58 protein-coding genes, 1 tRNA gene and 1 pseudogene (1 of these 60 cut by a window edge) are annotated in these 115,343 nt (G+C 66.4%); 32 read left to right on the forward strand and 28 right to left on the reverse strand.

Annotation, left to right across the window (positions count from 1 at the left end; translation table 11 throughout):
- Positions 1–1,046: 1,046 nt before the first annotated feature.
- On the forward strand, positions 1,047–1,916 hold the full coding sequence (locus ACFU4Z_RS13870) for a class I SAM-dependent methyltransferase (protein ID WP_379062666.1): 870 nt from the start codon (positions 1,047–1,049) through the stop codon (positions 1,914–1,916).
- A 26-nt stretch (positions 1,917–1,942) separates the two neighbouring features.
- A complete protein-coding gene (locus tag ACFU4Z_RS13875) occupies positions 1,943–2,701 on the forward strand; it encodes a thioesterase II family protein (RefSeq protein ID WP_379062668.1) in 759 nt (252 codons plus the stop codon).
- Between the two features lie 44 nt (positions 2,702–2,745).
- On the opposite strand, the gene ACFU4Z_RS13880 is transcribed toward ACFU4Z_RS13875, so the two are convergent.
- The 5 genes from ACFU4Z_RS13880 to ACFU4Z_RS13900 are packed head-to-tail and all read right to left on the reverse strand — an operon-like array spanning position 2,746 to position 64,792.
- Positions 2,746–18,990, reverse strand: coding sequence for an SDR family NAD(P)-dependent oxidoreductase (locus ACFU4Z_RS13880; protein WP_379062670.1), 16,245 nt, complete (start codon positions 18,988–18,990; stop codon positions 2,746–2,748).
- Positions 18,991–19,001: 11 nt separating this feature from the next.
- A complete protein-coding gene (locus tag ACFU4Z_RS13885; RefSeq protein WP_379062672.1) occupies positions 19,002–45,023 on the reverse strand; it encodes an SDR family NAD(P)-dependent oxidoreductase in 26,022 nt (8,673 codons plus the stop codon).
- A gap of 52 nt (positions 45,024–45,075) precedes the next feature.
- Positions 45,076–50,628 (reverse strand): SDR family NAD(P)-dependent oxidoreductase, encoded by a 5,553-nt coding sequence (locus ACFU4Z_RS13890; RefSeq protein WP_379062674.1) that lies wholly within the window; start codon positions 50,626–50,628, stop codon positions 45,076–45,078.
- On the reverse strand, positions 50,625–64,511 hold the full coding sequence (locus ACFU4Z_RS13895) for a type I polyketide synthase (protein WP_379062676.1): 13,887 nt from the start codon (positions 64,509–64,511) through the stop codon (positions 50,625–50,627). The genes ACFU4Z_RS13890 and ACFU4Z_RS13895 overlap by 4 nt, the downstream gene beginning before the upstream one ends.
- Positions 64,508–64,792 carry a hypothetical protein gene (locus ACFU4Z_RS13900; RefSeq protein WP_379062678.1) on the reverse strand — a complete coding sequence of 95 codons (285 nt, stop codon included), beginning with the start codon at positions 64,790–64,792 and terminating at the stop codon, positions 64,508–64,510. Before ACFU4Z_RS13900 ends, ACFU4Z_RS13895 begins: the two co-directional genes overlap by 4 nt.
- 717 nt (positions 64,793–65,509) lie before the next feature.
- Between ACFU4Z_RS13900 and ACFU4Z_RS13905 the strand changes: the two genes are divergently transcribed.
- Complete coding sequence (locus ACFU4Z_RS13905; RefSeq protein ID WP_379062680.1) at positions 65,510–66,226, forward strand: PP2C family protein-serine/threonine phosphatase; 717 nt, start codon at positions 65,510–65,512, stop codon at positions 66,224–66,226.
- 329 nt (positions 66,227–66,555) lie between these two features.
- On the opposite strand, the gene ACFU4Z_RS13910 is transcribed toward ACFU4Z_RS13905, so the two are convergent.
- The gene (locus ACFU4Z_RS13910) at positions 66,556–68,109 is read right to left on the reverse strand and encodes an acyl-CoA carboxylase subunit beta (protein ID WP_379062682.1); all 1,554 of its coding nucleotides are present in this window, start codon (positions 68,107–68,109) and stop codon (positions 66,556–66,558) included.
- Positions 68,110–69,584: 1,475 nt separating this feature from the next.
- Between ACFU4Z_RS13910 and ACFU4Z_RS13915 the strand changes: the two genes are divergently transcribed.
- The 7 genes from ACFU4Z_RS13915 (at position 69,585) to ACFU4Z_RS13945 (ending at position 74,345) form a co-directional block, all read left to right on the forward strand.
- Complete coding sequence (locus ACFU4Z_RS13915; protein ID WP_379062684.1) at positions 69,585–71,681, forward strand: hypothetical protein; 2,097 nt, start codon at positions 69,585–69,587, stop codon at positions 71,679–71,681.
- 294 nt (positions 71,682–71,975) lie between these two features.
- Positions 71,976–72,272 carry a WXG100 family type VII secretion target gene (locus ACFU4Z_RS13920; RefSeq protein WP_379062686.1) on the forward strand — a complete coding sequence of 99 codons (297 nt, stop codon included), beginning with the start codon at positions 71,976–71,978 and terminating at the stop codon, positions 72,270–72,272.
- Positions 72,269–72,622: a WXG100 family type VII secretion target gene (locus tag ACFU4Z_RS13925; RefSeq protein ID WP_379062688.1), complete on the forward strand. Its 354-nt coding sequence runs from the start codon at positions 72,269–72,271 to the stop codon at positions 72,620–72,622. The genes ACFU4Z_RS13920 and ACFU4Z_RS13925 overlap by 4 nt, the downstream gene beginning before the upstream one ends.
- Positions 72,576–73,199: a hypothetical protein gene (locus tag ACFU4Z_RS13930; RefSeq protein ID WP_379062690.1), complete on the forward strand. Its 624-nt coding sequence runs from the start codon at positions 72,576–72,578 to the stop codon at positions 73,197–73,199. Before ACFU4Z_RS13925 ends, ACFU4Z_RS13930 begins: the two co-directional genes overlap by 47 nt.
- A 233-nt stretch (positions 73,200–73,432) precedes the next feature.
- Positions 73,433–73,858 (forward strand): hypothetical protein, encoded by a 426-nt coding sequence (locus ACFU4Z_RS13935; RefSeq protein ID WP_379062692.1) that lies wholly within the window; start codon positions 73,433–73,435, stop codon positions 73,856–73,858.
- Between the two features lie 21 nt (positions 73,859–73,879).
- Positions 73,880–74,101: a hypothetical protein gene (locus ACFU4Z_RS13940; protein ID WP_379062694.1), complete on the forward strand. Its 222-nt coding sequence runs from the start codon at positions 73,880–73,882 to the stop codon at positions 74,099–74,101.
- A 16-nt stretch (positions 74,102–74,117) separates the two neighbouring features.
- On the forward strand, positions 74,118–74,345 hold the full coding sequence (locus ACFU4Z_RS13945; protein WP_379062696.1) for an SPOR domain-containing protein: 228 nt from the start codon (positions 74,118–74,120) through the stop codon (positions 74,343–74,345).
- Positions 74,346–74,959: 614 nt separating this feature from the next.
- Here the strand turns inward: ACFU4Z_RS13945 and ACFU4Z_RS13950 are convergent.
- The 4 genes from ACFU4Z_RS13950 to ACFU4Z_RS13965 are packed head-to-tail and all read right to left on the reverse strand — an operon-like array spanning position 74,960 to position 77,075.
- Positions 74,960–75,544, reverse strand: a complete 585-nt coding sequence (locus tag ACFU4Z_RS13950) for a hypothetical protein (RefSeq protein WP_379062698.1) — start codon at positions 75,542–75,544, stop codon at positions 74,960–74,962.
- Positions 75,532–76,020, reverse strand: coding sequence for a hypothetical protein (locus ACFU4Z_RS13955; protein WP_379062700.1), 489 nt, complete (start codon positions 76,018–76,020; stop codon positions 75,532–75,534). The genes ACFU4Z_RS13950 and ACFU4Z_RS13955 overlap by 13 nt, the downstream gene beginning before the upstream one ends.
- On the reverse strand, positions 76,021–76,746 hold the full coding sequence (locus ACFU4Z_RS13960; protein ID WP_379062702.1) for a WXG100 family type VII secretion target: 726 nt from the start codon (positions 76,744–76,746) through the stop codon (positions 76,021–76,023).
- Positions 76,746–77,075, reverse strand: coding sequence for a type VII secretion target (locus tag ACFU4Z_RS13965; RefSeq protein ID WP_379062704.1), 330 nt, complete (start codon positions 77,073–77,075; stop codon positions 76,746–76,748). The genes ACFU4Z_RS13960 and ACFU4Z_RS13965 overlap by 1 nt, the downstream gene beginning before the upstream one ends.
- Positions 77,076–78,095: 1,020 nt before the next feature.
- Between ACFU4Z_RS13965 and ACFU4Z_RS13970 the strand changes: the two genes are divergently transcribed.
- The 3 genes from ACFU4Z_RS13970 to ACFU4Z_RS13980 all read left to right on the forward strand — a co-directional run bounded on the left by ACFU4Z_RS13970 (position 78,096) and on the right by ACFU4Z_RS13980 (position 80,472).
- Positions 78,096–78,317 carry a hypothetical protein gene (locus ACFU4Z_RS13970; RefSeq protein WP_379062706.1) on the forward strand — a complete coding sequence of 74 codons (222 nt, stop codon included), beginning with the start codon at positions 78,096–78,098 and terminating at the stop codon, positions 78,315–78,317.
- A gap of 361 nt (positions 78,318–78,678) precedes the next feature.
- The gene (locus ACFU4Z_RS13975; RefSeq protein WP_379062708.1) at positions 78,679–79,713 is read left to right on the forward strand and encodes an NAD-dependent epimerase/dehydratase family protein; all 1,035 of its coding nucleotides are present in this window, start codon (positions 78,679–78,681) and stop codon (positions 79,711–79,713) included.
- Between the two features lie 381 nt (positions 79,714–80,094).
- The gene (locus ACFU4Z_RS13980; protein ID WP_379063449.1) at positions 80,095–80,472 is read left to right on the forward strand and encodes a GFA family protein; all 378 of its coding nucleotides are present in this window, start codon (positions 80,095–80,097) and stop codon (positions 80,470–80,472) included.
- A gap of 259 nt (positions 80,473–80,731) precedes the next feature.
- Here ACFU4Z_RS13980 and ACFU4Z_RS13985 read toward each other — a convergent pair whose 3' ends face one another.
- The 3 genes and pseudogenes from ACFU4Z_RS13985 to ACFU4Z_RS13995 all read right to left on the reverse strand — a co-directional run bounded on the left by ACFU4Z_RS13985 (position 80,732) and on the right by ACFU4Z_RS13995 (position 82,737).
- Entirely contained in the window at positions 80,732–81,910 is a 1,179-nt protein-coding gene (locus ACFU4Z_RS13985) for a serine hydrolase domain-containing protein (RefSeq protein ID WP_379062710.1), read from the reverse strand.
- Positions 81,911–82,089: 179 nt separating this feature from the next.
- Positions 82,090–82,233 (reverse strand): annotated as a pseudogene (locus tag ACFU4Z_RS13990) (IS5/IS1182 family transposase); the annotation flags it as partial.
- Between the two features lie 225 nt (positions 82,234–82,458).
- A complete protein-coding gene (locus tag ACFU4Z_RS13995) occupies positions 82,459–82,737 on the reverse strand; it encodes a hypothetical protein (protein ID WP_379062712.1) in 279 nt (92 codons plus the stop codon).
- Positions 82,738–83,144: 407 nt separating this feature from the next.
- Between ACFU4Z_RS13995 and ACFU4Z_RS14000 the strand changes: the two genes are divergently transcribed.
- From ACFU4Z_RS14000 to ACFU4Z_RS14020, 5 genes are all read left to right on the forward strand, one after another.
- On the forward strand, positions 83,145–86,408 hold the full coding sequence (locus ACFU4Z_RS14000) for a BTAD domain-containing putative transcriptional regulator (RefSeq protein WP_379062714.1): 3,264 nt from the start codon (positions 83,145–83,147) through the stop codon (positions 86,406–86,408).
- 73 nt (positions 86,409–86,481) lie between these two features.
- The gene (locus ACFU4Z_RS14005) at positions 86,482–86,919 is read left to right on the forward strand and encodes a DUF4267 domain-containing protein (RefSeq protein ID WP_379062716.1); all 438 of its coding nucleotides are present in this window, start codon (positions 86,482–86,484) and stop codon (positions 86,917–86,919) included.
- 7 nt (positions 86,920–86,926) lie between these two features.
- Positions 86,927–87,379 (forward strand): DUF2871 domain-containing protein, encoded by a 453-nt coding sequence (locus tag ACFU4Z_RS14010; RefSeq protein WP_379062718.1) that lies wholly within the window; start codon positions 86,927–86,929, stop codon positions 87,377–87,379.
- Complete coding sequence (locus ACFU4Z_RS14015; RefSeq protein ID WP_379062720.1) at positions 87,376–88,839, forward strand: amidase; 1,464 nt, start codon at positions 87,376–87,378, stop codon at positions 88,837–88,839. The genes ACFU4Z_RS14010 and ACFU4Z_RS14015 overlap by 4 nt, the downstream gene beginning before the upstream one ends.
- A 25-nt stretch (positions 88,840–88,864) precedes the next feature.
- Complete coding sequence (locus ACFU4Z_RS14020; RefSeq protein ID WP_379062722.1) at positions 88,865–90,172, forward strand: FAD-binding oxidoreductase; 1,308 nt, start codon at positions 88,865–88,867, stop codon at positions 90,170–90,172.
- Positions 90,173–90,523: 351 nt separating this feature from the next.
- On the opposite strand, the gene ACFU4Z_RS14025 is transcribed toward ACFU4Z_RS14020, so the two are convergent.
- The 8 genes from ACFU4Z_RS14025 to ACFU4Z_RS14060 all read right to left on the reverse strand — a co-directional run bounded on the left by ACFU4Z_RS14025 (position 90,524) and on the right by ACFU4Z_RS14060 (position 96,266).
- Positions 90,524–91,426, reverse strand: coding sequence for an alpha/beta hydrolase family protein (locus tag ACFU4Z_RS14025; RefSeq protein WP_379062724.1), 903 nt, complete (start codon positions 91,424–91,426; stop codon positions 90,524–90,526).
- Positions 91,427–91,709: 283 nt separating this feature from the next.
- Positions 91,710–92,045 carry a hypothetical protein gene (locus tag ACFU4Z_RS14030; RefSeq protein ID WP_379062726.1) on the reverse strand — a complete coding sequence of 112 codons (336 nt, stop codon included), beginning with the start codon at positions 92,043–92,045 and terminating at the stop codon, positions 91,710–91,712.
- Positions 92,046–92,218: 173 nt separating this feature from the next.
- Positions 92,219–92,662, reverse strand: coding sequence for an NUDIX hydrolase (locus ACFU4Z_RS14035; RefSeq protein WP_379062728.1), 444 nt, complete (start codon positions 92,660–92,662; stop codon positions 92,219–92,221).
- Positions 92,663–92,668: 6 nt separating this feature from the next.
- Positions 92,669–93,922 carry a DegT/DnrJ/EryC1/StrS family aminotransferase gene (locus tag ACFU4Z_RS14040; protein ID WP_379062730.1) on the reverse strand — a complete coding sequence of 418 codons (1,254 nt, stop codon included), beginning with the start codon at positions 93,920–93,922 and terminating at the stop codon, positions 92,669–92,671.
- Positions 93,919–95,025 carry a Gfo/Idh/MocA family protein gene (locus ACFU4Z_RS14045; protein ID WP_379062732.1) on the reverse strand — a complete coding sequence of 369 codons (1,107 nt, stop codon included), beginning with the start codon at positions 95,023–95,025 and terminating at the stop codon, positions 93,919–93,921. Before ACFU4Z_RS14045 ends, ACFU4Z_RS14040 begins: the two co-directional genes overlap by 4 nt.
- Positions 95,022–95,402 (reverse strand): hypothetical protein, encoded by a 381-nt coding sequence (locus ACFU4Z_RS14050; RefSeq protein ID WP_379062734.1) that lies wholly within the window; start codon positions 95,400–95,402, stop codon positions 95,022–95,024. Before ACFU4Z_RS14050 ends, ACFU4Z_RS14045 begins: the two co-directional genes overlap by 4 nt.
- Before the next feature lie 163 nt (positions 95,403–95,565).
- Complete coding sequence (locus tag ACFU4Z_RS14055; RefSeq protein WP_379062736.1) at positions 95,566–95,745, reverse strand: hypothetical protein; 180 nt, start codon at positions 95,743–95,745, stop codon at positions 95,566–95,568.
- Between the two features lie 38 nt (positions 95,746–95,783).
- Positions 95,784–96,266: a DNA-directed RNA polymerase subunit beta gene (locus ACFU4Z_RS14060; protein WP_379062738.1), complete on the reverse strand. Its 483-nt coding sequence runs from the start codon at positions 96,264–96,266 to the stop codon at positions 95,784–95,786.
- 238 nt (positions 96,267–96,504) lie between these two features.
- Between ACFU4Z_RS14060 and ACFU4Z_RS14065 the strand changes: the two genes are divergently transcribed.
- The 7 genes from ACFU4Z_RS14065 (at position 96,505) to ACFU4Z_RS14095 (ending at position 102,233) form a co-directional block, all read left to right on the forward strand.
- Positions 96,505–97,911: a helix-turn-helix domain-containing protein gene (locus tag ACFU4Z_RS14065; protein ID WP_379062740.1), complete on the forward strand. Its 1,407-nt coding sequence runs from the start codon at positions 96,505–96,507 to the stop codon at positions 97,909–97,911.
- A gap of 5 nt (positions 97,912–97,916) precedes the next feature.
- Positions 97,917–98,870, forward strand: a complete 954-nt coding sequence (locus ACFU4Z_RS14070) for a phosphotransferase family protein (RefSeq protein ID WP_379062742.1) — start codon at positions 97,917–97,919, stop codon at positions 98,868–98,870.
- A gap of 37 nt (positions 98,871–98,907) precedes the next feature.
- A complete protein-coding gene (locus ACFU4Z_RS14075; RefSeq protein WP_379062744.1) occupies positions 98,908–99,591 on the forward strand; it encodes a WXG100 family type VII secretion target in 684 nt (227 codons plus the stop codon).
- Positions 99,588–99,884, forward strand: a complete 297-nt coding sequence (locus ACFU4Z_RS14080; protein ID WP_379062746.1) for a WXG100 family type VII secretion target — start codon at positions 99,588–99,590, stop codon at positions 99,882–99,884. Before ACFU4Z_RS14075 ends, ACFU4Z_RS14080 begins: the two co-directional genes overlap by 4 nt.
- 89 nt (positions 99,885–99,973) lie before the next feature.
- Positions 99,974–101,335, forward strand: a complete 1,362-nt coding sequence (locus ACFU4Z_RS14085; protein ID WP_379062748.1) for a deaminase domain-containing protein — start codon at positions 99,974–99,976, stop codon at positions 101,333–101,335.
- Positions 101,307–101,855, forward strand: coding sequence for an SMI1/KNR4 family protein (locus ACFU4Z_RS14090; protein WP_379062750.1), 549 nt, complete (start codon positions 101,307–101,309; stop codon positions 101,853–101,855). Before ACFU4Z_RS14085 ends, ACFU4Z_RS14090 begins: the two co-directional genes overlap by 29 nt.
- A 3-nt stretch (positions 101,856–101,858) precedes the next feature.
- Positions 101,859–102,233, forward strand: a complete 375-nt coding sequence (locus tag ACFU4Z_RS14095; RefSeq protein WP_379063451.1) for a YbaB/EbfC family nucleoid-associated protein — start codon at positions 101,859–101,861, stop codon at positions 102,231–102,233.
- A gap of 194 nt (positions 102,234–102,427) precedes the next feature.
- On the opposite strand, the gene ACFU4Z_RS14100 is transcribed toward ACFU4Z_RS14095, so the two are convergent.
- Positions 102,428–103,423 carry a phosphotransferase family protein gene (locus ACFU4Z_RS14100; protein WP_379062752.1) on the reverse strand — a complete coding sequence of 332 codons (996 nt, stop codon included), beginning with the start codon at positions 103,421–103,423 and terminating at the stop codon, positions 102,428–102,430.
- 328 nt (positions 103,424–103,751) lie between these two features.
- On the opposite strand from ACFU4Z_RS14100, the gene ACFU4Z_RS14105 reads away from it, so the two are divergent.
- Entirely contained in the window at positions 103,752–104,030 is a 279-nt protein-coding gene (locus ACFU4Z_RS14105) for a helix-turn-helix domain-containing protein (RefSeq protein ID WP_379062754.1), read from the forward strand.
- 234 nt (positions 104,031–104,264) lie between these two features.
- Complete coding sequence (locus ACFU4Z_RS14110) at positions 104,265–105,479, forward strand: tyrosine-type recombinase/integrase (protein WP_379062756.1); 1,215 nt, start codon at positions 104,265–104,267, stop codon at positions 105,477–105,479.
- Between the two features lie 79 nt (positions 105,480–105,558).
- Here ACFU4Z_RS14110 and ACFU4Z_RS14115 read toward each other — a convergent pair.
- A tRNA-Asn gene (locus ACFU4Z_RS14115) sits at positions 105,559–105,631 on the reverse strand.
- A gap of 210 nt (positions 105,632–105,841) precedes the next feature.
- Between ACFU4Z_RS14115 and ACFU4Z_RS14120 the strand changes: the two genes are divergently transcribed.
- Positions 105,842–106,087, forward strand: coding sequence for a hypothetical protein (locus ACFU4Z_RS14120; protein WP_366528207.1), 246 nt, complete (start codon positions 105,842–105,844; stop codon positions 106,085–106,087).
- A 62-nt stretch (positions 106,088–106,149) separates the two neighbouring features.
- Here the strand turns inward: ACFU4Z_RS14120 and dnaG are convergent, their stop codons facing one another.
- The 3 genes from dnaG to ACFU4Z_RS14135 all read right to left on the reverse strand — a co-directional run bounded on the left by dnaG (position 106,150) and on the right by ACFU4Z_RS14135 (position 110,178).
- Positions 106,150–108,072 (reverse strand): DNA primase, encoded by a 1,923-nt coding sequence (gene dnaG, locus ACFU4Z_RS14125; protein ID WP_379062758.1) that lies wholly within the window; start codon positions 108,070–108,072, stop codon positions 106,150–106,152.
- Between the two features lie 144 nt (positions 108,073–108,216).
- Entirely contained in the window at positions 108,217–109,494 is a 1,278-nt protein-coding gene (locus ACFU4Z_RS14130) for a deoxyguanosinetriphosphate triphosphohydrolase (protein WP_379062760.1), read from the reverse strand.
- 6 nt (positions 109,495–109,500) lie between these two features.
- The gene (locus ACFU4Z_RS14135) at positions 109,501–110,178 is read right to left on the reverse strand and encodes a YdcF family protein (protein WP_379063453.1); all 678 of its coding nucleotides are present in this window, start codon (positions 110,176–110,178) and stop codon (positions 109,501–109,503) included.
- A 256-nt stretch (positions 110,179–110,434) separates the two neighbouring features.
- Between ACFU4Z_RS14135 and ACFU4Z_RS14140 the strand changes: the two genes are divergently transcribed.
- The 4 genes from ACFU4Z_RS14140 to ACFU4Z_RS14155 all read left to right on the forward strand — a co-directional run bounded on the left by ACFU4Z_RS14140 (position 110,435) and on the right by ACFU4Z_RS14155 (position 114,664).
- A complete protein-coding gene (locus ACFU4Z_RS14140; RefSeq protein ID WP_379062762.1) occupies positions 110,435–111,331 on the forward strand; it encodes an NAD(P)-dependent oxidoreductase in 897 nt (298 codons plus the stop codon).
- 914 nt (positions 111,332–112,245) lie between these two features.
- Positions 112,246–113,376 (forward strand): hypothetical protein, encoded by a 1,131-nt coding sequence (locus ACFU4Z_RS14145; protein ID WP_379062764.1) that lies wholly within the window; start codon positions 112,246–112,248, stop codon positions 113,374–113,376.
- A 66-nt stretch (positions 113,377–113,442) separates the two neighbouring features.
- Positions 113,443–114,165, forward strand: a complete 723-nt coding sequence (locus ACFU4Z_RS14150) for a hypothetical protein (RefSeq protein ID WP_379062766.1) — start codon at positions 113,443–113,445, stop codon at positions 114,163–114,165.
- 43 nt (positions 114,166–114,208) lie between these two features.
- Entirely contained in the window at positions 114,209–114,664 is a 456-nt protein-coding gene (locus ACFU4Z_RS14155; RefSeq protein ID WP_379062768.1) for a hypothetical protein, read from the forward strand.
- Positions 114,665–114,839: 175 nt separating this feature from the next.
- On the opposite strand, the gene ACFU4Z_RS14160 is transcribed toward ACFU4Z_RS14155, so the two are convergent.
- Both ACFU4Z_RS14160 and ACFU4Z_RS14165 read right to left on the reverse strand, forming a co-directional pair.
- Positions 114,840–115,043, reverse strand: a complete 204-nt coding sequence (locus tag ACFU4Z_RS14160; protein WP_379062770.1) for a hypothetical protein — start codon at positions 115,041–115,043, stop codon at positions 114,840–114,842.
- Positions 115,040–115,343: the 3' portion of a hypothetical protein gene (locus tag ACFU4Z_RS14165; RefSeq protein WP_379062772.1), read on the reverse strand. It continues 638 nt past the right edge of the window; the window shows 304 of its 942 coding nt (coding positions 639–942); its start codon lies off the right edge, out of view — the gene reads right to left on this strand; its stop codon occupies positions 115,040–115,042. Before ACFU4Z_RS14165 ends, ACFU4Z_RS14160 begins: the two co-directional genes overlap by 4 nt.

Raw genomic sequence — 115,343 nt, forward strand, 5'->3', positions numbered from 1 at the left:
GTGTGGGGGGCGTGGGGGGGGGGGTGCGCTCGGCGCCCGCGCCCCGGGCGGGTCGGGGGGGGGGCGGTGTGGGGGGGGTGGGCGGGGGGCGGCGGCCCCGGGCCCCGCGCCCCGCCCGCGCGGGCGGGGGGGCGGGGGGCCACGCCCGGCGCGCACCGGCCTGCGCCGCGGCGCTGCCCCCTTCAGCGGAGTTCGATGGTGGAGCTGCGCAAGCGGGAAGGCCCACCCATCGCAACCGGATCAACCCTGGGGCTGGGCTATCGAGTCCGTGGCACCAGGCACACCTAACCCCCCTGTCGAACTGAGCAAAGGCCAAACCCGATGGACCACATACCGTTCGGGGATTCTCCGGTATCCCGTTGCCTCTTCTATCGGCGGGCATGCGATCTGCCCGCGACCATCGATCCGCCGAGCCTGGGGCGCATCGTCATGAAAGCCACACACGTCTGGGCACTGACGATGCCCGCACCACTGGGCCAGTCGGTCAGACACGACATGGGCCGACGCGGAGCCGCCATCGGTCCGATCCTGTCGCATCCCCGGTCGAACCGGTGGACCTTCTTGATCCGACCCGATGTACCCGACGATGTGCCGCTCTTCGCTGATCTGTTCCGCCACAACGTATCTGTCATCCGCGACGGAGGCACCGTGGCGTTGCCGTCGCCGACTATCCAATCCGGAGCCATCAGGCAATGGATCGAAACACCGCGCGACACGTTCCGACCCTCCGGCCTCCTCGTCATCGAGTCGATTCGCGCGTGCGTGGGACCGGGCCGGGCTCGGGCGGTGTCGCATGCCTGACGACACCGGGCTATTGCCGGCCGAGCGCCGCGCCGATTGCGGCAGGGGCCGGCCGAAGACCCGGTATCGGCGGGTCGCCCGAGCGGTGCAGCGCGCGCAACCCCGATCGCGGCAACCCGTGCTCGGCTGCCCACCCGGCCGCGTGCCGTGCGTTCATAAACCCCCTGTGCCATGCGAAAAATACACAGTACGTCGCGTTGTGCCCGCGGTGAGCCCGGTTTCGTTTGCTGTGCGAGACTGCACTGGTGGCCGAGACCGCTGAACTCATAACGAACGTTTCCGACACCGCGCGCTGGGTGGCCGCCTTCCGCGCCGTCGAATCCGCCCGCCCCGATGCCCTTTTCCACGATCCCCTCGCCGACCGAGCCGCCGGGGAGCGGGGCCGCGCCATAGCCGCCCAGACACCGCGCTTGATGCTCAATGGCTGGAACCTCGTCACCCGGACCAAACTCATCGACGACTTGATCCTGAAGACCATCGCGCAGGGCTGCGATCTGGTGGTCAATATGGCCGCGGGTATGGATACCCGCCCGTACCGACTGGAGCTGCCCTCCGAACTCCCTTGGATAGAGGCCGATCTTCCCGAATTGGTCGCCGAGAAGAACACGCTGCTGGACGGGGAGTCGCCGCGCTGCGCGCTCACCCGCACGGCGGTGGATCTCGCTGATCCCGAGGCGCGGCAGCAATTCCTGGACGAGGCCCTCGCGGGTGCGCAGCGGGCGCTTGTGCTCACCGAGGGTCTGGTCTACTACCTCAGCGACGGCGATGTCGCCGGCTTGGCCGCCGCGCTGGCCCGTCCTGAAATCGCTTGGTGGGCACTGGATGTCAATAACCAGGCGATTGTGAAGCGAATGGGTAAGGCCACTGCCGAGCTGCTGGCCAACGCCCCCTGGCAGTTCGGTCCGGTCGATCCGCTCGGCTTCTTCGCCGACCTCGGCTGGACGGCCGACCAGGTGGAAAATCTGGCCTCGGCGGCGCACCGGTTCAACCGGCTGCCCTGGTTCATGAAGCCGTTCACGCTCTTGCCACAGCCGGATCCTCGCAAGCCGCCCGAAAATTCGTGGAAGCCTTGGAGCGCGGTGGTGCGGCTCGAGCACACGCCATCGAGCCTCTAGCTCGCCGTAACGAAAGGCTCCACCCTATGGGTAATAGCTGGCTACGTCGCCTGTCCCCCGCGCCGAGGGATGGCTCTCATAAATTGGTCTGTTTTCCGCACGCGGGCGGCTCCGCCATATCCTTCGGGCCATTGGCCGAATGCGTGGGGACAGAATATGAGGTTCTCGCTGTTCAGTATCCGGGGCGACAGGATAGAAGACGTGAACCGCTCGTGGGGAATATCTCCGACCTCGTCGATGGCCTGCTGCCCGAGCTGATAGAAGCGGTCGGGAGTGCCCAGGATTTCTCCTTGTTCGGGCACAGTATGGGATCTGTCGTAGCTTTCGAGGCAGGCAGGCGGCTCGAGCACGAATCGGGAGCGACCGCAAGGGTCCTGTTCGCCTCCGGTCGCCGCGCGCCTTCTGCGCCACTCCCTGAGCTGCGAATGCACCTGCTGAGCGATCGAGAACTCGGTGAGCATCTCCTGCGGTTCGGCGGTACACCACGGGCGTTGCTCGAGGATCCCGAGTTTCGAGAGCTGATCCTGTCGATCGTCAGGAACGACTACCGGGCCATCGAGACCTACGAGTGCGGTACGGACGCGACGGTCAGTAGCCCTATCGTCGCGATTGTCGGCGATCGTGACCCCGATGCGAGTCTCGCGGAAATCGAGGTATGGGGCTCGCACACCGCTGGAAGCTTCTGTGCGAAATCATTTCCAGGCGGTCATTTCTTCATCGATTCGAATTGCGAACCGATAGGCCGGCTGATCCGCGATCATTGCGCTCGAGCGCTGTCGAGCTAGGCCGGAACGACCGGGTGAGCAAGTCGCCCACCCGGTCGTTGTTCCTAGCTCTCGAGCCAGCCCTCGATCGCTTCGGCGACATCCGCTGAGCCGTCCTCCAGGATCGTGAAGTGGTCAGCCTGTACCGAAACAACGGTATGCGTCGAATCCCACGGTTCGGCCTGCCAGTCCACGCGATCCGATGAGCTCCCCAAAAAGGTCTGGGCGCACTGGATGAACAACGTCGGCGTGGTGACGGAGCCGGGCACCATCTCCTGGAGGAGCTGCACATACCGGCCCATGCCGGTCAGCCGGGCCTGGTCGAAGCGACCGAACGTGGCCTCCTCCGACACCATGTGTCCAGCCATCGCCCGAAGCAACCATTCGCCGTCATCGTGCACCTTGTAGGTGTCCAGCATGACCACGCCGGCGGGCGCCTGGCCGCCCGCCCCTTCCAGGTACTCGGTGACGAGGTAGGCCAGCAGGCCGCCCGAGGAGTATCCGAGCAGCACGAACGGTTCTCCCTGCGCCGCCTCGAGGACGCTGCACGCTATGGCTTCCAAGGCCGCTGTCGGCGTCGCCGGCAACGGTTCACCTGTCCGGCAGCCGATGGGCGACACCGCCACGATGTCCCGGGAGGTGCCCAGGTGCGAGGCGATCCGGGCGTACTGATGCGCGCCGCCGGTCGCCAATGGCGGTGTGAGGCAGATGAACCGCGGCAGCGCGGGTCCCGCGGCGAGTCGCGTCGGCACCGGCAGCCGGTCCGGTTCCGGCGCGGCGGTGAACTGTTCGCGCAGCTCCGCCGTCACCCGCAACAGGTCGAAGGCCTGGACGAACCGGCCGCTCTCCACCGCGCGTCGGAACATCCCGTACAGCGAGTCGTCCTCGCCGGCCGGCGCATCGCCGCGTCGCGCGGTCGCGGTGAGCTCCGTCCGCAGGTATCGAGCCAGCGCCGCCGGCGTCTTGTGGTCGAAGATCGCAGCCGTCGGCAGCGTCAGACCGGTGGACGCGTTGAGCGTGGTCCGCAGCTCCATGGCCGCCAGTGAGTCGAACCCCGATTCGAGGAAATCCCGCTCCGGGTCGAGAGCATCGACGCTCTCATGACCCAGCAGCCTGGCCGCGGTCTCGAGAATGTGCTTGCGGAGCCACTCTTCCTGCTCGGACTCCGGGAGCTGGGCCAGCTGCCTGCGCAGTGCGCCCGCGTCCTTGGCCCCGGCGCTCTGCCGCCGCCCGGCACGCTTGGCCAGGTCACGCAGCAGTGTGGGCACCGCGTCCCGAGCCCGCAGCGCGGGCAGATCGATCTCGGTCAGGATGCTCGCCGGAGTCTCCGAAGCGACTGCGGCATCGAACAATTCGAGTGCCTTGTGCGCGGCCAGCGGCGGCAGACCCTGGCGGCGCATCCGCTGTCGGTCGGCCTCGCTGAGCCACTGCGACAGGCCCGTTTCGATATCCCACAGACCGTAGGCGAGCGCGGTGGCCGGCAAACCTTGGGCGTGCCGGTGGGTGGCGAGCGCGTCGAGGAACACGTTGGCCGCCGCGTATCCGCCCTGGCCGGCGGGCAGGATGGACCCCGCCACCGAGGAGATCAGCACGAAGGCTGACAGCCCGGCGGCCCGGGTGAGCTCGTGCAGATGCCACGCCGCGTCGGCCTTGGCCCCGAGGGAGTAGTCGATCTGCTCCGGCGTCAGGGTCTCGACCATCCCGTTGTGGGCGACGCCCGCCACGTGCACGACCGCACCCAGCGGATACTCGGCCGGAACCGAAGCGATCAATTCGCGCAACGCATTTCGGTCCGCGACGTCGCAGGCGGCCACGCGCACCCGGGCACCGAGGTCGGTCAATTCCGCGATGAGATCCGCGGCGGCATCCGGTCCGCGGCGGCCGGCCAGCAGCAGGTGCCGCACACCGTGCTCGCTCACCAGGTGCCTGGCAAGGTGACGACCGATGCCGCCGGTGCCGCCGGTGATCAGTACCGTCCGTTCCGGATCCCAGGGTGCCCGCGGGTCCGACTCGGGCAACGCGGCCCGCACGAGCCGCGGCACCCGTGTCCCGTCGGCCCGGACGGCCAGTTCCGGTTCACCCGACATCGCCGCGGCGGCAAGGTGATCCGGGGTGGTCTCGGCGGCGGCCTCGACGAGCACGATCCGCCCGGGATGCTCCGCCTGCGCCGCGCGCACCAGGCCCCACACCGCAGCCGTGGCCGGGCCGGCCGCAGCGTCGGTGACCACAGCCAAAGCGCTTGCCGCGTAGCGGTCCTCGCGCAGGAACTCCTGGACGACACTGAGCGTGCGGTGCAGCGCGGTGCGCAACCGGGCTGGCACGTCGTCGCCGTCGACCGGTGGGCGGAACAGGACGACCGAGGCCGACGCAGACGACCCCCACTCGGCCCACGAACCTCCCGAGCGCAGTTCAGGACCGGGCCGCCAGTTGAGCTCGTACCGCCCGTCCGGCGCGGATCGGGTTGCGGCCGAAAGCAGTTCGAGCGACATCGGGCGCAGCGCGAGCGACCCGACGGACAACAGTGGCGCCCCACCGGAATCGGCCATGGCCAGGGCGATCTCGCCCTGGTTCAGCCAGGACAATCGAACCCGCACCCGCCGGGCCCCGTCGGCGTGCACCCGCACCGACGACCAGACGAACGGCACCAGGGTCGGCCGCTCGGCCTGCTCGTCCACGCCCTGCGGGAGGCCGAAGGACAGCGCGTGCATGGCCGCGTCCAAGAGCGCCGGATGTATGCCGTAGCCCTGGGTAGCGGTCGGCTCGGGCAGCGCGACCTCGGCGAAGAGGTCCTCACCGCGTCGCCACAGGGCTTCCAGTCCACGGAAGGCGGACCCGTAGTTGTAGCCGTGGTCGGCGAGTACGTCGTAGGCGCCGGCCAGCTCGATATTCGTGGCACCGGCCGGTGGCCACTGCGCGAAGTCCGTCCAGCCGTCCGCCGCCGCGGTTTCCGGGCTCGGGCGCACGGCGCCCTCCGCGTGGTGCGTCCACGGCGCCGACGGATCGTCGTCGTCCCGCCGGGAGTAGATGTCGAGCCGCCGGCGACCGGCGTCGTCGCTGTCGCCGAGGATCACTTGGATGTCGACGCCGCCCTGCCCCTGGAACACCAGTGGCGCCAGCAGGGTGAGTTCCGCAAGCTCCGGGCATTCGACCTGGTCGCCGGCGTGGGCGGCCAGTTCGACGAATCCGGTGCCCGGCAGCAGCACCGTGCCGAGCACGTCGTGATCGGCCAGCCAGGGATGGGTGCTCGTGGACAGGCGGCCGGTGAATCGGACGCCGCCGCTCTCCGGCTGTGCCACCAGGGCGCCCAGCATCGGGTGGTCGGTGGACCGCAGGCCGAGTGCGTGCGCCTCGCCGGTGTGCAGCGGGCCGGTGGACCAGAAGCGGCGGTGCCGGAAGCCGTAGGTCGGCAGGTCGATCCGCGTGCCGCCGGTGCCGGTGTAGTAGCTCGTCCAATCCACCGTCGCACCCGAGACGTGCAGTCGGGCGAGGCCGGTCAGCACGGTCTCGGAGTCCGCCGCGTTTCGTTTGCACAGCGCGATAGTCGGCGCGGTGTCCAGGGTTTGGGCGATCATCGGGGTCAGCACCGCGTCGGGGCCGACCTCGGCGAACCTGGCCACACCCAGATCCGTCATTGCCGCAACGGCATCGGCGAACCGCACCGTGTCCCGGACCTGACCGACCCAGTACGCCGGATCCGACATCTCGTCGGCGACCCGGGCGCCGGTCACCGTCGACACCAGCGGGGTACTCGGGCGCGCGAACGTCAAACCTTCGATCGCCGTGCCGAATTCGGCCAGCATCGGCTCCATCGAGGCCGAATGGAAAGCATGCGAAACTCGCAATCGGTGTGTCCGCCAACCACTTTCGGCACAAGCGTCGGTGACAGCTCCGACAGCGGCTTCGACACCCGAGAGCACCACCGACGACGGACCGTTCACCGCCGCTATCGACACTCCATCGACCAGCAGCGGAGTCACGTCCGCCTCCGAGGCACCGACAGCGACCATCGCGCCGCCAGCAGGCAGCGCCTGCATCAACCGGCCACGCGCGGCCACCAACACACACGCATCCGACAGCGACAACACACCGGCCACCTGCGCGGCAGCGACCTCACCGATCGAATGACCGGCCACCACATCCGTTCGTACGCCCCAGGATTCGAGCAGGCGGAACAACGCCACCTCGAACGCGAACAGACCCGCCTGCGCGAACACGGTCCGGTCGACCAGATCATCGCTCGCCAACGCCGTGCCCAGCGAAACCGACTGTTCCAGCAGCGGATCCAACTCGGCGACGATCGCATCGAAGTGATTGCCGAAGACCGGGAAGGCCGCGCACAGCTCGGTGGCCATGCCGGCCCACTGGGCACCCTGACCCGAGAACACCACACCCGTCGAACCCGCCAGCACACGGCCGGTCAACACACCGGGTGCCGCCACACCGGCCGCCAAGGTCTGGACACCTGCCAGCAGCTCGTCACTGTCGCCGGCCACCACAACAGCACGATGTTCGAAGACACCGCGCGTCGATGCCAGCGAGAAGCCGATATCGATCGGATCGTGTTCGCCCACATGCGATGCCAGGCGGACGGCCTGAGCGGTGAGAGCCTCGGCACTGCGGGCCGAGACCGCCCATGGCAGCAACCCGCCCGCGGGCGCGGACTTGACCGCGGGCTCCGGCTCCACCGTCGGCACCGGGGCCTGTTCGATGATGACGTGCGCATTCGTGCCGCTGATACCGAACGACGACACACCCGCACGACGCGGCCGATCCACCTCCGGCCAGGCCACCGACTCGGTCAGCAAACGGATGTGCCCTTCGGACCAATCAACTTTGGTGCTGGGCGCATCGACATGCAGCGTCTTCGGCAACAGTCCGTGGCGCATCGCCATGACCATCTTGATGACACCACCGACACCAGCCGCTGCCTGAGCATGACCGATATTCGACTTCAGCGATCCGAGCCACAAAGGCCGATCCGCATCCCGCTCTTGCCCGTACGTAGCCAAAAGGGCTTGGGCCTCGATCGGATCGCCCAGAGTCGTACCCGTGCCGTGCGCCTCGACCACATCGACATCGACCGGCGAAACCCCCGCATTCGCCAGCGCTTGGCGAATCACCCGCCGCTGCGAGGGACCGTTCGGCGCGGTCAGACCATTCGACGCGCCATCTTGATTCACCGCCGAACCAGCAATCACCGCAAGCACGTTATGACCATTGCGGCGAGCATCCGACAGCCGCTCCAGCACCAATATCCCGGCACCCTCGGACCAGCCGACACCATCGGCCGCATCCGCGAAGGACTTACACCGACCATCGGGCGACAAACCCCGCTGCCTGCTGAACTCCACCAGAGTTTCCGGAGTCGCCATCACCGTCACGCCACCGGCCAAGGCCAGATCGCACTCCCCCGACCGCAGCGACTGCGCCGCCAAATGCATTGTCACCAACGACGACGAGCACGCCGTATCCACCGACACGGCCGGGCCCTCCAACCCGAGGGTGTAGGCGATGCGACCGGACACCAGGCTGCCTGCCGCGCTGTTACCGGTCCCCTGGGCGTAGTCGTGGTACATGACGCCGGTGAAGACACCGGTCGAACTGCCGCGCAGCACCGCCGGATCCACACCGGCGCGCTCCAACGCCTCCCACGTGGTTTCCAGTAGTTGCCGCTGCTGCGGATCTGTCATCACGGCTTCGTTGGGACTGATCCCGAAGAAGTCCGCGTCGAAATCGGCGGCCGTGTGCAGGAATCCGCCCTCTCGAGTGTAGGACCTACCCGCGCGGCCGGGTTCCGGATCGTAGATGCCGTTGAGGTCCCAACCGCGGTCGACCGGGAACGTCGATACCGCGTCCCGGCCGGTCCGCACGAGTTCCCAGAGTTCATCCGGGGACGTCACCCCTCCGGGGTAACGGCAGGCCATACCGACCACGGCGATCGGGTCGCCGTCGACAGCCCTGACGGCGGTGACCTCGACATCGCGGCTCGTCCCGGCGAACTCGTCGGCCAGATACCGCGCCAAAGCCTGGGGCGTGGGATAGTCGAATACCAAGGTCGCGGGCAGCGGGAGACCGGTGGCGGCCTTCAGCGCATTGCGGAATTCGACAGCGGAGATCGAATCGAAGCCCAGCTCGTTGAAGGCCCGGTCCGCTGCCACCGCGTTCGTGTTCTCGTGGCCGAGGACGGTGGCGATCTGACCGCGCACGATCTCCAGCAGCACGTCGAAACGCTCGCTGTCGGGAGTGCTCGACAGCCGAGCACGCAACGCCGCGGACGCACCGGAGACTGCTCTGCGGCGCTGCGGGATGAGTGTGGAAAACAGTGCGGGCGCGGCGAATCCCGCAGAGCGCATGGCATCCAGATCGACCCGGGCGAGGATGAGGGCCGCCGTGTCCATTCCCGTCGCGGCGTCGAACAGTGCCAGACCCTGGTCCGCCGACAGCGGCAGCAGGCCCGACCGGGACATCCGGCGCCGGTCGACATCGCCGAGCTCCGTGGCCATACCCCCGTCGGTGCTCCACAGACCCCAGGCCAGAGATATACCGGGCAGCCCGGATGCCCTGCGGTGCGCGGCCAGCGCGTCGAGGCAGGCGTTGGCCGCGGCGTAGTTGCCCTGGCCGGGGCTACCGAACGCACCGGCGACCGAGCTGAACAGCACGAACGCCTTCACAGGCAGGTCGGCGGTCAGCTCGTGCAGATGCAGCGCGGCGTCGATCTTCGGGGCCAGCACCGCGTCCATCCGCTCCGGACTCAGCGAGGCGATCGCGCCATCATCGAGCACACCGGCGAGGTGGAAGACGCCCGTAAGCGGTTGTGCGGCAGGAATAGTGGCCAGCACCGCGGCCAGCGCGCCGCGGTCGGCGACATCGCATCCGACGAACTCGACCTCGGCACCGATCTGCCGCAACTCTTCTCGCAGCGCTGTTGCGCCGGGGCCGGATTCACCGCGTCTGCTGAGCAACAGCAGACGGCGCACGCCATGGGCGTTCACCAGGTGCCGGGCCAACAGCCCACCGAGGTAGCCGCCTGCGCCGGTGATCAGGACAGTGTCGTCCGGATCGAAGGAACCGGTCGCCGCGGCGGCGGGCGAGACGACTCGCCCGAGTCGCGCTCTGTACACCTGCCCATCACGCACGGCCACCTGCGGTTCCTCTGACGCCAGAATCCCGCCCAGCAGACCGTCGAGCTCGGAATCGGTATCCACCAACACGATCCGTCCGACGCCCTCGGCCTGTGCCGAACGAACCAGACCGCCTACCGCGGCACCGGCCAGATTCGCAATGTCCTCTCCGGCCACCGACACCGCGCCGCCGGTACGAACCACCAGCACCGACTCGCCGAACCGAGGTTCGGCGAACCAGGACTGCAGCACCTGCAACACACCATGGGTAACGGCACGAACGGCGGTGGGATCATTGCCCGCCGGGCAGTCCAGCACCACCACCTGCGGGACCTGCTCACCCACGTCACCGAGATCCGCCCAGGCCACCACGGCGACGTCGCCCTCGGTCACCGAGATCGGCGCCCAGCTCACATCGAACACAGCGGTACGAGAAATCGGAGTGCCCGCGGTGAGCTGTGCGGGATCGATCGGCCGGGACGCCAAGTGCCGCACCGTCGCCACCGCGGCACCGGTCGAATCCGCCAGATCCAGCGCAACCCCACGCTCACCGATACGGGTCAGCCGGACCCGCAACGCATCGGCTCCTGCCGCATGCACCGTCACACCCGACCACTCGAACGGCAACGCCAGCCCGGTTTCCCGCGCCCCGGTGTCATCAGCAAAACGCAAGGCGTGCAACGCCGCATCCAGCAACGCCGGATGCACACCGAACCGCCCCGCGTCGCCTCGCGCCTGCTCGGGCAATGAGACCTCGGCATAGAGCCCGTCCGATCCGCGCCACACCGCTCGCAGCGCCTGGAAAACCGGACCGTAGTGATAGCCCTGCGCATCGAGAGAGTCGTAGAGGTCCTCGACCGGGACCGCGGCGGCGTCGGCGGGCGGCCACTGCGCCAGGTCCGCCGGTGCGCCGTCGGCTCCCGGCACGAGGACGCCTTCGGCATGCAAAGTCCACGACGCCACCGAATCCGCATCGTCGTCGGGGCGGGAGAATATCCGCACCCCACGACGCCCCTCGTCCGCACCGCCGATCACGACCTGCACCGCGACACCACCGGACTCCGGCAACACCAGCGGGGCACGCAGAATCAGCTCGTCCAGGCTCGAACAGCCCACCCGCTCACCGGCGTGCAGTGCGAGTTCGACGAGACCGGTGCCGGGGAACAACACGGTGTCCATGACCCGGTGGTCGGCCAACCAGGGCTGCGTCTGCACCGACAATCTGCCGCTGACGGCGACCACATCGGAATCCGGTTGCGACACCACCGCCGACACCAGCGGGTGACCGGTCGCGACGAGCCCCATCGACCGGGCGTCACCCTTGCCGGCGGAACCTTCGGGTATCCAATACCGCCGGTGCTGGAAGGCATAGGTGGGCAGATCGATTCGCCGTGCCCCCGTCCCGGCGTAGAAACCGGCCCAATTCACCTCGGCACCGGCCACGAACAATGCGGCGATCCCACCCGCCACCGTGGACGCATCGGCACGGTCACGACGCGCCAACGCCACCACTACAGCGGCCTCGTCGTCGAGAGTCTGCGCGATCATCGGGGTCAGCACCGCATCGGGGCCGACCTCGGCAAACCGGGACACACCCAGATCTGCCATCGCGACGACCGCGTCGGCGAACCGGACGGTGTCGCGGACCTGGCCGACCCAATACGCCGGATCCGACATCTCGTCGGTGATCCGGGCACCCGTCACTGTCGACACCAACGGGATGCCGGGTCGGCCGAAGGTCAAACCCGCTATCGCCGAACCGAACTCGGCCAGCATCGGCTCCATCAGTGCGGAGTGGAAAGCGTGTGAGACACGCAATCGGTGCGTCCGCCAACCACGCTCGGCACAAGCCTCAGCGGTAGCAACGACATCGGCCTCGACACCGGAGAGCACCACCGACGACGGACCGTTCACCGCCGCGACCGACACCCCATCGACCAGCAGCGGCGTCACGTCCCCCTCCGAGGCACCGACAGCGACCATCGCGCCGCCAGCAGGCAGCGCCTGCATCAACCGGCCACGCGCAGCCACCAACACACACGCATCCGACAGCGACAACACACCGGCCACATGCGCAGCAGCGACCTCACCGATCGAATGACCGGCCACCACATCGCCCCGGACTCCCCAGGATTCGAGCAACCGGAACAACGCCACCTCGAACGCGAACAACCCCGCCTGCGCGAACACCGTCCGATCCACCAGCTCACCGCTCGCCAACGCCGTACCCAGCGAAACCGACTGTCCCAATAGCGGATCCAACTCGGCGACGATCGCGTCGAAAACCTCGGCGAACACCGGATACGCCGCACGCAACTCGGCCGCCATACCGGCCCACTGCGCACCCTGACCCGAGAACACCACACCCGTCGAACCCGCCACCACGCGGCCGGTCACCACACCCGGAATCGTTTCGCCGCGTCCGAGCGCCTGGATACCGGCCCGCAGGGCGTCGTCCTCGGGCGAGAACGCCACGGCCCGATGCTCGAACACCACTCGCGAGGCGGCGAGCGAGAATCCGATGTCGATCGAATCGTGTTCACCGACATAGGAAGCCAGCCGCCGGGCCTGCTCGGCCAGTGCCTCGCCGCTCCGCGCCGAGACCACCCACGGCAACACCCCGCCCGCCGGAAGGGTTTTGACCACCGGAGCCGGGTCCGCCGCGGGCGCCTGTTCGATGATGAGATGAGCGTTCGTGCCGCTGAGGCCGAACGAGGAGACACCCGCACGACGCGGCCGGTCCACGTCGGGCCACGCCACCGGTTCGGTCAGCAGGCGGGCATGGCCCTCGGACCAATCAACTTTCGTGCTGGGCCGATCGACGTGCAGCGTCTTCGGCAGCAGTCCGTGGCGCATCGCCATGACCATCTTGATCACGCCACCGACGCCAGCAGCGGCTTGGGCATGACCGATATTCGACTTCAACGACCCCAACCACAGCGGCCGATCCGCCGCACGACCCTGCCCGTACGTAGCCAAAAGGGCTTGGGCTTCAATCGGATCACCCAAGGTCGTACCCGTGCCGTGCGCCTCGACCACGTCCACCTCGGTCGCAGACACACCGGCATTGGCCAACGCCTGACGGATCACCCGCCGCTGCGACGGACCATTCGGCGCGGAGAAACCATTCGACGCGCCATCCTGATTCACCGCCGAACCAGCAATCACCGCAAGCACATCATGACCGTTGCGACGGGCGTCCGACAACCGCTCCAACACCAACATTCCGGCACCCTCGGACCACCCGACACCATCGGCCGCATCGGAGAACGACCTACACCGACCGTCCGGCGACAAACCCCGCTGCCGGCTGAACTCGACAAGCATCTCCGGGGTGGACATCACCGCCACACCACCGGCCAACGCCAGATCGCACTCCCCCGACCGCAGCGACTGCGCCGCCAAATGCATGGCCACCAAAGACGACGAGCACGCCGTATCCACCGACACGGCCGGGCCCTCCAAGCCCAGCGTGTAGGCGATGCGACCGGAGACCAGGCTGCCGGCGACGCTGTTGCCGGTACCGGCGCCCAGCGCGTAGTCGTGGTACATCACGCCGGTGAAGACACCGGTCGAACTACCGCGCAGCACCGCCGGATCCACACCGGCGCGCTCCAGCGCCTCCCACGAGATCTCCAGCAGCATCCGCTGCTGCGGATCCATCACCAAAGCTTCGTTGGGACTGATCCCGAAGAAATCCGCGTCGAAATCGGCCGCGGAGTACAGGAACCCACCCTGACGGGTGTAGGCCTTGCCCGCCTTGCCGGGTTCCGGATCGTAGATGCCCTCGATATCCCAGCCACGGTCCGCGGGCAGATCACCCGTGGCCTCCATGCCTTCGGCAACCAGACTCCACAGGTCTTCGGGAGAAGCGACACCACCCGGGTAGCGACAGCTCATCGCCACCACCGCAATCGGATCGTCGCCGGCCGCCCTACTGGCAGTGACCGCGACATCCTGGCTCGTGCCGGAGAGTTGGGAAGCGATGAAGTCGGCGACAACCTGCGCGTTCGGGTAGTCGAAGACCAGCGTCGCCGGCAGTTGCAGACCCGTCGCGGCATTCAGCTTGTTACGGAATTCGACCGCGCTCAACGAATCGAAACCGAGCTGCTGGAAAGCCTGTTGCGGCTCAACAGCATCCGTGGACGCATGCCCGAGGGTCTCGGCGGCCACCGATCGGACGAGGTCGAGCAGAGCGCGCGCACGGTCCGGATCCGACAAGCCGGCCAGCTTCCGGGCGAAAGCCTGGCCTGCCGCGCTTCGGTTGGTGCGGCGCACGGGGGTCGGTGCGAGCGCACGGACCAGGGCCGGGATCAGCTCGCCCCGAGTCCGGAGCACCGCAGGATCGACCCGCAACGCCACCAGCTGGGCGGTATCAGTGGCAATGGCCGCATCGAAAAGCGCCAGACCCTCGGTCTCGGAAATCGGCGGAAAACCCTGTCGGCGCATCAGATCGAAGTCGGCCTCGGACAGCTCGACACCGAGCCCGGTCGATCGCGCCCACAACCCGTAGTCGATGGCGGTCGCCGGCAAACCCAGGCTGTGACGTTGCGCGGCGAGAGCATCGAGGAAGACGTTCGCGGCGGCGTAGTTCGCTTGACCGGCGGCCAGCACCAATCCGCCTGCCGAAGACACCAAGACGAACAACGACAGCGAGGCATCGCGAGTCAGCTCGTGCAGATGCCACGCCGCATCGACCTTGGGCCCGAACACATAATCGACCCGCTCGGCCGTCATCGACTCGATCAGACCGTTGTCCGCTGATCCGGCCGCGTGCACCACGCCCACCAGCGGATGCTCAACCGAAATACCCTCGAGCAACGCCGCCAGCGCAGACCGATCCGACACATCACACGCGACAATGGTCACCTGCGCACCCAACTCGGTCAGCTCCGCACGCAGATCCGCGGCACCCGGAGCATCCGGGCCACGCCGAGACGTCAGAAGCAGCTGGCGCACACCGTGTTCGGCCACCAAGTGCCGGGCGATCACCCCACCCAAACCACCCGTACCACCGGTCACCAGCACGGTGCCCCGCTCGGACAGCCGAACGTTCGAGCCGGGCGCGTGACGACGCAACCGCGGCACGAGCAGGGTCGCACCGCGCAGCGCAGCCTCGGGTTCCAGCGCAGCGGCCACGGCCACAGCGGCGATAGCGAGCGCGTCACGCTGCTGATCCTGCTCGTCCGGATCCAGGTCGAGCAGCTGGAATCGGCCCGGGTGTTCGGCCTGCGCGGCACGCAGCAGGCCCCACACCGGCGCTTGGCCCAGATCGACCTGCTCCGAGTCGGCAACGGCCACCGCACGTCTGGTCAGCACCACCAAACGTGAACCGGCGAAACGCGGTTCGGCCAGCCAGCCGCGCAGAGTGTCGAGCACACCGATCGCGCTCCGGCGTGCGGCCTCCGGCGGCGCACCGTCGTGCACAGGGATTTCCCACAACACGATCTCCGGAACAGCCGGATCCCGGGCCGCGTCCAACTCGGTGATCAGCGCCGCGAGATCACCATTCAGTACCGCCACCCGGCCCTGCTCGACGCTCTCCGCCGACGGCGCGGCAGCGACCCACTCCACGCCGAAGAGGGCGTCACCCACCTGATCCGACTGCAGGCGATCGGCCGACACCGGCCGAGAAACCAAGGCCCCCACCGACATCACCGGCCGGCCCTGCTCGTCGGCCAGCTGGAGCGCGAACCGGGTGCCCTCCACCACGATGCGAACCCGCACGGCGCTCGCACCGGCCGCATGCAGCACCACCCGGTTCCAGGTGAACGGCAGGGCCGGGAAACCCTCGACGCCGCCGCGAAGACCGTGCACGATCCCGGCGTGCAGCGCCGCGTCGAACAGCGCCGGATGGATGCCGAATCCCTTGCCGTCCTGTGGATCGGGCAGCGCGACCTCGGCGAACAACTCGTCACCACGCCGCCACGCCGCCTGCAAACCCTGGAAGAACGGGCCGTAGCCGTACCCGATATCGAGTAGCTCGTCATAGACGCCGTCGATGTCCAGGGGCTGGGCACCCGCCGGCGGCCACGCGGCGAGATCGAAATCGGCCACCACCTCATCCGGCGCCAGAACACCTTCGGCGTGCAGCAACCACGGCCCCTCGGCGGCCTGCCGCGAATGCACGCTCAACCGACGACAACCGGACTCGTCGGCCGCAGTCACCACGACCTGCACCGCGACGCTGCCCTCGGCCGGCACGGTCAACGGAGCCCGCAGGACCAACTCGTCGAGTACGGCACAACCGAGCACACCGCCGACATAGCTGGCCAGCTCGACGAATCCGGTGCCCGGCAGCAATACGGTACCGAGCACGCTGTGATCGGCCAGCCATTCGACGGAGTCGACGCTCCACCGGCCGGTGAAGCTGACGCCGCCCGAATCCGGGTGCGGCACAACCGCGCCCAGCAGCGGATGCGCCGCCACATCCAGCCCGACCGAGCTGACGCCGCCCAGTTCGGCTCCCAGCCACGACAGGGCCAGTGCCTCCATGGGATCCAGCCAGAAGCGCTGATGCTGGAAGGCATAGGTGGGCAGATCGATGCGCTGGCCTCCGGCATGGAGAGCGGCCCAATTCACCTCGGCGCCGGCCACGAACAGTCCGGCCACCCCACCCAACACCGCGGACGCGCCGGCACGATCACGACGCGCCAACGCCACCACCGCAGCAGCCTCGTCGCCGAGAGATTGGGCGACCATCGGGCTCAGCACCGCATCGGGCCCGACCTCGGCGAACCGGGACACACCCAGACTCGCCATCGTGGCAACGGCATCGGCGAACCGGACGGTGTCCTGGACCTGACCCACCCAATACGACGGAACAGTCATCTCATCGGTGATCCGGGCACCGGTCACCGTCGACACCAACGGGATACTTGGCCGACCGAACGCCAAACCCGCTATCGCCGAACCGAACTCGGCCAGCATCGGCTCCATCAGTGCGGAGTGGAAAGCGTGTGAGACACGCAATCGGTGCGTCCGCCAACCACGCTCGGTGCACACCCCGACAACGGCGGCGACCGCGTCCTCGACACCGGAGAGCACCACCGACGACGGACCGTTCACCGCCGCGATCGACACCCCATCGACCAGCAGCGGCGTCACGTCCGCCTCCGAGGCACCGACAGCGACCATCGCGCCGCCAGCAGGCAGCGCCTGCATCAACCGGCCACGCGCGGCCACCAGCACACACGCATCCTCGAGGGACATCACCCCGGCCACCTGCGCGGCGGCGATCTCACCGATCGAATGACCGGCCACCACATCCGTTCGTACGCCCCAGGATTCGAGCAGGCGGAACAACGCCACCTCGAACGCGAACAACCCCGCCTGCGCGAACACCGTCCGATCGACCAAGTCACCGTCCGCCAACGCCACACTCAGCGAAACCGGCTGCCCCAACCGCGGATCCAGCTGTGCGACGATCCCGTCGAAAGCCTCGGCGAACACCGGATTTGCCGCACGCAGCTCGGCGGCCATGCCGGACCATTGCGCACCCTGACCGGAAAACACCAGACCGGTTGTACCCGGCACCACCTGGCCGGTCATCACGCCCGGCGTGGTTTCGGCGTGGCTCAGCGCCCGCACGCCTGCCAGCAGACCCGCACGGTCCTCGTCCAGGACAACCGCACGATGGTCGAACACCGCACGCGTGGACGCCAGCGAGAAGCCGACATCCGCCGGATCCAGGTCCCGATCGGCGACATGAGACACCAAACGGACGGCCTGCGCGGCCAGCGCCTCGCTACTACGCGCCGAGACCGCCCAAGGCAGCAACCCACCCGCCGGCCCGGTCCGAGATACCGGCGCCTGGTCCACCGCCGGTTCGGCCGCCGGGGCCTGTTCGATGATGACGTGCGCGTTCGTGCCACTGATACCGAACGACGACACACCCGCACGACGCGGCCGATCCACCTCCGGCCACACCACGGGTTCGGTCAACAACCGGACATGCCCCTCGGACCAATCCACCTTGGTGCTGGGCCGATCAACGTGCAGCGTCCGCGGCAGCATGCCATGGCGCATCGCCATGACCATCTTGATCACACCACCGACACCCGCCGCCGCCTGAGCGTGACCGATGTTGGACTTCAACGATCCGAGCCACAGCGGACGATCTGCATCACGCTCTTGCCCGTAAGTGGCCAGCAGTGCCTGAGCCTCGATCGGATCACCCAGAGTCGTACCCGTGCCGTGCGCCTCCACCACATCGACATCGACCGACGAAACCCCTGCATTCGCCAGCGCCTGGCGAATCACCCGACGCTGCGACGGCCCGTTCGGCGCCGTCAAGCCATTCGACGCACCATCCTGATTCACCGCCGAACCGGTCAGCACCGCAAGCACATCATGACCGTTGCGACGGGCGTCGGACAACCGCTCCAACACCAACATTCCGGCGCCCTCGGACCAACCGACACCATCGGCCGCATCCGCGAAGGACTTACACCGGCCGTCCGCCGACAAACCCCGCTGCCGGCTGAACTCCACCAGCGTCTCCGGGGTCGCCATCACCGCCACACCACCGGCCAACGCCAGATCACACTCACCCGACCGCAACGCCGCCGCAGCCGAATGCATGGCCACCAGCGACGACGAGCACGCCGTATCCACCGTGACCGATGGGCCTTCCAGCCCGAATACGTACGAAACCCGGCCCGAAGCAATAGATCCCGTATTCGCGTTGGCCGGATAGTCGTGATACATCATGCCGACCCACACACCGGTCCGGCTGCCCTTCAACGAACCCGGATCGACACCCGCCCGCTCGAACGCCTCCCACGAAGTCTCCAACAGCAGAAACTGCTGCGGATCCATCAACGCGGCCTCATTCGGACTGATATTGAAGAACGCCGGATCGAACTCCCCTGCGGCATGCAGGAAACCGCCCTCACGCGTATACGCGGAGTTCGGCCTCTCACCGGTCGGGTCATACAAGCGTTCGGTGTCCCAGCCGCGATTCGCCGGGAACTCCGACGTCGCGTCGGTACCCGCCGAAACCAGGTTCCACAGCTCCTCCGGCGAACCCACCCCACCCGGATACCGGCACGCCATACCCACGATCGCAATCGGCTCACGAAGAGACGATTCGAGCTTGCGGTTGCGGGCACGCAACCGCTCGGTCTCCTTGAGCGAGACACGGAGGGCCTGAGCCAGCTTCTGAGTATTGTCATCGGGCTTGGTCATCAATCGGTCCTTCAGTCCTCGGAGGAGTTGTTGTAGGCCAGGTCGATCAAGCCGTCGATATCGAGCTCGTCGATCGACTCATCCGTGACGGTCTGATCGGTGTCGTCCTGGCCGTCCTGCCCGTTCGTGAGCTTCATGAGGGCCTCCAGCAGGCCCGCGTCGCGGAGACGGGCGAGCGGAATCGTCTGGAGGGCGTTGCGAATGCTGTTCTCCGACAGCTCCGTTGCCGGCTCCGAGCCCCGATGGCCGCCGAACTCACCGGCCAGATATTCGGCCAGCGCCTGCGGTGACGGATAGTCGAACACCGCGGTCGCCGGCAATCGCAGACCTGTCGCGGTCGCGAGGGCATTACGGAATTCGACAGCGGAGATCGAATCGAAGCCCAGCTCGCTGAAGGGCCGGTCGGGTGCAATCACATTCGCATTCCGATGACCCAGAATCGTCGCGACCTGACCGCGCACGATCTCCAGCAGCACGTCGAGGCGCTCTCTGTCGGTAGTGCTCGCCAACCGTGCCCGCAGCGCCGCCGACGCACCCGAGGCTGCCTTCCGGCGCTGCGGGACCAGCCCGGAAAGCAGGACGGGCACTGCGGATCCCGCGCCGCGCATGGCATCGAGATCCAAGCGGGCCAGGATGGGGGCCGCCGTGTCCAGCCCGGTCACCGCATCGAACAGCGCCAGGCCCTGCTCCTGCGACAGCGGCAGCATGCCGGACCGGGACATCCGGCGCCGCTCGGCATCGCCGAGCTCCGCCGCCATACCTCCGTCCATGCTCCACAGACCCCAGGCCAGCGAGGTGCCGGAGAGCCCGGATGCCCTGCGGTGCGCGGCCAGTGCGTCCAGGCAGGCGTTGGCCGCGGCGTAGTTGCCCTGGCCGGCATTGCCGAACGCACCGGCCGCCGAACTGAACACCACGAACGCCCGCAGCGGCAGCTCGGCGGTCAGTTCGTGCAGGTGCAGTGCGGCATCGACCTTCGGCCCGAACACCGCATCCATGCGGGCCGGAGTCAGCGAAGCGATCGCACCGTCATCGAGCACACCGGCCATATGGAACACACCGGTCAGCGGGTGGTCGGCAGGGACGCCTGCCAGCACCTGCGCCAGCGCGGCACGATCGGCGACGTCACACGCGACGAACTCGACCTCGGCACCGAGCTGCTGCAGCTGGTCCCGCAGTTCGATTGCACCGGGCGCGGATTCACCGCGCCGGCTCAACAACAACAGACGGCGAACACCGCGCGCGGACACCAGATGCCGGGCGAACAACCCACCGAGGAAGCCGCCGGCACCGGTGATCAGAACCGTGTCGTCCGGATCGAAGGAACCGGCCGCCGGAGCGTCGGTGGAGACGACCCGCGCGAGTCGCGCGACGTGTACCCGCCCGGCGCGGACGGCCACCTGTGGTTCCTCGGCAGCCAGAATCCCGCCCAGCAGACCGTCTATGCCGGAATCGCTGTCGATCAGCACGATCCGGCCAGGATGCTCCGACTGCGCGGCCCGAACCAGGCCGCCGACAGCGGCACCGGCCACGTTCGCAATGTCCTCCCCGGCCACCGATACCGCGCCACTGGTCCGAACCACCAGCACCGACTCGCCGAACCGAGGCTCGGCAATCCAGGACTGCAGTGCCTCCAGCACACCATGAGTAGCGGCACGAACGGTGGCGGGATCATTGCCCGCCGGGCAGTCCAGCACCACCACCTGCGGGACCTGCTCACCCACGTCACCGAGATCCGCCCATGCCACGCCGGCGACCTCGTTCTCGGACACCGTGATCGGCGTCCAGCGGACATCGAAGACGGCAGTGCGAGTAATGGGTGTGCCCGCGGTGAGCTGTGCGGGATCGATCGGCCGGGACGCCAAGTGCCGCACCGTCGCCACCGCAGCACCGGTCGAATCCGCCAGATCCAGCGCGACTCCGCGTTCACCGATGCGAGTGAGCCGAACCCGCAACGCATCGGCCCCCGCCGAGTGCACAGTGACGCCGGACCACTCGAACGGCAACGCCAGGCCGGTTTCCTCCGACGCGGTGTCCTCGGCAAACCGCAAGGCGTGCAATGCCGCATCCAGCAGCGCGGGATGCATGCCGAACCGTTCCGCGTCCGCGCGCGCCGTCTCGGGCAACGCGACCTCGGCGTAGAGCCCGTCGGATCCGCGCCAGACCGCTCGCAGCGCCTGGAACACCGGACCGTAGTGATAACCCTGCGCATCGAGGGCGTCATAGACGCCGTCGATATCCACCGCGACCGCGTCCGCGGGCGGCCACGACACCAGATCCACTGCGGCACTGTCACCTTCCGGCGCGAGCCCGCCCTCGGCATTCAACGTCCACGGCGCATCGACACCCTCGTCGAAGCGGGAGAAGATCCGAACCCCGCGACGACCGGCCGCGTCCTCGGCATCGACCACGACCCGCACGGCGACCCCCGCCGAATCCGACAGCACGAGCGGCGCCCGCAATACCAGCTCCTCCAGCATCGTGCAGCCGAGCTGTTCTCCTGCGTGCAGGGCGAGTTCGACCAGACCGGTGCCAGGGACCAACACGGTGTCCATGACCGCATGGTCGGCCAGCCAGGGCTGCGCCTGCACCGACAATCGGCCGCTGAGCGCGATCGCGTCGGACTCCGGTTGCGACACCACGGCCGAGACCATGGGATGCCCGGTGGCCGCGAAACCCATCGACCTGGCGTCACCACCGGCGGCGGACCCGGCGGCCATCCAATAGCGCTGACGCTGGAAGGCGTAGGTGGGCAGGTCGATGCGCCGAGCTCCGGTACCGGCGTACAGGCGGGCCCAATCGACGTGAGCGCCGGTGACGAACAACCCGGCAGTCCCGGCCACCACAGCGGACGCGTCCGCCTGGCCTCGACGCGCCAGCGCCACCACCGTCGCGGTCACGGTCAACTCCTCGACGATCTGGTTGACCATCGGGAAGAGCACGGCGTCCGGTCCGACCTCGGCGAACCGGGATACACCCAGACCTGCCATCGCGACAACCGCGTCGGCGAACCGGACGGTGTCACGAACCTGACCGACCCAATACGCCCGATCGGTCATCTCATCGGTGATCCGGGCACCGGTCACCGTCGACACCAGCGGGATGCTCGGGCGACCGAACACCACACCATCTATCGCCGAGGCGAACTCGGCCAGCATCGGCTCCATCAAGGCCGAATGGAAGGCATGCGAGACCCGCAATCTGTGTGTCCGCCAGCCACGCTCGGTGCACTTCCCGACTACGGCGAGCACATCGTCTTCGATGCCGGAGAGCACCACCGATGTCGGGCCGTTGACCGCCGCGACCGAGACCTCGCCGGACAGCAACGCCGTCACGTCGGCCTCGGCGGCGCCGACAGCGACCATCGCCCCACCGGAAGGCAACGCCTGCATCAACCGGCCGCGCGCGGCCACCAGCACACACGCATCCTCGAGCGACATCACCCCCGCCACATGCGCGGCGGCGACCTCACCGATCGAATGACCGGCCACCACATCCGTTCGTACGCCCCACGATTCGAGCAACCGGAACAACGCCACCTCGAACGCGAACAACCCCGCCTGCGCGAACACCGTCCGATCGACCGAATCCTCGTCCGAGAGCGCCACATCCAGCGAAGTCCGCTGTCCCAGCAGCGGATCCAGCCGCGCGACAATCGCATCGAAGTGCTCGGCGAACACCGGGTACGCCGCACGCAACTCGGCAGCCATATCAGCCCACTGCGCACCCTGACCCGAGAACACCACACCCGTCGAACCCGCCGCCACCCGGCCGGACACCACACCTGGAAGGGATTCGGCCCGGCTCAGCGCTTGTGTTCCGGCCCGCAGCGCGTCACGTTCGGTCGCGAACACCACGGCCCGGTGGTCGAACAGCATTCTCGAATCGACAAGAGAGAAGCCGACATCGACCGGGTCATCCTCATGGCCGCTCACCTGCGCTGCCAAGCGGGCGGCCTGATCGGCGAGCGCCTCTCCACTGCGGGCGGAGAGCACCCAGGGCAGCACTCCGCCGGCCGGAGCGGTCTTGTCCTCCGGAGCCGGGACCACTGCGGGCGCCTGTTCGACGATCAGGTGCGCGTTGGTGCCGCTGAGGCCGAACGAGGACACCGCCGCACGACGCGGCCGGTCAGCAGCCGGCCACGACACCGGCTCGGTCAGCAGCCGGACCTGTCCCTCGGACCAATCCACCTTCTTAGACGGCTGATCCACATGCAGGGTCTGCGGCAACAGTCCGTGCTGCATGGCCATGACCATCTTGATCACGCCACCCACACCCGCCGCCGCCTGAGCGTGACCGATATTGGACTTCAACGACCCCAACCACAACGGCCGCGCGGTATCCCGATCCCGGCCGTATGTGGCCATCAGCGCCTGCGCCTCGATCGGGTCACCCAGTGTCGTGCCGGTGCCGTGAGCCTCCACCGCATCGACGTCGACCGCGGAAACACCAGCGTTCGCGAGGGCTTGGCGGATCACCCGCTGCTGCGACGGGCCGTTCGGCGCGGCGAAACCATTCGACGCGCCATCCTGATTCACCGCCGAACCCGCGAGCACGGCGAGCACCCGATGACCGTTGCGCCGGGCATCGGACAACCGCTCGAGCACCAGCACACCCGCGCCCTCCGACCAGGCGACACCGTCGGCCGCGTCCGCGAAGGACTTGCAGCGACCGTCCGGGGACAACCCCCGCTGGCGACTGAACTCGAGGAACATGTCCGGTGCCGACATCACGGCCACGCCGCCGGCCAACGCCAGATCGCATTCGCCCGACCGCAGCGACTGCGCGGCCAGATGCAGGGCGACCAGCGACGATGAGCACGCCGTATCCACCGACACCGCAGGACCTTCCAAGCCCAGCGTGTAGGCGATGCGACCGGAGACCAGACTGCCGCCGGCGTTGTTGCCGGTACCGGCGCCCTGGGCGTAGTCGTGGTACATCACGCCGGTGAACACGCCGGTCGAGCTGCCGCGCAGCACCGCCGGGTCGACACCGGCGCGTTCCAGCGCCTCCCAGGAAACCTCCAGCAGCACCCGCTGCTGCGGATCCATCACCGTCGCCTCGTTCGGGCTGATCCCGAAGAAGTCCGCGTCGAAATCGGCTGCGGAGTACAGGAATCCACCATGGCGCGTGTAGGTCTTGCCCGCCTTGCCGGGCTCGGGATCGTAGATACCGTCGATATCCCAGCCCCGATCGTCCGGCAGCTCTCCGGTGGTCTCCCCACCGGACGCGACCAGCCGCCAGAGATCCTCCGGCGACGCGATTCCACCCGGGTAGCGGCAGCCCATCGCCACCACGGCGATCCGGTCGTCACCGACGGCTGCGCCGGTGGTGATTTCGATGTCCCGGCTCGTGCCGGTGAACTGGGAATCGATGAAGTCGGCGACGAGTTGCGGGTTGGGGTAATCGAAGATCAGCGTGGCAGGCAGTTGCAGACCGGTCGCGGTATTGAGCTTGTTGCGGAACCCGATGGCGCTCAACGAGTCGAACCCGACCTCCTGGAAAGCCTGCTGTGGCTCGATGGCAGCGCCGGAGGCGTGCCCGAGAGTGTCCGCGGCAGTGGCCCGGACGAGATCGAGCAGTGCGGCGGCGCGCTCGGTGCCGGAGAGCCCGGCCAGCCGCTGCGCGAACGCCTGCCCAGCCACGGTCCGAGTCGCCCGGCGCACGGGAGCGGGCGCGATCGCCCGCAGCAGGGCGGGGATCTGCTCGCCCCGGGTGCGCAGCACGGCCGCGTCGACCCGTAGCGCCACCACCTGGGCCGTCTCGGCGGCGATCGCCGCATCGAACAACGCCAAGCCTTCGGCCTCGGTCAACGGCGGGAAACCCAGCCTCCGCATCCGCTCGAAGTCGTCCTCCGACAGCTCGGTACCGAGGCCGGTCGACCGCGCCCACAGGCCATAATCAATTGCGGTAGACGGCAATCCGAGATCGCGACGATGTGCCGCGAGGGCGTCGAGGAAGACGTTCGCCGCAGCGTAGTTGGCCTGGCCGGCGGCCAGCACCAGCCCACCCGCCGAGGACAGCAGTACGAACAGCGACAGCGCGGCGTCGCGGGTGAGCTCGTGCAGATGCCACGCGGCATCGGCCTTGGGCCCGAAGACATTCCCGAGCCGGTCCGGCGTCATCGACTCGATCACACCGTTATCCGCGATTCCGGCCGCGTGCACGACGCCCACCAGCGGATGCTCGGCCGAGATGCCGTCCAGTAGTGCGGCGACCGCGGCCCGATCCGACACATCGCAGGCGGCGACCGCGACCTGCGCGCCGAGCTCGACGAGCTCATCGCGCAGCTCGGCGGCGCCGGGCGCACCCGGACCCCGCCGGGATGTCAGGAGCAGGTGGCGCACACCGTGTTCGGTCACCAGATGCCGGGCGATCACCGCACCAAGGCCGCCGGTCCCGCCGGTCACCAGCACCGTGCCCGGCTCGAGCGGCCGAGCGACCGCATCGGATGCGTGGCGGCCGAAGCGCGGCACCAGCACCTTCTGCCCACGCAGTGCGGCTTCCGGTTCCGCGGCCATCGCCGCGGTCCCGACGGAGATCGGATCGTAGTCGCTGTCCAGGTCCAGGAGCTGGAATCGACCCGGGTGCTCCGCCTGCGCGGCGCGCACCAAACCCCACACGGGCGCCTGGTCCAGCCGCACCGAGTCGGAATCGGCGACGGCCACGGCGAGCCTGGTCGACACCACCAAACGAGAACCGGCGAAACGGGTTTCGGCCAGCCACCCCTGGACGGTGTCCAGGACCCGGGTCACCACCCGGCGTGCGGCCTGCGGCGGCGCGGCGTCCTCGAATGGGCTCTCCAGCAGCACCATCTCGGGGACGACCGCGTCCGGGTTCGCATCCAGATCGGCGATCAGCTCCGCGAGATCACCGAAGCCCCGCACCGCACCGGAACTTCGGCCCCAGCCGAGCGCAGCCAGCAGGCCGGGCTCCGCGGGCGCCGCAGGCGGGGCAACAGTGCTCCAGTCCACGCGGAAGAGGGATTCCCCGGCATGGTCGGCGCCCAGGCGATCGGCCGATACCGGTCGCGACACCAACGCACCGACCGACAGCACCGGGTGCCCCTGGTCATCGGCCAGCTGCACCGCGAACTTGGCGCCGTCGACCACGATTCGGACGCGCACCGCGGCGGCGGCGGCGGAGTGCAACACCACGCGGTTCCAGGTGAACGGCAGGGCCGGGAAATCACCGACACCATCCCGAAGACCGTGCACGATACCGACATGCAGCGCCGCGTCGAACAGTGCCGGATGAACTCCGAAGCCGTTGCCGTCCTGCGGATCCGGCAACGTGACCTCGGCGAACAACTCGTCACCACGCCGCCACGCCGCCTGCAAACCCTGGAAGAACGGGCCGTAGCCGTACCCGAGGTCGAACAACTCGTCGTAGACGCCCGCGAGGGGAGTCGGCTGCGCACCCGCGGGCGGCCACACGGCCAGATCGAAATCGGCCGCCGTCTCACCCGGTGCGAGAACACCTTCGGCGTGCAGCAACCACGGCCCCTCGGCGGCCGGGCGCGAATGCGCAGTCAGCCTGCGGCGACCGGCCTCGTCGGCGCCGGCCACCACGACCTGTACCGAGACGCTGCCCTCGGCCGGCATCGTCAACGGGGTATGCAGGACAAGCTCATCGACCACCTCGCAGCCCAGGACGCCGCCGACGTAGCTCGCCAGCTCGACGAATCCGGTGCCCGGCAGCAATACGGTGCCGAGCACGCTGTGGTCGGCCAGCCACTGCATCGAGTCCACCGACCACCGGCCGGTGAAACTCACCTCACCCGACTCCGGATGCGACACCATCGCACCCAGCAGCGGATGCTCCACCGCGTCCAGCCCGGCCGAGCCGACTCCGCCCAGTTCGGCTCCCAGCCACGACTTCGCCAGCATCTGCCGGGGATCGAGCCAGAACCGCTCGTGCTGGAAGGCGTAGGTGGGCAAATCGATTCGCTGACCTCCGGCATGGAGACCGGACCAGTCCACAGCGGCGCCGGACACGAACAAGGCGGCCACCCCACCCAACACCATGGGCGCATCGGCCCGACCCCGACGCGCCAAGGGCACGATCGCCGGAGTCGCGGGCAGCCGCCCGGAGTCGACGATCTGCGCGATCATCGGGGTCAGCACCGCGTCGGGGCCGACCTCGGCGAACCGGGACACACCCAGATCCGTCATTGCCGCAACGGCATCGGCGAACCGCACCGTGTCCCGGACCTGACCGACCCAATACGACGGAACGGCCATCTCATCCGTGATGCGCGCACCGGTCACCGTCGACACCAGCGGGATGCTCGGGCGGCCGAACGCCAAACCCTCTATTACCGAGGCGAACTCGGCCAGCATCGGCTCCATCAAGGCCGAATGGAAAGCATGCGAAACCCGCAATCGGTGCGTCCGCCAACCGCGCTCGGTGCACACCTCGACAAGAGCGGCGACCGCGTCTTCGACACCGGACAGCACCACCGACGACGGGCCGTTCACCGCCGCTATCGACACCTCACCGGTCAGCAGCGGCCGCACATCGGCCTCGGAGGCGCCCACGGCGACCATTCCGCCACCGGAAGGCAGCGGCTGCATCAGGCGACCACGCGCGGCCACCAACACACAGGCGTCCGTCAGCGACAGCACACCGGCAACATGCGCAGCGGCGACCTCACCGATCGAATGACCGGCCACGACATCCGCACGCACGCCCCACGATTCGAGCAACCGGAACAACGCCACCTCGAACGCGAACAGACCCGCCTGCGCGAACACCGTCCGATCCACCAGCTCATCGCTCGCCAACGCCGTGCCCAGCGAAACCGACTGTTCCAGCAGCGGATCCACCTGCGCGACAATCGCGTCGAAAGCCTCGGCGAACACCGGATACGCAGACCGCAGCTCGGCAGCCATACCGGCCCACTGCGCACCCTGACCCGAGAACACCACACCCGTCGAACCCGCCACCACACGGCCGACCACCACACCGGAAGCGGTTTCGGCGCGACCCAGCGCCCGCATACCCGCCAGGAGCCCATCACAGTTCTCGGCCAGGACGACCGCACGGTGGTCGAACACCGCCCGCGTGGACGCCAGCGAGAAGCCGACATCCGCCGGATCCAGGTCATGATCGGCGACATGAGAGGCCAGCCGCTCGGCCTGACCGGCAAGAGCCTGCCCGCCGCGTGCGGAGACCGCCCACGGCAGCAATCCGTCGGCCGGAACGGCCACCACCGGCTCCGGCTCCACAGCCGGGGCCTGCTCGATGATGACGTGCGCATTCGTGCCACTGATACCGAACGACGACACACCCGCACGACGCGGCCGATTCACCTCCGGCCACACCACCGACTCGGTCAACAACCGCACATGGCCCTCGGACCAATCCACCTTGGAACTGGGCGCATCGACATGCAGCGTCTTCGGCAACACCCCGTGGCGCATCGCCATGACCATCTTGATGACACCACCGACACCAGCCGCCGCCTGAGCATGACCGATGTTGGACTTCAACGACCCCAGCCACAAAGGCCGATCCGCATCCCGCTCTTGCCCGTACGTAGCCAAAAGGGCTTGCGCCTCGATCGGATCACCCAAGGTGGTGCCGGTGCCATGGGCTTCCACCACATCCACCTCGGTCGGCGCGATCCCGGCATTGGCCAGCGCCTGCCCGATCACCCGCCGCTGCGAGGGACCGTTCGGCGCGGTCAAACCATTCGACGCACCATCCTGATTCACCGCCGAACCGGTCATCACCGCAAGCACCCGATGACCGTTGCGCCGCGCGTCGGACAGCCGCTCCAGCACCAGGATGCCGACACCTTCCGACCAGCCCACCCCATCGGCGGTGTCGGAGAACGACTTACACCGGCCGTCCGCCGACAGCCCACGCTGCCTGCTGAATTCCACGAACGTCTCCGGGGTGGCCATGACGGTGACACCACCGGCCAACGCCAGATCACACTCACCCGACCGCAACGCCGCCGCAGCCGAATGCATGGCCACCAAAGACGACGAACATGCCGTATCCACCGTGACCGCCGGCCCCTCCAGCCCGAACACATACGAAACCCGCCCCGAGGCAATAGATCCCGCGTTCGCGTTGGCTGGATAGTCGTGATACATCATGCCGACCCACACACCGGTCCGGCTGCCCTTCAACGAACCCGGATCGACACCCGCCCGCTCGAACGCCTCCCACGAAGTCTCCAACAGCAGAAACTGCTGCGGATCCATCAACGCGGCCTCATTCGGACTGATATTGAAGAACGCCGGATCGAACTCCCCTGCGGCATGCAGAAATCCACCCTCACGGGTGTACGTGCTGTTCGGCTTCTCCCCGGCCGCATCGTAGAGACGGCCGACATCCCAACCACGATTCACGGGGAACTGCGACGCCGCGTCCGTCCCCGTCACAACCAGATTCCACAGCTCCTCGGGCGAACCGACCCCACCCGGATACCGGCACGCCATACCCACGATCGCGATAGGTTCGTCGAGCTGACGGTCGCGGGTCTGCAGCGCTCCGCGAACAGCTGTCGCCGAGCCCTGGTGGTCGGCGAACTCGCCTGCCAGGTATTCGGCCAGCGCCTGGGGTGACGGATAGTCGAACACCACACTCGCAGGCAGCCGCAGACCCGTCACGGTCGCGAGGCCATTGCGGAACTCGACCGCGGAGATCGAATCGAAGCCCAGATCGCTGAATGCCCTATCGGGTGCAATCGCATTCGCGTTGCGATGACCCAGAATCGCCGCGACCTGACCGCGAACGGTTTCCACGAGCACACCCAGGCGCTCGCTGTCGGGAGTAGCGGCCAAACGAGAACGCAGCGCCGTAGCGCCGCTCGAAGCCGTCCGACGGCGAGCGGGAAGCAGGCCCGACAGTAGGGCCATGGCAGACCCCGCGGTGCGGATGCCGTCCAGATCGAGACGGGCCAGCACGGGAGCGCCCGCGTCGATTCCGCAAGCAGCGTCGAACAGCGCCAGACCCTGTTCTTCCGTCAGCGGCAGCATGCCCGACCGAGACATCCGGCGCCGCTCGGTATCGCCGAGCTCCGCGCCCATACCCCCGGCCGCGCCCCACAGACCCCACGCGAGCGATTGTCCTTCGCGCCCGGATGCCTTGCGGTGCAACGCCACCGCATCCAAACAGGCGTTGGCCGCGGCATAGTTGCCCTGCCCTGGATTGCCGAAGACGCCGGCCGCCGAACTGAACAGCACGAACGCCCGCAACGGCAGATCGGCGGTCAGCTCGTCCAGATGCAGGGCGGCATCGACCTTCGGCCGCAAGACCGCGTCCATCCGCTCCGGGGTGAGCGCGGCGATCGCACCGTCATCGAGCACACCGGCCGTATGGAACACACCTGCGAGCGGACGGTCCGCAGGGATAGCGGCCAGTACCGCGGCCAGCGCATCACGGTCGGCGACGTCGCACGCGGCGAACTCGACCTCGGCGCCGAGCTGCCGCAACTGGTCCCGCAGCTCGGTTGCGCCGGGGGCGGATTCACCGCGACGGCTCAGCAACAGCAGCCGGCGAACACCGCGCGTGGCCACCAGATGCCGGGCGAACAGGCCACCGAGATAGCCGCTGGCACCGGTGATCAGGACCGTGTCGTCCGGGGCGAAGGGCGAGCCGGTGGCCGACGAAGGGGTCGCCCGGACCAGTCGCGCACCGAAGACCTGCCCGCCACGCACCGCCACCTGCGGTTCCTCGGCAGCCAGAATGCCGCCCAGTAGACCGTCGATGCCGGAATCGCTGTCCACCACCATGATCCGGCCACGACTCTCCGCTTGGGCCGTACGGACCAGACCGGCCGCGGCGGCACCCGCCAGATTCGTAATATCTTCCCCGGCAACCGATACCGCACCGCTGGTCCGGACTACCAACACCGACTCGCCGAACCGCTCATCGGCAAGCCACGACTGCAGCACCCGCAGCACACCGTGAGTCGCGGCCCGAACCGTGTCCGGCTCATTACCCGCCGGGCACTCCAGCACCACCGCGGCAGGCACCTCGTCACCCAGATCCGCCCACGACACCGCATCGATTCCGGTGCCGGACACCGAGATCGGTGTCCACCCGACCTGGAATACGGCGCTGCGCGCAACGGACGCACCGGTGCTGAGCTGCACGGGATCGATCGGCCGTGACGCCAGCTGCCGCACCGTCGCCACCGCGGCACCGGTCGAATCCGCCAGATCCACGGCCACGGCACGGTCACCCACCCGGGTCAACCGCACCCGCAGCGCGCCGGCCCCCGCCGCGTGCACCGTGACACCCGACCACTCGAACGGCAACTCCGGGCCGGCGCCCTCGGCGCGCAGGTGGCCTGCCGGCCGCAGGGCATGCAGCGCGGCATCGAGCAGCGCCGGATGCAGCGCGAAACCCTGGCCATCCTGCGGGTCCGGGAGGGCGACCTCGGCGAAGACCTCCTCGCCGCGCTGCCACGCCACCCGCAGGCCCTGGAAGACAGGGCCGTATCCGTACCCGGCATCGAGCAGCTCGTCGTAGACACCATCGACGTTCAAAACCTGCGCGCCCGCCGGAGGCCACGTCGCGAGATCCACGGCCGGCACGGCCGCGCTCGGGGCAAGCGCGCCTTCGGCATTCAGCAGCCACGACGACGCCGCATCGGCGTCCCCGTCCGGGCTGGAGAAGATCCGCACCCCGCGCCGGCCGGTCTCGTCCGCGGGATCGACCACGATACGCACCGCGGCCCCATCGGACTCCGACAACACCAGCGGGGCCTGCAGCACCAGATCGTCCAACGTCGAGCAGCCGACCCGCTCTCCCGCGTACAGGGCCAGCTCGACGAATCCGGTGCCGGGGAACAATACGGTCCCCAGCACCAGGTGATCGGCCAACCACGGATGCGTCCGCACCGACAGGCGACCGGTGAGGATCATCGCCTCGGAGTCCGGCTGCGATACCACCACCGAAACCAACGGATGGTTGGTCGCCACCAGACCCATTGCCCGGGCATCGCCGCCGCCGACAGGCCCCTCGGACATCCAGTACCGCCGACGCTGGAAAGCGTAGGTGGGCAGGTCGATTCGGCGCGCTCCGGTACCGGCGTACACACCCGCCCAGTCGAGGTCGGCGCCCGCGACGAACAACCTGGCCAGGCCGGTCGGCACCGCGGACACATCGGCCTGGTCCCGGCGCGACAGCGCGACCACGGTTGCGGCCGCACCATCCCCGCTATCAAGGGTTTGCGCGATCATCGGGGTCAGCACCGCATCGGGGCCGACCTCGACGAACCTGGACACACCCGAACCGGCCATCGTGGCGACCGCGCCGGCGAACCGGACAGTGTCGCGGACCTGGCCGACCCAATACGCCGGATCCGACATCTCATCGGTGATTCGGGCCCCGGTCACTGTCGACACCAACGGGATACTGGGTCGGCCGAAGGTCAAACCCGCTATCGCCGAGGCGAACTCGGCCAGCATCGACTCCATCAGGGCCGAGTGGAAAGCGTGTGAGACCCGCAACCGGTGTGTGCGCCATCCCTGTTCGGCGCACTGTTCAGCGACGGCGAGGACATCGGCTTCGACACCGGACAGCACCACCGACGACGGGCCGTTCACCGCCGCGATCGACACCGCACCGGCCATCAGCAGCGGCAGCACATCGAGCTCGGAGGCGCCCACGGCGACCATCGCGCCACCCGCGGGCAGCGCCTGCATCAACCGGCCACGCGCGGCCACCAGCACACCGGCATCCGCCAGCGACAACACGCCAGCGATATGCGCGGCGGCGATCTCACCGATCGAATGGCCGGCTACGACATCCGCACGCACACCGCATGATTCGAGCAGCCGGAACAGCGCCACCTCGAACGCGAACAGACCCGCCTGCGCGAACACCGTCCGATCGACCAGCTCACCGTCCGACAACGCCGTGCTCAGCGAATCCGACTGTTCCAGGAGCGGATCCAGCTCGGCGACGATCGCATCGAAAGCCTCGGCGAACACCGGATAGGCGGTCCGGAGCCCGGCGGCCATACCGGCCCACTGCGCACCCTGACCGGAGAAGACGAAACCTGTCGACCCCGTCGCGACACGACCAGTCACCAGACCGGGTGCCTGCGTATCGGCGGCCAGCGCCCGGACGCCCGCGAGCAGACCGTCACCGTTATCGGCCACGACAACCGCACGGTGCTCGAACACCGCACGAGTGGACGCCAGGGAGAAGCCGACGTCGACCGGATCGTGTTCGCCCACATGCGATGCCAGGCGGGCAGCCTGAGCGGCGAGAGCCTCGGCGCTACGGGCCGAGATCACCCACGGCCGCGCTGCCGGCACCGAGGCCGGCTCCGGAGCCTGGGCCACCACCGGCGCGGTCACCGGGACCTGCTCCACGATGAGGTGGGCATTCGTGCCGCTGATGCCGAACGAAGACACACCCGCTCGACGCGGCCTATCCACCTCCGGCCAGGCCATCGGTTCGGTCAGCAGGCGGACATGGCCCTCGGACCAATCCACCTTGGTGCTGGGCCGATCGACGTGCAGCGTCTTGGGCAGCACGCCGTGCCGCATCGCCATGACCATCTTGATCACACCACCGACACCCGCCGCCGCCTGGGCATGACCGATATTCGACTTCAACGACCCCAACCACAACGGCCGATCCGCACCACGCTCCTGGCCATACGTGGCAAGCAGCGCCTGCGCCTCGATCGGATCACCCAGCGTGGTACCGGTGCCGTGAGCTTCCACCACGTCCACCTCGTCCGGCGATACACCGGCATTGGCCAACGCCTGACGGATCACCCGCCGCTGCGACGGACCGTTCGGCGCGGAGAAACCATTGGACGCGCCATCCTGATTCACCGCCGAACCAGCGATCACCGCGAGCACGTCATGACCATTGCGACGAGCATCGGACAACCGCTCCAACACCAACACACCCGCGCCCTCGGACCACCCGACGCCATCGGCCGTGTCGGAGAACGACCTACACCGTCCGTCCGGCGACAAGCCACGCTGCCGGCCGAACTCGAGGAACATGTCGGGGGTCCCCATCACCGCCACGCCACCGGCCAGCGCCAGATCGCACTCACCGGACCGCAGCGACTGCGCGGCAAGATGCAGGGCGACCAGAGAGGACGAGCACGCGGTGTCCACGGTGACCGACGGTCCTTCCAGACCGAACACATAGGACACCCGGCCCGAAACCAAGCTGCCCGCGGCACCGCTGCCGGTACCGGTGCGCTGGGCGTAGTCGTGGTACATCAGGCCGGTGAAGACACCGGTCGAACTGCCGCGCAGCACCGCCGGATCCACACCGGCGCGCTCCAACGCCTCCCACGAAATCTCCAGCAGCAACCGCTGCTGCGGATCCATCATCGTGGCTTCGTTGGGGCTGATCCCGAAGAAATCCGCGTCGAAATCGGCTGCGGAGTAAAGGAATCCACCCTGACGGGTGTAGGTCTTGCCCGCCTTGCCGGGTTCTGGATCGTAGATGCCCTCGATATCCCAGCCACGATCCGACGGCATCTCGCCGGTGGCGTCGGTGCCGGAAGTGACCAGGTCCCACAGGTCTTCGGGCGAGGCGACGCCACCGGGGTAGCGGCAGCTCATCGCCACCACCGCGATCGGGTCGTCGCCGGTGCGGACCCGGCTGATCACGGGCTTTTCGACCGCCGCGGTGCCGGTGAGCTGCGAACCGATGTACTCGGCGACAACCTGCGCGTTCGGGTAGTCGAAGACCAGCGTCGCCGGCAGTTGCAGACCCGTCGCGACATTCAGCTTGTTACGGAATTCGACCGCGCTCAACGAATCGAAACCGAGCTGCTGGAAAGCCTGTTGCGGCTCAACAGCATCCACCGACGCATGCCCGAGAGTGGCGGCCGCCACCGATCGGACGAGGTCGAGCAGAGCGCGCGCACGGTCCGCGTCCGACAAGCCGGCCAGCTCGAGCGCGAAGGCCTGGCCCGCAACGGTCCTGGTCTGCCTGCGGACCGGGGCCGGTGCCAACGAGCGGACCAGAGCGGGGATCTGCTCGCCCCGCGTCCGGAGCACCGCAGGATCGACCCGCAGCGCCACCAGCTGCGCGGTATCGGTCGCGATCGCGGAATCGAACAGCGCCAGACCGTCTGCCTCGGTCAGCGGGGGGAAGCCCTGGCGGCGCATCCGATCGAAGTCATCTTCGGACAACTCGACACCGAGCCCCGACGATCGCGCCCACAACCCGTAATCCACCGCCGTCGCAGGCAATCCCAGACTCCGACGGTGTGCCGCGAGCGCATCCAGGAAGACATTCGCCGCGGCGTAGTTCGCTTGACCGGCGGCCAGCACCAGCCCGCCCGCGGACGACAACAGCACGAACAACGACAACGAGGCATCGCGAGTCAGCTCGTGCAGATGCCACGCCGCATCGACCTTGGGCCCGAACACATAATCGACCCGCTCGGCCGTCATCGACTCGATCAGACCGTTGTCCGCTGATCCGGCCGCGTGCACCACACCCACCAGCGGATGCTCAACCGAAATACCATCCAGCAACGCCGGCAGCGCAGACCGATCCGACACATCACACGCGACAATGGTCACCTGCGCACCCAACTCGGTCAGCTCCGCGCGCAGATCCGCGGCACCCGGAGCATCCGGGCCACGCCGAGACGTCAGAAGCAGATGGCGCACACCGTGTTCGGCCACCAAGTGCCGGGCGATCACCGCGCCCAGGCCACCCGTACCACCGGTCACCAGCACAGTGCCCGGTCCGGACAGCCGCATGATCGAACCGGGCGCGTGACGACGCAACCGCGGCACGTACGCGCTCATACCCCGCATCGCGGCCTCCGGCTCGGTCGCGACAGCGGCCGCCGCGCCGAGCGAATCACCGTCGGCGTCCAGATCGAGCAGCTGGAATCGGCCCGGGTGTTCGGCCTGCGCGGCACGCAGCAGGCCCCACACCGGCGCTTGGCCCAGATCGACCTGCTCCGAGTCGGCAACGGCCACCGCGTGCCTGGTCAGCACCACCAAACGCGAACCAGCGAAACGACTGTCGGCCAGCCAACGCTGGACGGTCTCGAGCACGCCGATCGCGACCCGGCGGGCGGCCTCCGGCGGCGCACCCTCGTGGGTGGGGCACTCGAGCAACACCAGGTCGGGCACGACCGAGTCGGGGTTCGCGTCCAGATCGGCGATCAATGCCGCGAGATCACCGTCGCGCCCGCCGAGTACCGCAACCCGGTCCGGCTCGACGTTCGCCGTGGACGGCGCGGCAGCGACCCACTCGACGCCGAAGAGGGCGTCCGATGCCCCCTCCGCGCTCAGGCGATCGGCCGACACCGGCCGAGAGATCAACGCGCCCACCGACAGTACGGGTTGCCCCTGCTCATCGGCCATCTGCACCGCGAACCGGTCGCCCTGCAGCACGATGCGCACCCGCACCGCGGCAGCGCCGGCCGCGTGCAGCACCACGCGGTTCCAGCTGAACGGGAGCGCCGGGAAACCCTCGACGCCGCCACGCAGACCATGGACGATCGCGGCGTGCAGCGCCGCGTCGAACAGCGCGGGGTGGATCCCGAAACCCTTGGCGTCCTTCGGATCCGGTAGCGCGACCTCGGCGAACACCTCGTCACCGCGCTGCCACGCGGCCCGCAGCCCCTGGAAGAAGGGGCCGTAGCCGTATCCGATATCGAGCAGCTCGTCGTAGGCGCCGTCGACGTCCAGTGGTTGCGCGCCGGCGGGTGGCCACGCGACGAGGTCGAAGTCGGCCATCCCCTCGCCGGGGACGAGCACGCCTTCGGCATGGAGCACCCACGGACCCGCGGCTGTCTGCCGCGAGTGCACGCTCAGTCGCCTGCGACCGGCCTCGTCCGCGGCGGCCACTACGACCTGCACGGCGACATCGCCCTCGGCCGTCAGGGTCAACGGAGTATGCAGAACGAGCTCGTCGACCACCTCGCAGCCCAGCAGGCCACCGACGTGACCGGCCAGTTCGACGAATCCGGTGCCCGGCAGCAACACGGTGCCCAGCACGCTGTGGTCCGCCAGCCATTCCACCGAATCCAGCGACCACCGGCCGGTGAAGCTCACCGCACCCGAATCCGGGTGCGGCACAACCGCACCCAGCAACGGATGCGCCGCCGCATCCAGCCCGACCGCGGTGAGACCGCCCAGTTCGGCGCCGAGCCACGACTGCGCCAGCATCTGCTTGGCGTCGAGCCAGAACCGTTCGTGCTGGAAGGCATAGGTGGGCAGGTCGATTCGCCGCGCCCCCGTCCCGGCGTAGAAACCGGCCCAGTCCACCTCGGCACCGGCCACGAACAACCGGGCCACCGCACTGGTTACGGTCACCGCGTCCGCGTGGTCACGTCTGGTCATCGAAACCGCCGTGGCGTCGCTGAGAGTCTGGGCGACCATCGGGGTCAACGCGGCGTCCGGCCCGACCTCAGCGAACCTGGAGACACCCGAACCGGCCATCGTGGCAAGGGCATCGGCGAACCGGACCGTATCCCGGACCTGACCGACCCAATACGACGGATCGGTCATCTCGTCGGCGACCTGGGCGCCGGTCACCGTCGACACCAACGGGATGGTGGGCCGACCGAAGGTCAAACCCGCTATCGCCGAGGCAAACTCGGCCAGCATCGGCTCCATCAGAGCCGAATGAAAAGCATGCGAAACCCGCAATCGGTGCGTCCGCCAACCACGCTCGGTGCACACCTCGACAACAGCGACGACCGCGTCCTCGACACCGGACAGCACCACCGACGACGGACCGTTCACCGCCGCGACCGACACCCCCTCGACATCGGCCAGCAAGGGCAGCACGTCGGCCTCGGACGCGCCGACAGCGACCATCGCCCCACCGGAAGGCAACGCCTGCATCAACCGACCACGCGCAGCCACCAACACACACGCATCCGACAGCGACAACACACCGGCCACATGCGCAGCGGCGATCTCACCGATCGAATGACCGGCCACCACATCCGTTCGTACGCCCCAGGATTCGAGCAGCCGGAACAACGCCACCTCGAACGCGAACAACCCCGCCTGCGCGAACACCGTCCGATCGACCAGCTCACCGTCCGCCAACGCCACACTCAGCGAAGCTGATTGCCCCAGCAGTGGATCCAACTCGGCAACGATTCCGTCGAAAACCTCGGCGAACACCGGATACGCCGCACGCAACTCGGCCGCCATACCGGCCCACTGCGCACCCTGACCCGAGAACACCACACCCGTCGAACCCGCCACCACGCGGCCGGACACCACACCGGATGCGGGCGAACCCGCGGCCAGCGCCCGCACGCCCGCGAGCAGCCCCGCACGATCATCGGCCACCACCACGGCCCGATGCTCGAAGACACCGCGCGTCGACGCCAGCGAGAAACCGACATCGTTCGGATCATGGTCGACCACATGCGATGCCAGCCGCGCAGCCGCAGCGGCCAGAGCCTCGCCGCCGCGCGTCGACAACATCCACGGCACCGCCGGGACGGTCCGGACCTCCGGGACCGACTCGACCGCCGATACCGGGGCCTGCTCGATAATGAGATGTGCGTTGGTGCCGCTGATTCCGAACGAGGAGACACCAGCACGACGCGGCCGATCCACCTCTGGCCAGGCCATCGGTTCGGTCAGCAACCGGACATGGCCCTCGGACCAGTCAATCTTCGTGGACGGCTGATCCACATGCAGGGTCCGCGGCAACAGTCCGTGCCGCATCGCCATGACCATCTTGATCACGCCACCGACACCCGCCGCCGCCTGAGCGTGACCGATGTTGGACTTCAACGACCCCAACCACAACGGCCGATCCGCACCACGCTCCTGGCCATACGTGGCAAGCAGCGCCTGCGCCTCGATCGGATCACCCAGCGTGGTACCGGTGCCGTGAGCTTCCACCACGTCGACGTCGACCGGCGACACCCCGGCATTGGCCAAGGCCTGACGAATGACTCGCCGCTGCGACGGACCATTCGGCGCGGTCAAACCATTGGACGCGCCATCCTGATTCACCGCCGAACCAGCGATCACCGCGAGCACGTCATGACCATTGCGGCGCGCGTCCGACAACCGCTCCAGCACCAGCACACCGGCGCCCTCGGACCAGGCGACACCATCGGCCGCGTCGGAGAACGACTTACACCGACCGTCCGGCGACAGCCCCCGCTGCCGGCTGAACTCCACAAAGGTCTCCGGAGTCGCCATCACGGTCACACCACCGGCCAAGGCCAGATCGCACTCACCCGACCGCAGCGACTGTGCCGCCAAATGCATTGTCACCAGCGACGACGAACACGCCGTGTCCACCGTGACCGACGGCCCCTCCAGACCGAAAACATACGAGATCCGGCCGGACGCAATGGATCCCGCGTTCGCGTTGACCGGATAGTCGTGGTACATCATGCCGGCGAAGACACCGGTCGCACTGCCGCGCAGCAGCGCGGGGTCGACGCCGGCTCGCTCGAACGCCTCCCACGAGGTCTCCAACAGCAGAAACTGCTGCGGATCCATCAGCGCGGCCTCATTCGGGCTGATATTGAAGAACGCCGGATCGAACTCACCTGCGGCATGCAGGAATCCGCCCGAACGCGTGTAGGTGGTGTGCGGTGTTTCCCCGGTCGGGTCGTACAGCCGCTCGGTATCCCAGCCGCGGTTCACCGGGAACTCCGACGTCGCGTCGGTCCCGGTCACGACCAGCTGCCACAGCTCCTCGGGCGATCGGACCCCGCCCGGGTACCGGCACGCCATGCCGACGATCGCGATCGGTTCGCCATCGAAGGCTTTCGCGGCGGTGACCGCCACGTTGTGCCCGGTACCGGTGAGCTCGTCGGTCAGGTGCGCGGCTAGCGCCTGCGGTGTGGGGTAGTCGAAGACGACCGCGGCCGCCAGCGACAGGCCGGTGGCGGTCTTGAGCCGGTTACGCAGCTCGACCGCGCCCAGGGAATCGAAACCCAAGTCCTGGAAGGCACGATCGGGATCGATCGCGGTCGCACTGTCGTGGCCGAGAACGGCCGCGATGTGGGTTCGGACGGTATCGAGCACCGCCTGCCGCTGCCGACCGGCGTCCAGACCCGAAAGCCGTTGCCGCAGACTCGACCCCACCATCGAGTGCTCCGCGGACCGCCGCACCGCCGGCGCCAGTGCGCGCAGCAGCGGGGGCAGCAGCCCGGCCTCGGCCTGAGCGCGGATCGTGGCGGTGTCGACCGTGGCGATCACCGCGTGCGCCGTGCCGCGTTCGAGCGCCGCATCCCAACCGGCCAACGCCGACTCGTCCGGGATCGCGGTGAATCCGGCCCGGCTCATCCGAGCCAGGTCGACCTCACCCAACTGCCCGGCCATACCGCCCGAGCGTGCCCACGGACCCCACGCCAGCGACTGACCGGCCAGTCCGCGGGCTCGCCGGTGAGCCACCAGCCCGTCCAGGAAGGCGTTCGCGGCCGCGTAGTTGCCCTGCCCCGGACCGCCCACCGTGCCCGATATCGACGAAAACACCACGAACGCGGCGAGATCCAGATCCGCGGTCGCCTGGTGCAGATGCCATGCGGCATCCACCTTCGGTGCCAGCACCGCATCCACCCGCTGGGTGGTCAAGGAGGCGATGACCCCGTCGTCGAGCACACCCGCGGCATGGATCACACCGGTCAACGGCCACTGCGCGGGGATGTCGGCCAGCAGCCCGGCCACCGCGTCGGCGTCGGTGACATCACACGCCACCACCCGCACCTGCGCACCCAATTGCTCCAGCTCGGCGCACAATGCCGCGATGCCCTCGACCCGAGGACCTCGGCGACTCACCAGCAGCAACGACCGTACGCCGTGCTCGGCCACCACGTGCCGGGCCACCACCGCGCCCAAACCACCTGTACCACCGGTGATCAGCACCGTTCCGGCACCGAAGGCGTCGGCGGCGGCCGTTGCAGACGCGACGGGCGCAGGCCGGGAGAGCCGCGCGGTGTGGGTGATGCCGTCACGGAGGACTACCTGAGGTTCGCCCACGGCCACGACAGTGGCCGCGACGGACTGGTCGACGCCGGTGTCGGTGTCCACCAAGATGATTCGTCCCGGATCCTCGGTCTGCGCGGTCCGCACCAAGCCCCACACCGCGGCACCGGCGAGATCGGTGAGATCCTCCTCGGCCACCGCGACCGCACCGCGGGTGGCGACCAGCAGGGTGCTCGCGGCGAACCGGTCCTCGGACAGCCACGCCTGTACCACCTCGAGAACGCGTGCGACCTCGGCATGGGTACCGGTCACCACGTCGGTGCCGGAGGCTTCGCTCCACCCGGACCCGGTCTGGACCACCACGACCGGCGGCACCGCCGCTTCCGGATCCAGCCGGTCCCACCGGACCGAACCCGAATCCACTGCCGGCGAATCCGGTTCGACCGGCGACCACACCACTTCCAGCAACGCATCGGCCGCGCCGCTCGCACCCGCGGCGAGCTGCTCCAGTCGCATGGGCCGGGGCGTCACCGATCCGGACAACACCGGCTGACCCTGCTCGTCCGCCGCCCACAGCGACACCGACGATCCGGTGGTGGTCAACCGAACGCGCAGCACCGATGCCTCGGCCGCGTGCAGCGCGACCGACTCCCACGAGAAGGGCAGCACGACTTGCCCGGCCGCCACCGTGAACGGTGAATCCCGCTGTCCCGCAGCATTATCGAGGACACCGGCCAGCAGTCCGGCCTGCAGTGCCCCATCCAGCAGTGCCGGATGAATCCCGAATCCTTCGGCGCGCGCACCACTATCGGCGTCGATGGCGATCTCGGCGAATACCTCGGCGCCACGTCGCCACAACGCCCGCACACTCTGGAAGGCCGGACCGTACTCGTAGCCCCGTGCCGACAGGGCCGTGTACGCGGACGCGACATCGAGATCGGTCGCCGCGGCCGGCGGCCAGGTCTCCGATGCGGGCGCGGCCGGGTCGTCCAGGGTGGTCAGCTGCCCCCGCGCGTTCAGGACCCACTGACCGTCCGGATCGTGCTCACTGCGCGAGTAGATCGAGATCGGCCGCTGCGCGAACTCCGGTCCGGGCCCGCCGACGACAACCTGGATCCGCACACCGCCCGAGGCGGGCAGCAGCAGCGGCGCCTGCAGCGTCAGGTCGTCGATCACCGGGTATCCGGCTTCGGCACCGGCGCGCAAGGCCAGCTCGACGAAGCCGGTCCCCGGCAGGAGGACCAGCCCGGCGACCGCGTGGTCGGCCAGCCACGGCTGCGTCGCCACCGACAACCGGCCGGTCAGCAGCACGTCGCCGGACTTCGCCTCCGACACGACCGCACCAAGCAGCGGATGCCCCATCGCGCCAAGACCCACCGACTCGACACCGGCGGCGCCGAGCGCGGGTTCGAGCCAGAAGCGCCGGCGGTCGAAGGCATAGGTGGGCAGTTCCACCGTTGCCGGGTTCGGGTCCGCGAGCACCGCGTTCCAGCGCACCGGCACCGCCCGCACAGACAACCGCGCGACCGCGGCGAGGATCTCGGCGGGTTCGTCACGCTCGGGATGCAGCACCGCCACCACGGTCGCCGCCTCGGGCAGGCACTCGGCGGTCATCGCCGACAGCACCGAGTCGGGACCCACTTCCACGAAGGTGTCCACACCGTCGGCCCAGGCCGCGGCCGCGGCGTCGGCGAACCGCACCGGCCGCCGCACCTGATCGACCCAGTACTGCGGCGAGCACCACAGGCCGGGATCCGCCACCGCCCCGGTGACGGTCGAGATCACCGGAATCCGGGGCGGATCGAAGCGCAATGTCGCGACCACCTCGGCGAACCGCGCCAGCATCGGTTCCATCAACGAGGAATGGAAGGCATGGCTGACCCGCAACCGTTTGACGCGTCGCCCGTGCTCGCACAGCTGCTCGGCGAGACCGTCCACGACCTCCGCACGACCGGAGATCACCACTGCCGCGGGGCCGTTGACCGCGGCCACGTCCACCCCGTCGACGCTGTCCAGCAGTGCGGTGATCTCCTGCTCACCGGCCTGTACCGCGAGCATCGCTCCGCCGGTGGGCAATTCCTGCATCAACCGGCCCCGCGCCGCGACCAACGTGCACGCATCGGCAAGGCTCAGCACGCCGGCGACATGCGCGGCGGCGATCTCACCGATCGAATGCCCGAACACCACATCCGCGGTGACACCCCATGATTCGAGCAGGCGATACAGCGCCAACTCGACCGCGAACAGCGCCGGTTGGGTCAACCGGGTCTGCTCCAATTCGGTTCCGGAGCTGATCGCGTCGCGCACGGAGAGCCCGAGCAGCGGATCCAGCTGCGCGCAGACCTGGTCGAAGGCCTCGGCGAACACCGGGAACCGGCCATACAGCTGCTGCCCCATGCCCGCCCGCTGGGAGCCCTGCCCGGCGAACATCACACCGACCCGCGACGCCGCGCCGGAACCGACGGCGACATCGGGACCCGGTTCGCCGGCCGCCACCGTGGCCAGTCGGCGCAGCAGCTCGGCCCGGTCGTCCCCCACGACCACGGCCCGATGCGCGAACAACGTGCGAGTCGAGATCAGCGAATGCGCCACCTCGGACACCGACACCGCGGGATCGGCGGCCACGAACTCGTGCAACCGCGCGGCCTGCGCCCGCAGCGAGGCCTCCGACTTCGCCGACACCACCCACGCAACCGCCGCGACGTTGCTTCCCGAGCTGCCGGGTTTGGTGCCCGGCTCGGATTCGGCCGGTGCGCCGTCGGATACGTGTTCGAGGATGACGTGCGCGTTGGTGCCGCTGATGCCGAAGGAGGACACCGCGGCCCGGCGGGGCCGGTCCGCTTCCTCGGGCCAATCCCGCTTCCGGGTCAGCAGTTCGATCGCGCCGGTGGACCAGTCCACCCGCGGGGTGGGCTCGTCGACATGCAGGGTCGGCGGCATCACCCCGTGCCGCATCGCCATGATCATCTTGATCATGCCGCCGACGCCCGCCGCGGCCACCGAGTGACCGATATTGGATTTCAGCGACCCGAGCCACAGTGGCCGCTGCGGATCACGGTCCTGTCCGTAGGTGGCGAGCAGGGCGTGTGCTTCGATCGGATCCCCCAGCACCGTGCCGGTGCCGTGCGCCTCCACCACATCCACGTCGTCGGTCGAGAGCCGTCCGTTGGCCAGCGCGGCGCGGATCACCCGCTGTTGCGAGGGACCGTTCGGCACGGTCAAGCCGTTGGACGCGCCGTCCTGATTGATCGCCGTTCCGCGAATCACCGCCCACACTCGATGCCCGTGTCGCTGCGCGTCGGACAGCCGCTCCAGCACCAGCATGCCCGCGCCTTCGGACCAGCCCGTGCCGTCCGCCGACGCCGCGAACGACTTGCACCGGCCATCGGCCGCCAGCCCCCGCTGCCGGGAGAATTCCACGAACATCCCCGGCGAGCCCATGACCGTCACGCCGCCGGCCAACGCCATCGCGCACTCCCCCGAGCGCAGGGACTGGGCCGCCAGATGCACCGCCACCAGCGACGACGAGCACGCGGTGTCCACCGACACCGCCGGGCCCTCCAGCCCAAGCGCGTACGCCACCCGGCCCGACACCACGCTGCCGGTCGTACCGGTCAGCAGGTAGCCCCGCAGATCCACCGGACCCGCGTGCAGCAGATCGGCGTACTCCCCATTCGCCGCGCCGGCGAAGACACCGGTATCGGATCCCCGCAACGTCGACGGGTCGATACCGGCTCGTTCCAGGGCTTCCCAAGAGGTTTCCAACAGGATCCGCTGCTGCGGGTCCATCGCCAGTGCCTCGCGCGGGCTGATTCCGAAGAACTCCGCGTCGAATTCCGCTGCGTCATAGAGGAACCCGCCCGAGCGCGTGTACGACTTCCCGCGCGCCTGCGGGTCCGGGTCGTAGAGCCCGTCCACGTCCCAACCGCGGTCGGTAGGGAACTCACCGACCGCGTCGACGCCGTCGGACACCAGATTCCACAGATCCTCCGGAGAGGCCACTCCACCCGGGTAACGACACGCCACACCCACAACCGCGATGGGCTCGAATTTCTGATCCTCGACTTCCCGCAGCCGCCTGCGGGTTTGGCGCAGATCGACCGTCAGGCGCTTCAGGTAGTCAAGGTGCTTGTTGTCGTCGACCATCTAAGTTTCCGCAATCCTTCCGAACTCGAGCCAAGCTCGAGGAATTCAGTGCTCAGGCTTCCAGTTCGCTGTCGAGAATCGCGAAAAGCTCTGCTTCGTCGGCGTTTGCCACATCGTCGTCGCGATGGACGCCACCGATATCGATTCGAGCTGCCCAACTGGTCGCGATGGACTGCAACCGAGCCACAATCTCGGCTTTTTCCTCCTCGCCCCGATTTCCGGTCGCGAGGGCGGATTCCAAATCCTCGAATACCGCGTCGATCGAACGAGCCGGCTTTTCCCCGGTCCTGTCCGAGAGTTGTTCGCGGAGATACTCGGCCAGCGCGGCGGGTGTGGGGTAGTCGAAAACCACGGTGGCCGCCAGGGCCAGACCGGTATCCGCTTTGACCCGGTTGCGCAGCTCGACCGCACCCAAGGAATCGAATCCCAGGTCCTGGAAGGTGCTGAGGTCGGCATCGAGCACGGACACGGCGTCCCGGCCGAGCACGGCCGTCACGTGCTCACGGACGGTATCGAGCACGACCTTCCGCTGCCGATCGGCATCCAGGCCGGCAAGCCGTTGCCGCAGACCGGATACCACCATCGAGGTCGCCGCCGGACGGGTAGCCGCCGGTGGTACCAGTTCCCGCAGCAGGGGTGGCAGCAGTCCGGCATCGGCCTTGGCGCGGATCGCGGTGGTGTCCACGCCGGTGATCACCGCGTGGCCCGGACCGGTTTCGAGCACCGAATCCCATGCGGCCAAGGCCTGCTCGTCCGACAACGCGGTGAATCCGGCACGCATAGTCCGGGCCGCATCGGCATCGGTCAGATGTCCGGTCATGCCGCTGGAGCGTGCCCACGGACCCCAGGCCAGTGACCTTCCGGCCAGCCCTCGTGCTCGCCGGTGGGCCACCAGACCGTCGACGAAGGTGTTCGCCGCCGCGTAGTTGGCCTGCCCGGGACCGCCGATCGTGCCCGACAACGACGAGAACACCACGAACGCAGCCAGATTCAGATCCGCGGTCGCCTCGTGCAGATACCAGGCGGCGTCGGCCTTCGGTGCCAGCACCGCATCCACCCGGGACGCGGTCAACGCCGCGATGACCCCGTCGTCGAGGACGCCCGCGGCATGGATCACCCCGGTCAACGGCCACGGCTCGGACACCTCGGCCACCAAGCGGCTCACCGCGCCGGGATCGGTGACATCACACGCCACCACCCGAACCTGCGCGCCCAGTTGCTCCAACTCGGCGGACAGCGCCGCGACGCCGTCGGCTTGTGGGCCACGGCGGCTGACCAGCAGCAACGACCGCACCCCGTGCTCGACGACCACGTGCCGGGCGACCACCGCACCCAAACCGCCGGTGCCACCGGTGATCAGCACCGTTCCCGTGCCGAAGGCGGACGCTTCGCCGCCGGTCGTAGATGACACCACGGTGGGCCGGCCGAGTCGAGCGGTGTGGGCGACACCGGCGCGCACCACCACCTGTGGTTCGGCCACGGCCGACGCCGCGAGCCGCTCGTCGATACGGGTGTCGGTGTCGACCACGTGGATTCGGCCCGGATCCTCCGACTGCGCGCTCCGCACCAAACCCCACACCGCGGCACCGGCGAAGTCGGTGACATCCTCACCGGGCAGGGCGACCGCGCCACGCGTCGCGACCACCAGCCGGCTCGACGCGAACCGGTCCTGCCCCAGCCACGCCTGCACCACCTCGAGCATCCGGGCGACCTCGGCGTGGGTCGTGGTCACCACATCGGCGCCGGTGTGATCGGTCCAGCCGGACCCGGCCTCGACCACTACCAGCGGGGGCACCGGCGACTCCGGACCCAGCCGATCCCACCGGCCCACTTCCGAATCCGCCACCCGGGACTCGGATTCGGTCGGCGACCACACCAGTTCCAGGACCGGAGCGACCGCACCCGCGGCGGTCGCGGCCAGCTGCGCCACCGGAATCGGACGGGTCGTCATCTCGCCCGACAGCACCGGTTGTCCGTGCCCATCGGTCATCGACACCGACACCGACGAACCGGTCGCGGTCAGCCGCACCCGCAGCACCGACGCCTCGGCCGCGTACAGTGCCACCGACTGCCACGCGAACGGCAAGACGACCTGACCCGGCGGGATCTCCTGCACGCCGGCCAGCAGTCCCGACTGCAGGGTCGCATCCAGCAGCGCCGGATGAATTCCGAATCCCGCACCGTGCACACCGGTGTCCGCGTCGACGGCGATCTCGGCGAATACCTCTTCGCCGCGGCGCCACAGGGCCCGCACACCACGGAAGGCCGGTCCCAGGTCGTAACCGCGCGTCAGGAACTTCGTGTAGTCGATCTCGACAGCGGTCGCCGCGGCAGGCGGCCAGGCCTCCGGCTCGGGCATCGCCGTGTCGTCTCGGCTGGTCAGCAGGCCATGCGCGTGCAGTTCCCACTGGCCGTCGTGGTCGTGTGCACCGCGGGAATAGATCGATAGCGACCGCTGCGCCGACTCCGGCTCGGGTCCGCCGACGACGACCTGAATCCGCACCCCGCCCGACGGAGGGAACACCAGCGGCGCCCGCAGCATCAACTCCTCGATCACCGGGCACCCGGCTTCACGACCGGCACGCAACGCCAGCTCCACGAACCCGGTCCCTGGCAACAACATGACCCGACCGATGACGTGGTCGGCCAACCACGGCTGCGACAGCGGTGACAGACGCCCGGTCAGGACGACACCACCATCCGCCATCGGCAATGTCGCATCCAACATAGGGTGTTCCATCACACCCAAACCCACGGATTCGATACCGGCGGTGCCGATCGACGGTTCGAGCCAGTAGCGACGGCGCTGGAAAGCGTAGGTGGGCAACGACACTCGTGAGGCCGGGCGAACGGCGAAGAACGCCCTCCAGTCGACGTCGACACCGACCGCGTGTGCGTGCGCCAGGCAGTTCACGAACTGCTCGGCCTCGGCACGCCCTCGACGTGCTCCGGCAATCACCAACGACTGCGATTCGATATCGTCCGGCAGGCATTGCCGGGTCATCGCCGTGAGCACGGCATCCGGGCCGATCTCCAGGAATCGGCGCACGCCCGAGGCCACCACAGTGTCTACGCCCCTGGCGAACTGAACGGCCGCCCGCACCTGCTGGACCCAGTAAGCGGGTTCCAGCACTTCATCGCCGGCGATCCGGCCGGAGAGATTCGATACCAGTGGAATCTGTGCGCGATGATAGGTCACATCCCGTGCGACAGCGGCGAACTCGGCCAGCATCGGTTCCATTCGGTGGGAATGGAACGCGTGCGACACCCGCAATCGCGAGGTCTTCCGCCCCCGGTCGGCAAACCACTGCTCGACTGCCGCCACAGCGTCCTCGTCACCGGAAACCACAACGGCTACCGGTGAATTCACTGCGGCGATGGACGCTCGGCCGTCATGGTCGACGAGTGCCTCGGATACCTCGTGCGCACTCGCCGCGATGGCCAGCATCGCGCCGTCTTCGGGCAGCTGCCCCATGAGACGGCCACGCGCCGCGACCAGCCGGCACGCGTCCGGGAGCGACCACATACCGGCGATGTACGCGGCGGCCAGCTCACCGATCGAATGTCCTACCAGGACATCCGGTGTCACACCGAACGAGTTCAGGAGTCGGCTCAGCGCGACTTCGTAGGCGAACAGCGCGGGTTGGGTGAACTCGGTCCGATCCAGAACGCCGGCATCGGCATTGTCAGGGCTGCCAACGGCCGGCTGACCGGTGAACATCAACTGCTTCAGCGAACCGCCCAGTAGTGGATCGAACTGCTCGCATAGCTCGTCCAAGGCGGCAGCGAATACCGGGAACGCCTCGTACAGTTCGCGTCCCATCCCGACCCGCTGTGCCCCCTGTCCTGTGCACAGGAAGGCTGCCTTGCGCGTCACCGCCTGCCCTGCTGTCACGCCGTCGGCGGTGCTCGCCGAGCCGTGTTCCGCGAGTGCTGCCAGTCCGGCGAGCATCGTTTCGCGGTCGTCGGCGACTACCGTGGCCCGCCAGTCGAGCCTGGCGCGGGTCGTCAGCAGCGCATAGCCGATGTCTTCGACTGTCAGGTCGGGGTTTTCGGTCACCCATCGCCGCAATTCGGCCGCCTGCGCACGCAGGGCGTCCTCGGTTTTCGCTGAGAGCAGCCATGGGGAGACACCGGAGGCCACCGCCTTCGCGCCACGATCGGCGGCGTCATCCGCCGGTTCGGCGGCAGCCTCCTCCAAGACGGGGGCCTCTTCCAGAATCAGGTGAGCATTGGTACCGCTGGCGCCGAAGGAGGACACACCGGCGCGACGAACCCGCTCTCCCGTAGGCCAGGCTTCTGCCGTGGTGAGCAGCCGCACCGATCCCGCCGACCAGTCCACATGCGGAGTCGGAGCATCGACATGCAGTGTCGCGGGGAGCATTTCGTGTCGGAAAGCCTGCACCATCTTGATCACACCGCCGACACCGGCCGCGGCGGAGGTATGGCCGATGTTCGACTTGAGCGAGCCGATGCGCAGCGGATCTCCGGCGCGATCGCGACCGTAGGCGGCGATCAGCGCCCGCGCCTCGATCGGGTCTCCGAGGGTGGTGCCGGTGCCGTGCGCTTCGACCGCATCCACGTCGGCGGGCGTCAGACCTGCACTGGCGAGGGCCTGCGCGATCACCTTTTCCTGTGAAGGACCGTTCGGCGCGGTGAGACGATTGCTGGCGCCGTCCTGGTTGACCGCGCTGCCGCGGATGACCGCGAGAACCTGGTGGCCAAGACGGCGTGCATCCGACAACCGCTCGACCGCGAGCATGCCGAGGCCCTCGGAGAATCCTGTTCCGTTCGCCGATGCCGCGAAGGCCTTACACCGTGCATCCGGTGAAAGCGCGCGCTGCCGGCCGAAGGCGATCAGCAGCGTGGGGTCGGACATCACGGTGACCCCGCCGACCAAGGCGAACGAGGTCTCGCCCTGACGCAACGCCTGGCATGCGAGGTGCAGGGCGACCAACGACGACGAGCACGCCGTGTCCACCGAGATCGCCGGACCTTTGAACCCGAAGGTGAAGGCGACGCGCCCGGAGAGGACGCTGGCCGAAACACCCAGGTAGGCATGGCCTTCCGACTCGGCGGTCAGCCCCGGCGAACCCACGCGCGGGCCGTAGTCCTGATGGATGACACCGGCGAACACTCCGGTGTCACTGCCGCGCAGCGTCACCGGATCGATGCCGGCGTCCTCCAATGCCTCCCATGCCGCTTCCAGGAACAGGCGCTGCTGCGGATCCATCGCCTCGGCCGCGCGCGGACCGATTCCGAAGAATCCCGCGTCGAAATCACCTGCCGCATCGAGGAATCCGCCTTCCCGGGTGTAGAGGGTCCCCGGCGTATCCGGATCGCTGTCGAACAGACGCTCGAGGTCCCAGCCGCGGTCGGTCGGGAAAGGACCGACGGCGTCGGTGCCGGAAGCGACCAAATCCCACAGCTGCGCCGGAGTTTCGACACCGCCCGGATACCGACAGCTCATCCCGACGATCGCGATCGGTTCGCCGGCACGGTCCTCCAGGCGCTGGATGTGCTTCTTGGCGGCGCGGAGGTCTCCGGTGAGCTTTCGCAGATACCGGCTGAGCCGTTCCTCGTTGCTGGTGCCGGGGTTGGTCATGCTGGGCCGAACTCCTCGTCAATCAGATCCAAAAGCTCACTGTCGGAACGGAATTCGAGATCATCGAACTCACCGTCCGACCACGTGCCAGCCAGGTAGGTACGGAGGCGCTCGTTGACGCCCCGCAATCCGGCGACGGTCTCGTCGTTGTCGGTGCCGCCGGCGATGATCCGCTCGAGCAGGGCCTCGAGCCGCGCGAGGTCGTCGGGCACCGCCGATGTCGGTTGCGCAGGCGCTGTCACCGCGGTCTGCGCCAGCAGGTAGTCGGCGACATCTCCCGCGGTCGGGTAGTCGAAGACCAAGGTCGAGGGCAGCGACAGCCCGGCCACCTTCGAGAGCCGGTTCCGGAACTCGACTCCGCCGAGGGAATCGAAGCCGAGTTCGCTGAAGCCGCGATCGGGTCCGATGTCCTCGGCCGACCCGTAACCCAGCACCGCCGCCACGTGTTCCCGCACCAGATCCAGGACGACCCCCCGTCGATTCGCCTCCGCCACACCGTGCAGACGCTCCCCGAGCGACAGTTCACCACTCGATGGCGAGGCCGACCGGCCGCGTGCGCGAACGAACCCGCGCAACACCACCGGAATCGGACCGGTATGCGCTTCCATGCGTAGCTTGTCGGTATCCAGATGCAACAGCGCTGACACCGGTTCGGCCGTAGTCAGCGATTCATCGAACAACCGCAGTCCGTCGGTGCGATCCAGCGGCGCCAGGCCCAGTCGCTCCAACCGGCTCATAGCGGTGCGATCCAACACGCCGGTCATGCCGATGTCCTGCTGCCACGGCCCCCAGGCGAGTGAGAGGGCCGGTAGTCCCGCGGCGCGGCGTTGCCTCGCGAGGGCATCCAGGAAGCTGTTCGCGGCAGCGTAATTCGCTTGTCCGGCCGAACCGATCATTCCGGCAATCGACGAGAACATCACAAACGCCGACAGATTCATGTTCCGGGTGAGCTCGTGCAGATGCCACGCCGCATCGGCTTTGGGAGCGAACACCCGATCGACCTGGTCCTCGGTGAGCGTGTGGAACGTGCCGTCGTCGAGCACGCCCGCCGTGTGGACGACACCGGTGAGCGGGTGCTGCGCAGGCAGGCCGGACAGCAGATCCCCCAGCGCGTCGCGGTCGGTGACATCGCAGGCGGCGATCCGCACCTCGACGTCGGATCGGGACAGTTCCGCCACGAGTTCCGCTGCGCCGTCCGCACGCTCGCCACGGCGGGAAACCAGCAGTAGTCGCCGCACACTGTGCGTGGCGACCAAGTGCCGGGCCAGCAGCGCGCCCAATCCCCCGGTCCCGCCGGTGATCAGAACGGTTCCGGACCCGAACGATACTTGCTCTGTGACATCTCCTGAGGTCAGTGCCTCCAGTCGTGGTATCAGGACGTGGTCGCCACGCGTCGCCGCCTGCGGCTCCCCGGTCTCGAGCACGGTACGGATCGAATCGACCGAAATATGCTGTGCACCAACGGATTGGTCCGCGTCGAGCAGCACGATCCGCTCCGGGTATTCGGTCTGAGCGCTACGTATCAGCCCCCATACCGCGGCCGACGCGGTATCCGGCGTCTCATCGGGCAGGGCCGCCGCACGGCTGGTCATCACCACCAGCTGCGACCGTGCGAATCGCTCGTCGGCCAACCAGTCTCGTACCGTGCGCAAGGCGGCATTGACCCGATCGCGCGCGGATGGCGTCGAACCACCGTGCGGCGCAGCGGCTTCGGACCACACCACGACGTCCGGAACGGTCGAAGCCGAGGCGAGCGTGGTCAGATCCGGATACCGCTCGTCGATTCCGTCCACGCGAGCAGCTCCGAGCACGGCTGCGCTCCGGGTCGAGGTGCGTCCGTCGGGCATCTCCACCGTCGCCCAGCGCATCCCGTACCGCGCCGCGCGTCCACCCGGCAACGTGGCGCGGAACTGCTGGACGTCGTAGGAACGCATGACCGCTTCGTCGATGGTGACCACCGGACTTCCGTCCTGGTCGACGGCCACGACGGTGATCGCCTCACCGCTGCGCCGGATGGCCATCACCCGCAACGTCGTGACCGTGGACGTGGTGTGGATTTGCGTTCCGCCCCAGCGGAACAAGAGTTTGCCCTCGGCGATATTGCCCTGGTGGTCGGGCCAGATCAAACAGGCGATTCCCGCATGCATCACCATGTCGAACAGCGCCGGATGCAGCCGGAACCGTTCGGCCGGGAATTCCTGGTTCAGGGTGACCTCGGAGAAAACCGTGTCACCACTGCGCCATGCGGCGTCGACGCCGATGAACGAAGCACCGTATTCCAGTCCGGCGGCACGCGCCACCTGGGCCGGAATCCAGTCGGTATCGACCGGTTCGGCGTCGTCGGGCGGCCACGGCGCGTTTCGCAGCATGTCCATCAGTCCGATGTCGATCAGCTCTCGGCTGCTCAGCACGCCACTGGCGTTGCGCGTCCACTCGCCCTCGGCCGCGTCGCCGGTGCGGCGGTAGTGGAACGTGAACGATCGACGTCCCGCGGGATCGGATTCGCGCACCAGTACCTGGAGTTCGACATCGCCGTCTGCCTGCGGGAGGATCGGCGCCTCGAGGGTGAGCTCCTCCACGGCGCCGCATCCGATCCGCGGACCCGCGACCAGCAGCATCTCCATGAGCGCGGCACTCGGGACGAGCACCACACCGTAGGTGGTGTGGTCGGCGATCCATGGATGAGTGCGCAGCGAAAGCCGCCCCGTGAACAGCCACTCGTCGCGGTCGGCCACTCGCACCACGTCGGTGAGCAGCGGGTGTTCCGAGGTGGCGTTCCTGGACTCGCCGAGGGTTGGTTCGAGCCAGTACCGCCGATGGTCGAAGGCATAGGTGGGCAAGGCGACTCGTGACATCCGGCGGTCGGCGAACAGCCGATTCCAGTCCACAGCCATCCCGGCGATGTGAGCCCGGCCGAGCATGGTCAGGAACTGCTCGACCTCGTCGTGATCCCGGCGGGCCGCCGCGGCGACCACCGATCGGGCCTCGACGTCGGCGGGAAGCGTGTGCCGCGTCATCGCCGCCAGCACCGCGTCGGGTCCGACTTCGACGAACCTGCGCACGCCCGACGCCACCAGTGTCTCGACACCGGGCGCGAAATACACTGCGGCGCGCACCTGCGACACCCAGTACCCCGGATCCAGGATCTCGCCTCCCGCGATCCGGCCGGAGACGTTCGACACCAATGGAATCCGCGGGGCGTTGAAGGCCACTCCCGCCGCCACGGTCTCGAACTCGGCCAGCATGGGCTCCATCCGAGGGGAATGGAACGCATGCGACACCCGCAGTCGGCTCGTCTTGCGACCCCGCTCGGTGAACTGCCGATCGATCTCGTCTATGGCGTCCTCGTCACCCGAGACCACCACGGCCGCAGGCGTATTCACCGCTGCCACCGACACCCGATCACTGAATCCGGCGATCGCGGCGCTGATTTCGGTCTCGGACGCGGCGACCGCGAGCATCGCGCCGCCCGCCGGCAGCGCATCCATCAGCCGCCCTCGTGCCGCGACCAGCTCGCAGGCATCGTCCAGTGACCACACACCGGCCACATACGCCGCGGCCAGCTCACCGATCGAGTGCCCGATCACCATGTCCGGGACGAGTCCGAACGACTCCAGCAGCCGATACAGCGCCACTTCGAACGCGAACAGCGCGGGCTGGGTCAGTCGTGTCCGATCCAGAATCCCGGTCTCCGCCGCGACTCCCTGATCGTCGATCAGGTGTCCGGTGAACATCGCTTGCTTCAAGGAACATCCGAGCAGTGGATCGAACCGGGCGCACACCTCGTCCAGCGCCGCGGCGAATACCGGGAAGGCCTCGGACAAGCCGGCGCCCATGCCGACTCGCTGCGCGCCCTGACCGGTGAACAGGAAGGCGGTCTTCCCCGAGGCCACCGTGCCGGAAACCATTCCGGCCGAGGCGGAACCGGCGGCCAGCTTCGCCAGCCGCGCCAGCAGTTCGTCGCGATCAGAGCCGAGGACCGCTGCCCGCCACTCGTGCTGCGCACGTGTCGTCGCGAGCGAATACGCCACACCCGCCGGATCGGCGTCGGGGTGATCGATCAGCCACTGCTGCAGTTTCGCCGCCTGTGCCCGCAGGGCGGTCTCGCTCTTGGCCGACACCAGCCATGGCACGGCCGTGCGTGGGTGGTCGGTGGCCGGTGGCGAGACGACAGGCCGTGGGGCGGGCGCTTCCTCGAGGATCAGGTGGGCGTTGGTGCCGCTGACTCCGAACGAGGACACACCTGCCCGACGAACCGTTCCCCCCGCACGCCACGGTTCCGGCCGGGTCAGCAGGCGCACCGCGCCGGCCGACCAATCCACGTGCGGGGACGGCGCTTCCGCGTGCAAGGTCGGAGGCAAGGCCTCGTGTCGCAGCGCCTGCACCATCTTGATCACGCCACCGACACCGGCTGCCGCGACGGTGTGACCGATATTCGATTTGATCGATCCGATGCGCAGCGGCTCCCGATCCCCGCGATCCTGCCCGTACGCGGCGATCAACGCGTTGGCTTCGATGGGATCCCCCAGGGGAGTGCCGGTTCCGTGCGCTTCCACCGCATCCACGTCGGCGGGTGTGAGCCCGGCATTCGCGAGGGCCTGCGCGATCACTCGCTCCTGCGACGGTCCGTTCGGCGCCGTCAGGCCATTGCTCGCACCGTCCTGATTCACCGCACTGCCCCGGATGACCGCCAAGACGTCATGGCCCAGCCGCTGCGCGTCCGAGAGCCGCTCCAGGATCAGCACGCCCACGCCCTCGGCGAAGGCCACACCGTCGGCCGCGGCGGAGAACGCCTTGCATCGGCCATCCGGCGACAGGCCACGTTGCCGCGCGAAATCCACGGAGAGATAAGGGGTCGCGGCCACGGTGACGCCACCGGCTACGGCCAGCGATGTTTCGCCCTGACGCAGGGCCTGACACGCCAGATGCATGGCCACCAGCGAGGACGAGCATGCGGTATCGATCGTGACCGCTGGTCCTTCGAGGCCGAAAACGTATGCCACGCGGCCGGAGACGACACTGTGGGTGGTGCCGGTCAGCCGGAAGCCTTCCAGGTCGCCGGTGACATGGTCGACGTACCCCGAGGCGCACGCGCCCGCGAACACACCGGTGTCGCTGCCGCGCAACGTGATCGGGTCGATTCCGGATTCCTCCAGCGCCTCCCATGAGGCTTCCAGCAGCAACCGCTGCTGCGGATCCATCGCCAGCGCCTCGCGCGGGCTGATTCCGAAGAATCCGGCGTCGAAATCACCGGCATTGTCCAGGAATCCGCCGCCGCGACTGTAGACCGTGCCGGGCTTGTCCGGGTCCTTGTCGATCAGCTGCTCGAGATCCCAGCCACGATCGTTCGGGAATTCGGTGGTGGCATCGGTCCCCGACCGCACCAGATCCCACAACTGCTCCGGGGTTCGGACGCCGCCGGGGAATCGGCAGCTCATGCCGACGATCGCGATGGGCTCGTCCACGCGTACGCGGCGCGACACCCGTGCCGTCCTGGAACCGGACTCCGTTCCCTCGATCTTGGAGTGCATGAGGGTGGCGACCGCCGCGGCGGTGGGGTGGTCGAAGACCAGGGTGGACGGCAGCTGGACACCGGTGGCCTTCGACAGCCGGTTGCGGAATTCGATGCCGCCGAGCGAGTCGAATCCCAGTGCGTCGAATCGCTCGTCGGGGCTGATGTCTTCGGCGGAACCGTGTCCCAGCACGGCCGCCGCGTGCTCCCGGACCAGGTCGAGCACCACCTCGGCGCGTTTGGCCTCCGGTACCCGGCTCAGTCGGGCGCCCAGCGAACTCGACGCGGCCGCGGTCGGAGCTGTGGTGCGGCGCAGAAAACCGCGTAGCACCGCAGGCACCGCATCGTCGCTGGCTTCGCGCCGCAGAACCGCAGGATCGAACCGAATCGCCGCCAGATGCGCGGCGGCGCGGCCGGTGGCCGCATCGAAGAGCCTGAGACCTTCGTCGTTCTCGAGTGGGTGCAGACCGAGCCTTTCCCAGCGCGCGACGGCGCCGCGGTCCAAGCCGCTGGTCATGCCCCCGACGGAGTTCCAGGGCCCCCAGCCCAGTGATATCGCGGGCAGCCCGTCGGCTCGGCGACGGTTCGCCAGCGCGTCGAGGAATGCGTTGGCCGCCGCGTAGTTACCCTGGCCCGCCGTTCCGATCGTCGCCGCGACGGACGAGAACAGCACGAACGCCGACAGGTCACGGTCGCGAGTGAGCTCGTGCAGGTGCCATGCGGCGGTGGCCTTCGAGCTGAACACTCGCCGCAGTTGCGTAATGGTGAGGCCGGCGAAGGTGCCGTCGTCGAGGACACCCGCCGCATGTACTACGCCCGTCAGCGGATAATCGGCCTCGATGGAATCCAGCACCGAACGGAGGGCTTCTCGATCGCCCACATCGCAGGCCGCCACCCTGACGGCAGCGCCGGCCGCTGACAGCTCGGACATCAATTCCATTGCACCGTCGGCGGTTTCGCCACGCCTGGACACCAGCAGCACACTGCGGACGCCGTGCGCGGTGACCAGATGCCGGGCCACCCGTGCGCCGAGGCCACCGGTGCCGCCGGTGATCAGTACGGTACCGGCGCCAAATGGAAGCGTCGCGTGGCGATTCGATGAGGGGCGGTGGTCGGGCGACGGGTGGGCCAGCGTCGCGTGGCGACTCGATGAGGGGTGGTGGTCGGGTGACGGGTGGGCCTGACCCGGCTCGGTATCCTGCTCCGCAAGCGCCCTCGCCAGTCTGGGCACGAGCAACGCTCCGGCACGCACCGCGGCCTGTGGTTCGCCTGCCGCGATCACCGCGCCGACCAGCGCCGGGTCATCCATGGGCGCGGCGGCCGACGGGTCGGCGTCCAGGAGAACGAACCGGCCCGGATATTCGGTTTGGGCGCTGCGCATCAGGCCCCAGACGGCCGCCGCGGCGAGATCCGGTGCCTCGCCGGTCAGCGCGGCACCGTTCGTGGTCACCACGACCAGCCGAGTGTCGGCCAGACGATCTTCGGCCAGCCAGGCCTGTACCGTCGCCAAGACCGTTTCCAGGTGGCCGCGAACGGCCTCCGGATCGTCAGCCGCGGCGCTGTCCTGCGGATGCCAGATCACGACATCCGGAATTGTTTGTGCCGCAGCGAGCTCCGATGGACTCGCAGACATGGTGTCGATTCCGGCAACCGGCGCCGAACCGAGTACGGCCATCCGGTCCGCGGACAGACTCGGTGTCGCGGCCTGCGCCGGTGTCCACTGGATCTCGTAGAGGTCGGCGTCATCCCCGGCAAGAGTGCCGCGCATCTGTTTCACGTCATAGGGCCGCATGACGACCGCGTCGACGGAGACTACGGGCCGTCCCGAATCGTCAACGGCCGCGACGGAGATCGTCTCCGGGCCGCTCGCCACGGCGATGACCCGTAGCGTCGTCGCCTTGACCAGCGGCTGGTGCAATCGCGCCCCGCCCCAGCGGAACAGCAACCGCCCGGTGTTCGGATCGCTGTCCTGATCGCGCCAGACGAGCCCGGCCAGCCCGGCGTGCATCACCAGGTCGAGCAGGGCGGGATGCAGATCGAACCGCTCCGGTTCGGACGCGGCCGCGGTATCCAGGGTGATCTCGGAGAAGACGGTCCCACCCCGCTGCCATGCGGCGTCGACACCGATGAACGCCGGACCGTATTCGAGACCGGATCCCTTGGCGATCCGCTCGGGAATCCAGGAGATGTCGAGAGCTTCTGCGTCGGCAGGCGGCCACGCCTCGTCCCGGAGCTGGTCCAGCAGAGCGTCATCGCCGTCCCGGGAAGGGGCCAGGACGCCGCTGGCGTTGCGCACCCATTCACCCGCTCGGCGACCCGTCTTGCGGAAGAAGAAGCTGAACTGCCGTCGCCCGGTCCGGTCCGGCTCCTGCACCGACACCTGGAGTTCGACCTCGCCGTCCTCCGACGGCAGAATCGGAGCCTCCAGGGTCAGCTCTTCGACGACGCCGCAATCGATTCCGCTGCCCGCGACGAGCAGGAACTCGACGAGTGTCGCGCTCGGCAGCACCACGGTGCCGTAGGTCATATGGTCGGCGACCCATGGGTCGGTCGGCAGTGAGAACCGGCCGGTGAAAACGAACTCGTCCTTACCGGCCACCGGCACCACACCGGTGAGCAACGGGTGGCCGAGGGCGTCGCCGGTGGCTTCGGGACGCGGCGGCAACCAGAATCGCTGGTGTTGGAAGGCGTACGTGGGCAGGGGAACTCGTCGTGTCGCCCGGCGACGGAACAGTGGTGTCCAATCCACGCTCACACCGGACGTGTGAGCATGCGCCAGCATCGTCAGGAACTGTTGGGACTCATCGTGATCCCGGCGCGCGGCCGCGGCCACCACCGACGGCTCCGCGCTCTCCGACAGGGTCTGCCTGGTCATCGCCGCCAGCACCGCGTCGGGCCCGACTTCGAGGAATCGGCGTACATCCGAGGCGATCAGCGTCTCGATACCCGGTGCGAATCGCACCGCGGCCCGCACTTGCCGAACCCAGTAGGCGGGTTCGGTCACCTCGTCCCCTGCGAGCTGGCCCGACACGTTCGATACCACCGGAAGGCGCAGGCGATTGTACGCCAATTCCTTTGCGACAGACTCGAATTCGGCCAGCATCGGCTCCATCCGATGCGAGTGGAAGGCGTGGCTGACCCGCAGCCGCGACGTCTTCCTGGCACGCTCGGCGAATAGGGCCTCGATCTCGGCGACCGCGTCCTCGTCGCCCGAAATCACCAGAGCCTCAGGCGCGTTCACCGCGGCGACCGACACTCGGCCGGGATACCGAGCGACGACATCGCGCACGTCGGTTTCGGACGCTCCGATGGCGAGCATCGCGCCGCCCTCAGGCAGCGCACCCATGAGACGGCCGCGTGCCGCCACCAACCGACAGGCATCCTCGAGTGACCACAGGCCCGCGACGTAGGCGGCCGCGACTTCTCCGATCGAATGGCCGATCACCACGTCAGGGGTGACGCCGAACGATTCCAGCAGGTGATACAGCGCCACTTCGAAGGCGAACAACGCCGGCTGGGTGAACTCCGTCCGATCCAGAACCGTGGCACCGGTGCCGCCGCTGAACATGAGTCGCTTCAGCGAGCACTCCAGCAGCGGATCGAACTGGGCGCACACCGAATCCAACGCGTCCGCGAATACCGGGAACGCCTCGTACAGGCCGGCGCCCATACCGATCCGCTGTGCGCCCTGACCGGTGAACAGGAATGCCGTCGTCCCCGAGCCGATGGCGCCTGCGATGACACCGGTGCCGGTTCCCGATTCGGCAAGATTCGCCAACCGTTCCAGCAACTCGTCCCGATCGCGGCCGAGGACCACACCGCGCGAATCCAGCTGCGCGCGCGATGTCGCCAGCGAATAGGCCGCATCCACGACGTCGATCTCCGGGCGCTCCGACAACCACGCACGCAGCCGGGCGGCCTGCGCACGCAGACCTGCCTCGCCCTTGCCCGACACCAGCAATGGGGTGACCGGCACGGTGATCTCGGGGTCTTCCTCGGCAGCAGGCACCGGTGCGACAGGTGCTTCTTCGAGGATCACGTGCGCGTTGGTGCCGCTGATCCCGAACGACGACACACCGGCCCGGCGCACTCGATCGCCCGCGGTCCACGGTTCGGATTCGGTCAGCAGATGTACCGCGCCCGAGGCCCAATCCACGTGCGGCGACGGCGTTTCGGCGTGCAGCGTCCGCGGCAGCCGCTCGTGCCGCATCGCCTGCACCATCTTGATCACACCGGCCACACCGGCGGCGGCCACGGCATGGCCGATATTCGATTTCAAGGAACCTATCCGCAACGGTTCCCGATCGCCGCGATCGTGTCCGTAGGCAGCGATCAACGCTTGCGCTTCGATCGGATCGCCCAGGGCCGTACCGGTTCCGTGCGCCTCCACCGCGTCCACGTCGACCGCCGAGATCCCCGCATTGGCCAGGGCCTGCGCGATGACCCGCTCCTGCGACGGACCGTTCGGCGCGGTCAGGCCGTTGCTCGCGCCGTCCTGGTTCACCGCACTACCGCGAACAACGGCCAGGATGTTGTGGCCCAACCGCCGCGCATCCGAAACTCGCTCGAGCACAAGAACACCCGAGCCCTCCGACCACGCCACACCGTCAGCGGCAGCCGAGAACGCCTTGCAACGACCATCCGGTGACAGGCCGCGCTGGCGGGCGAAGTCCACGTACAGATACGGGCTGGCCGCGACGGTCACACCGCCTGCGAGGACCAGCGAACTGTCGCCCTGGCGCAGCGCCTGGCACGCCAGGTGCAACGCCACCAGCGACGACGAGCACGCCGTATCCACCGTCACCGCCGGGCCTTCCAGGCCGAACACGTACGCGACGCGGCCCGAGATGACACTGTGCGACGTGCCGGTCAGCCGGAAACCCTCCAGGTCACCGGTCACCCGCCGGGCGTATCCCGACGAGCACGCACCGGCGAAGACGCCGGTGTCGCTGCCCCGCAACGACACCGGGTCGATACCCGCGTCCTCCAAGGCTTCCCATGCTGTTTCGAGCAGCAGCCGCTGCTGCGGGTCCATCGCCGACGCTTCGCGAGGGCTGATGCCGAAGAAGCCGGGGTCGAAATCTCCCGCACTGCTGAGGAATCCGCCATGGCGCGTGTAGACCTTCCCCGGTTTGTCGGGGTCCGGGTCGAACAGCCGGTCCAGGTCCCAGCCGCGGTCGGCGGGGAATTCGCCGATCGCGTCCCGGCCCGCGGCCACCAGGTCCCAGAGGTCCTCGGCGGACCGGACACCGCCCGGGAATCGGGCACTCATGCCGACGATCGCGATCGGTTCGTCCGACGTCGGGGATAGTCGGCCGGCTGAGCCGGCGGAGCGGGTGGGCTCAGCGCGCCGCGATACCCGCCGCTGCCCGGTGTCGGTCGTCGTGACCCGCGACCGCAGCAGCGCCGCAACCGCACTCGCGGTCGGATGGTCGAAGATGAGCGTCGGCGACAGCGGCACACCGGTGGCCCGTTGCAGTCGGTTCTGCAGCTGCACCCCACTGACGGAGTCGAAGCCGAACTCGGTGAACGGCAGGTCGGGGCGAATTGATCGGGCCGACTCGTGGCCTAGTACGGCAGCAGCGTGCTCACGAACGATATCGAGAACTACTGTGTCGCGCTGATATTCGGGGGCCGCGAGTAGTGTGCGTGCCAGCGGGCCGTTGTCCCAGGCTCCGGCCTGCTCCCCGCCCTCGGAAATTTCCTCGGTTGCCGCAACGACATCGGTTACACCGGGGTAGCCACCGGAGGTGACCGGCACACCGGCCCAGAAGCTACGGCGCTGGAACGCGTATGGCGGCAGGTCGACCCGCGCCCCACCGGAAACCAGCGCGCGCAGATCCACCTGCATACCGGCGCAATGGGCCTGTGCCAGCGACGCCATGAACCGTTCCGGGCCACCCTCGCCGCGCCGCAACGACCCGACAACAGATACGCCCTCGGCCGCACCGGCCGCCTCGGCCGTTACGGCGATGCCCATCGTGAGTACCGGGTGCGGACTTGCCTCGATGAATCCGGTGATGCCGTCCTCGATCAGCGCCGTAACAGCATCCGCGAATCGAACCGGTTCCCGCAACGACCGATACCAGTACTCGGCGTCCAGTTCCGCCGTATCCAACCGGTCGGCGAATACCGTGGAAAAGAACGGCACCGAACCGGATTGTGGGCGGATCGGCGCCAGTTCCTCGAGCAGCCGATCACGGAGCAGCTCAACGGCTTTCGAATGCGACGCGTAATCAACCGGAATCCGGCGGGCCCACACACCGTCGTGGGCACAGGCGGCGAGCAAGTCCGCCAGCGCCGAAACATCACCGGCTATCACACTTTGCGCCGGTCCATTCACCGCCGCCAACGACAGCCGATCCCCATACGCCGACAAACGTTCCCGGACCGCATCCGCGCCGAGTCCGATCGAGGCCATACCGCCCTGTCCGGCCAGCTCATCGGCGACCGCCCGCGACCGGAGAGCCACCACACGCGCCGCATCGGACAGCGATAGTCCACCGGCAACGTAGGCGGCGGCGATCTCGCCCTGGGAATGGCCGATCACCACGTCCGGCTCCACGCCGGCCGCTCGCCACATCCGGGCCAGCGAGACCATCACCGCGAACAGCACCGGCTGCACCACATCCACGCGATCCAGCGGGGGCGCGTCACCTTCGCGACGCAGCACCGCCGTCAGCGACCAGCCCACATACGGCGCAAGCGCCGCTTCACATTCCGCGATCGACTCCGCGAACGCCCCACCCGAATCCAGCAGTCCGAGCGCCATACCCTCCCACTGGCTGCCCTGCCCCGGGAAGACGAACGCGACCCGCCGCCGCGCGGCCCGCCCGGTTGTCGGCTCGATCGCCACCGCGGGCGCGGTCGGGTCGGCCAGGGCGGCCAAGCCGGCCAGCAGCTCCGCTCGATCCCGCCCGACGACGCTGCCGCGCCAGTCCATGTGGGCGCGCGTGGCCAGCAGCGAATGCGCCACATCGACCACATCCAGCTCCGGACGGCGCAACAGCCATTCCCGCAGCCGGGCCGCTTGCGCGGGTACGCCGCTCTCGCTGCGGGCCGACACGACCCACGACACGACACCTGCCGCGCCGTCCACCGTGGACGCGGCGGACCCGACGGCGGGCGCCTCCTCCACGATCACGTGAGCATTCGATCCCCCCATGCCGAACGACGACACGCCCGCCCTGCGCACGTTGGCCACGGGCCAGTTCTCGGCGCCCGTCACCACCCGTAAACCCAAGTCCGCGAGCGGAATTCGAGGATTCGGTGTCTCGAAGTTCAGGCTGGCCACCAGTTCTCGGTGGGTCAGGCACAGCACGGTCTTGATGAGGCCCGCGATACCGGAAGCACCTTCCAGATGCCCGATATTCGTCTTGACCGATCCCACAGCCAGCGGCGCATCCTGCGCCCGGCTCACGCCGTAGGTTTCGCCGAGCGCGGCGGCCTCCACCGGATCACCGGCGGGTGTTCCGGTGCCGTGCAATTCGACGTATTGCACCGACGCCGCCTCGACACCTGCCCCGGTCAGCGCGGAGCGAATGGCCGCCGCCTGCGCATCCCGACTCGGCGCGCTCAGTACTCGCCGTTCGTTGCCGGTGTTGACCGCACTGCCGCGGATCACGGCATGAATCCGGTCGCCGTCGGCGACCGCCTGCGCCAGTGGTTTCAGCACCACCATGCCGCCACCCTCGCCGCGCACGAATCCGTCGGCCCGCGCATCGAAGGTGTAGCAGGCGCCGAGCGCCGACTGCGCGCCGAACTGCTCGATACGCGCACCGCTCGTCGGCGACAGAATCAGATTCAGGCCGCCGACCAGCGCTATGTCGCTCTCGCCGCTGCGCAGGCTCTCACCTGCCAGATGCACCGCGACCAGCGAAGATGCCTGGGCGCTGTCCACCAGGATGCTCGGGCCGCTGAAACCGAAGTAGTTCGAAATGCGGTTCGCGATGATGCCGCGTCCGACACCCCAGAGCGAGTGCCGACTGACCCCCGAACCACCCTGGGAGGCAACGATTTCGGCGAAATCGCTGCCGGTGCAGCCGAGGAACACACCACACCGCCTGGCATCGCGCGCCGTAGCGGCCAGGCCCGCGTCCTCTAGCGCCTCCCAGCTCAACTCCAGTGCCAGCAGCTGCTGCGGATCGATCGCCCGTGCCTCAGCGGGCGAGACCCCGAAAAAATCCGCGTCGAACTCCCCCGCGGTGTCGACGAATCCGGCCCGCTCGGTGAGGCTCCCCCGTCCGGGGGGAGCTGTGCCGATCGCGGCGCGCCCCTCCCTGAGCAGATGCCAGAAGCTGTCGAGATCGGCCGCACCCGGCATTCTGCAGGACATGCCAACAATAGCGACGTCGAACGCCGATCCGGTCACCTCTGAACATCCTTCCTCAATGCACGCTGTGACCCCCCGTAAGCGTCTGACGAGTGTGTTTGTTGTCGGCCATCGTCGACATCCGCGATGAGCGACGACACGAACTTCGCGACCTCCTCCGCCGGATAGCCGACGGCGAGCGTGGCCAGCAAGTTCCGTTCTTCTACCCCGGACAACCCGTCGCGAAACTCCACATCACCGAGCGCTTCGAGTGCGGTGAACGGTGCGCCGACCTCGATCTCATCGACGGAACCGGACCCGTCGACGGCCGCCAGTGGCAAAGGAATCTCATCGAGCAGGTCATGTCACCATCAATTCGTAGCTCTAACTAAGAAGTTCATAAGTAGGTCGACTCCGACGATTCCTACTTCGACATAACAGATTCGACGCGATCGAGGCGCAGCGAACAGCCCCGAATGATGCGGAGCGTCTTCCGCAAGCGGCCTGGGACCCCGAGGATATGGTGCAGGCCGGGCCCGGACTGGACCTAGCTGTGCCGCCGAGCTCAGTAAAGCAATTGATCAGCGAGCGACGCTGACGACTGAAGCGCTACGGGGCATGCCAGAAGATTGAGGCGTGCACAAGAGGGGGTCGTGCCCGAACAAGGTGCTGTAGCACCTACGTTAAGGCGATATGGATTGGCACAATGATCCCTCTCGGTTGTTCGAACGGCAGGACAGGAGTCATGGTTACTGGACAGTATTTGTACGATCTTGACCTTGTCAACCGACCGATATATCCCCACGGCTGAAGACGAGACGCGGGCTCGATCGAGGCGATGATCACCAGTCGGGTCCGGCGTGCCGGCGGTGGGGGTCCGATGGATCGGCGGCATCGCGACACCGCTTACGCGACATCGAAACCAACAACACCTGCGTGTTGGTCGCTCCGCCTGGAACAACTAGCCGATGAGCGATGTTCGGGTGGGTGGGCTCGCGCTCTGCGGGTGGCGACTTCGTCGCCCCACCTATGCTGACTCGGCATGCCAGAATTCGCCGGTGCACAGTCACTTGATCGACATTGCCGTGGGCAGCGATATCGGAAGACGCTATTCGGCGAACTTCGATGTCACCTACCTCCGTGAGCGACCGCTGCTGGCGGTGCTTGCCGACGGCATGGGCGATGGACCGGGCAGTGCGGCCGCGGGTCGGACCGCAGTAGATATCTTCGTCGACTACGTCACGCGCGCGCCGGAACCGACCCCGGACACACTGCGCGATGCGGTGGCGGCGGCCCATGACCGGGTGAGCCGAATCGGCCACGAACTGCAGAGTCTGGCCGGGTGCACGCTGACGGCTATAGTCGCTGCACCGCAGGGCTATTGGCTCGTCCAGATCGGTGACTCCCGTGTGTACCGGTTACGTGCAGGGCTGCTCGAACTGTTGACGACCGACCACACGATGGCGTGGTTGGGGGCCGTGCACGGCTGGTACCCGTTCGACTCGGCGCAGGCAACGTCGGCGCGGTATCAGCTGACCCGTTACATCGGGCATGGTGGCGCACCGGACCCGGATGTGCTCAGCGTGACCATGAGACCGGGCGATCGATACCTGGTGTGCACCGACGGCGTGTCCGATCAGGTCGACTACGACGACCTCCGGACCTTTCTCGGTCGTGATACACAGCCACAGTCCGTCGTCAGCGACATTCTGACTGCCAGCGATGCAGCAGGCGGAAGCGACAACGCCACCGCAATCGTGATTCGCGTCAACTGAGCAGGTAAGCGAAATCAGTTACACCTCAACCGAATCACCGCTAGCTGGAACGTGCGTAGACGGGATGCGCATCGATGCGGGAAGTGGTGCTCCTGCTGATCATGTGATGCTGGCGGGCCGGTATCGATGCCGCGGCGCGAGCTCAGATCTCGACAGCGGCGACTCGGGTAATCCTCGAAAAACCTGATGCATCTCGCACAACGGCAAGCTATGTGTCCAGTACCGACGAGAGTTGTCGCGCAGCGAGGTTATTCCACGGCCGGGGTGGCCTCCCACACCCGCGGGCCGCCAAGCGCTGATTGATCTTGACGGTCCGCGGTTCGGGAAGATCACATCGGGTACACCGGGTGTTTGCGCGGGTTGAACTCCGGCTTGACCGCCGGCTTCTCGCGCAACAGGTGCAATGCGCGCCGAATCTCCAGACGGGTGTGCGCCGGTTCGATGACGGCGTCGATGTAGCCGCGTTCGGCGGCGATCCACGGGGTGGCGATCGTCTCGTTGTACTGGTTGATCATGAACTCGCGCGCCGCCGCCCGATGCTCCTCCGGCACCGCCGCCAATTGCCGCTTGCCGATGAGGTCGACCGCGCTGTCGGCGCCGATCACCGCGATCCGCGCCGTCGGCCAGGCGAAACTGATATCGGCACCCACCTGCCGGGCCGCCATCATGCCGTAGGCGCCGCCGTAGGACTTGCGCACGACCAGGTTGATGATAGGGACCGTCGCCTCGATGATCGCGCGCGGGACCCGGCCGCCGCGGATGATCACACCATTGGCTTCCTGCTCGAGGCCCGGCAGCACGCCCGGGGTGTCGGCGACGAACACCAGCGGGATATTGAACGCGTCGCAGAGCCGGATGAAGTAGGTCGACTTGTCCGAGCAAGCGGCGTCGATGGAACCACCCAACACCAACGGCTGGTTGGCGATCACACCGACCGGATATCCGTCGACTCGGGCAAACCCGGTGATCAGATTCGGGGCGAACGCGGCGCGGATCTCGTGAAATTCACCGTCGTCGAAGATCCGTAGCAGGATCTCGTGCATGTCGTAACCGGCGCGATCGGAATCCGGGATGATCGCATTGAGCTCCCGATCAGAAGCAGTGATCTCCGGCTCCAGACCGGGGTTCACGATCGGCGGCTGCTCCAGACAGCTCGTCGGCATGTAGCTCAGGTAGTCGCGGGCCCAGTCGTAGGCTTGCTGCTCGGTGTCGGCCACGTGATGCAGGGTGCCGCGTTCGGCCTGTACCTTGGCGCCACCGAGCTCCTCAGCGGTGATGTCCTCACCGTTGACGGCTTTGATCACCTCCGGCCCGGTGACGAACATGTAGGAATCCTTGGTGCCGATGAGCACGTCGGTGTTGATCGGTCCGTACACCGAACCCGCGGCGCACTTGCCGAGAATGATCGACACCTGCGGCACATACCCGGACAGCTTCTCCAACACCCGGGAAATATCACCGAACGAAGCGATCGAACCCACCGCGTCCTGGATACGCGCACCGCCGGAATCATTGATCGTCACCACCGGGCACGCGTTGTCGAACGCGAATTGCAGCGCCCGCATGAACTTGCGGGCGGAGGTGATACCGACCGACCCGCCGTACACGGTCTGATCGTGGGCGATCACCACCACCGGACGGCCCCCGATCAGCCCGCGACCGGTGACCAGACCGTCACCGTAGAGAGCATCCGGTTGGCCGGGCTGACGAGCGAACGCACCGGTCTCGATGAACGTCCCGCGGTCGAGCAGCATGTCCACACGCTGGCGAACGCTCGGAATGCCCTTCTTCTCCCGCTTGGCGGCACCGGCCTCACCTGCCGGTTCCGTAGCGATCGTCAGCAACTTGACCAGTTCATCGATCTTCGCCTGGGTACCTGCCACGCTCGCTGCCACCTTCCAAACCAACTGTTGTGCCGTCGCGACGTTAAGCCCGTATCGACACGGAACGTGTCATTGAACCGGATATACGGGATAAATCACAGTCGAGGCCGGGCGAACATCACATCTCACCCAATAGGTTCGAACACAGTCAGAGGTATGCCTCTCGCTGACCACCTCGAGAGGGTCGCCCGAGCGGTGGCAGGATGCCGCCCCCAGACCGACATCTCTTATCGCAGGCTGCCAACCCGATGCCGCGTATATGAGCCAGTCGGCCAGCCGATATCCGCGCGGCCGTCAATGGACACCCGGGGGAAAACGTCGTCAGCGGGTCGTCCTGTCAGAGATGATGAGCATGGCTGTCCGACACGACGCCATTGACCGCAACCCGGTCCGCGAGGCCGCAGACCTTCCTGCAAGCACCAGAAACCATGTGCCGCCGATCTCGAGGCCCTCGCGGAGCTGCGAACCCAGCTCCAGGCGTGGGTGGACGGATCGCTACTGGATTGCGGGCCTAACATCCATGGCCTCTCTCTAGCGCGCGAGCATCCGCGACTTCAGAGTATTAGACCTTGCCGCAAGGCAATTGGTTGCGGATGCTGGTCTATGCGGAGGAAGACCGCGCGGGATTCGTTCCGCCACAACGCCTACGGCGGTCGAGTACTGCGAAACGTTCCGACTTGGCCGATCTCGTGACGATTGTGACGGCAATCGCGCAACGGCCGAGTCAGGTACTCGGGCTGGCATGGCCGCTCTACAACGCAAGAAGCGCGAGATCCATAGGCAAGGCCATCCGTGTGTGAGAGGCAAGGGTCCTGTCCGTGTGGTGAGCGAGAACGACCCGAAGAATCCGCAGAACATAATCGCGCTACCCGAATTCGCGGTGGCAATGCTGAGCAGCGTTGGGAGCGAACGCAGATCCGAAAGGCGAAGTTGGGTTCGCGGCGAGCTGACTCGAATAACCGAGTCGAACGACGCTGCCGGAGCGGGGCGGCGCTTATACCGTCGGAGGGCGTCCAGTGAGGTAGATCGCAAGTCCCTGACCAGTCAGAATCGGGCTGAGTCGAACGGGTGACTGGTGTCGACCACGACGGCAGCATGGCGCAGGGCCGCTTCGACGAGCTGGCTGTCGATCGGTTCACCAGCACCCTGTGAGGTTCAGCATTTTCGTCATGTGCCCTGCGTCCGACAGCCGTTCGCGTCGAACCGCGACATCTGCCGGAATCGACGCCACCACAGTCGGTGTGGAGGTCCCGTTGAACCCCGACACCGGGGCCGGTAAGGGCGCCGGATCGCATGTTCGGCAAGACTCGGGGCAGGCTTGGGCGGCGGATTTCTGGGATCCGGCGCGTTGGCAGCGGGGTCGGGTGGTGCGGCGGTGCCGAGAGTGGATTGTCGCGACCCGGCGTCGGCGCTGGGCGACAAGGGTTTTGGTGGTTGTCTTTCTTCTGTTTGTGCTCCCGGGTGTGTTGGGTGCGGTGGCAACCGCGCAGAGCGATGCGGCGGCGACCGGTGGCGCGTCCCAGATCGACGGGCTCAGCTGGATGAATATCCGTGACTCGTCCGGCGTTCCGGTGGCGAACTATCTGTTCACCAGCGACCATGGCGGCCCGCTGAACCCCGGCGCGACAGTTGTCTGGGCGATTATCGGAGTCGAGTTCATCGGCTACATAACCATTGTGACTACGGCGATCTGGTTGACCGGGTATGCGTTGAGCTTCCGGTGGCTGGATACGTTCGCGTCAGCACTGCGGGGTGTGGCCGACGCGGTGACCGGTCAGATCGCGACGCCGGTGATGCTGGTGTCCGCGGCGGCGATCGGTGCGTTCTTCGTGGCCTGGTTCATTGTGCGGGGCTATCACGCGAAGGCCGCGATGCAGGTGGTGATGATGCTGGGGGTGGCGACAGTCGGCCCGGTGTTCTTGATCGATCCACTCGAGGACGTACTCTCGTCGAACGGGTTGCTGGCCCAGGGACGTGATCTCGGGATTTCGGTGGCGGCGGGATTGAACGGCAACAGCCGCCCCGATTCGCGGCAGCTGGTGGCGACGATGCAGGAGGATCTGGCCGATAATTTCGCGCGACGGCCGTTGCAGGTGTGGAACTTCGGGCATGTGGTGGATCAGCGACCCGCGTGCCAGTCCGCATGGTCGGCGGGGGTAATGGGCGGTGACGAGGGGGAGCTGAAGGACGGGATGCGGACGTGCGGTGACGCCGCCGCGCTGACCAAGGCCAACAATCCCACGCTCGGCCAGGCCAGCACCGGACTGATGCTGTTGATCTGCTCAGGCATCTTGTTGCTGTTCTCGGCATATCTGGCAATCAAAGTCGTCAAGACAGCCCTCGATGCGATTTATCACGGGTTCATGTCAATCTTCGGATTTGCGGCAGGCGGGTTCGTGTATGGGCCTACACAGACGTTCCTGATCCGCAACATCGTCGACAGTTTCATCGCGGCCGGGCGGATGGCCGCCTACACCGTGTTCCTGGGTATCTATCTGCTGTTCCTGGGCAACCTGTTCGCCCAAGCCGGCGGACAGGTGATGGCGGTGATCATCATCGCGGGCGCCGTCGAGATCGTCGCGATCTCGCAACTGAGACATCTCAGCAGGAGTCTCAGCACCGGCAACGACTGGATCGCGAACCGGTTCGCCCTGGCCATACAGGGCGGACGAGCAGCATCCGCGGGCAGTGGAGGTACTGCTATCGGGATGGGCTCCACCCCGTCCGCCGGCGCCTCGCATGGGGCCAAGGCGATGACCGGACTCGCCACACTGAGCACGATCAACTCCTCGCCAGTGACGGCTTGGCTCGCTGCGGGGACACTGAACCCGTTGAATCCGTTGGCTCGCGGAAAGAAAGCCGTCGATCTGGCCAACATCGGCATGGCCCCCAATCGGAAGGAAAGGGAAGCCTGGAGTGGAATGTCCCGGACGAATTGGCGGCTCATGGCCTTGATGCGCGCTGACGGCGCGGGAGGCATAGAAGCCGAATTGGGTGTCGCCAACGCTCTCGACGGCCTCGGCCACGCTCGAGTTCCCAACTCGAATATGGCCGGTGCCCTCGTCGCCTCCGGGGCCAGCCATCAGATGACCAATGACGCACTCCGAGCCCTGTCCATCGAGCGGGCGAGCATGTCCACCAATCCGTTCGGTTTCGGCCCGCTGCAGCGCGCCGTCGCGTCGGCCCGCGCAGTCGAGAACCATGTGGGCGAAAGGAATCACATGGCGTTTGCCGCCCAAGCAGTGGTGTCAGCGAACAGGTTCCAACGGCATACCAACGCACCGGCACCGGGAGCAGCGATCGACCACGATTTCGTGCAAGCCGTTCGCCAGAGCTGGGACTCGGAAGCGGCACTGCGGGCGGCGATCACGCCGGAGCAATGGAACAACGTCGGCCGAGACACCCGCTGGTTCATCGGCAACGAACTGGCGAACGAACAGAAGTCGGCGGCACAGACATACTACGACCACCCGATCGAACCTAATCGCGCACGGCTGATGGCAGTGACAAGGAGGATCACCAATCTCGACCACACCGACCCTAGCGCCGGGGCCGATCCTTGGGATCGCTGAATGGTTGATGAATCGCGAGCCGCCGCTTGGCATTCCCGAGTCGCACAAGGGCGATCGTGCCTCTGCGCCAACGGCTGCCATTCGTCTCCTTCAAGGAACTAGAATCGGCCAGAAACAGTCCGACCCGTTGCGGGACAAGACGATTGACCTCGGTCCGGGAAATCCGCGTCTCAGTGTCGATAACCTCGGACGCGACAGCACTCACGACCTTTCCATGCCGAGCTCTGATAGGAATCGGCTAGGATTCGTGCCATGAGCGATGGGGGGACGCCAGCCTCTGGCCAAAATCTCTCTGTGGCACCCGAGAAGGTGCGGGAGGTTGGCAAGTACGTCTACGAGTTGGCTGAGGCGCTGCGCACGGCGTTGGATTCCGCAGCGAAGGACGTCGCTTCGCTGACCGATGGCAGCTGGACCGGGGACGCGGCCAACGAGTTCTCCGAGGGCTGGACCGACGTCCATGATGGCGGCACCCAGATCATGACCGCCCTGACGGGGATGGCGGAAAAGCTCGGCGTCACCGCAGACACCTATCAGGTGCGTGATGAGAGCAACGCGGCGTCCTTGAACACCTCGAGTTTGGATCTGCCATGAGCTCACGATTTTCGGTCGATCTCGAGCACCTCGATGAGATCGTCGCCCGCCTGTCAGGACTCGCTGGCTTCATCGGCGAGCATCTCGATGAAATCGACGACCGAGTCGCGACCTTGAGCGACACTGGTTGGGAAGGCGTCGCCGCCCAGGCGTACGCCGAGGCACACACCCAATGGGTCACCGGCGCACGCGAATTCGTAGAAGGCGTCAAGGGACATGAGCGATGCCGCGAAGGCTGCACACGCGCGCTACACCCGTGCCGTCGATACCAATTACAAAATGTTCAACGGGGGATGATCCACCATGGGTGTACTGGTCATCGACTGGCGGACCTACTACGACGCCGCTGAGAAATGCCATAGCCTCGCGACCGACCTCCGTACCGCCGATAGACCCGTCCACGATGCCGTCAAAGGGGTGTGCGCGGGCATGGCCGGTGACACAGCGGGCTGTGAGCAATGGGGCAAAGCCTACGACCGCGCCGCCCAGGAAACGATGCAGACCTGCACGAACCTGGCCGACGCGCTCACCAACTTCGGCAACATGCTCTACGCCGCCGGATACAACTGGGCACTGGCCAACGACTCCAACCCGATGCCCGACCACCCCACCGTGACGGCCATGTCGGAATACAAGGTGTCGATCCCGACCTCGGTAGGAAGCAACGGCGATGGGGTCACCGAGGGCGACGGCAGCATCCCCGGCTTCTACGACGCCTTAGTCGGCAAGATCCAGGAAGAATTCGGCAGCAAGCTGCCCAACGGCAACAAGGACAAGCTCGCCAAGGCTGCATCCACCTGGAAGACCTTTGCCGAACACGCCACCATCACCGGCGCACCTGCCCGGATCACCGAGATCAGCAACCTTTTCAGCGACATCCAGGACAAGAAGGGCCTCGAAGCCTTCTCGGACATCTCACCACTCTGAACGGCGGTGCCACTCAACTCGCCGCCGCGTCCGTCAACCTCGCCGCGCCCGTCGGCGAGTACAGCGAGGCCACCTCCGATGTCCGCGATAAATTCAGAGATGCGGTCACCAACGCCCTGATAGCGGCCGGAGCAACGGTCGTCATCGGTGTCGCGGCCTCCTGGATCACCGCCGCTCTCAGCAATGTCGCCGCGGGCGTCGGCGTTCTGGCGATCGCCGGCAACACCGCCCGAGTGCTCAAAAGCACCTACGATATAAGCAGGCTCATCAGGATCATCGGTGCTGCAGCCGCAGCCACGGGTACTGCCGCCTTCGTGGTCACAGCGTTCGACAAAGTCCCCAGCCTCACCGATATCGCCATCAAACTCGGCGCCATCATCGCCATGAAGGTCTACGTCGATAGCGACGAGGCGGCCGCTGGAGGTACCGACCGGCCCACGAAGGTTCCTAAATCGGGCGGCTCCGGCAAAGAGAACGCCACTGATGCGCCGAGCTGGGCTAAAGGCAGGCCGCCCTACGTTGGCGAAAGCGGCAAAGCGTACGCGCGCCGACTGCTGGACGAGCACTACGGACCTGGGAACTGGGAAGGCACCGGACCCGGTAGTGAGTTCAGTAAGATCAAAAAATACGGCGACCGCGCCTGGCAAAATCCGAACTAGAGAATAGATAATGGAGTGCTGATGCGCGATATCTTCGTGCTGGACCATTGGTACGAATTAGACAATGGTGCTGAAATTGTCCGAACATTAGGCATGTATTCAACCGAGTCGAAAGCCGAACAGGCTGCGGAGCACATGAAGGACCTGCCGGGCTTTCGTGATCGCCCTGACAGTTTTCATATCGAACGATATACAATAGGTAAAGATCATTGGACAGAGGGATTCTTCACCTCGGGCACATGAAAACCAAGGACATTCGATGGTTTCAGTCTTTCTACTCGAACATGTTTATCGAACCGGGGATGACATAGACGAACGCAAGCGCGTCGGCATATACGCGTCGAAAGAAGACGCTCAGAATGCCATCGACCGACTTCGAGTGCAGCCGGGATTCTCCGACTATCCCGATTGTTTCGTCATTCAAGGCTATGAGATAGACAGAGACTATTGGACGGAAGGTTACGACGATAGCGACGAAGTTCAGTAGCCTCGCTCGAAGAGTTGACGCCGTCCCTGATAAAGGCGACCCCCTGGCGGCGCAGCCAGCTGGTGCCACGGACCGCACCACTACGAGAACACCCGCATTCGCCGCCCCGCCTCAGGCGAACCAACAATCAACAATGAGGCCGATGGAGTGACCGTCGTCCGAGGCCCTCGACTAGAACGACATCCACCCAAGACGGATTCCGGGTTTCGAAGGACCGCCCCCGGCGTCGCGGTGTGTTCTTCCGCCACGAATTCGGGCGCCTGCTAATGCAACCGGAACTGGGGCGCATCATCGTGCCGTTGGGCAGAATTGCGCGGTGACGATGCCCGAGGTTCACCGCGCACAAGTTCGGGCCTACCAACGGGCTGAAGACACCCTGCGCGAAGCGCTCACCCAGCGCACCAGAGCCCGTTGTCGGGCTCATCGTCCGTCTTCACCACACCCCCAACCGTTTTCGGCCTGGCCAATATCACAGAACCTACCCGTGGGCTTGGACGCATCCGCACGGACCGGTACCTGAGTGCCTGTGAACAAACTGATCGTTTTAGTGGCTCCGGTGGGCGAAGCTGCGAAAAGACTTTGGGCCCCTGTTGTGGTGGGCTCCGGTGGGGCGTTCAGCGATTCCCGGCCCGATTTTGCTCGACCGCGGCCACGAAATCCGGGTGCGCGAAAACGATCAGCTGGTCGGCTGTTTCATTCATCCAGACATCGGCGAAATAGCGGGAGCGACTCCAGGACAGCATCGCCACCAGCAATGCGATCGGCATGCATCCGGGCACGATCACGAAAGCCAAAGGTAGATAGAGCGGTTCGAGTTCGAGCGCCCGTACGATGAGAACGGCCGCGATTGCCAGTGGTATCGCCAGCAGTGCCAGCAGCGCGATTCGACGGAAGCGCCGGACCTCGTGGAGACAGAACTCGCAGGCCGGGCAGTCGAAGCGGACGCGCGCCAGGACGGGGTCCCGCCGCCCGCGTTTCATGGAGCGCAACATGGCTCGCGGTGTCGGCAGCTCCGATAGTGGGCCACTGGAATTGACTGCGAAGGAACGGGTCTCAATAGCGGTGAAACCGTGCTCGCTGCACAACCCCGGCATCGGCTCGGTGAGAACGAGCTCCGTCGGTGCCGTCGCGAGAGTCGGCGTCCAATCCGGATTGATCTCAGTGTCGAAGACCACCTGCGCCCGGGTCACTGCAGCCATCCGCGCTGCTGGCGGTCGCGGAAGTATTCGTCGTCCTCGTCGTCGTCATCAGTCGGGGTTACGACGCGATCGCGGTTGGGCTTGCGGGTGCCCGGGATAACGGCGTTCCCGGCGGGCGCCGGCCGATCCGTGGGAGGGGGCATCGGCCGGTCCGACGGCCACTGGTCCCCAAGTGGTTCAGACCGGAGTCGCACCAACTCGGCTTCGCCCTGGGCGGCCAGCCGTTGCCGTTCCTCCTCCGGCATGTCCGCGAACTGCTGCATGGCGGCGGGCAACGTGCGATCGAGCACCCGATTGAATGCCTCACTGTGCATCAATTCGCGTGCGCTGCCCTTGCCTTCAAGGACACCGCGCAGCTGCTCCGTCAATTGCGGATCGGTGGCGGTATCCATCAACACCCGAATCGCCCGGGACAGTTGGCGCGAGGCCCCGAGATCGCCATGGGCCAGATCATGAATCGGCTCGGGCGCGTTCATTCAGGCTCCAGGGTGGTCGTAGGTGGCGGTGGGCAGGCTCGGCATATCGGCGGACTCGACCACCGCGACCACGCCGAAACCGACCCCTGCGATGGCCTCGAGTGCGACATACGCGGCGTTGAACTTCTCGACCAGCAGGCCCCATTCCGCGATCACCTTCGCCGTGGTCGCGGTAGCGGCGGCGACCAGGGCCGCCGTTGCGAAAATTCCGACGCCGGTGAGCGCGGAGGCCTCGGCCGCGGCCCACTCGATCACCGCCATGGCGCCCCAGTCCAGCAAGGTCTGCAAGGCATTACTCATGGCGGTGGAGAGGTGGTACGCCGTCGACGCGAAGCGGTTGATCTCGGTCGCCATCTCCTTCAATGGCTCGACCTGCGCGGAAATGGCTGCCGAGAGCTTCGTGAAATAGGCTTGGGCGCTGGTCGCCGCGTTACCGTCCCACGTCGCGTCGACAGTCGTCGCGGCGGACTTGACCGATTCGGAGAAGCTCGCGCTGTAGGAAGCCAGGTTTTCCACCGCCTTGCCCGCCGTCTGCAGGGCCTCCCAATCACCGGAGATCTTGGTGGTGAGCCACTTCAGCGGGTCTGTCCCGAGGACGTTTTCGCACCACTTACAAGCCCAGTACGTCGGCGAAATGGCGTTCGAGGTGATGAGGAACTCGAAACTGTCGTTGAGCGGGTCCTCGAGCGAAGGTTCCGCTAGGTGCTCGGACGGCGTCTTGGTCATCAGCTGCTGCCTGTGGGGTACGTGCGGTCCAACTCGTCGGCGCGCGCGTGGTCGGTGGTCCGGTAAACCTGCGCGACCTTGGTCAATTCGGTCGCCGCAGCCTCGGAGAGGGTGCCGAGGGTGGCGTAATTGGGCTTCAGCTTGTTGTGCGCCTCCGCAACGGCGCTCAGCCCGATACGGATGAGCCCGCCGTCGCCCCACACGGTGTTGTCCAAGACCAGCCACTTGTCCAGATAGGTCGCGACATTCGCATTGGCCTCGGCCAGCGTCTTCAAAGCCGCGGCGAACGTGTCCACTTCAGCTGGGTCGACTTTGAAAGTCTCCGACATCAGATCCCCCTCTCGGCCGCGCGCCGGCCGCTCTACACCGAAGCACCTTCACACAAAATTCCGGCTCAGCGCAACTTCGCCGATATCGCGGGCGGCGGCGCGTGGCAACCGTGAACAAGTCGAGCAGCTGCGTCGCCAGATCGCGGAGCTGACCCAACAGCTGAATGCCGAGGAGCATCGCTTGTCGCACCTGCTCATACACCGCACCGAACTTCTTACGGGCACGGTAGGCGCGGGCGCCGCAGGCCGGAGAGCAGTAGCGGCGCAGGAGCGTCGCGAGGAAGTGCCGTCCGACATACAGGACACCGACGGAGTGAGCGTCTGCCCATCCTTCAATTGTCATAGCTACAGCCCGATTCGGTTCACTTATCGAGATCAGAATCGGGCTAGTCTTTGATCTTGCTGGCAGTGCAGGAACATCGGCATCAAAAGTAGCGCTAAGCGGAGGTTCGGGCTGCAGGGCCGAGATCGTGGTGGTCGGATCGACGCAACGGTGAGCGATGTTGCGCTGTAGGTGATTTCAAGGCGTGGCAATGGATGCAGACTGGCCGGTTCAGAGTGAAACCGCTGGCGCACAGGGCCTTACCTGGCAGCTCTGGTGCATCAAGGAGCACCGTCGTTGCGAAAACGCTTGGCAGGCAACATGAGCGCGTGGGACCACCCCGCTCTCGACATACGTGTCTTTGCGACCCGACAAGCACCCGTCATGTGGCTACACATAAGGTGGACAAGATCATTCGTCGGGGATCTGATGCTTCTGATATCGAAAGGTCTTACATGTCCATCGGTTCGTTATCACGTGTCCTGTCTTGCGTTTGTGCCAGTGCGGCACCGTTACTCCTGTTCGCGCCTGCCGCTGTTGCCGCCCCGGATAGCTCTTACAGCTGCTCGGGCTCATATCTGTCGAGTGATGGCTCTGCAGAAGTAGAGTCATGCATCTACGCCGAGAATGGGGTACCCCGGGCATTCGGCGGCCTCACGATCAAATCTGGCGACATCACGCCAGAATCCGATTGCACCATGGTCGTGACCATTGTGGATTACAACGCGTACGAGACCGGGGCGAACGAGCAGGTCGCGACCAGTGGCCCATTTCATTGCTTGAACGGCAAGTATCCCTCGCCGCCGTTGACTGTGGACACGGCGCTGGCGAAGCCCGGGCACCGCTATCGCAGTTTCACCGAAGTCACCAAAGACGGCCAGGGGATCGCTCGTATCTACAGCCCGGATTTGAATCTGTAGACCGGATTCGATGGTCAGCCCCGGTCGCCGGTGATCAAGCCGGGCTGTCGGCGACCGGTACAGATCGATTTCGACCGGCCCGTACCGGTCCGCAAGGTCACGCAGCATATACCCGTCCATCCGGGCATTTGCGAGCCGTCACGAGTTCCTCTCCTGCGTCACGCCGTCGATGTCGGCTTGCTCATTAGGGGCTAGTCGAACTCGATGGTCGCCGTCGCCCCGTTGGGATCTTCGATCAGACTTTTTGGCTCACGGACCTATACGACGCACCCGATCGCTGTCCGGTTCCGTCAGGATCGTGCGGGCTCACCAACCAGCCGCGAGCGCACAACGAGAAACGAGCCAGGTTTAGGCTCGTGTGATGGCTGATGCGCTCATCCTGGGTGGAACCGGCGTGATCGGACGTGCGATCGCGGCGCATTTGGCGGCGGCGAGCTGGCGGGTGAAGGTAGCTGGACGTAACCCCGCCAACATGCCTGCCGAACTCCGCACGGCTGGAGTTGATTTCATCGCAGCAGACCGCGCCGATGCAGCTCGCTTGCGCGCCGCCATCGGCGACGGGGTAGATCTGCTGGTCGACTGCGTCTGCTACACCGCGACGACCGCCCACTCACTGGTGGAGTTGGCCGCCGACGCCGGGTCCACAGTCCTGATGTCGAGCAAGGCGGTATACATCGACGCCGCAGGCAATCACGCGAACTCGCAGGTCGAGCCGCGATTCGATGGACCGATCAACGAGTCTGCGCCCACCCTGACGGCGAACGATATCGACTATCGGTCCCACGCTGGCTATGGGCCGAACAAGGTTGCCGCCGAGCAGGTCTCGCTCGACAGCGGACAACCGATCAGCATCTTGCGACCATCGAGGGTCCACGGGATCGGCGGCAGCCGCCCACGCGAATGGGTCTTCGTCAAGCGCATCTTGGACCGGCGCACCACCGTGCTACTCGCCCGACGCGGCACCGGGGTCGTCCACACCACCGCAGCGGCCAACATCGCCGCCCTGGTCGAAACCGTCGCCCACACACCAGGTGCACGCATCCTCAATATCGCCGATCCCGATTCCCCCAGCGCACTCGACATTTCCCGCACCATCGCCAACCACCTCGATCATCAGTGGAAGGAGGTACTCCTCGACGATCAAACCGACGACCGGCTCGGTGCGACACCCTGGGACTCAGCTCACCCCGTTGTACTCGACACCTCCGCAGCGGCCGCGCTCGGTTATCGGCCGACCGGTGACTACGCGACAACGGTTGCCGCACAGATCGACTGGCTCCTCGACGCAGCCGAAACCGGAGACAGATCCGGCATCCTTCCAGCGGCCGACGATCCGTACTTCGGCCACTTCTTCGACTACGCGACCGAAGACCGATTCCTGGCCCGCGTCTGCTAGGTGGCCACACAATTTCAACGCAGTCCGCTCGAGAAGGCTGAAACGACGGTTGACGCCTGGTTGAGTTGGATCAGGATTACCGATCGGGCATCACTGGTACACCCGAACTTCCGCGGCTGTCCGGCAGGCTGGTGCCGAATGCGCACCGAGGTTATTCCCAGACCAAGCGGATGGCTTGTCGCGCCATTCGGACCTCGCACCGCCTATGCTCAGATCGTCGCGTTACTTCATGAACGCCTCACCAGCGCCTATCGGCCCCTCGCTGAGGCACGGCCGGCCAGGTCCCTGACGCACCTGAAGGTACGCAACCGGGCAAATCGCCAACGGACGGCTCAATTATCTTTCACACCAACCGCATTCGATGCGAAGGGGTTGATTCTGATGAAACAAGGCGGGTGCCTGTGCGGTCAAATCCGCTACCGTTCGGACGCTGAGCCGGGCTGGCCACATCTGTGTTCGTGCCCGCACTGCCAGCGCTTGGGCGGGTGCCCGGTAATGGCCTGGGTCGACTTCCCGACCGCGAAGTTCGAATGGATCGGCCCCGGCGGCGAGCCGCGCTGGTACAAGTCCTGGCCGACTACCTCGCGAGGCTTCTGCCCGGCGTGTGGCAGCACTGTGGCCGCCATTGACGACGACGGTGACCTGATGGGTGTCACCATGATGTCGCTCGATGACCACACCGCCTTGCGGCCCGTGCATCAGAGTTTCAAGCACAACGCCGTCGTATGGCTGCCGGTGGTGGAGACCATCGAGCAGTGACCGCTCCCGACCGCCATACGGACCACCCTTGGTGAAAAAACGGCAGAAACCCGCAACGTGACGTTGCCACTACGGTCCTCTGCGCCGTGCCTCCTTTTGACGTGATGGAAGCTCAGGGGGAACGCTATCGCAGATCAGCGCGATTCGTCGGTGTGGGTTCTCGACGACCTCCGCCAGCACATGGAACCTCAAGAACCGATACCGACGACTCGTCGTGTTGCGACAGTTCTTCCGTTCGTTTGGAGCTGCGCAGGGTGACTCATGCACCACAGATCGCGATATCGAAAACCTTCTCGACGGCAGCGAAGGCCTCCCGGCCCGTCGGAAGCTGGTTGGCGCTCACAACGACGGCGGTCCCGTCGGCAGCGACGCCGGTGCGGACCTCGAAACCAGGAATGCTGCCACCATGGCCCCACACCTCCTTGCCACAAGGCACCGGGCGATGGATCAGGCCGAGTCCATAGCCGGCATCGGGCTCCCGATCGAACGGCACCGTACGCTGCATTTCCGCCAACTGCGCCGCGGGAAGCAACTCTCCGGCCAGCAGTGCGCTGAAGAACTGATTCACCTCCGACGCTGTCGAGACCATCGCGCCCGCAGCGCCCGACCATGAGGTATCGGTTGCTGTGACATCGATACGCTTTCCGCCGGTTTGGTGATAGCCCGACGGGTGCGGACCGCGGATACCGGTTTCGCCGTCGGCAGGAAAGTACGTCGCGCGCAGGCCGAGCGGTTCGATGATCCGGCGATTGATCTCGACGGCGGGTGACTGGCCCGTCACCTTCTCGATCAGCATGCCCAGGATGATGTAGTTGGTGTTGGTGTACTCGGCTCGCGCACCGCGTTCGTTGATCGGCGGCATGGCCATGGCCCTGCGCACCAGGTCCGCGGGCTCGAAGTGCTGTCGGCGGATCGCCTCGGAAATGGGGTCGAGCTGGGCGTCTCCGCTTGCTGCGCGGCCCCCGACCCTGCCGAGGTAGTCGGGTATGCCGCTGGTGTGTTGCAGTAACTGCCGCACCGTGACTCGGTTGCCGTCGTTTCCATTGCCTTGCACCAGGCCGGGCAGGTACTGCTCGATGGGTGTGTCGAGCTGGATCTCGTCTTCGGCCACCAGCTGCAGGACCACCGTTGCCACGAAGGTCTTGGTATTGCTGCCGATCCGCACCCGCGCATCGTCGGCGAACGGTGTGCCGGTCTGGAGGTCGCCGACTCCGGCGGTCATGGTGCGATGCCCACCAGGACCGTCGATCACCACCTGGACACCGGCGTATCCGCTCTTGACGACCTGGTCCATCGCCTCGGTCAGCGCCTGAGACGGCGCGGCTGCCGGTACCGCCTGCGCCGCGGTGTCTCCGCCGTATGCCGTCGCGGCGACGATCGCCGCGACCGTCATTCCCGACAGCGCGACCCTGGCGGTGTATCGCCGAAGCATGTTCATGAGCAGTGCATTCCTCCGTTCTATCCGGGAGCCGTCCTTACTCCCTTACCCTGGATCAGCAGACGCTAACGATTGATCTCCGAGAACATTGACGTGTTGATGACACCCGACCAGCCCACCTGGCCAGCCCGGGTGGTCATACACCCAATGAGCCTTTTCCGGGGAGCAGTTTGTAGTGGTCAGGTGGCGCAGCGGTGTTCGATGTGGAGCAGGACGAGAACGGCGGCGACGATGGCGCCGACTCGATAGGAGCACAGGCTGATTCGCCGCAAGACATTGAATATGACCTTCAGCAGTGAGTTCCCGCGTTCACCGACCGCGCGTTGCTGTTGCGCGCTGTCGGTCGCTTCATGATTTCGGTACAGGTGCCGTCGGAGCATATCTGCGCAGGGGGATGCCGCACGAAAGCGGCAAGGAGGGTTGCAGGAACGTTGCACGCGTCGCCAGATGTAACGGCCGAGAACCTCCCCAGCCGCCGTCACGGTAGCTGTCGTGTGATGCCCGCCGACATCTAGGACCGCGACGGCGCGTACCGACTGCTGGCAGCATTACGAGCCCGGTTCTCCACGATCGTCAGATCCGCCCGCGCCAACACCCGATTCCAACAGCACCATCGCACCCAAAGGCGTTGAATCGATCTGGATCTGCTCACCCGGCCGCGCCGCCAGCGTCGGCGTGAACGGCCGCGCCGGACGATTCGCCGCCTGCCGCCGCGTGACCACCGAGCCGAAGCTGTGCCGCCCCACCGCCAAGGCATCGATCAAACGCGTAGAAGTGCTGCGGCACACCACACCACGACCGTAGGCATACTCGAGCGCCTTGCTCACCCGCCGTATCACCCGAACGGACAACTCCTTCGACTTCCTTTCGTCTGTCCATCCCATGCCTGCCCCACAGAGGATCGAATTCGGTGACGGCCGCGGCGGGATGACCGCTGGCCCCTCGTGCGTGTGCGAGCTCCGCGCGGGCAGTGAGTGTGTCGGGGTGGTCGGGTCCCAGCGCCAGTAGACAATCGGTGATATTGGTACCGCGAACGTAGTGTCGGTATCGGTATCGTCAAGTAGGTCTGGGCATGCTGACTATCGGTTGCCCCAGTCATGAGACCCTCTCCCCACCGAGATCGCCGTGACGGCGCCTCCCGCGACGGCCCCCACTACCGGCACCTGTCCCCAGGTTGGCCCGGGTTGACGAGAGCCTCGCCGCCACGCAGGATCGATCGTGAGATGAGCGATTCATGCTGGTAGGACTATTGGGTCCGGTGATGGTGGAGGCCGCGGACGGGACGAGGGCGTCGGTCGGGGGGCCGCGGGTACGGGCATTGCTGGGGTTGCTCGCGCTCGAAGCCGGGCGAGTGGTTCCGGTGGCGCGACTGGTGGACGGGGTGTGGGGAGAGGAACCGCCGGCGGGGACAGGGAATGCGTTGCAGACCTTGGCGAGTCGGTTGCGCGCGGCGGCGCCGGGGGTGGTGCGGAGGGATGGGGGCGGGTATGTGCTCGAACTTGCGTCCGAGGACGTCGACGCGCATCTCTTCACGCGTGAGGTCGAGGCGGGGCGGACATTGCTCGCGGCCGGGGAGACAGAACGAGCCATCGCGCGCTTCGATACCGCGCTCGCGTTGTGGCGCGGGGAGCCGTTGATCGATGTGGGGGAATCGGACGTATTGCACGCTGCGGCGCTGCGATTGACCGAACAGCGGCTCGAAGCGATCGAACTGCGAGCGGACGCCTTGCGAGCCTTGGGCCGAGGCGGCGAAGTATTGCGTGAGCTCCACACGGAAGTCGCGGCACATCCATTCCGTGAGACGCTCGCCGCGCGACTGGTGCTGGCACTGGCGGCAGCGGGGCGCACATCCGAGGCGATACAGCAGTTTCAACGCACCGAGGCCCTGTTACGGGAGGAGCTCGGCACGACACCCGCCGAGGTGCTGCGCTCGGCCCTGGCCGAACTTCACACCAACGCACCCCATGCTCCCACCGTCGACGGACCTGTCTCCGAGACGACGTCCGGATCGGGTCGTACGGGAGTCGTGGCAGCATCCCCCACCACCGGGGCATCGAAGGTATCCGCGCCGCTGCTGCCCGGCCGTCGCACCAGCTTCGTCGGACGCGGACACGACGTGGACGGAGTGCGGCAGGCGTTGCGCGAGTCCCGACTGGTGACACTGTCGGGTAGCGGGGGCGTGGGGAAGACTCGGCTGGCCGCCGAGACGGTCGGGGCGCACGCCGTGGACTGGGTGGATGGCTACGCCTTCGTCGAACTGGCCGCACTCGAGCGAGAACGAGCCGGCCGACCTGCCGTGACCGCGGTCGGAGTGGCGATAGTGAACGCGCTCGCCGGGTTCGAGCGACCCGACGAACTGTGCACGGAGTGGGCCGAAGTACTGGAGCGGACGCTGTCCGGCCGCCGAATGCTGGTGGTACTCGACAACTGCGAGCATGTCGTGGAGGCGACCGCGCGCCTGATCGACGATCTATTGCAACGGCTACCCCTGCTGCGGGTCCTCACCACGAGCCGGGAGCCGATCGGCGTGGACGGCGAGCGACTGTATCCGGTCCGGACCTTGGACCTGCCCGAAGCCGACGTGGATTTCCTGGCGGCAGCCGCATCGCCCGCGGTCCGGCTGTTCCTCGACCGCGCCACCGCGGCCCTCCCGGATTTCGCGCTGTCCGAAAGCAATTCCGCGGATATCCGTGCCATCGTGCGCAGCCTGGACGGCATGCCGCTGGCCATCGAGCTGGCCGCCGCTCGCGTGCGGAGTCTGCCGCTGCCGGACCTCAGCGCGCGGCTCACCGATCGCTTCCGGCTGCTCACCAACAGCACTCGTCACGCGGTCCCGCGTCATCGCACCTTGCACGCGGCTGTCGCCTGGAGCTGGGAACTGCTCACCGATGCGGAAGCCGCAGCAGCCCGACGTTTTTCGATTTTCGCGGGCGGCGCGACATTGGACGCCATCACCAGGGTGTGTGGTCCGGACGCCATCGACACGGTCACCTCACTGGTGACAAAGTCGCTGGTGGATTTCGACGGACAGCGCTATCGAATGGCGGAGACCATCCGAGCCTATGCGACCACGGAATTGACCGCAGTCGGCGAGGCGGACGAGGTCGCCCGCATCCATGCCGACTGCTTCCTGGAGTTCACCGACGCCGCCGCCCCCGGATTACGCACTGCCGCACACCCCGATTGGCTCGCGCGTCTGATCGCCGAACACGCCAATTGCGAAACCGCGCTGCGGTGGGCGCTGGACGCGGGCGACGGCGAGCGCGCGGTTCGCCTGTACGGGAATCTCGTCTGGTACTGGCTGCTGCGCGGGTTGCACGGCGACATCTCCGAACGCCGCCGCGAGGTCCTCGCCCTGCTCGGCGACACACCGCCGCCTGGGTGCACCGGGGCATACCTGGCCTGCCGGTACGGCGAGGAGCTGCTCGCGTACTTCACCAACATCTGGTGGGGCCAAATCCGGGAGAACACAGGGCAATTCGAGCGACTGACCCGTGCGGCCCTCACCGAAGATCGGCCCCCGCACCCGATGTTCGTGCTCATACTGGCGCTGCGTGATCTGCTCGGCGACGACGACAGCCTGTTGACTGCCTGCACCACCTCCGACGATCCATGGCTACGCGGAAATGCGCTGATAGCGCAGGGTTTCGATGAACTGGGCGGCGACCATCCGGCCCGCGCCCTGCCCACGTTGGAGGCGGCGCTGACCTGCCTGAGCGCGCACGGTGACGCCCGGTCACACAGCCGCGCCCTGATCTCCCTGGCCAGCTACCGGACCCGGATGCTCGGCCTGGACAGCGCCCGCCCGCTGATCGCGCACGCGCTGGAACTGCTCAGCGCCGACCTGGGCGCCGGTGAGCGCATCGGCGTGCTGCTCTTCGCGGCGGAGATGTACCTGGTCGGCGGCGATACCGACAGCGCGGCAACCTGTCTCGACCGGGCCGAGCCCCTGATCACCCCGCACATCATCCCCGCACCCGGGCGCTTCCTGGCGGCGACGCAGGCGCACCTGGCGCACCTGCGCGGCGAGAACGACCGCGCGATGGAACTGTTCCGGCGGATGTCCGAGCAGCCACTCCCCGCCGGCCCGCCGCCCGCGGGACGCCACGATACCGTCCGCTTCGTGAACCCGGTCTTCGTGAGCACCGTGCACGCGGCGACCCTGGTCGCGGCGGGGCAGCCGGACGACGCGCTGCGAGAGCTGGCCATGCCTCGCGATCTGGCCGCCCAGACCTCGGCGGCGCTGCTGGCCGAGGTCGGTATCGGTTACGCCCTGGTCGCGCTGGCGAAGGATGCCCCGGGGCGCGCGGCCCGCATTCTCGGCGCCACCGACCGGATCAACCGCAGGGCCGGGGTGATTCGCATCGGCCCGTTGCGGCGGCGAGCGCTCGACCAGGCGGAAGCGGCGCTCGGGCCCACGCGTCTTGGCGCGGAATTCCTCGCGGGCGCCCGGCTTCCGGACGAGGCGGTGCTCGAACTGCTGCGTACCGTTCGCTGACAACGACTGTCAGCGAACGGTACGGGCCGCACTGGATGCTGGGGACGCGTATCCCACCGATCCAGGAGTGCTCATGTCCGTTTTCTCGAATACGGAATCAGTTGTTTCCGTGCGTAATTCCCGCCGACTCGGCGAACGTGTCGGCATGGCCGGCGCCGTACTGGGTGCCGCGTTCATCATTGTCGTCGGCGGCGGTTATCTGCTCGTCCCACAGCAAATGGCCCAGGGGTTCGGCTTCACTGATTGGCCGCACAGTGAAGCCAACGGTTTCCTGAACGTCAAAGGCGTCCGCGATGTGGTCTCCGGCCTGATCTTGCTCGCCTTGCTCGCGGCCGGGCAGCGTCGCGCCGTCGGCGTCGCCACGCTCACCGTCGCCCTCATCCCGACCGGCGACATGCTCACCATCCTGCTGCGCCACGGTTCCACCGCCACCGCCCTGGGCGTGCACGGCTTCACCGCCGCCCTTGTGGCCGCCAGCGGCGCGCTGCTGCTGCGCCGTGAAAACCGTTGAGCGCCCGATGAAGACGCTGGTCAATACCGCTCACATCTACATGATCATCGGCCTGATCTCCGGGTTCTACTACCGCGAGATCACCAAGATCGAACATTTCACCGGGAAGTCGCAGCTCAGTGTCGTGCACACCCACCTGCTGGCGCTGGGAATGCTGTTCTTCCTCATCGTGCTGGCCTTGGAGAAGCAGTTCACGCTCAGCGCCCGGAAAAGCCTGTACGGCTGGTTCTTCCGGCTGTACAACATCGGCCTGGTCATCACCGTCGCGGCCATGACGCTGCACGGCACCCTCACCGTGCTGGGCAAGAGCAGTGGTGCGGCGATCGCACTCGTCTCGGGTGTGGGCCACATCCTCCTGACCGCCGGGCTGGTCCTGTTCTTCATCACCCTCGGCAAATCCATCGACGACAGCCGAACACCGCGCACCACAGCGGTATTCGCCGAACAGGAGGCATCGTGACCACCGGCCGGGGCAGCGCGCTGTGGACGCGGGACGCGGTCTCGCTCGCGGCGCTGATCGCCGAGGGCGCGGTCACCGCGGCCCAGGTCGTCGAGGCGCATCTCGAGCGCATCGAGCAAGTCGATTCCGAAATCGGCGCGCTCACCACGGTATTCGCCGACGCCGCGCGTGCGGAGGCGGCTGCGGCCGACCGTAGGAGGCCGACCGGGCCGCTGCATGGGGTTCCGGTCACCGTCAAGAACAACCTCGATGTCGCGGGCAGCCCGACCACCTGGGGCGTGGCGGCCTTCGGACAGGCCGTCGCGACAGCGGACGCACCCGCGGTGTCCGCACTACGGCGCGCCGGGGCGATCGTCATCGGGCGAACGAACATGCCGGACTTCGCCACGCGCTGGCACACCGACAATGACGAGGCGGGACCGACGGTGAATCCGTGGTACCCGACCCGCAGCCCGGGCGGTTCCAGCGGCGGTGACGCCGCCGCGGTAGCGACGGGCATGACCCCCCTCGGCCTGGGCACCGACTTCGGCGGTTCACTGCGGGTACCCGCCGCGTTCTGCGGAGTCGCCTCCCTGCGTACCACGCCCGGCCGGGTGGCGGTGGCCTCGAGCCTGCCCGGGGCCGCGCCCGCACCGACAAACCAATTGTTCGCGGCGCCAGGGCCGTTGGCGCGCAGCGTGCGCGATCTGACGACCGCCTTCGAGGTCCTCAGCAACAGCACTGACGTGCGCGATCCCGGATGGATTCCGGTGCGTGACGCGACGGACACCGCGCTGCCCGCGGTCGCCGTCACGCTCGGTGACGATATCGATCCGCAGGTGCGGGCCGCGGTGCTCGGCTGCGCCGACTCCCTCGAACGCGCGGGATATCCGGTGGCCGAACTGGATCCGCCGCACTTGGGCGAGGTGGCGGCGGACTACGGCCGGTTGGTCTCCACCGAGGTGATGGTCCAGCGCCGCGAAGCCATGCGACGATTCGGCAGCGCCGGATTGAACACCTTCGTGGACGCCGCGATCAACCTGTTCCCGCCGTTGGATCTGGCGGGCTACATGACCGCGCTGGGTGAGCGCCTCACCCGCCGCGCGGCCTGGTCCCGTTTCCTCGCCGAGCACCCGATCGTGCTCGGCCCGGTCTCGACCGAACTGCCCTGGCCGGTCGGCTACGACCTCGGCGGCACCGCACAGGTCGCGACCATGTATGCGGCGCACCGCCTCACGATCGCCGCCAACTACCTGGCCCTGCCCGCGGTCACGGTCCCCGCGGGCGTCTCGGTCGAGGGTCTTCCCATCGGGGTCCAGTTGATCACCGCCCCATTCGCCGAGGTCCGCGCGCTGACCGCCGCCGCCCATATCGAGGTGGCCTTTCCGATGCCCACGCCCATCTCCCCGGCAACCGACCCGACCACCCGGCGCCCTGCCCCGAGCCAGGCTCCGTCCAGCGGCTCGGGCACGACGCGGTGAATATTCCGTAGCGAAGGAAATCCAGATGCCACACAACACATTGCGATCCGCCGTGCGCGGCCGAGTACTGCTGCCGGGCGACGAGGAGTTCGATACCGCACGGACGCCGTGGAACCTGAATATCGACCAGCCGGTCGCGGCGGTCGTGCACGTCGAGGACGCGGACGATATGGCCGCCGTGGTCGGCTACGCGCGCGACGCGGGTCTGTCGGTGACAGCTCAGCCCAACGGCCACGGCGCTTCCGGTGATACCGCCGGCACCATCCTGGTGCGCACCCGCCGACTCGATCGGGTCGAGGTGGATCCCGCGCGGCGACGTGCCCGCGTCGGTGCGGGAACCAGTTGGGGCCAACTGCTGGCGGCGGCCGCCCCACACGGCTTGACCGGGCTGGCCGGAAGCTCCCCGGTGATCAGCGTTGTCGGCTATACCCTCGGCGGCGGATTGTCGTGGTTCGGCCGCAAATACGGTTGGGCGGCCGACAGCGTCCGGGCTTTCGACATCATCGATGCCGACGGTCATCAGACCCGGGTCACCACGGAATCCGACCCGGAGCTGTTCTGGGCATTGTGTGGCGGCGGTGGGGATTTCGCACTGGTGACGGCGGTGGAGTTCGATCTGTTCGCGGCTCCGGCCCTCTTCGGCGGCCTGGTCGCCTGGCCGGCCGAGCAGACCGAGGCGGTCCGTGATGCCTTCCAGGACATCACCGATCACGCACCGGCGGAGCTCACGGTCTGGCTCAATCGGCTGGAGCTGCCGCAGGCTCCGCCGGTCATCGCGATCGCCGCCACTTACCTGGGCGAATCGGCGCGCGGGCGGGAACTGCTGCGACGGCTGGACGCGATCGACGGCATCCTCGCGGACACGCGCCGGGAATTGTCCCCGGCCGAGTTGGGCACCATCGTCAACGAGCCCACCGCGCCGGGCCCCGGACTGGTGCGAACCGAGCTGCTGACCACACTGGACGAGGCCGCCGTCGAGATTCTGCTGCACGCACCGATCGATCCGCTGATGGGCATCCAACTCCGGCAGCTGGGAGGCGCGCTCGCCGAGCCCACCCGAGGCGCGGTCCCGCCGTTCGCGGAGCCCTACGCACTGTCTCTGCAGGCCATCGGCTCGGACCTCGACACCGTCGCCGCGGTACGCTCCACTCAGAAGCGCATCATCGCCGATCTGGGCGCGCGAGTCAGCGGCCGCAAACCGTATACCGTCCTGTCCGCCGGCGACAGTGTCACAGAGGTTTTCGACACCAGCACCTTGGACCGGCTGCGAAAGCTCAAGCAGGCCCGCGACCCACACGGCGTATTCCGCGCCAACTTCCCGATTCTCCACTGAACCTTCGGTTTCGAGCCCGAGGTCGAGCACCTCCGCACCGCTGTGCCCCGCCGATCGTGATCGGCGGGGCAGCACCAGGTCCACACCGAAATACGGGACCGCCCACAACGGCGAATCCCGCAGCCTCGTTGGGGTCCACGAAGGTGCGGACGGCGACCATGGCGTAGCACGAGCACCGCATCGACTCCGTCACCCCGGCAAGGAACGAATCGGCACACTCCACCACTGCACTCACATGGCCCCCCTTTCGGTCAAGACCCCGTAGGGATCTTGGGGTTAACCTGTTTAGTGGGTCCGGGTTGTGGCTTGTCCGAAGGGCCGGTCTGCGGGTTGGAACCAGTCGCGCTGGAGTCAGAAGTCGTTCCCGATTGCCCTCCCGGGCCCGCCCATTCGCGACGCCGTTGATCTGCGAGCAAGCGTGTGACCCTGCGCTCGAGCGCTCGTAGCGCCTCCATCGACATTTTCCCACCGAGTTTGCGGGTGGCCGATCAGCCAGTCGACTGTCACCCCAATTGCCTGGTCTTCCCGCTCCCGAGAGTCGAACCCATGATCTGAACCAACAACCGTATGCAGCGTGGTGTCCGGTCGCGATCGCGCGGCGTCGGCGGCGATGTCGTAGGAGACGGCTGTATCACGGTCACCATGCACGATCAGCGTCGGCGGCCCTGCGGCTGAAAAAGCATCCAACAGCCGGTAGTGCTCGAACTCAGTGAATATGACACGGCCGAGCCGGAACTCGCCGTCGACGAGGAGAAAGCCGTTGTCTTCCAATCGTTTCCGCTGATCAATACCGAAGTTCTCTTCTCCCCACTCCAGTTCCGGCGCAATGAACGTGTGGCGTAGATCCAAGACTGGATTCCACAGCACGAGCTGTTGGAGGTCATCGAGCCAGGGCAACGACAGGATCGTGGAAACAGCGCCGAAGCTGGCCGCAACGATCGACAACCGTTGCCCGCCGAACCGCTCGCGAACAGCGCACACCGCGGCTTCCAGATCCAGGCACTCACCCGCGATCGTGACTCCCTCCTGAGTGCCTCCGCTCGCCCCATGCCCGCGGAAGGTGAACCGCACAACGTTCAACCCCTGGGCCGCCAAACGCTCGGCCAACCTGACGAACATCCCTCCGCCCTCGTCCTTGTCCACCGTGATGCCGTGTACCAGCAGCACCACCCCGAGAGCCGGATCGCTCGCGGCCTGGTGAACAGCGGCATCCAGCCGGATGCCGTCCACGGAGATCAAATCGAAGCGTTCCACCGATCAGGCTCCCGTTCACTAAGTCCTCTGCCTCAACCACCGATTGTCCATCTGCTCTTGCGATTTGGGTCGCAGGCTGCAGCTCGCGGTTGCCTGCGATTGGAGGCCGGGAACGTGTCGATGAGCACGGCGGGTGGGTTAGTCATGCCCTTGCGCAGTCAACCTTGCTTGCGCGCAGCACCTTCGGGCCATACAACATCAACGGGAACATCACTCGTGCGAGCCAGCTCGACGACCGTGCCCGTACCGCCCTTCTCCCCTAGCCCACCGTCCCACACCGCGACTAAACGATCGCAGGACGACAGCATCGCTTCATTGGCAGCCTCGTACGCTTCCCCGCCAGCCTCATCGAATCCATGACCCGGACGGTGTCCGCGCGGCCGAGCAGATTGTCGAACAGTTCGGCATGGTCCGGCTTCACCTTCCGCTCACGATAGTTCCGCGAGGGCAGCACGACCTCGAGTTGTCCGCCGGCGTCGAGCACGGCCTGCGCGAACACCGAGTCCGCGCCGCGGGCAATGCAACTGACACCTACCAGTTCGCCCGAGAATTCTTCGCCGGCAAGGAGCTCGCTGATCGCCTTGTACACCAGTGGCGCGGTGTCGTCGGTGATGTTCATATGCCCAGTGACCCCGATACGCACCACTCAGCTCCTCCTACGCCGTCGCTACCAGCAACGGCCTCATACGATCACGCAGCTCGGCCACTACACCGAAGTTCGCGAGTTATTTTGATTCGACGAGCTGACCAACTTCTTCTGGACACGGTCAGATGCAGCCTGACCGACCACGGCTAACGCATTTCCCGATACCGCAGCAAGACTCCCATCACCGCCTCGGTGACGGGCGGCTCTTCAGTCAGGCTGGTCCAAGTGTAGGCGTCGTGCTCGGTCAGCTCGACCGGCTCGGGGTCCACCACATCGACGGTGAAGTTGAACTGTCGGCTCTTCTTGCCGCTGCCGGATTGATAGTCGAACTCGCCCAAATATTCTCGGACCTTTGCAATGTCGAGGCCAGTCTCTTCCTTGACCTCACGGATCAGAGCGTGGTCGATAGTTTCGCCAGGATCGACCTTGCCGCTGGGCAATTCCCAGATGCCGCCCATGAAGTCCTCGATCGGTCGCTGCAGTAGAAGAATTTTCCCGTCGTATTGGACGACGGCGCCGACGACGAGCTGTTGCACCCCGTCACGTTCGGCCTCGTCGGTCAACTTCTCCAGCAGTGTGGTTTCGATCATCAGTCCTTATCCTTTCAACTCGGCGTGGTGTTCGGTCACCTTGCGGATGGCTTCGATATAGCGATCGACCAGTGGTAGATCATCTTCTCGGTGCCAGACAGGCAGTTTGAGCGTGCTGTGATGGATCTGTTCAGCCCGCGGATAGTCGCCGGGTGCGTAGGCCAGTTTGCCGGTAAATGCGGGGAACAGCGGCTCGGGGTCCTGGAACAGGGGCAGCAGATTGAGCGGACAGGTCGAACCGGGCCGGTCGATCTCATGGCAGCCTTCGGCCTGCAACGCCACATGGAAGCGTTCGACAGGAACGTCGTCGAAGGAATCCGCATCGTAGAGCATCGTGAGCCCATACCAGGAAGACAGCACTTCCGGTTCCGCCCAGGGCATAGTGAGACCGGGCAGCTCATCGAGTTCGCCGGCTATGTATTCAGCAATGCGCTGGCGACCGGCGAGATAGTCATCGAGATGTGAAAGTTGTTCCAGCGCGATAGCGGCAGCTATGGGGTGGATACGGTGTTTGAGGCCCATTCCGGTGACCGCGTAGCGGCTGACCTCGACATCGGTGGGTATCTCGTTGCGGCAGCGCTTGTTGTATTGCCCGTGCAATAGGACTCGCTGGTAGACCTCATCGTCATTGGTGAGCACGAAACCGCCTTCGCCCGCGGACAGCGGCTTGGGACCGTTCATGCTGAACGCGGCACCGCGGCCGAAGGTCCCGACCTTTTTGCCCCCGAAACTGGCACCGTGGGCATGCGAACCGTCTTCCAGCAGCTCAAGCCCGTAGTTGTCGGCCAGCTGTTTGAGACTCTGGATTTGGCCAGGCATGCCCCACATATGAGTCACCACAATGGCTTTGGTGCGATCAGTGATACGTCTAGGCACGTCGTGCGGATCGAGGTTGCCGCAACCGTCACAGTCGGCGAGTACCGGCGTGGCCCCTAGATGCAACAGCGGTGTAGCCGTGGCAAAGAAGGTGTAGGCAGGCACGATGACTTCGTCACCCGGCCCGATTCCGCACGCGGCATACATCGAATACAAGGCTGCGGTCCCAGAGCTGGTAAGGACGGCGTGTCGTACACCGAAGTAGCTCTGCAAGGCATCTTCCAGCTGTGCAACAACGCCAGAGCGGTCGTAGATCGAGATGCTCTCGCTCAGTTGATCAAGCACGGCGGCAGACGTCGCTTCGGTAAGCGGGGGCCACGAAAAATGCGGTGCAGCTTCATGAATGACGGCACTACCGCCGAGAAGAGCCAACCGGGAAGTCATAAGAGCTCCTTGGGGTCGATGTGGGTGCGGGTGCGGGCGGCCTCGTAGCAGGCGGTGACGACAGCCATGTGTGCAAGGTGGTCGGAGGGGGCGCTGAGATTGGGTCGGGTGCCTTCGATCACGCGGTGGAAGTAGTCGATCTGGCAGACTGCGGCCGAAGGCCACGACTGCTCACGCCGCAATGACTCGATGACCTGGCCATCATTCGTAAGTCGGCGGATGCAGCCACGCTCCAAATGGAGGATGCCGTCTGAGCCGACCAACCGGATCTCCTCGGCTTTCGGGCCGACGAAGCGTGATAGCAGCAACGAGCCATACAGGCCACTGTCGTACGAGAAGTGAAGGAGCGCAGTATCTTCAGCGTCGTAGCTGCGGTCCGGCCGGGCCCTCACCGATAGGTCGGCCGCTATGCGGTCAGGGAGGCCGAAGTACCACAGGATCAGGTCGATCAGGTGGTAGCCCATGTCGATCACACAGCCACCTCCGGCTTTGGCGGTGTCGCCGCGCCACCCCTCGGAGGGGTCATCGACGTGCAGGGTGTACCGCGCATCTACCAGGAACGGTGTCCCGATCTGGTCTGCCAGTTGCGGAAAGCTGGTGTAGATCGGATTGAACCGCCGCTGCAGGGTGACCATCAGCTGGATGCCGGATCGCTCGCACAGCTCGGCCAGTTCAATAGCCTCGATCAAGGTGGTGGCGAACGGCTTCTCTTTGAGCACGTGGATGTGGTGTTCCGCGGCAGCCTCGATCACCTGTCGACCAACGTCGTGTGGCACGCAGACAACGACGAAGTCGAGCTGCTCACGCTCGAACATCTCCCGGAAATCGGTGTAGCCGGACACCTGGTACCGGTGCTGCTGTTCGGCCACGATCCTCGGATTCTCATCACAGACGGAAACGAGGTCGGCGGTACGGGACGCTAGCAGCCCCGGCAGATGATCATCCACCGCCTGGCCACCAAGCCCCACGACACCCGCTCGCAGTACTGGTTGGCATGCTTCAGTGAGCTGCCTTGTGCGCCATGATGGTTCACTCTTCGGAAGGATGAGGCTCGGCGCCGGTTCGCTTCCCCCGCTGCCTCGAAGCGAGTCGCACTGTCTCATTGGATCCCCCTGATTGGTGAGGTGGTGCGCGCTGCGGTCAGCTCGCACCAGGTGGTGACGGTGCCGTCGCCGCTGCGGAACCGGCCGTAGCGATGACTCAGGGCGACGACCTGTTGGCTGAATTCCAGGCCAGCAATGGAGGTGGACTTGCCTGGTGGGACCTCACTGACTTCGATCACGAGGCTCTGTTCGGTGCGGCCGAGACGAAGAGTCAGCAGCTTCAAACCGGTTGCCGCGCCATCGCGGTGATGCGGGTAGGCGATGCCGCTCGCCTCCATTGCTTCAGTGACGAGCTCGGCCAAGACCTGGTCGGCGGACTTCGCCAATTCATCCAGCTGCCGCCACGACAGGATTAGCCGCGCGTGCGTCTGTGCCATCGAGACCGCCGTTGTCGTGGCTGCCAAGTGAGGTTCGGCCACGAACTCGACGGCACAGACGCACAAACGTCGCTGCGACCTGCCACCAGGCTGCCGAGGGCACTGCCTTAGCTCCATATGTTGGGCAGTGGACGCGAAGTGCGGCCTGTCGACGCGACGGCGGCTAGGGCTCGAGATAGAGGCGCTCATTGGGCAATCTCGGTAGTCCAGCGGTGTCGCCGGGGAGGACCTGCACCGCATCGGGGTAGTGGCGGGCGCGGAAGTCCTGAACGAACAGGAGTGCGGCGGTAAGGCAGGCGGCGAAGTCCATCCGCACGTCGTGTAGGTGGACCGACAGGTGCACGTCGGTCTCCCTTGAGTGTGGCGATGCCGCCGGGCCGGTCATGACGCACGACTCCGCATTCGTTCGTCGGACGAGCGGCGGAGGCATGACTGGACCGAGGACAACACGATCGCGCCCAACGGGCGGAATCTATCGCGTGGGGGCTCGATCCACTTGCGGGCTCCAGCAGGCAGGCCGACTGGCGACGGCAGTGCGATCAGCCCTCCGTTGCGAATGATTTTGATGTGCTCGCGGAACAAGGCTGCGAACAGGTGTGGGTCGTCGTCCGGCAGATCCGGCCGAATCAGAAAGGTCCACGTACCCGAGCGCGGATGGGTGAAGATCGGCCCCAGTGCATGCTGCTGGACCTGCATGCACTGGCGGGCAGCGGAACCCAACGACGCGGGCATCGTCATGGCGCAAACCGAGCCAGCTGGAAACGCGATACGCCCGAGCTCTGGGTCGACGTGTGTCGGCAGGCCGCACACGCGTCGGTAGAAAGCGCTGCGCTGCCCGGGGGTGTCGATCTCGATCGGGGGCACGGGCTTCCCCGCCGGGCCTGGTCTCGGCGGTCCAGCTGTCCGTTGAAATGCGGCGGCGTCGTTCTTGTCGTTTCGAACCATGCGTGTTGCCTCCCTGCGGTTTCGGAGTGCGCCCGACGCCGGGGGCTTGTGCCACCGACCAGCGGCACTGCTGGTCGATGTGCCGAGATCGGGAATGGGCATCAGCCCGGCGTCGGACGCAGGTTCAGTCTGTGACCTGGCGCACGCAGGTCGGTATATGTTTGATGCGGACAGAAACCTGTCCGCATCCGAGGTTGCGCCGAAACCGGTCCCAAACGACCAGGTCACAGAGGATGAAGCGATGGCCCAAAAACCGCGTGAGCTGGCCGCTATGGAGTCGGCGCAGCAGTTCTTCGGCGCGGAACTGCGGCACTGGCGGCTGTTGCGGAAGATGTCGCTGAATCAGCTTGGCGGGGTCACTCACGACAGTGGTTCGCTCATCGGCAAGGTCGAGAAGGCCGAAAGGCGACCTGGGCGGGATTTCGCACAGCGGATGGATGAGGCGCTGGAAACTGGGGGCGTTCTCCGACGCATGTGGGCAGACATGAATTCACCTGCAAGTCAGTCGGATTCGACTGGGGCCCTCGTCGCGGACGAACCGAACGCGCCATGGGCCGGCTGTGACGTGTTCGATCCTGTACGCGAATGGCTTGACGAGGCTGTTCCGGTCTTCGCTACCGGCGAGAACCATCGGCGCGTTGGGACCGCCGACATCGAGGTCATGTGGTCAATGTGCGATGTGTTCTCGAATGCAGATCACCATCTCGGCGGCGGGTACGCTCGCGCGACACTGGCGCGGTTTCTTGATGATGTGGTCCGACCGGCGCTACGCGGTTCGCATGACGGCCGTACCGCGCCCGAGTTGTACGCCGTCGCAGCCCGACTGTGCGACCTCAGCGGCTTCATGTGTTTCGACTCGGCGCGACAAGGATTGGGACAGAAGTACTTTCAGCAGGCGCTTCGGCTCGCCAAAGCGAGCGGCAATGCCGCGTTGGGGGCCCACATCCTTACAGATATGTCGATGCAGGCGCACTATCTGGACCGCACCAAAGAGGCACTGTGGTTCGGTACGGCGGCCGTGCGGGCGGCAGAGCAGTCGGGCTCGCCGAGCACCGCCGCCCGATGCAATGCGCTGTTGGCGAGGGCGCACGCACTGAACCGAGACGCGGCCGCGGGCGCACAGGCGATGTCGGAAGCTGAGCGTCGGTTGAACCGTGCCCGTCCGGACGACGAGCCCGACTGGATTCGGTTCTTCACGGAGCGGCAATTGACGGCCGAGTTCATGTACGTGGCGCACGATGGACGGCATGCGGCCGATGTCCAACAGCGTGCGCCGCTGGTTCTGGCAGATTCGGTTGGCATGGAGCGGAGGCAAGTGTTGGTAGCGGCAACCCTGGCAGCGTCTTACGTACCCGAATCCGACGGTGCAACGGTGAAAGGTGTCGAGATCGAGCAAGCCTGTCATGTGCTCCGAGACACGATGCGTGCCGCCCGGGGACTGACGAGTGCACGCGGGATCGAATCGATCAATATCGTGCGTCGTCGCTTGGCACCGTACGCCAACCTGGCCGTCGTTCAGCAGGTCGAAAACGAATTTCAAACCACAGTGGCACTGGTCGGGTAGGGCGCATGTCGTCGGAAGAGTATGCGGCTCTGCGTCTCGCGTGCGAAGCCTGCGGGCTCGATCCCAGCGGCGCGGAGCTCATCCACCATTCGACCAACGCTGTGTACGTACTACCGCGTCACACAGCCGTTGGACGGGTAAGTGCCAACGAGGCGGACCCGGACCGGCCGCGACGGACCTACGCGGTAACCCGATGGCTGACCACAGCCCACGAATTCGGTGCGACGGCGCCGCTGCCTGGCGCGGAGCCGGTCCGGGTCAACGGATACACGGTCGGATTCTGGCAGTACTACCCACAATCATCCGACATCGCCGCGCCAACCTCGAAAGAGCTTGGCCGCCTGCTGCGTTCACTGCACGACCTACCTACGCCAGATATCGAGCTGCAACGATGGACGCCGCTGGAGTCACTTCGCGGAGCGTTGCTCGACGACAACACGTCAAGCGCCATTAGTGAGGACGAACGAACGTGGTTGCTGAGGCGCGTCGACGAGATACGCAAAGAACTGAGCCTACTCGATTGGCCGTTAGGAATCGGCCTCATCCATGGCGATGCCTGGGCAGGAAATCTTCTCTGGGACAACAGAATTGATCCGGCGCAGCCGATACTCGGAGACTGGGACTGGGTCAGCATCGGCCCACGAGAAGTCGACCTGATACCGACATGGCATGCCGCGGTGCGCTACGGGCGGGACGAGACGTGGGTTCGGAACTTCATCGAGGAGTACGGCTACGACCTGGCGGAGTGGTCCGGATATCGAGTGCTGCTCGATATGCGTGACCTTGTTCAGGTATCCGGCCCGCTCCGCCGGGCGACGGCGTCAGCAGAACACGCCGACCGGTTGCGGCAACGAGTCGACGATATCCGTGCAGGCAATCGGAATACGTCTTGGAGCCAGTACATTCCGCACGGCCTCTCGCCGCTGTCGGGACCGATTGGGCCTGGTTCGTTGCCCTGAAATCTGCCGGGTCCGGCCGCCTTATCGCGTATCCGATATGAGGGATCGGGCGCGACTCCGTTGCCCAAAATCGGCCGCCTGGCAACGCGCCGACGTCGCCCTGATCGACTACGGCATCCCAGACGCCCTCGGTCACTACGACGCCGCCCTCGAATACCTCGACCACCAACCGGGTTCGAACTACACACGAGAAGCTGTTCGACCGGGTCCGGCGAATGTCGCCGCTTCCAATGCACGACGAGCTGACCACCATCAACCACGACAGGTGTTGCGGGCCCGCCGAACCGCGATCACCGTTCTCTTCGACCGGAAACGAACGCTCAACGATGAAATTCCTTGCGGCTCAACCACTGTCCTGTCAGTCACGCAACTCCGATCGACAGTCGACGCTGATAGCCTGGGCCGGGTGTCCGATGAGGTGGCAGCAAGCAGAGTTGAAATTCACGCGACTGCGGACCGTGTGCATGGACTAGCGGACACCTTCGCCGACGATATCGACGGGCTGATGCGCCAGGCTCGTTCGGTGATCGGTGCCGAGTGGCTTGGCGATGCCGCGAACAGTCACCAATCTGTATGGCAGGACTGGGAAGCTGATGTTCGTCGGATCGTCGCTGCGTTGTATGAGGACGCTATGGTGCTTCATCAAGTTGCCGAACGATTCGGCGCGACCGACGAAGGTAACGCCAATGCCATGGATGGCCTGGGGTTGGATCTGCCATGACTGATCGTGGATATGTCGCCAACCTCAGTGAGATTCAGGACCTGGTAGATGCGGCAGCGCGAATCACCGAGCGCATCGATCAAGGTCTTGGTGAGGTTGACCGGGCTATCGATAGTCTGCACATAGGCTGGTCTGGTGAGGCGGCGAATGCCCATCGCGCGAAGCACGACGAGTGGCGCGCCGCAGCGCGCGAGATGCATGAAGGGCTCGGGTTGCTGACCGCCGCCGTGCAACGAGCACACGACCTGTACGTCGCCAACGGTCTGCATCTGCAGGGGATGTGGCCAGAGTGAGTCCTCCGTCCACGATCAGTGTGCTGCCTGCAGCGTTTTCGCGGGCAGCGGGCACCTTCTCCGGTGGTCAAGCATCCACGGCGTTGGGCATGAAGGAACTCGCATCCACTCTAGATGCGAACTGGGGTTGCGGTGGCACCGACACCGCTGGAAGGCGGTGGACGGAAAAGTACGATCCTGCGGCTTTCGCTGCGGTCAACATGGGTACGGCGATCGTAAACTCGCTGGGTAAGCTCCATGATTTGCTGCAGGCCAACAGTGTCAACCACGGCAACGCGGCCAGCCAGTCAGCGGCCGATCCGAACCCGGCCGATGAACTGTCATTGCCCGCGCCGACCCCGGTCTTCGAAGCTCCGAAGTTCAAGGGCGCGTATGGCGGGCCGTCCGATGAGCCGTTCGGTTGGGGTCTGATCAGTCGATGGGTCCAGGGCTATCTGTGGCCCAACGGCGACCCGGACAAACTTCGGGCGGTATCGGACGCATGGACCAAAGCGGCAGGGATCGTCCGGGGCGCCGGATACGGCATCCCCAGCGCCCGAGGCGTGATCGCGGATCAGAATTCACCAGAAGTCCCGCAGATCCTCGCGCAGATCGACATCGTCGCGACTGGGATCACCTCCACAGCAACACAGTTCGACAATCTGGCCTCGGCATGTGACGACTGGGCGCAAGCGATCGAGGACGCCCACGGCAAGGTCCTCGCGCTACTCGCGGGATTTGTAGGGGCAGCGATCCTGCTCCAAGGTGTCGGGTGGCTTGCCGCGGGCCCACTCGGTGGTGGCGGCGGAGCAGCACTCACCGGCGTCCGCGCAGCGACGACCGGTGGTGAGGTCTCGGGTGTTCTCGGCGGTTTGGTGATCGCCGCCGACGCTGCAGCGCTTCGCGCGGCAGGCGTGGCAGTCGCGGGTGGTCTACTGCTGCAGAATGTACAGCCGTTGCTTGACGCGACACCGACAAAATTCGACGCCAACACACGTCCCGGTGGTGCCGAGCCCGGCCCGACACAGGCACATCCGGGCTCGGAGGTCAATCCCGAGTTCAATGGCGAGCAGGCGGCCCAAAGCCTGCGCGATCGGCTGTCGAATTCGGGGCAGACTATCCAGAACAAGAAGAACGTCGCGGTCGCCCAGGCCGAAATCGATGGGCAATTCATACCGTCATCCAGGCTGGAGTCCGTCAGCGGGGAAACATCACCGGCGGGTACTGTCGAGGTTCCAAAGAATCCTATCTTCAGGCCGATCGACGAAAGTGGTGTAAATATTCGACCCACGGACTCCGAGTACAAGATTCTCGAGGACCTTGCCTCTCGGATGAAACCGGATTCCAAGGGAGCAATCGACTTGTACACCGAGAACAAACCCTGTCCCGCATGCAACGATGTAATCGAACAGTTCCGGCAGAGGTTCCCAGGAGTGAAACTAAATGTCACCTACACCAACGTTCCCAAGTGAAGCCAGCCTGCGAGAGGCGGAGGGCTTCCGGCAAGCGTTGCTTGATACCGGCTTCGCAACTGCCGATGAGATCTCCGGTTGCACCGATGAAGAGATATCTCAGGTCGCAGCGGTAGCAACCTTCCCTCTGCCCGATGATTACTTGGCCTTTCTGAAAGTGCTGGGCCGCAAAGCTGGGACTTTCTTTGAGGGAAAGGGGATGTTCTTTCCTGAACCATTGGATACGTATGAGGCGGCCGAGAGTATTGCGGCAGAGCCTGGCGAGGACTTGACCATTGAAGATAGATTCTTTTTTGGTCACCATCAGGGATACCAGGTCTTCTTTTTCGAAAAAGGACGTCCTGAGGTGTTCGTGTACGTTGAAGGCCATCCAGGTGAAATACAGAAGCTTGGGGAATCGTTCTTTGGCTGGTTGTGGTTGGTTCGTGAACGTTCCCAGCTTCTGAGGGAGGACACCGAGCGGCGACGGGCGGAGAACGAAGCCGTAAGACAGCAGATGCGCGCCGAGGGGAAACTTTAGGTGATGACTGAACCGAGTGACTGGGAAGCGAAGCAGCGTGAGGTAGTCGCGGACCTGACGCAAAGGTCACGTGCTGTGGAAGAGGCGCTGAGCCGGATAAAAATCCGAGTGCCGTCACGCAACGGCGAACTGGGCGTAGTGGTGAACGCGCAAGGTCACATACTCGACGTCCGACTCACCCCGCAGGCACTCCGGTTGGGAACAGCCGGACTGGCCCAGGCACTCGTCGAGACCATAAAACGAGCCGAGGGTGAAGCCGCGAAACAGGCGGCGGAAGCCGCGAAACCCTTGACGAGCGATCCACGCATCGCAGCCACCCTGTCGGCATCACGCCAAATGCGCATCCAGGCGGACTCGACTCGATCAACCACCCGATGATCTCGACCAGCGATGTCGTATGGCGGGCTAGGTCGCCCGTGGGTCGATCAGATATTGCTGGCCGGAACCGCCCCGATAGCGTCAATCGCCGAGCACCGCGGCGCGATCGACGGTCGGGCCCAGCGGGCCTCGGCGATCAGTAGCCGTGCCCGGGTGGCGGTATCCGCGACAGCTCCGGTAGCGGTGGCTCTCGCTCATTCCAGTGCCTTCCACCCCGACCACGGCCGTGCCCCGCACTCGCCTCGGATACATGCCAGCCGGTGCTCTGCCTGCTCTCGAAGCGCCAGCCTGTTCGATGCTGCCTGCACAGCCATCGTGGTCATCCGGAACTCCCGGATATCGCGGAGCAGTTCGAAGCCTTCCCACTCCGTGACATCGTGCCCGTACACGTCGCAGAATTCCGCGTACTGCTCCGCGGTAATCCAGCCGAACGATGTCCTCTTGATCGCTGTGTGGACCAGGTCCCATTCCGGTGGCCCGATCGAGGTTCGTTCCAGATCAAGCAGGACAACCTGACCGTCGTCCGTGGCGGCCACGTTGCCGACCCAGGCGTCGCCGTGAATCACACACCAAGGCAGGCCTTTTGGCAGTTCTTCCCACCGCTCCTGTAATTCGGCGAGATGCGCACGCAGCCACCTCCGATCCTCGTTGCTCGAGCTGTGGGCAGCCTCGATCCGATCTTCCAGTCGTACGAATGGCGCCACCTCGCCGAGATCGAAAGCGGCCGGGACCGGCAGCCGGTGCAGCTGCTTGAGCACCGCGGCCACCTGCGTCGGCGTCCCGTGATGGTGCGACGGGAGCTCGCGCCAGAAGGTGACCGCCCGGCCACCGATGTCCACTGGCTGGTCAACATTCGGGACAACCTGCACAGCTGAGACCCCGGAGGCCTTCAGCCACCGAGCGACGTTCACTTCCCGCCGCGATGCGGCCAGTTGGCCGGGTCGACTCACCCTGGCAACAACGCATCCCGGCAGCCGGTAGATCGCATTTTCACTTACCTGAATGGGATCAACTTGATCGACATCCAGTCCAACCGCGGCACCAGCCGACCGCACGATCGTCAGCCAGTCAGTCTCGACCACCTTGCTCATGCGGGAACCAGCGTGCGGTCGATCTGGACGTGCAGCTCCTCGACCTCTGTGATGCAGACCGTCGCCAGGATGGCCGCACCAGATGGCCTGCCGTGCCATCGACGACAGCACTTTGCCGCGAAGCTAGGTCGATGCCGACGACCTGGTCTTTCATGAGAGCGGATCACGGATTCGAACCTGCGGGGCCTTTCGATGCCCTGGTGCAGATGTGGAATCTGGTGTTTCATGGAGTGGGGAGAATCGCGGACAGGCTCAGAAATGAGTTACGCATGTATTCGCCCCTCCGTCGCGCGGCAATCTCTTTGCGCGAGAATAACAACCACTACGCATGGCGTAGCCGACAATCGAATTCATTTCTGCCGCAGACTCATCCGATCAGGCTGGATGTAGGACTGCGCGACCGAATCGATGTCCTCCAGGGGCTCGGATGAACCCCGATGACGTGTGGCTGAGCACAGACGAATTGGCCGCACGCCTCAAGATTCCCGCGAAGACGCTCGCGGTCTGGGCCTCCGCCGGGCGGGGCCCTAGATACGCACGGATCGGGCGATACCGAAGGTATCGGTTGAGCGATCTACTCGAGTGGGAGCAGGACCAACTCGATAAGACTGGGCGACCTGAGGCCGATGAACCGACCGATCGGGCACAACACCCTCGACGTCGACCACCAACGAAGCAACATCGAAGCCGCCAGCAGGAGCACTGAGTACAGACCGCAAGCCATTCAGCTAATTTCTAGCAAATCAACAGGTCTTGCTCTGCGCCGCTGGGATATAGCAGTTTGTGCGGTGGTTCGGCTCGGCTATCAAATGTTGACAGGCTCGATCCCACGCTCTTTGCTCCAGCATTTTTCGCAAACTCCTCGCGTCCCGGGGGTCATCCGGTCCGGTCGCGGTCACGCGGCAGCCCAACAACCACCCACTCACAGGAAGGACAACCGTTGCCCAGACAATCGCTTCCGCTCGGCACCTACGGCCGGATCACCTCCAAGCGGCAGCCGAACGGAAGCTGGCGTGCCACCACGCGCTACCGAGACGACGACGGCACCACCCGCACCGTGCACAAGTTCGGAACCACCAAGGGCCGGGCCGAAGGCACCCTGCGGGAATCACTCACTCAGCGCACCGGAGCCCGGGGCCGACTGATCACCCGGGACACGAAGCTCACCGATCTGGCCGACCTGTGGCTGGCGGAAAAAGTTCTCCAAGAAGGCATTACCGAGCAGACGCTGGACCTGTACCGAATGGAGATCGAGGTTTCCATCGATTGCAGGGCGAGCAAAGGGACCGTCAAGATCAAATCAGCGCTCGGCGGCCTGCGGGTGTGGGAGGCCACCACCTCCCGCATCGATGCGCACCTGAAGCGGATCGTTCTCAACGGACACCGCGAGAAAGCGCGGCGGCAGCGGGTCATCCTGTCAGAGATGATGAGCATGGCTGTCCGCCACGACGCGATCGACCGCAATCCGGTCCGTGAGGTCGCAGACCTTCCCCGCAAGCGCCAGAAACCGCGTGCGGCCGATCTTGAGACCCTGGCGGAGCTGCGAACCCAGCTTCAGGGGTGGGTGGACGGTAAGCCACTCGACGGCGCACCCGCCTACACCTACGGTCCCAGACGCAATCCTCGGGTCTTGGACGTCGCCGACGTCGAACTGGGGACCGGTCCACGCCCGGGCGAAGCACTCGCTTTGCGCTGGTGTGATGTCGACCTGGACACGCAACCGCCGCGGATCACCTTCTCCGGCACCATCATCCGCATCAAAGGCAAAGGACTGTTCCGTCAGGAATGGACCAAGACCGACTCCGGCTACCGGACAGTGGTGCTGCCCCAGTTCGTCATCGACACCCTCCGACGGGTGAAGGCCGAAGCGGTCGCCAACGAACTGGATCTCGTCTTCCCCAACCGTGACGGCGGCATCTGGGATCCCCACAACTTCAACCGCCTGTGGCGCCAAGCACGCGGCGAGAAGTTCACCTGGGTCACCCCCAAGACCTTCCGCAAGACCGTCGCATCCCTCATCGCCGACCAGTACGGCCCCCAAGCCGCGGCCCGGCAACTCGGCCACGCCAACGACTCCGTCACCAAACGCCACTACATCGACCAACCCACCGAAGCACCCGACTTCACGGCGGCCTTGGGCCACCTCGCAGGCTGAAAGCGTGTCGTTTCCGTGTCATTCTACCCCAAAAACGACTAAAACCAGGGTCGAACGGTAACGTTCGCCCTGGTCAAAGCTCCCCCATCTGGACTCGAACCAGAAACCTGCCGATTAACAGTCGGCTGCTCTGCCAATTGAGCTATAGGGGACTATCCTCGACTCGCCGTGTCGGGCGCGCCGAGGAGAAACTTTAGCGTATTGCCACGCGGCTTCCCAAATCGTGCCACTACCTGCGGACATGCGTCCAGTTCAGCCTGCCTGGGCGGGTCCCGGGCTGCGGGCTATCCGGATCGACAGGTGGAGGGGGCGTCGGGCAGGATAGGTGGGCGCGGACAGGCTATTGGGAGGAGCTCCAGGAGATGCTGCGGTTGATCATCGGCGTCGCGGCCGGCTATGTGCTCGGCACCAAGGCCGGGCGGGTTCGCTACGAGCAGATCAGTGCGGCGACCCGCGCTGTGACCGAAAGCCCGGTGACTCGCAAGCTCGTGCTCGTCGGCAGGCAGAAGCTGTCGGATAAGTTGAGCACCCGGCCGCAGCTGGAGCCGATGGAGCCGCTCGATGAGCGGACCACCATTTTGGTTCCGCAGGATCAGTTGCGGCGCTGAGCAAGTCGGGCAAGGTGTAAACGGGCGGGCCGACCGAGGCAAGGGCGCGGTCGGCTACCCGTTCAGCCTGCGGCGAAGTCGTCGTGGTTGCCCATGGCCTGCTCCAGCAGGCTCTTGCGGTACTGCTCCAGCGCGACGAGGTCGCCGAACAGCGCCATGTACGCCTCCGGTTCCTCGGTCGAGGACACCCGCTGTAGCTTCGATTTCAGCTCGGCGGTCTGGCGACCGACCCATGCCTCCTGGGTGCGCGCCAGCACGCCCGCGATGAAGCGGGGAATGCCGTTGGCGGACTTCACCGGCAGCGGTTCACCCGACAGCTCCGATACCAGGGCACGCATGGTCAGGTCGTCGGTGCCGTCACAGACCGCGTTCACCCATTCCGCACCGCCCAGGCCGGCCGCCGTGCCGCCTGCCTTGACGATCAGCGCGCGCACCGCCACGTAGGCGGGGTGGGTGAAGGCTTCCGGTTCCAGCGAGTCGAAGACGGCACCGGCCATCGCGGGATATTGCAGGACCGCGCCGAGCGTCTGACGCTGCGGCAGCAAGGTGGGATCATTCGGGTTCGGGCGCGCGGCGGGGTGCTCGGCGACGGTGGCGCTCTGTTGCGCGGCGGCGCGGCTCGGTATTCCGGTGCGGCCCCCACCATTTCGGTTCCGCTTGGCTTCCTCGCCCACTCGGCGCACGACGGTCTGGATATCGTCCCAGCCGACCCAGCCCGCCAGCTTCGTCGCGTACGCCTTGCGCAGTGCGTTGTCCTTGATCTGCGCGACCACCGGCACCGCGCGACGCAACGCCTCCACCTGGCCCTCGGCGGTGTCGAGGTTGTGCTCGGCGAGCAGGCCGCGCACCACGAACTCGTACAGCGGGGTGCGCCGGGCCACCAGATCGCGGACGGCGCCGTCGCCGGAGTGCTGCCGCAGCTCGCACGGATCCTGGCCGTCGGGTGCGATGGCGATGTAGGTCTGTCCGGCCAGTTTCTGATCGCCCGCAAAGGCTTTCAGCGCCGCGGCTTGGCCCGCCGCATCGCCGTCGAAGGTGTAGATGATCTCGCCGCGCCAGAAGTTGTCGTCCATCAGCAGGCGGCGCAGCAGCGCGAGGTGCTCGTCGCCGAAGGCGGTGCCGCAGGAGGCGACGGCGGTCTTCACGCCGGCCAGATGCATGGCCATCACGTCGGTGTAGCCCTCGACCACGACGGCCTGGTGACCCTTGGCGATCTCACGTTTGGCCAGGTCGAGACCGAAGAGCACCTGAGACTTCTTGTACAGCAACGTTTCCGGCGTGTTGATGTATTTGCCGGGCATGGTGTCGTCGTCGAAGAGTTTGCGCGCGCCGAAACCGATGACGTCGCCGCCGAGATTGCGGATCGGCCACAGCAACCGCCGATGGAAGCGGTCGATCGGGCCGCGCTGCCCCTGGCGCGAGAGCCCGGCGGCCTCGAGCTCCTTGAAGTCGAAGCCCTTGCGGAGCAGATGCTTGGTGAGCACGTCCCAGCCCGCGGGCGCGTAGCCGCAGCCGAACTGCTGAGCGGCATTGGCGTCGAAGTTGCGCTCGGTGAGGTATGTGCGCGCCGTCTCGGCCTCGGGCTCGCGCAGCTTGGCCATGTAGAACTCGTGCGCGGCCGCGTTGGCGGCGACCAAACGGGAGCGGGTGCCGCGATCACGCTGCACCGAGGTGCCGCCACCCTCGTAGTTGATCTGGTAGCCGATCCGGTCGGCCATCTGCTCGACCGCTTCGACGAACCCGACGTGCTCGATCTTCTGCAGGAACGCGAAGACGTCGCCGCCCTCGCCGCAGCCGAAGCAGTGGAAAAGCCCGTGGTTGGGCCGCACATGGAACGACGGTGATTTCTCGTCGTGGAACGGGCACAACCCCTTCGCGGAGTCCGCGCCCGCTCGTTTCAGCGCGACGTACTCCCCCACGACATCCTCGATCCGGACGCGTTCACGTATCGCCGCGATATCGCGATCTGGAAGTCGTCCGGCCACGCAGAGAGTCTAGGCCAGTCCGCCCTCGACGCGCCCAGCGGCTGGTCATGCCACTTTCGGTCGGCGAAGCCGTCGCACTCGCAGCGGTGGAGACCGACGCTGCCACTGCGCAGCATGCGGACGGGCGCGTGCGTCAGATTCCGGTCAGTGTGATCTGCGAGGGGCCGACAACATCACCGCGACGCGCTCCAGCCGACTCTCGGTGTAGGAGGCGATTTGGTCGACGATCACGCGGACTCGGGCGGTGTCGTCGGCGGCGGCTTCCCACCAGGGCAGCAGGAGCGGGTCGAGGTGGGTGGGGGCGGCGGCCAGGAGGCGGGTGGCGACGTCGAGGATGAGGTCGCGCTGGGCCGCTTGGCGTTGTTTGTGGTCGGGATCGGACATGACGTAGCGCAGGGCGATGGTTTTGAGCATCGCCACTTCGGCGGCGACGATGCGCGGGATTTCCAGGTCGGCGGCGTAGCGGGACAGCGGGTCCGGACCGGCGGTCTCGCGGGTCGCGATGATGGCCGCGGTGGCGAACCGGCCGACCAGCTCGCTGGTCAGCCGCTTCAGTGCCACCGAGCTGGTGAGGGTGCCGTCGTAGTCGGTGACGGCGGCGACGACCGGCAGCTCCGACAGCCGTTGGGCGGCGGCGACGAGTTCCTCCACCGACGACGCGGGGTGCTGGGCGTGGCCGAGGCGGGCCAGGGCCGCCTGCTCGGCCGGGTCGGCGAGGGCGTGCAGTTCGATCCGGCCCGCGATGACGCCGTCTTCGACGTCGTGCACCGAGTAGGCGACGTCGTCGGACCAGTCCATGATCTGGCATTCGAGACTCTTGGCGCGATCGGGCGCGCCCTTGCGAACCCATTCGAGGCGGTCGGAGTCGATGTCGTAGGCACCGAACTTGGTACTGGGTCCCGGTCTCTCCCATGGATATTTGATGGCGGCGTCGAGGGCGGCGCGGGTCAGGTTGAGGCCCGCGCTGACGCCGTCGGCATCGAGCACCTTGGGTTCCAGCCGGGTGAGGATGCGCAGGTTCTGGGCGTTGCCCTCGAATCCGCCGTAGGCGTCGGCGAAGGTGTCGAGTGCCTTCTCGCCGTTGTGACCGTAGGGCGGGTGGCCGATGTCGTGCGCGAGGCCGGCCAGGTCGACGAGGTCGGGGTCGCAACCGAGGCCGTCGGCGATACTGCGGCCGATCTGGGCGACCTCGATCGAGTGGGTCAGCCGGGTGCGTGGGGTGTCGCCGTCGCGTGGCCCCATGACCTGGGTTTTGTCGGCGAGTCTTCGCAGTGCCGCCGAATGCAGCACTCTGGCGCGGTCACGCGCGAATTCGGTGCGGTGCCCGGTTTCGAATTCGCTGCGCGGCGGACCAAGTCCGGCCGTCTTGGTTCCCTCGACGACCAGGCGCTCCCTGTCGTGCTCGGTGTAGCCGTCGCTCATCGAATTTCACTGCCCCGCTGTGTATTTGAAGTCCACCGAGAAATGGGTGAGCTGGTACCAGAGCAATGCGCCGGTCTCGCGCAGGATGCCGTGCGCCTGTGATTCCCTGGTGTACACCGCAGGTCCGGTGCGGGTCGGGGCGGTCCATGCCGCCAACCCGGCGTCGCGCGCCATGGTTCGGGTGCGCAGCGAATGCCACGGATCGCTGACCAGCACCGCGGCGGACCACTCACGGGCATCCATGGCCGCCGCGACCGCTTCGATGCTGCGCAAGGTGTCCGATCCGGTCTCCACCGCGAGGATATTGTCGGCCGGTATCCCCCTGGCCTCCAGATAGTTCTTGCCCGAGGCGGCCTCGGTGTACAGATCACCGTCCTGCTTGCCGCCGACAGTGATCACTCGGGGCGCGACACCGGCCTTGAACAGTTTGTAGGCCTGATCCAGCCGCGCCTCGAACACCGTCGAGGGTGTTCCGGAGTACTGCGCGGCACCGAGCACCACGATCGCGTCGGCCTTCGTGTAATCGTCGATGCGGGCGACCTGCCACACCCGGAAGGCGGTCCCGCCCACCAGCACCGACCCCACGAGCAGTGCGCCGACAATGAGCCGTCGCGCCCACCGCAGTAACCCGGCGCCACAGCCACGCTGCCTGCCGGGTTCCATCGCGGTGCGCTGGGGAGCCATGGTCACCCCACCCAGTTTGCCAGGTCACCTGCGGTGTCGATGCGCCTCGGGTTACCGCTGGATATCGACGGCGCGATCGCACCACCGCGACTCGATACTTACCTATCGGTAAGTACCAGACCAAATAGTGAGTACTTGCCGCCGCCGCGGTATGTGCCGAGAATTGTTTCCGGCGCGCCACACCGAAGTTCTTCCGCTCGACCGAACCGGCTCCACGGACGGCAGAGCGATTCGACAACACTGAGGAGTGGACAGAATGGCGGAATCTCCGCGCACAACGGTGACGGTGCTCGGGCTCGGCGCGATGGGCCAGGCGCTGGCCGCGGCTCTCGTACGAGGCGGGCATCAGACGACGGTCTGGAATCGCAGCCCGGGCAAAGACGCCGAACTCGTTGCCGCAGGGGCGAAGAGCGCGACGACCGTCGCCGAGGCGGTCGCGGCGAGCGACCTGGTCGTCGCCTGCCTGTTCGACCATCAATCTGTGCACGACGTGCTGGACGCAGTGACCGATCAGCTGGCCGGGCGGTCATTGGTGAATCTGACGAGCACCGAACCGCAGGGCGCGCGCGAGCTCGCCGAATGGGCGCAGCGGCACGGCATCGACTATCTGGACGGTGGCATCATCGCCACTCCCCCGATGATCGGACAGCCGGGGTCCTCGATCCTCTACAGCGGATCGCGGCGAATCTTCGACACTCACCGCGAGGTGTGGGATCTGTTCGGCTCGGCCGAATACTTCGGCGCCGACGCGGGCAGCGCGTCGGTGGTCGATTTCGCGCTGCTGGCCGGGATGTACGCCATGTTCGCGGGCTTCTATCACGGCGCGGCGATGGTGCGGACGGTAGGAATCTCCGCGGCCGATTTCGGGCAGCGGTCCGCGGGGTGGCTGGGGGCGATGACCGCGTCGCTGCCACGGGCCGGGGCCCAGATCGACACCGGCGACTACACCACGGTGTTCCAATCGCTGGACTTCACCAAGGCCGCGATGGACGCGATCGTGTCGGCCAGCCGCGACGCGGGCGTCGACCTCGACATCGTCGGCCCGCTCAAGAATCTCGTCGACCGTCAGGTCGCCGACGGCTATGGGGCCGAAAGCACCGAGCGGATGTTCGAAAGCCTCAACCCGCGGCCCGTACGCAAATCCGGCGCATAGCCTGATGACGTTGTCCGAACGGCGCGGCGTTCCGCTGACTGAGCCTCCGAAGATCACAATCTCCTGGTGGGAGCCCGTGAGCGGTCGATATTCCTGGTACGCCGTCCCGTTCGGCACGCAGCGAATTGGTTCCGTGGTTGGCCCTTGCTGCCGGCGGTGCTGCTGACACTGACCGTCAGCGCCTCGGTCGCGGTCGCTGCATGGGCACTCCTTGGCAGGTACGTGTTTCAGCATCAGTGGCCATGGAGAGTGCAAGAGGGCGCGATCCACAATCTCGACTTGACGAAGCTCGCGTTGACGGTCGCCGGCGGAATTGGCGCAGTCGTAGCGCTGACGGTCACATACCGGCGTCAACGTGACGTTGAGCGGGCGATTCGTAGAACGGTTCGGCGCGGCCGCGAAACAGCTGGGCGATCCGGCAGTCGCGGTCCGCATCGCGGGGGTGTACGCGATGGCTGGAGTTGCCGATGAATCGAGAGGATTGCGACGTCAGCTCAATATTGAACGAGAGTTCGGGCCATGCGAAAGTTTCCGCGCCCCAGCTACTTCAGCACATCCGGCAGCAGCGAGAGACTCCGGTTCGGGATCACCCAATTGATGAAGGCCGGCCGAGACGAAACGGTTTGGCCTTGCGCGTTGTAGGGCTGCTGGTTTCGGTGAGTTGTGGAACGATCACCAAGCTCCTGGCACGGCACGAGACACATACTGGCACAACTCCTCTCACCTCAATCATTCATCTCCTCCGCAGCCCGATCCGCCCCGCCTCGTTGACGTGTACACTCCCTTTCGGGAGATCAGAAAGGGGGGAAGAGATCCAATGTCTGTGCTTAGCAGCAAGTTTCAGCACTGCCTCGACGACGAGGAAGCGGTGATTCGAATCAACGCCACTCCGGCTGGAGCACCCCGGAGGCAGCGTGGATAACTTCACAGTTGACGTGACCAGCCTTGCCGGATTCAAGTTGGATCTACAGGACCTGGGCACCAACTTTTCGTCGAACGCCTCCCGATTTCTATCCGCAGTGTCGCTTCCTACCGGCTCGACGGGACTAATCGCGACTCTTGCACCATCATTCGAGAAGTTTCAGAGTGCGCTCTCCGCAGTGCAGCACACTGACCTGACCACCATCGGCGCGCTTGGCACGAACCTTTCCACGGCGGCAACCAAGTACCAAGCGACCGACGACACCACCGCGAACGGGATCTCGGCGGCATCGACGAACACCTTCGGGAACTCTGGCACAGCCGGTTCATCTGGAGCTACGCAAAGCGTCAGCCGATTCAGTGGTTTGCAGCTGCCCAGTCTGCCGGAGGTTCAGGAGAACCAGTACACGGTCCGCCAAGTAGTCACTTCGGCCATCGAGCAGATCTCGGTCTACGACGAACCATTGAGCGCAGCGATCGGCATCAAGCCCGCAGCGGACTACCTGACCCCATTGGTAGCCGACTGGGAGTCGTTAGAAGCCATCGGCAAGCGGATCGGCATGCTCGGCATCAACGACTATGTCACCTCCGAGAATCTCATCAGCGGCACCAGATGGTTGCAAAGCAGCTGGTCCGGGGATGCATCGCAGGCCTTCGCGGCAAGTGCAAACACCCTCGGGCAATCAATTGCCGGGCGCAGCACCGATCTGGAGGCGGTGTCGAAGATCATCGAAAACGGAGGCGTCTGCCTCGAGCGTCTGGTTTACAACCAGGCGATGGGTCTCAGCGGCGGAATCCTGCAGTCGATAACCTATCAAGGCAATACGTTCCCGCTCGGCGTGTGGGCGCAGCTGATCAACAATCCGATGCAGGAATCGATCAAGTCGGATATCACCGCCGCGGTCGATGCGTTGAAGAAGTCGGCGGAAATGCGAAAGAACGCGGTAGCGACAATTATCGAAAAGATGTCCCAGGTATTGGACTACACACCCGGGCGAACGGCGCCCTCATACAACGCGAGTGAGTTCGAAGTTCCAGACAAGGTCGTCGTCGACTTGGGTATGACAAGATATGGAATCGGCAATAACGTATGGTGGGAGGAAAGCATTGCCTCCGCCACCTGACCCAATTCTGAACAGCCACAACATGTTTGGATCGGGCCGCAGTAAAACTATCGGCGGAGTGCTCTGATGTCACCACAAATCCCTGGAATGCCAACGCCGCCACCGACGGACCCCGGACAAGGTGCGCATGGTTCGCAACCGATATACAGCCGTGCCGACGATGTAGCATTCGCACACGTAGCACTTTCCGCGCAACTCGCTGCAGATGCCATAGGACTGACCCATGCAGCAGATCATCTGCGCCACTATCTCAGCAACTCCGGTGATGACCTGAAGATCGACCCGGACCAGATCATGAATGATGATCCCAAGCTGAAGCAGCACGTCGACAGCTTCGTGACCAAAACCGTTCAAAAAATCGCCAGCGACGCGGCCAACTACAACAAATCGGTTTCGTTCCAGTCGGATTGGTACGACTATTCATTCCCTGAATACGGCGAGCGGGACTGGTTTCTGGCGATAGGCTCAGTGGAAGCTTCCACCAGCGGTGTAGTCACGACGACTCCCCCAGACACCGACGGCGCTCAACCACGTGTCACGATCGACTACCAGGTTCACCTTTTCGACCGATACAACTGGGACGGTACGAAAGAGACCGAAATCGCCGGAATAAAATTTACCGATGCCCGACTCGGCGCCTTACATACAGCTGGATTGGCAAAAGAATTCAACATGTACGGTTCATCGACGACCAAACACTATGAGGGGGTTCTGCCCGCCTATGGCTCAATCGACTTGCCGTCCGGGCCCGACAGTCGCGGCGGCACTCGCACCGACCCGACCCGGTGAGGGCCGTTCGATGAGCGGTTCACGGTGGGTACTACGTGGCCTGATGCTCGGCATGCTTGTGGTGTTGTCACTTGCCGGAACCGGATGCAGCAGTGGTATCGATCGCGCAACCGCGCCAGATACCGAGTCATCGACCAGTCCGGAGCTCGTGAAAGAAGCGACCGAATACGGCAACTGGGTGCTTCCCGCGAACGGGAATATTCTCCTGGTCAAGAGGGAGATCATCCGCGACAGAAAGTATCAGATTGCTGTCGAGATGTCGCCCACTGATCTCACCTGGATGCTGGAGCAGTCTCGATTCACAGACCCTCTGGAGAAGGATTTCCCTCCGTACCTCACGAAGACGATTGCCGGTCCCGATCTAGCGTCGTCACCGAATGTTCAACATGCCCAGGACACATTCCTTTCGCAGGAAAAGAAGTCGATGATCCGCGATGTCGTAGTCGATGAGCGTGCCGCGAACACTCGAATAGTCCACATCGAGTTCCGTGGTGTCTGAATACTGTCGTACCGAGCAGCGCAGCGTGCTCGGTCGCGGCCAACTGGACATGACGAATTCAGGGTGGGCATGCGCGTGCAGTTCGCCGGTCTGACAGACTTCGCCCTCTGGCGTAGCTACCGCAGGTGAAGATGCTGAGTGCTCACGCCCCGCCTTACCTTCAGGTCGACTTGTTTCAGGTTCCGAAGATTTCGCGGGCGCGGTTCTTCCATTCCTCGATCAGGTGACGCGATTGCTGGTCGAATTCTTGCCGGTCGGGCTCGGGCCAGGTGCCGGGGTCCATGTCGAGGCCGCGTTCAGTGACGAACTGCATGAAGTGTTCGGAGGTGGCTTTGCTGCGGGCTCTGATGAACTCGCGCTCCTCGGGTGAGATATTCACAGTTTCTTCATCCCGAACCATATCGATCCTCTCATGACTGTGTCGCCGAGCTTGGGGTCATCACCGGCGAGCAGTGCCAGCTCCTGCGGCGACGGGAACCCGATAACCGGTCCCCGGAATCGTTGCTTGATGCCCTCGAGCAAGGCGACGTCTGCGTCGGACGGTACCCGGCCGTCGGCGATGACTTTGTCGATCCGCTGCTGGATGTAGTCGACAGACTTGGCGAGCTTATGTGGATCAGGGTCCCAGTCGTAGCCGGCCTTCGCCCATACGTAGCCGCCGTCGTCCTCTGCCCTCAGC

Origin of the sequence: Nocardia sp. NPDC057440 (genome assembly GCF_042802915.1) — a bacterium.
Lineage (GTDB): Bacteria > Actinomycetota > Actinomycetes > Mycobacteriales > Mycobacteriaceae > Nocardia.

Coding starts and splice junctions, on each gene's coding strand:
- ACFU4Z_RS13955 (WP_379062700.1), bottom strand. CDS start 76,020: ATGAACGCGCCCGAGCCGATTCATGATCTGGCCCATGGCGATCTCGGG.
- ACFU4Z_RS14130 (WP_379062760.1), bottom strand. CDS start 109,494: ATGAGCGACGGCTACACCGAGCACGACAGGGAGCGCCTGGTCGTCGAG.
- ACFU4Z_RS14080 (WP_379062746.1), top strand. CDS start 99,588: ATGACTGATCGTGGATATGTCGCCAACCTCAGTGAGATTCAGGACCTG.
- ACFU4Z_RS14000 (WP_379062714.1), top strand. CDS start 83,145: ATGCTGGTAGGACTATTGGGTCCGGTGATGGTGGAGGCCGCGGACGGG.
- ACFU4Z_RS13950 (WP_379062698.1), bottom strand. CDS start 75,544: ATGGCTGCAGTGACCCGGGCGCAGGTGGTCTTCGACACTGAGATCAAT.
- ACFU4Z_RS14150 (WP_379062766.1), top strand. CDS start 113,443: ATGTCACCACAAATCCCTGGAATGCCAACGCCGCCACCGACGGACCCC.
- ACFU4Z_RS14005 (WP_379062716.1), top strand. CDS start 86,482: ATGTCCGTTTTCTCGAATACGGAATCAGTTGTTTCCGTGCGTAATTCC.
- ACFU4Z_RS14050 (WP_379062734.1), bottom strand. CDS start 95,402: ATGGCACAGACGCACGCGCGGCTAATCCTGTCGTGGCGGCAGCTGGAT.
- ACFU4Z_RS13980 (WP_379063449.1), top strand. CDS start 80,095: ATGAAACAAGGCGGGTGCCTGTGCGGTCAAATCCGCTACCGTTCGGAC.
- ACFU4Z_RS13875 (WP_379062668.1), top strand. CDS start 1,943: ATGGGTAATAGCTGGCTACGTCGCCTGTCCCCCGCGCCGAGGGATGGC.
- ACFU4Z_RS14085 (WP_379062748.1), top strand. CDS start 99,974: ATGAAGGAACTCGCATCCACTCTAGATGCGAACTGGGGTTGCGGTGGC.
- ACFU4Z_RS13940 (WP_379062694.1), top strand. CDS start 73,880: ATGCGCGATATCTTCGTGCTGGACCATTGGTACGAATTAGACAATGGT.
- ACFU4Z_RS14095 (WP_379063451.1), top strand. CDS start 101,859: ATGACTGAACCGAGTGACTGGGAAGCGAAGCAGCGTGAGGTAGTCGCG.
- ACFU4Z_RS14070 (WP_379062742.1), top strand. CDS start 97,917: ATGTCGTCGGAAGAGTATGCGGCTCTGCGTCTCGCGTGCGAAGCCTGC.
- ACFU4Z_RS14020 (WP_379062722.1), top strand. CDS start 88,865: ATGCCACACAACACATTGCGATCCGCCGTGCGCGGCCGAGTACTGCTG.
- ACFU4Z_RS14120 (WP_366528207.1), top strand. CDS start 105,842: ATGCTGCGGTTGATCATCGGCGTCGCGGCCGGCTATGTGCTCGGCACC.
- ACFU4Z_RS14065 (WP_379062740.1), top strand. CDS start 96,505: ATGTTTGATGCGGACAGAAACCTGTCCGCATCCGAGGTTGCGCCGAAA.
- ACFU4Z_RS13965 (WP_379062704.1), bottom strand. CDS start 77,075: ATGTCGGAGACTTTCAAAGTCGACCCAGCTGAAGTGGACACGTTCGCC.
- ACFU4Z_RS14030 (WP_379062726.1), bottom strand. CDS start 92,045: ATGAACATCACCGACGACACCGCGCCACTGGTGTACAAGGCGATCAGC.
- ACFU4Z_RS14140 (WP_379062762.1), top strand. CDS start 110,435: ATGGCGGAATCTCCGCGCACAACGGTGACGGTGCTCGGGCTCGGCGCG.
- ACFU4Z_RS13970 (WP_379062706.1), top strand. CDS start 78,096: ATGGTCGTGACCATTGTGGATTACAACGCGTACGAGACCGGGGCGAAC.
- ACFU4Z_RS14075 (WP_379062744.1), top strand. CDS start 98,908: ATGAGGGATCGGGCGCGACTCCGTTGCCCAAAATCGGCCGCCTGGCAA.
- ACFU4Z_RS13945 (WP_379062696.1), top strand. CDS start 74,118: ATGGTTTCAGTCTTTCTACTCGAACATGTTTATCGAACCGGGGATGAC.
- ACFU4Z_RS14135 (WP_379063453.1), bottom strand. CDS start 110,178: ATGGCTCCCCAGCGCACCGCGATGGAACCCGGCAGGCAGCGTGGCTGT.
- ACFU4Z_RS14040 (WP_379062730.1), bottom strand. CDS start 93,922: ATGACTTCCCGGTTGGCTCTTCTCGGCGGTAGTGCCGTCATTCATGAA.
- ACFU4Z_RS13960 (WP_379062702.1), bottom strand. CDS start 76,746: ATGACCAAGACGCCGTCCGAGCACCTAGCGGAACCTTCGCTCGAGGAC.
- ACFU4Z_RS14035 (WP_379062728.1), bottom strand. CDS start 92,662: ATGATCGAAACCACACTGCTGGAGAAGTTGACCGACGAGGCCGAACGT.
- ACFU4Z_RS14090 (WP_379062750.1), top strand. CDS start 101,307: ATGTCACCTACACCAACGTTCCCAAGTGAAGCCAGCCTGCGAGAGGCG.
- ACFU4Z_RS13975 (WP_379062708.1), top strand. CDS start 78,679: ATGGCTGATGCGCTCATCCTGGGTGGAACCGGCGTGATCGGACGTGCG.
- ACFU4Z_RS13925 (WP_379062688.1), top strand. CDS start 72,269: ATGAGCTCACGATTTTCGGTCGATCTCGAGCACCTCGATGAGATCGTC.
- ACFU4Z_RS13985 (WP_379062710.1), bottom strand. CDS start 81,910: ATGAACATGCTTCGGCGATACACCGCCAGGGTCGCGCTGTCGGGAATG.
- ACFU4Z_RS14155 (WP_379062768.1), top strand. CDS start 114,209: ATGCTCGGCATGCTTGTGGTGTTGTCACTTGCCGGAACCGGATGCAGC.
- ACFU4Z_RS13890 (WP_379062674.1), bottom strand. CDS start 50,628: ATGACCAACCCCGGCACCAGCAACGAGGAACGGCTCAGCCGGTATCTG.
- ACFU4Z_RS13880 (WP_379062670.1), bottom strand. CDS start 18,990: ATGACCAAGCCCGATGACAATACTCAGAAGCTGGCTCAGGCCCTCCGT.
- ACFU4Z_RS14100 (WP_379062752.1), bottom strand. CDS start 103,423: ATGGCACGGCAGGCCATCTGGTGCGGCCATCCTGGCGACGGTCTGCAT.
- ACFU4Z_RS14045 (WP_379062732.1), bottom strand. CDS start 95,025: ATGAGACAGTGCGACTCGCTTCGAGGCAGCGGGGGAAGCGAACCGGCG.
- ACFU4Z_RS14010 (WP_379062718.1), top strand. CDS start 86,927: ATGAAGACGCTGGTCAATACCGCTCACATCTACATGATCATCGGCCTG.
- ACFU4Z_RS13930 (WP_379062690.1), top strand. CDS start 72,576: ATGGGTGTACTGGTCATCGACTGGCGGACCTACTACGACGCCGCTGAG.
- ACFU4Z_RS13885 (WP_379062672.1), bottom strand. CDS start 45,023: ATGGTCGACGACAACAAGCACCTTGACTACCTGAAGCGCCTGACGGTC.
- ACFU4Z_RS14105 (WP_379062754.1), top strand. CDS start 103,752: ATGAACCCCGATGACGTGTGGCTGAGCACAGACGAATTGGCCGCACGC.